Here is a 115343-nt window from a genome sequence, read left to right on the forward strand (position 1 = left end):
CTATAGGTAGAAATAAAAATAAGATTCCGGGCGAAGTACTCTCGGCAATTATTAATGGTACCGAAGAATTGATCAATGATTTAGGTGAATTTGGAATTACCATTCACTCTACTGGTGGTGAAACGGCAGATGTAGGTGATTTGGTGAGAACCATCATTGTAGATTCTACTGTTACTGCCAGATTAAAAAGAACTGACGTAATTGACAACGCCAATATAAAAGCCGGTGATGTTATTGTTGGTCTTGAATCATTTGGTCAAGCCAATTATGAGAAGGAGTATAATGGAGGAATGGGTAGTAACGGACTTACATCTGCTCGCCATGATGTTTTTTCAAATTATTTAGCGGAGAAATTTCCAGAAAGTTTTGATGCAGAAGTGCCTAAAGATCTTGTTTATTCCGGTACTATAAAGTTGACAGATGCTGTAGAGAATTCTCCTATCGATGCAGGTAAATTGGTGTTATCACCAACGAGAACTTATGCACCCATCGTCAAAAAAATACTTTCCAAATATAGTTCAGAAGAAATCCACGGAATGATTCATTGTAGTGGTGGGGCACAGACCAAAATTCTTCATTTTATAGATGAATTGCATGTGGTAAAAGATAATTTATTTGATGTGCCGCCACTTTTTCAATTGATTCAAGAACAGTCAGGTACAGATTGGAAAGAGATGTATAAAGTGTTTAATTGTGGTCATAGGTTAGAGTTTTATCTTCCTGAAAATGTGGCAAATGATATCATTGAAATTTCTAAAAGTTTTGGTGTAAATGCTCAGATTATCGGTAGAGTAGAGGCTTCTGATTCAAAAAAACTAACAATTTCAAGTAAGTATGGCACCTTTATGTATTAATACATACGATTAGGGTAAATAAATCGTTCTTTTTGTATAAACCTATCTTGCTATGGAAAGAAAAGAATTTTTACGAACGCTAGGTGCGGGTGCTGCCTTTGCAATTACTTTTCCCTGTCTAGGGAGCTGCTCAAAAGATAGTGCTGTGGAAGGAGATATTGTAACTCCGCCAACAGATGTGGATTTTACAATCGACTTAGAGTCTTCTGAAGCGGCAAAGCTGGCAAATAATGGAGGTTTCATTCTAAAAAACTTAGTTGTTGTCGTTAAGAACCTAGAAGGCGAATTTGTAGCTGCTACTCAAATTTGTAGTCACGAACAATATGATCAGGTACGATTTGTAAATCAAGACGGTGGTATTTTCTATTGCGATGTACACGGGTCTAAATTTTCACAAACAGGTACGCCTTTAAATGAAATTCCGAATAGCACTTCCAAGGCATTAAAAATATATAATACTAGCCTAGAGGGTTCTATATTGCGTGTTTTTGAATAATTATCACGCTACAAATCAATAAACCATAACTACACCAACCTAAACTTATTATTCTTTATGTTTATATGTATCCCCAATTAGAGAAGTAAGTGAAAAATATTTATGCCTTAATACTCTGTCTAATGACCTGCTTTGCGTACGGTCAAGAGAAAAAGTATGTTACGGTCAAGAAATCGTACGAGGTAATGGGCGGTGAATTTGATATTACCGTAATTTCTGAAGATGAAGAACTAGGGTATATTTATATACAAGAGGCATTGGCAGAGGTACAAAGAATAGAGAAGCTTATTTCTTCTTGGGATGAGGACTCTGAAACAAGTTTAGTGAATAAAAATGCAGGAATTAAACCTGTACCTGTCAGCTGGGAGCTGTATAAACTAATTGAACGATCCATTCTTTTATCTGAAATAACCAATGGTGCTTTTGATATTACGTTTACAGCATTAAATGATATTTGGAAACTCGATGGTACCATGGATGCCATGCCATCATCAAATGAGATGAAAGAGGTAAGCGGTAAAGTCGGTTATAAAAACATCGTACTTAATAGTAAAGAACAAACCGTCTATCTTAATAAAAAAGGAATGCGAATTTCCTTTGGTGGTATTGGTAAAGGTTTTGCGGCTGATAAGGCAAAGGCTTTGTTGGTCTCTAATGACGTTAAAGCTGGTATCATTAATATAGATGGCGATATTACAACTTGGGGTACAAAGGTGACAGGCGACAAGTGGCTTATAGGGGTAGTGAATCCTGATCAAAAGGGAGGTATATCTTCATGGATTCCTATTTTAGAGTCTTCTGTGGCAACCACTGGTGGCGATGGTAATTTTATAATGTCTGGCAATAAAAAATATACACATATTATAGATCCTAGAACGGGGTATCCTGCTACTGGTATTAATAGTGTGTCGGTTTTTGCCAAAAGTGCCGAAACATCAGATGCATTGGCTACTTCGATATTTGTAATGGGTATCGATGCAGGGCTTGCTCTTATTAATCAATTAGGCGATACAGAGGTGATTATAGTTGATAGCGCCAATAAAATGCATAAAAGCAATGGTATCTTACTTAATTAGATTTCATTTTTAAAAATTCACTTTATCTTTTTTTAATTCTTACCGTTATAATCCCTTTAGTGTGTCTGTAATTTTATTGTAAATTTGCCGTACAAGTGAAGTAAGCATATGATAGACAAGTTAAACATCGTAAAACAACGTTTTGATGAGGTTTCAGACCTTATAATTCAGCCAGATATTATTTCTGACCAAGAGAAATATGTAAAGCTCACAAAAGAATATAAAGATCTTAAAGATTTAATGGATAAGCGAGAAGAATATCTTGAGCTTACCAATAATATTGCCGAAGCTGAAGAAATCATTGCTGACGGAAGCGATGCAGAAATGCTTGAAATGGCAAAAATGCAAATGGAAGAGGCTAAAGGCGGATTGCCGAAGCTTGAAGAGGATATTAAGCTAATGTTGATTCCTAAAGATCCAGAAGATGCAAAAGATGTAGTAGTGGAAATCAGAGCTGGAACTGGTGGTGACGAAGCTAGTATTTTTGCAGGAGATCTTTTTAGAATGTATACTAAGTATTGTGAGTCTAAAGGATGGAAAACTAACGTAATCGACCTTAGCGAGGGTACTAGTGGAGGTTATAAAGAAATTCAGTTCGAAGTTTCTGGTGCAAACGTTTACGGTACTTTGAAATTTGAAGCTGGTGTGCACCGTGTACAACGTGTACCTCAGACAGAAACGCAAGGTAGGGTTCATACCAGTGCAGCTACCGTTATGGTTTTGCCAGAAGCTGAAGATTTTGATGTGCAGATAGACCCTAAAGATGTAAGAATAGATTTTTTCTGCTCTTCTGGTCCTGGTGGTCAATCGGTAAACACAACATATTCTGCTGTACGTTTAACGCACATACCAACCGGATTGATAGCACAATGTCAAGATCAAAAATCGCAACATAAAAATAAGGACAAGGCTTTTAGAGTACTTCGTTCAAGGTTATACGATTTAGAATTGGCAAAGAAGCAAGAAGAAGATGCTGCTAAGCGAAATTCTCAAGTAAGTAGCGGTGACCGTTCTGCAAAGATTAGAACCTACAACTACCCACAGGGTAGAGTTACCGACCACCGAATAGGTCTTACCTTATATGATTTGTCTAATATTATAGATGGTGACATTCAAAAGATAATAGACGAATTGAGTTTTGTAGAGAACACCGAGAAATTGAGGGAAGCCTCTGAGATATTTTAATTTATGACTACTCAAGAGTTAGTAGATCAAATACATAAAAAACAATCTTTTTTGTGTATAGGTTTAGATACGGATTTAGAAAAAATTCCGGCTTTTTTGTTGGAAGATGAAGACCCTATTTTTTCTTTCAATAAAGCTATTATTGATGCCACTCATGATTTGTGCGTAGCGTATAAGCCCAACATTGCTTTTTATGAAGCTTATGGAGTACAAGGCTGGTCGGCATTACGTAAAACGATTAAGTATTTAAATACTAATTACCCTGATATTTTTACTATTGCAGATGCAAAAAGGGGAGATATTGGTAATACTTCTACGAGATACGCCAAAGCGTTTTTTGAAGATTTAAATTTTGATTCGATTACTATAGCTCCTTATATGGGGCGCGATTCTGTTGAGCCATTTTTGGCGTTTAAGGATAAGCATACCATTTTACTTGCACTAACTTCAAATGAAGGTGCTTTTGATTTTCAAACAAAAAAGATAGATGGGGTTGAACTTTATAAAGAAGTTCTATCTGTTTCTACGACTTATAAGGGTGCTGAGAATTTAATGTATGTAGTAGGGGCAACCAAGGCAGAATATCTAAAAGAGATTCGTAAGATAGTGCCTAATAGCTTTTTATTGGTGCCAGGTGTTGGCGCGCAAGGTGGTAGCCTAAAAGATGTTTGTGAATATGGTATGACCAAAGATATTGGCCTGCTAATTAATTCTTCACGCGGAATAATATATGCATCTGATCAAGAAAATTTTGCAGATGCTGCCAAATCTAAGGCTAAAGAATTGCAAGAAGCTATGAAAATAGAGCTAGAAAGATTAAACTAAATCTTCTAAAGTTCTTTTTATTCTCTGTGCTTTTAACTCGAAAAATTCTCCTAATTGAGTGTTTGACTGAATGTGAGAAGCTTTTTCTAAAAAAGTCTGATATTGATACTCCAATAAGCTGATAATATCATTATTTGCTTCCATTGGGGTTACCGATCCTACCCTACAATACTGCTTGTTCATTATACTATATTTATGTTCTTACAAATATACGTTCAGAATTAGGTTTTGGACGTGGGTATGTTGAGCTATACGTCTAATTAATAGGTAATATGTCTTTTTTTTAACATAAACACCGATGAAAATTTAAAACAATCTACTTTTTAAGCGAATTTCAATTATCATAAACATTTTGTCAAAAAGAATTGATACATTGTAAATTAACCGAGTTTAAAAGAGGAATTTAATTTGCTTCATTATATCACCTATCATCATAAAATTTCTACAGAATGGGTCACTTTTGTGCATGGAGCAGGTGGTAGTTCTTCTATTTGGTATAAACAGATACGAGAATTTAAAAAGCACTTTAATGTATTGCTATTAGATTTGAGAGGTCATGGTAACTCTAAACCAAGCCTTAAAAATGTGTTTGATGAAAAATATACTTTTGACGTAATCACCAATGACATTGTTGAGGTCATTGATCATGAAAAGATTGAAAAATCGCACTTTGTTGGTATTTCGTTGGGCACTATACTTATTAGGAATTTGGCAGAAAATCACCCTGAGCGAGTGGAGAGTATGGTTATGGGCGGTGCTATCATGAAGCTCAACCTGCGTTCACAAATATTAATGAAGCTTGGTATTATATTTAAAACCGTAATTCCTTATTTATGGCTTTATAAATTCTTTGCAATTATTATAATGCCGAATAAAAACCATAGGGAGTCTAGATTGCTTTTTGTTCGTGAAGCAAAGAAATTGTATCAAAAAGAATTTATTCGTTGGTTTAAACTTACGTCAGAGATTAATCCGCTACTTCGTTTTTTTAGATCTGCAGACATCAAAATACCTACACTTTATGTAATGGGTGAAGAAGATTATTTGTTTCTGCCAAGCATTCGTAAAATTGTAAAATTGCATCAGAATTCTCAGCTGATAGTAGTAGAAGACTGTGGTCATGTGGTTAATGTAGAGCAACCTAATTTTTTTAACGAGAAGGTGGTAGCTTATTTAACGAAACAAAGCTGAATGACCGTGCATCTAATTTGAAATAGGTAAAAACTAATTCTTTTATAAAATTATTTTAGAATGAAAAAGGCCGATGCTTTACCATCGGCCTTTGACCATTAAACTAAACTATAACTCAATCTTTAATTTACATCCCAAAAAAGTGGTGTAGTTAAATTGTCTCCTCCAATAGCACTAGAAGCTGCGTCATAATTAGCCCCGTTTACTGCAGATTCTTTTACAGGATATATCATTCTTAAAGGAACTTCTTGCTGAGTTTGAGTTGATAGAGCCAATTCTGGCCAGTCTAATCTTCTGTACTCAGTCCAAGCTTCAAATCCTCTATTGAATAAAGAAATCCATTTTTGTGTACCTATTTTTTGTTTATAATCGCCAGTAGCCGTAGCATATGCAACAGATGGTTGTGCTAAATAAGCATCTACTTCATCTTGCGTTCCGCCATAGTAAAGAATAGATGCAGTGATTCCTGCATTGTAAAACTCTTCGGCATCGCCAGCAATAAAACCTCTTTCTACAGCTTCTGCTTGAAAGAATGCAACTTCAACATAGTCCATAATAGAACCTGGGTAGGTTGGGTCTCCAACAATATCAAAGTTAAGATGAGTAAAGTTTGCATAAGAATTGTTACCCCCAATCGGACCACCTATATATGGGTCTTTGTTATCTGCAAAATAGTTATCTAAACGTGGGTCGTTCAATTCTACCAACTTGTTTAAGGAAGTTTCTCCTGCAATATAATCTTCACTTCTGTTTTCAACTTCGAACAAGTTGTATATAGGATTTATGTTCGTTGTTGGTGAAGATTCATAATAGATAATGGTGTTGTCATCATTTGATGTAAAAACACCTGCATTTACAGCTTCAGAAACTGTAGTGCTCGCTAATGCAGAGTTAAAGTCTGCTAAACGCATACCCAATCTTAATTTTACCGAGTTTGCTAATTTTCTCCATTTAACAACATCGCCTCCGTAGAAAATATCATTTGTTCCAAACGATTCTCCTCCACCTGCAAGTGCTGCTTGTGCAGCAGAAATTCTACTGATTAAATCTAAGTAGATAGTTTCTGCATCGTCATATACCGGAAAAAGGTTATTGATATCTGCTGATTCGCTATATGGAATGTTACCATTTAAATCTACTAAATGTTGATACGTGTACACTTTAATAGTTTCAATTATTGCCAATTGATTTGACTTTTTAGTCGGCTCTAATATTTCATCGGCCTCAATTAATGCAACGGCTGAATTCAGATCATTTAATACGTTATTGTAATATGTGGTCCAATAAGTTTGTGATGGATCTCTACCAATAACTAAATAGTTAGATTCATCTACATAAGTGGCCTGTGACCAGTGTTGCGCCCATAATCGAAATACGTTAGTTCCACTTATGGTGGTAATTCTGTCCGCCAAGTTCTTTTCGGCGTTAGCCACTAGAGTCTCTGGTGGAACCGCGGTCGGTAATTTGGGGTCATTGTTGTAATCAGTAATATCTTCTGTGCAACTAGACAGTAGCATACCTGCCGATGCTAATACTATATATATATTCCTCATTGTTTTATTTTTAGAATTGTAATTTAATATTAAAGCCATACTCCTTAACTGAAGGATATGCACCAATCTGGAAGCCTTGTAAATTACCTGCTCCAAAACTTTGCTCTGGATCAGCGTAAGGAAGGTCTTTGCTTATTATCCATAAGTTTCTACCCACTGCGGTAAATGACACAGCGTTGAACGGTAGTTTATCTATGAATTTTTTAGGTAGAGAATAGCCTAATGTTACTTCTCTTAATTTTACATATGAAGCGTCATAAACAAACTGTGCATCTGGAGCGTTACCGTATCTTCCATAAGGATTTTCATACGTGGTAAAGTCTGCTCTAACTGTGTTTGTAGAACCGTCTGCCTGTACACCAGGTAGTATTACACCACCAGAGGTGTTGTCATTAGTTACAGGGTCTCTTAAAGGATTTCCTAAATCATTTACACCAGCTGTAACGTCGTAAATACCAGTAGCCATACCGAAGTATGTATCTCCACTAAATACGCTACCACCTTCTTGAATATCAATTAAAAAGCTAAGGCTGATATCTTTGTATTTGAAAGTGTTAGAAAGGCCCATTTTCCAATCAGGATTGATATCTCCAAGTACTTCTTGAGAAGATTCTGTTTTAAGATATAGCCCATCTTCACCAACAACTCTTTCACCATTTATATACTCGTAGTCAGTACCTTTTAAAGTACCATAAGCTTCGCCTTTTGCAGCATTTAAACTGACGCCAAAAAAGCTATTAACTAGAATGTTCTGTGAATCTTCAAAAAGATCTAACACTTCACTTTTATAAGCAGAAAAGTTAACGTCTGTTCTCCATGAAAAATCTGGTGTTTTAATCGAAGTAAAGTATAGTTGTGCTTCAACACCTTTGTTAGATACCTCCGCAGAGTTTACCACAGTGTTGGTAAAACCAGTTGAAGGAGTTATTTCTACAGGGATGATTGCATCACTAGTGATTTGCTCATAAAGAGAAACATCAAAACCAATACGTCTGTTCCAGAAATTCATCTCTAAACCTAATTCCTTACTTTCAGTTCTTTCTTCTTTAAGGTTAGGGTTGTTTGATGTTCCAGGGTTAGAGTAAAGCGTTGCTCCTCCAAATCCTGCAATAGGATTGAAAGTGTTCAATAATTGATATGAGGTAGCACCGTTACCAACTTGTGCGTAACCTGCTCTAAGTTTACCAAATGAAACGATATTGCTTTCAAATAAATTAGAAAAAACAAAACTTGCAGAAACAGCTGGATAGTAAAATGAGTTTTGACCATCAGGCAATGTAGAGAAAGTGTCATTTCTTATAGAACCTTCTAAAAACAACATGTTATCATAATCAATACTTGCATTTGCAAATGCACCAAATACACGTACATCTGCATCATATTCTGAACTTGCATCAAAAACAATTGGATTAACTGAATTAGAAAGTGCATAAATACCGGCTAGTTTTAGACCACCATCGGTTGTAGCAGTAACATAATTATTTTTCGTTTGTCTATAATTGGTACCTAAAACACCTGAAATTCCGAATTTTTCAGAAAGGTCACCGTTGAAGTTCAAGAAGAAATCATAATTGTATTCAGAGAAATTTATGTTTTTTCTAGAGTATTCTGGAGTGTCAATACTACCGATGTTATTTCTTTCTTCTCTTAGTTCAGCATACGTATCAACCGTTGCTCTACCAAAAATCTCTAACCAAGGTAAAACATCATATGATATACTACCGTAACCAAAAAGCCTATTTCTTTCGTCGGTATTATAGTTTTCATACCTTGTAAAATATGGGTTATCCCAATATTTAGGATCAAGACTTGTTGGACCAGATGGGTTCCAGGAAATATTCTGTCCTGTTGCAAAATACGCATCACGTTGATCTTTCAAATCTGTGCTAGTAGCCCACCACTGTCTAAAATTGGTCATGATGTTTTCTGCATCGTAACCAGTTCCATATCTACCTAAACCAGAGCTTTTGGTGTAAGTCGCCTTACCAGTTACGGAAATTTTATCATTTAAGTCCATAACCCCGACTAAATCAATGTTATGTCTTCCAATTTCACTGTTAGGTAGTATACCTGTTTGGTCTAATCTAGTATAACTCATTCTTAAGCTACCTGTTTCAAAACCTTGGCTAATTGCTATATTCTGAGAGCTGGTTACACTATTTTGAAAAATGTATTCAGGACCATTTTCCGGTGCTACCCACGGACTCTTTTGTAAGTAACTGTCCAGCTGTGGAAAATAAGAATCCCATTGGTAAAGCATTAAATTTGGGTCATATCTTAAACCGAAAGAGCCATCTTCACCAGTGGGTGGGGTAAGGTCTTCAATACCGTCACCATCGACATCGATGGAGTCAACATAGCCTGCGCCATAAAACGGACCGTATCCTTGACCATATTCTTGTTGAAAAATTGGAAAAGTATCTCTGTCATACTTACCAATATTTACAGAGCTCGTAATAGATATGCCTAAGCCTTCTCCTTTTTTACCTTTTTTAGTGTTGATGATTATAACACCATTTGCAGCTCTTGAACCATAAAGTGCTGTTGCTGCCGATCCTTTTAGAACGTTAATACTTTCAATATCATCTGGGTTAATATCACTAGCGGCATTACCATAGTCATATCCGTCACCACCTTCAGCCTGTGATGTCGAGTTGTTGGTGTCATTGTTTAATGGTACACCATCTACTACGAAAAGAGCTTGATTGTTACCTGTAATAGAAGAATACCCTCTTATTACAACGTTAGCAGAACCCCCTAAAGTAGAACTCTTTTTAATATCTAAACCGGCAACTTTACCAGATAAAGAATTAACGAAGTTTTGATCTTTGGCAGTATTTACCTGATCACCTTGAACTTCTTGTGTTGCGTAACCAAGAGATTTTTTCTCTCTAGAAATACCAAGAGCTGTTACCACAACTTCGTCCAATGCTTGAGCATCTTCCTCCATTTGAACATTAATTGTGTTTGCTCCTCCAACTGTTTTAGTTGTTTGTTTAAGCCCGATGTAAGTGAATGCTAATACATCTCCTGTGTTTGCGGCAATAGAATAATTTCCATCAAAATCTGTTTGAGTACCATTGGTGGTGCCTTTGATAAGAATGTTTACACCTGGCAGGGGTAAACCAGTTTGATCTGTGACTGTACCTGTTATACTCTTGTCTTGCGCAAAGCTAATGTACGCTACAAAAGAAAGTAACAGAGTAAGAAAATTTCTCGCGTTTGTTCTCATAAATTTAATTTGAGTGTTAGTTAGAAAATAGGTTAGTAGAATAGGTATAAAAGAGTCGGACGATTTTTTAGATAGCTAATTCTTAAAAATGAGACCAAAACTTATATTTTTTTGATGTGTACCGACCCTATATACCTTGCGCGAAAATAGAATGAGATGTATGTTGAAGGGGTAGTTTCCGACCTAAGTTAAAGGTGATCTGATGTAAATTTACCTTTACTAACTCTGTAGAATATTAGTAATTAGGTAATTGTAATAATGGAAGTGGAATTGTGAAAATATTAGTATAATTAAGTGATTATTACTGTTAAGGCTCAATAATATGTTTTTCTATATATTCTTTTGGAGTCATTTGCATTCTTTTTTTAAATGCTTTGTAGAAAGAAACCTTATTATTGAAGCCGCATTCGTAGATTAAATCTACTACCTGTTTTTTAGGTTTAGATGCTATAATTCTAACAGCTTCTGATATTCTATAATCATTGATTAGTTCATAGAAATTCTTATCTAATTCTTGATTAATTACTTGAGATAAGCTGTACCGGTCTACGTTAATTTTCTTGGCAAGTTTTATAAGCGTAAGGTTATTGTCCAAGTATATTTTGTCATTAATCAATGCATCTAGTAACTGATCTTTTACCCTTATACTCATGTTTTCAGTAAGGCTAGAGTTTTTGTATTTGTCTTTAGGTTTATTAGTCGGCTCTAAACCGATAGTGCCAAGTACGATATTGGGCTGAACAACTAATAGAATTTCTAATACGGTAATAAAAAGAATTAGGTATACTGCAATGAAGTATTTAGATATGTAATCAAAAACATAAATATGTTCAAACGCTGCTCTTGCAATGATGAATAAAATTAAAATAACTATAAAAACAATTAATGTAAGTATCCAATTTTTAAAACCATGATCCATTTGTTTGTTCTTGTTTTCAAAATCAGCTATTATAAGTACTAGATATGCAGATAAGTGTACAGCTTTTATCCAATTACTATTCATTATTATATCTAATCCGTTCAAGAAGATATTGTCTTGAACATTATAAGTGTCGTAATAATTACCGAATATTATTAGGGATGCCAGTACTAAAAAGAATGGGAGGTAGTGCAATATTATCTCTTTTCTTGATAGTAGCGTTTCTTTATATTTTGTTTTAAGGTATAAGTATAGCGAAGGTGCCCATAAAAAGAATAGTACTCTATAAATTGAGACGGAAGGTGCGTATAAAAAGAAATCTTGCCAATACAATACGAGTTCTATTAGTGCCAAAGAAATAGCAAATAAAAATACTCCTAAAAATATATTGCTTTTTACAGCACGGTACTTGTAGGCAAGAAAGAACGAAGTAATCAACCCTACACATGCTATTAAAATAAAAATAATATTTAACAGGTAAACCTGAACTTTATGTTTGTAGTTATTGGCTTCTAGCTGATTTCCTTCTTTTAAAATAGAACCCTCATTACCTGATGTATTAGTAATGTGTTTACGGCAATCATTAATATAAGTTTGAAGTGAATCTACATTCGCAAAGCCTAATGATTTTGCGGATATAAAATAATCATAAGCTTTTTCAAAATTGTTGTCTTTATATTCACATACACCTAAAATGTAGAAGTCTTCAGCAGTGTATTCATTAATCTGCTTAGTAGAAAGGGTAACCGAAGCTTGATTGCAAGCTATCAAATTACCTACAATTGGTAGAGGAGTTGCATAGAAAGGTAGTAATAAGAATAAAATGAATAATAATAAATAGTTTTTTGTAGACACCAACAGTATTTTAGAATATAAATAACTTAAATAGTATAGACAGTCTTTGATTAAAAAGGTTTAATCTTTGCCTTTAATGAAGTTAAATCAAATGCAAAACTATTGATTTTATATGAGAATTGGTCACAAAAAAACCGATGCTCCCATCGGTTTTTAACTAACTAACTAACTAACTAACTCAAAAAATAACTAACTCAAAAAATTGAAAATGAATGCTTTAATACTGTTCTTTAGTTTTTAACGCATAACTTTTTAAGTTATTGTAATAGTTCTTGAAAAACTACTTTTTATCTTGAAGCGCAAATACTTTTTTAAGCACATCTGTAGTTCTAGATGAGTACTTTGTTCTAATTTCTTCTTCTTCTATAGCTATCATTTTATAAACTCCAGATAAGGCTTCTTCGGTTACGTAATCCGTTAAATCAGGATTTACTTTATTCGTAAGTGGAATTGAGTTATATTTTGTTATGATTGAGCTCCAAATTTTATCGGCACCTACCTTTTTAAAAGATTCATTAATTACAGGGTTGAATTTTGCGTACAATTCAGTATTTGTTTTCGTTTCCAAATAAGTGGTCGCAGCATTATTGCTTCCTAAAAGTATATTCTTGGCATCTGCAAAAGTCATTTCCTTAACGGCATTCACGAAAATAGGTGTTGCTTCAGAAACAGCATCTTCTGCTGCACGATTTAAAACTTTTAAACCTTCATCTGCTAAGCTACCCAAGCCTATGTCACGTAAAGTTTTATCTACTTTTTGTAAATCTTCTGGTAAAAGGATTTTTACTAAATCATTCTTGTAGAAACCATCTGTTGCGGTTAATTTACTAACCTGTTTTTCAATACCAAGGTCAAGAGCTTCTTTTAATCCGTTTGCAATTGTTTCGTTACTTAAAACGCCTTCTGTTGAAGTTGGTAATTGATTTACCACTTGTTGTAGTTCTGCACAAGAAACTGCTAGTAACATGCATAAGGCTAAGCTTACTTTTTTTATCATCTTTATGAAATTTATTTAGGGTATACTGTACTTACGAGAATATTACAGTTTTATTGTTGTAGACCATTGTTTTACGAGCAATATGAAGTTTTACGCCCCTTGAAAGCACTATTTTTTCCAAGTCCCTACCTTTTGCAATGAAATCTTCAATAGAATGGGAGTGGGTTACAGTGGTTACATCTTGTTCAATAATTGGACCAGCGTCTAACTCTTCGGTAACATAATGACTTGTTGCGCCAATAATTTTCACGCCTCTTTTGAAAGCCGCATGATATGGTTTTGCTCCAGCAAACGCAGGTAAGAATGAATGATGAATATTTATAATCTTATTATGAAATTTGTTGATAAGTGTTCCGCTAACGATTTGCATATACCTAGCCAATACAATGAAATCAACATTATATTTTTCTAATAAAGCCAATTGTTCTTTTTCTGCTTCAATTCTATTTATTCTAGTAAAAGGAACATGATAGTAGGGAATATTAAATTGATCAGCGATATCTTTTAAATCCTTGTGGTTGCTTAATATAAAAGGTATTTCAACTGCTAGTTCACCAGAGCGGTACCTACTTAGTAAGTCATAAAGGCAATGTTTGTATTTAGAGACGAAAATGGCCATTTTGGGCAATTTGTCATCTGTATATAAACTCCACTGCATTTTATAAGAAGATGCTAATTCTTGTTGAAAAAGGGTTTTAAAATGCTCTAAGTCAGAGAAATCTTCTTCAAATTCTACTACTGTACGCATAAAAAATACGTTAGCAGGTTTATCTACATGCTGATCTAGGTAGACGATGTTACCTTTATTTTTGCTTATGAATCCGGTAACGGTACTAATAATACCTGCTTGATCGGGGCAATGGACTAAAATTGTTGTTTTCAATGTACATCTAATTATGGTACCAAAAATAGCCCATAATTCTTAAAATGTCTGCTATAACTTCTAATTAACGAAGAATTTAGAGTGATTAAGAATGTTGAGATTTCCAAACTTTATAAGATTTTCTAAAGCTTTTAATTTCTTTTCTTAGTAGATTAATATACTCTGTTTCTTTAACACCATGTTTCTCTAAACCCATACAATAAGAGTTGATATTTCTGATGATAATATTGATATAAGAAATTGTTTCTAACCGCTCATTACTACAATTAGAATATTCTACCTGTGCAATTTTTTGAGGTATAAGAATAGAATCTGTTAATATAGAATTCGCCATTATATCTCTAAGGCTCTTTGATTCGCAAAGGCGCATTAAATCTTTGTTGAAAGTTACATACGACGCAATCTCTCTGCTCATTGTGCAGAGTTCCAATGCTTTCCTATAAATAGGTAAATGTTTTAAACTTCGATATGCCATTATGTGGGGTGTAATTAGCGTCACATAAAATTACGTTAGTTATTTGTAAATTTTCTATCGAATATAAATGTAATTTGTATTTTTACCTTTGATAATAAAATATTAAACAGAAAAACTTTTGAATCCAAAGATAGATGAGCTTAACTGGAAAATACTGAAACAATTGCAAGATAATGCTAGAGAATCATTTGCGAATATTGGTCGAAACGTAGGGCTAACGGCACCTGCAGTTGCTGAGCGTGTTAAGAAAATGGAAGACCTTGGTATTATACAAGGTTATAAGGCTAAAGTGTCTCATGCACTGACAGGTCATCAGCTAAAAGCCATTATAACATTGCGGGCTTTTATGGGAAAATTAAAGCCATTTTTGGCTGTGGTTCTTAACTTAGAAGAGGTCATAAACTGTTATCGAATCACCGGAAATGAAAATATTGTTATGGAGGTTGTTTTAAAAGATCAGTTTCATCTAGAAAAGTTTATTGATCAATTAATTCAATATGGAGAAACTAGAACTCATATTGTTTTGTCGCAGGTTATTTCGAATGCGCCAATGCATAAGATAAAATAGATATTTTATTCAATTGTTTTAACTTGCTTTAAGTAATTTACAAATCAATTTTAAAAGACTATTTGTTGATATTTATTTTGGCTAGATTTTTGATGTGAAATAAATGATGAAAAAAATACTACTCCTTGCCTTCGTTTTAATTTCTTCGGTTGTGTATTCTCAAGAGCTTAGACTTTTAAGAGGTGCCATAACAGAGAATTTAGTTGTAAATGATTCAGTGAATGAAACGTACTCACTTTATTTACCTTCTAATTTTGAGGTGAATAGACCCTGGCCTGTTACTTTTGTGATGGATTTAGAGGGGAAGGGTAAGGCAGCGGTCTCTATGTTAATCAATGCCGCTGAGCAAGAAGGGTATGTTTTGGCTAGTTCTAATAATCTTAGTGATTCATTGGCTATTTCTGAAAATGTGCTTATCGCAAATAGAATGTTCAATGCTGTTTTTAATACCATACCTACGGCAAAAAATCGAACCTATACTGCAGGATTTGCGAGCGGTGCAATGTTTGCATCTATTTTGCCTACGTTTGTTCGGGAAATTAAAGGTGTTATTTCTATAGGAGCGGCTGTTGGTAATGTAGAAATTCTAAACACAAAATATCCTTTTCAGTTTATTGGCTTGGTAAATAGGTCAGATTATAATTTTACGGCTATGTATGATACAAAGCAGTTACTGAACAAACTGAAATTTCCAAATGAGTTATTGGTGTTTGATGGTGCTCGAAATCTACCAGAGATAGAAACAATTGCGAAGGCATTTAGAATGCTTACGTTGACTAGTATGGCGAAAGGTTATTTACAACGAAACGATAGTTTAATTAACATATCTTATAATCAGTTTTTGGTAGATGTAAATACTAATGTATCAAACCAAAAACCACTTTTGGCAACGTATCAAATGTCAGATATGGAGAAAATTTTCTATCCATTAATGAAATTAGATTCTTTGAAGGCTTCGCAAAAAATTTTAAGACGTAGTACTTCTTATAGACAAGCTAATAGAAGTCAGAATAGTTATTTTTTAAAGGAGTCGTTTACGAAAGAAGATTATAGCTATTATTTAGAAGAAGATATTATTACCTATAACTATGCTAATTTAGGATGGTGGAATTATCAGATGGAAGAACTGAATAAGTTGGATAAAAGTTCTAATCTGTTCGAACGCCAAATGTCAAGTCGATTACGAGGTTATATTAATGCATTGGTTTCTGATAATATAGATTTTGTATCTACAGATGAGCAAGTAGATTTTGAAGCTTTAAACTTATTGTACATGATAAAAACCATAACTGCTCCTACTGAATGTGATGGTTATTTAAAAGTAATTTCGATGAGTTCAAAAATGGAAGATTATGGTACTGCCTTATTTTACTTAGAAGAACTTTTAAAAACCGGGTATGCCAATAAGGAAGAGTTATATGCTATTGAGCACACATCATTGTTCAGAATAATGCCTGAGTTTAATGAGGTGGTAGAAAAGTACTTGAAAGGTGCTAGATATGATGTTATTGAACAGTGAGGTGTGGCACTTTTTCTATATCCCAATCAATAACTAGCCCTTTTGCGAGAGATTTGGTAATTTCTTTTCCGTATAAAACTTCACATAAATATAGTGCAGCTTCAAAGCTTTTAGCTCCGCCTGCAGAGGTGATGTATTTTCCGTCGTGTACAAATAGTACGTTATCTTTTATATTCAAATTTGGAAACATTTTTCTGTAATTTTCAACATCACTGGGGAAAGTAGTTGAAGCTACCGAATCTAAAATTCCCGCTTTTGCCAAAGGGAATGCGCCGTCACAATGGCTCGTCATATAAAGTGCATTCTTATCAACTTTTTTGATGAAATCTATCATTGTGCTGTCTTTTAGGTCACTACCCATAGAATGCTCTGCACTTGGTACTACCAATATATCTATTTTAGGTAAATCATCTTTCGTGTAATCATAATCTGGTAAAATGCGAACACCTTCAAAAGTGGTTATAGGATCTAAGGTATTTGCAACGACGAAAGTATTCATAGCCTTTATACCTTCTCTGAATTTAGTATGCTGAAAAATATCGAAGGGTGCGGTAAATTCAGTATTGAAAGTGCCGTCCATAATAAGGAAAGCAACATTGTAACTTTCTAGGTTTAACTCGGGCATTACTCTAATTTTCTTAGCAGTAATTTCTCTTGCTGATGTCGGTTTTTTTTCTTCGCAGCTAATTAGAATAAAAAGTAAGATGGGAAATATATATGTAAATTTCATATTCAAAAAGTATAAGGTTCTAATGTACGATTATATGTAAAAAAAGGTACAATGAATAAATTGTATTTTTGAAGTTCAAAGTAAGAGATATGAGATTATGTATTGCAGTTTTGATTTTGGGAATGTTTGTTTCATGCGGACAAGAAAAGAAATATCACGATGAAAAAAATGACGTAACAGCAGAGGTGACTTCAGATAAGTTAGCTGATATTTTATTGTTTCAAGAGGAGTTAAATGCTGAATTTAAGGATCCTGAAACCTCACCATTAGCAGATCGTTTTCGTATAAATTTTGAAACCTTAGATTTCTTTGAGCCAGATACCAGTTATGTAATCGAGGCAGAGTTTGTTAGAACTCCCGAAGCAATACCGTTTTCAATGCCGACTACGACGGACAGAGAGTCGACAGAAGTTGTTTTTGGTATTGCGAAGTTTACTATTAAGGGGGTAGCATACCAATTAGAGATTTACCAATCTCCAGATTTAATTACTCAAGAGAAATACGAAGACTATTTATTTTTGCCTTTTACAGATAGAACGAATGGAGAAGAAACTTATGGAGGTGGTAGATATTTGGATTTAAGAATTCCTGATGGGAATACAATTGTTCTAGATTTTAATAAGGCATATAATCCGTACTGCGCTTATAACAAGAAATTCAGTTGCCCCTTGGTGCCTGCTGTAAATAATTTAGATACCGAAATTAAAGTAGGGGTAAAGGCATTCGAGCATTAAGGTGTATAAAATGAAAAACCTCGGCTGGTATTGCCGAGGTTTTAAAACTTAAACTATAAAATCAACCATTAGTTTTATCAGCAACTTAGAAAGAGTAAACGGCTGCTACTAAAAAAGAAGATAAGCTTTTAGAAGTTGCACCATCTGCATCGAAGTAAGGCTCAACATCACTACCCCAAGAATCTAATCTGATTTCTGGCTTAATTGTTAAGTTATCTACTGAATAGCTACCTGTTAAAGTTAAGCCTAATACACTTGGGTTGTCTATTGCAGGGTCATCTAAATCAACTGCAAAGTATTCACCTCTTAAACCAATAGAGAAGTCATCAGAAGTAGCGTATTGTGGGTAAAGTGCTACACCTGAGAAACCTGCACCGTCATTATCAGCATAAGCTGCATTGATTCCTAAGAAGAAATCTTCAGAAAGATCAAAACCACCTGTATAATCAATTTCGAAGCCTAAAGCCTCACCACCATCGTAGTAGAAGTTAAGGTACTGACCTGAGTACCCTAATTGAGCACCTGCAGAGTAAGCACCAGTTAAGTTATTGTTCGTGTCAGTTACGTTCATAATTGCTAACATTAAACTGAAATCATCGGAAAGTGCAAAATCAGCTTTTAAACCAACGTGTGAGAAAGGTCCGTTAGAAAACAAATATGAGGTACTGTAGTTAAAATTACCTACAGGAGATATTACTTCGTACCCTAGGTAAGTATTAAATCTACCCATTGTTAAAGTAGTACCTTCAGATACATTCCAGTAAGCATAAAGTTGGTTTAGGTTATATCCGCCAACAGCTTCATCACCTCTTGGACCAAATACAACATCTGCAACTACACCAGTTTTCTCACCTTCATAAGTGGCAATTATATTTGCCATACCCAAAGCAAAACCAAGCTCATTTGCAAATGAACTGCCAAATGATTGTGCTTTGGCATCAGATGCACTTAAGTTAGTTTGGTAATATGCATCAACAGAACCACTAATGCTTATTTTTTTCTCTTCTTCCTCTTCTTGAGCTACTACACCAGTAACTGCAAAAAGCATAAGACCTGTTGCGAAAATATTTTTTACGTACTTTGTATTAATAATCGTTTTCATAAATTTTGATTTTTTCCCCGAAAGGGATGAATTAATTTGAGTGATTTATTGATAAGGTTATGTAACGGAGCGTTCTGCAAAACGCTCCGTATTTTTTTAGTGTTGATTCATTCTGAAATCAGCATAAGCATCCATACCGTGCTCATGAATATCTAAGCCTTCAACCTCTTCTTCTTTAGAAACTCTAAGACCGATAGTTGCTTTAAGAACACCTAAGATGATACCAGAGGTTACGATACAGAAGCCACCTACGATTAATACACCGTATAATTGAGTCATGAATTGAGCTCCACTAGCAAGGTTTCCAAAAATACCTACTGCCAATGTTCCCCAAATACCACAAATTAAGTGAACTGCTACTGCACCTACAGGATCATCTAATTTGATTTTGTCTACTAATGCGACACCACCAACGATGATGATACCAGCGATGAAACCTATAACAACGGCCTCATTGGGTGACATTAAATCTGCACCTGCCGTTATACCAACTAGTCCACCTAGTATACCGTTTAGAAACATGGTTAAATCTAGGTTTTTGTAAAGTATGGTAGAGGTTATCATTGCGCCGAAACCACCAGCTGCGGCCGCTAAACTTGTAGTAACCAACACTAGAGAAGTTAATTCTGGATCTGCCGATAAAACTGAACCACCGTTAAAACCGAACCAACCTAACCATAGTATTAATACCCCGGCAGTTGCCATTGGTATACTATGACCTGGTATAGCGTTTGGCTTACCATCTTTACCGAATTTTCCAATTCTAGAACCTAATAAGAAGATTGCTACCAAAGCAGCCCATCCACCTACTGAGTGCACTAATGTTGAACCTGCAAAATCGTAGAATCCCCATGAATCCAAGAATCCGCCACCCCATTTCCAAGCACCTATTATAGGGTATACTAAACCTACATAGATAACTGTAAATATCATGAAAGCACCAATTTTCATACGTTCTGCAACTGCACCTGATACAATTGTTGCCGCTGTAGCAGCAAACATTCCTTGAAAAAGGAAGTCTGTCCACCAAGTGTAACCGCCATCTGCATATTCAGGTGTCATTCCGCCTTCTGGGGCAGCAATGCCAAAGCTATCCATGCTGAATTTGATAATTCCCATGTCGCCTTCTTCGAAACCAGGGTACATTAAATTGAAACCCCATGCATAATAAAGTAATAGACCACCTGTAATAATAAAGATGTTCTTAAATAATATGTTTATTGTGTTCTTTTGTCTGGTTAAGCCTATTTCTAAAAAGGCAAACCCTGTATGCATGAAGAATACCAATGCGGTAGCCAACATCATCCATACGTTATTTGCTGTAAATAATCCTGCGTCCATTTCGTTTAGTTTTTTAGTTATTTAGTTATATGGTTTAGTTGATACCTGCTAATCCGTCTTCCTTGGTTCTTATTCTATACGCTTCAAGTACCTCTGAAACGAAAATTTTACCATCTCCTACATTACCTGAGTAAGCAGCTGTAAGAATTGCGTTTACTGTTTTTTCAAGAAAGTCATCTGATACTACAATAGTTAAGTACCTACGTTGTATATCTGTGGTGCTGTAAGAAATGCCACGGTATACATGTCCTTCTTTTTCATTTCCTACTCCTGTTACATCCCAGTAACTGAAGAAGTTGACTTCAATGTTATGCAACGCCTCTTTGACATCGTCAAACTTTGATTTTCTGATAATTGCCTCGATTTTTTTCATTTGAATAAGTTTTTGATACTGCCAAATATATGTTAAAAACTTTCGCACCCTAAAAATATTAGGGTGTCAATGAAGATTTTTATGAGTATGATAATATATACCCCTAAAATTTTAGGGTATTGATAATAATAGAAGATAAAATTGAAGATACTTAGAATTAGAAAAGTTGATTTACTTCTGTGTATAGAATAATTGTTAGAAAATTGAGTAATTATCTAACGATTGTGTAATAAAACGGCAAATACTTAAAAAAATGTATAAAAATAAAATAGTAGACGTTGAATGTTAGTTCTATAACATTTTGCAAATCCATAGTCCTAATGATATAGCTAGTATACCAATTGCGACGCTTAGACCCATGTAAAGAGATGTTTGCAGTAACGTAGATTCTTTAAATAGAATATTGCTTTCTAATGCGAATGTAGAGAATGTAGTAAAGCCGCCGCAAAAACCGGTGGCTAGTAATAAGGTTTGATTTTCTGAAATGTAATTGTTCTTGAGGGAAAGACCTATTAATATACCTATTAATAAGCAACCAATAATATTGACTAAAAATGTACCTAGATAGAAATTTGAATAGCAAGCGTTCAGGTTCTTTGATATATAGTATCTTAAAATACTACCGAAACCGCCGCCCAAAAAAACCAGTAAAAATTGTTTCATACCTTATAAAGGTAAAAAACTAAACTGCTTTCTTGTAGCTTGTAGTAAGTAAATCTAACGGATAGATTACAGATGTTGGTTGTTTAGCTGATTTTTGAGATGGTGTTTTCGCTTTTTGAGAAACACTTATCAAGCTAACCGCTACCAAGGCAATGTTAATACCTACTAATACTAAGAAAATTGTAAGAAATGTCATCATAATATATTGCACCTTATAGATGAATAACGCAAAATTACGGTATTTGGTATATTAAACGCAGATATTCAGCGTTTTGTTGTGAAAATGTTAATTTTTGTGGTGTAGGAAAAAAATTAACTATTCTTTTAGGAAAAATTTTATAAACAATAGTAGAATTACGAATAGCGTAAAGAAAATGCCGATCCATTTAACGCCTTTATAATTTTTTTGGTGCAATTTGAAGTCTTTTTTATAAGAAATGACAATAATAATGGCAAATACCACTGCAAAAGCGATTGCAAAAATCATTTGTCCGGTGCTAAACATATTTCATATTTTTACGCAAAGCTAACGGAAAACGGTATAATAAAGATGAAAAACAAAATCAAAGCAGTAGAAGAGTTTCATAATTCTTTTGGTCTCGGAGTTTCAGAAGATATGATTGCAGATTTAGGAGAAGCAAAGAATACTTTGCGTTTCAATTTAATGGATGAGGAAAATAAAGAGTATTTAGAAGCGGCTCAGAATAATGACTTAGTTGAAGTTGCCGATGCCTTAGGCGATATGTTATATATATTGTGTGGTACTATTTTAGAACATGGTATGCAATATAAAATTGAAGAAGTCTTCAACGAAATACAAAGAAGTAACATGAGTAAACTTGGTGAAAATGGTAAACCTATTTATCGTGAAGACGGTAAGGTTTTAAAAGGTCCTAATTATTCTAAGCCGAATATTGGAGTAATATTAGATAAATAAAAAAGGGGGCGATTCGCCCCCTTTTTTATTTATCTACTTTAAAACGCCATCCGAACTTATCTTCAGATTTATTATACTGTATATCTGTTATAATTTTCTTCAGTCGTAGTGCATAGCTATTTTCTAACTCTGGCAACTCATAATCTGTATCTCTAAATCCGAAACCAGCAATTGGCGAAATAACCGCTGCTGTACCCGCACCGAACATTTCTTTTAAAGAACCATCTTTAGCTGCTTCAACAACTTCTTTTACCGTAATCTTTCTAACCTCGGTTTTTATACCTTGATCTTTAGCAATATCTAAAATACTTTTTCTGGTGATACCATCAAGTATACGATCACTAGTTGGTCCTGTTAACAAAGTATCGTTAATTCTAATAAAGATGTTCATGGCACCCGCTTCTTCGATATACTCGTGGGTGGTATCATCTGTCCAGATTACTTGGTTGTACCCTTTTGCTACTGCTAATTGGGTAGGGTAGAATTGACCTGCATAATTACCACCAGCTTTTGCGAAACCAACACCACCGTTTGCAGATCTAGAGTATTTCTCTTCTATTAGTACTTTTACCTTGCCAGAAAAATATGCTCCAGATGGCGCACAGGCAATAATAAACTTATATTCATCTGCCGGTGATGCATGAAACCCATTACCAGAAGCGAACATAAAAGGTCTTATATATAATGAACTGCCTTCTTGGGTAGGTATAAAATCTTTATCTAATTTCAGTAATGTAGTTAGCCCTTCCATGAAATAATCTTCAGGAATTTGAGGTATACACATTCTCTCTGCAGATATATTAAATCGCTTGTGGTTTTCTAATGGTCTAAATAAATAGATATCATTATTTTTATCTTTGTAAGCTTTCATACCCTCAAAAATAGACTGTCCGTAATGAAAAATCTTCGAAGAGGGATCTAGTGTAATTGGTTGATATGGTATAATTTTCGGCATTTCCCACGCACCATTTTTATAGGTACAGACCATCATATGGTCTGAGAATACAGATCCAAAAGCAAGATTGTCAAAATCTACTTGGTCTATTTTAGAAGTTTTTACCTTTTCTATTGTGATATCTTTCGTTGCAATACTCATGAAATACGTAACTTTAGTTGATTAAAATTAAACAAATATCCCTACTAGCACTTCTTTTTTAGTTTTAAATTGATGAGTTTTGCAGGTATATCAACATTTTTAGGATTTATGAAAGGATTTAACATATTACTTGTGTTTTTATTTGGATTTTTCACTTGTCTTGCACAGCAAGATGTAGCTAATGGTTCATCAAAATTTTATGGTGATGAATTTAAAATAACCGAATTAAGTAGTAAAGAAGATGTCATGAAGCAATTTGCGTCTATGCCCGTAGCTGACTCTTTAAACCTTCAATTTAAAACCAAGGTAAAAGAGGTTTGTAAGGTAAAGGGATGTTGGATGATTGTTGAGCTGCCAGAAGGTGAACAAGCAATGGTACGTTTTAAAGATTACGGATTCTTTATGCCTGCAGATATTTTAGAGAAAGAAGTTGTTTTAAACGGATTTGCGTTTGTAGAAGAAATGAGTGTTGGTGATCAACAGCACTATGCAAAAGATGGCGGTAAAACAGAAGAAGAGATAGCAAAAATTACAACTCCGAAGAGAACATATAGTTTCGAAGCATCGGGAGTGTTAGTTCCAAATTAATTTGAAAAGAGAAATAATTACTACAGGCGATGGTTCTAAAACCATTCAGATTATGGACTGGCAAGAACAGTACCACTCAAAACATGGCGCTATTCAAGAAGCTTATCATGTATTTATTAAATCTGGTTTAGATTTATTCAAAGACCAAGAACTTCAAATTCTAGAAATAGGTTTTGGTACAGGGCTAAATGCTTTTATAACATTAATTGAATTTGAAAAGCGAGATTTACGAATAAGGTATACAGGTGTAGAGGCTTATCCTGTTTTAAATGAAGAGCTCGAGCAGTTGAATTATTTGGAAGAATTGAAATCTCTGTCTAGAAAAGATGATTTTCACTTAATGCATTCTTCACCTTGGGGGCAAGAAATAGAAATTACCAAAAATTTTAGTCTTAATAAGCAGCAGAAATTTTTTAAAGAGATTGATGCTTTCAATACTTACGATCTTATTTATTTTGATGCATTTGGTGCTCGCGTACAACCAGAATTATGGACGGTCGAAATTTTTCAAATCATGTTCAATGCAATGAAGAGTGGTGGGTGTTTGGTTACCTATGCGGCTAAAGGTAGCGTTAGGCGAGCTATGTTAGAAGTGGGGTTTCTTGTAGAACGACTTCCTGGACCTCCTGGTAAAAGAGAAATGCTGCGTGCAAAAAAACAATAATATTTTTCACGTTAATATAACTTTAACGCACTGCACATCAATAGGTTCGGCGACAATGTTAAATCGGAATTAAATAGTGTATCAACATACCACAAATATGATACCTTTATTCCATGAAAGTATTGATAACAGGTGCGACAGGTTTAGTGGGTAGCGAGTTAGTATCTCAATGCCATGAAAAAGGTTATGCAGTTAATTATCTCACCACACGTAAAAGCAAAATTGTTTCTGAACATAATTACCAAGGTTACTTTTGGGATCCTAAATCTGGTGAAATAGATACCGGGTGTTTAGATGGGGTTTCTGTAATAATTAATTTGGCAGGTTCAAGTATTTCTAAACGATGGACGAGTAGTTATAAGAAAGAAATTTCAAATAGTAGGGTTAATACCTTAGAGTTACTGAAGAAGACACTTTTAGGGAATGAAAATCATACTGTTAAATCATTAATTTCTGCCTCTGCAATTGGTATTTATCCCGATTCGGTAAGTAATTTTTATACTGAAGACGAAACTTCTGTTGATGATAGTTTTTTAGGAGAAGTAGTAGCTATCTGGGAGAAGAAAATTAATGAATTTAAATCATTGGGGCTTAGGGTGGCTAAAGTTCGTACCGGACTTGTGATGTCTAAAGATGGTGGTGCGTTACCAGAAATGGCAAAACCGGTCAAATATTATGTTGGTGCAGCTTTTGGTTCTGGTCAGCAATGGCAATCTTGGATTCATATTACAGATTTGGCAGCTATTTTTTTACATATAGCCAAGTACGAGTTAAAAGGAACGTTTAATGGTGTTGCGCCCAACCCTATAACAAATGCCAAGCTCATAAAAGAAATTGCCAAAGCATTAGATCGACCACTTATTTTACCAAATATTCCGAAGTTTGTTATGTATACCATACTTGGTAAAATGGCATATATTTTATTTGCAAGTCAACGTGTAAGTAGTAAAAAAATTGAAGAAGAAGGTTTTGTTTTTCAATATGCGAATATTTGTCAAGCACTTGGTGCTATTTATGATACTAATGCTGAATGTGTAGATTCTAAAAATAAAGTGACAAAACAATTTGTTTCTTAAAGGTCAAACTATTTGTCAGATATAATGAAATCCGCTTATGGCGGATTTTTTTTTAAACTTTTGTGACATTTTGACATTTTTAAAGAATTGGCAGTACTTTTGCCTGCTTTTAATCAGCGATTTAAATTACAATAAATTATGAGTGATAAAGAAAACACTTTGGATGATGAATTCTTGGAAGATGCGCTATTGGATGACCAAGAACAAGAACAAAAGCTAGAGAATGAAGAGGAAAAGGAAGAAAAGTCGGTAGAAGAAACGCTTAGCGATGAACTGGCGAAAGAGAAAGATAAGTTTTTAAGATTGTTTGCAGAATTTGAGAATTATAAAAGACGTACTTCTAAAGAGCGTATGGAGTTGTTTAAGACTGCAGGGCAAGAAGTAATTGTTTCGTTATTGCCAGTTTTAGATGATTTCGATAGAGCTATGAAAGAATTGGCAAAATCTGATGATAAAGATGCTTTTACCGGTATTGAGCTTATTAACGTAAAGCTTAGAGAGACACTCAAAAACAAAGGTTTAGAAATGGTCGAGGCTAAGGCAGGCGACGTTTTCGATGCAGAAATACATGAAGCAATAACTCAAATACCAGCACCTGATAAAAAGATGAAAGGTAAAATTATTGACGTTATCGAAAAAGGGTTTAAGTTGGGCGACCGTATCATTAGGCATCCAAAAGTAGTAGTAGGAAATTAAAAAATTGGAATGAAGGAAGATTATTATGAAGTATTGGGCATCAGTAAGAGTGCAACTGCTGCAGAAATAAAAAAGGCATACCGTAAAAAGGCATTGCAATATCACCCAGATAAAAATCCGGGAGATAGTTCTGCCGAAGAGAAATTCAAGAAATCTGCTGAAGCTTATGAAATATTAAGTGATGCCGACAAAAAAGCTCGTTACGATCAGTTTGGTCATTCTGCCTTTGAAGGCGGCGGTGGCGGCGGTTTTGGCGGTGGCGGTATGAATATGGATGATATCTTCAGCCAATTTGGTGATATTTTCGGTGGCGGCTTCGGCGGCGGAGGCTTTGGTGGCTTCGGCGGTGGCGGTGGTCAACGCAGAGTGAAAGGAAGTAATCTACGTATCAGAGTTTCATTGACTTTAGAAGAGATTGCAAACGGAGTTGAGAAAAAAGTTAAGGTAAAAAGAAAAGTTCAAGCCGAAGGGGTTACCTATAAAACATGTGCTACCTGTAATGGTAGAGGGCAGGTGACAAAAATTCAGAACACCATACTTGGTAGAATGCAAACAGCAGCTGTTTGTAGTACTTGTGGCGGTAGTGGTCAAATTTTAGACGGTAAACCTGGTGATGCAGATGCACAAGGACTAAAGGTTGTTGAAGAAACGGTATCTATTAATATACCTGCAGGTGTAGAAGAAGGTATGCAGTTAAAAGTACCTAATAAAGGTAATGACGCACCTGGAAACGGAGTGCCAGGAGATTTACTGGTAGCCATAGAAACCCAAGAGCATAGCACATTAAAAAGAGAAGGTGATAATTTACACTATGATCTTTATGTAAGTATTTCTGAAGCTGTTTTAGGAACATCAAAAGAAATCGATGCCGTTGGAGGTAAAGTTCGCATTAAGCTAGAAGCAGGAATACAATCTGGTAAAATACTTAGGCTTAGAGGTAAAGGTATTACAAGTTTAAATGGATATGGTGCTGGTGATATATTGGTTCATGTAAACGTTTGGACACCTAAAGAATTGAATAAAGAGCAGAGAGAGTTCTTTGAGAAAATGCAGGGCAACGATAATTTTGAGCCTAAACCAGAGAAATCTGATAAATCATTTTTCGAAAAAGTTAAAGATATGTTCTCGTAAGTTCTAAATATCTTGTTTTTAAATAAAAAACGTATATTTGAGATAATATTGGGCAACCAATATTAATTTTCTTTTTCATAGCAATTTTTTTCCCATCCTTGATTTATCAAGGGTGGGTTTTGCTTTTTAGGGCAAAATAGTTTTTGCTTTACAAGCTTTATAATTGGTATGCTATAAAGGAATCATAAAGAGTGTAGCTAGTCAAAACAATTCAATATCTTTGTAGAAATTGAGTACATGAGTCATATTTTGGTTGCTAATGAGGTCACCAAACAGTTTGGAAGCCATACGGCATTGAAGAACGTTTCCCTTGAAATTCCTAAGAATAGTATCTACGGTTTACTTGGACCGAACGGGGCGGGTAAGACTACGTTAATTCGTATCATAAATCAAATTACATATCCTGATCAAGGTTCGGTTTATTTTGATGGTGAGCTACTTAAACCAGAACATATTGCGCAAATAGGTTATCTGCCAGAAGAACGTGGTCTTTATAAAAGTATGAAGGTTGGCGAGCAAGCACTTTATCTAGCACAGTTAAAAGGTTTGTCTAAAGCTGAAGCTAAAAAGCGCCTAAAATATTGGTTCGAAAGATTGGAGATAGGTGATTGGTGGAACAAAAAAATACAGGAACTATCTAAAGGTATGGCGCAAAAAATACAGTTCGTAGTAACTGTACTTCATGAGCCCAAGTTGCTAATTTTTGATGAGCCTTTCAGTGGTTTTGATCCTATAAACGCCAATATTATTAAAGAACAGATTTTAAGTTTAAAAGAGAATGGTACTTCTATTATATTCTCAACACATAGAATGGAATCTGTAGAAGAATTGTGCGAATATATTGCTCTTATTCATAAATCAGAGAAAATATTGGACGGCAAATTATCTGATATTAAAAAAGCATACAAAAGCAACATCTTTGAAATAGGCTTAGAGACAGATAATGACCAGTTGCTGCTAAATGATATGCAAGATAAATTTCAAATACTATCTCAAGATTATGATAGTATTGAGAAACAGTTGAACCTTAGGGTGCAATTACCTTCAAATGAATCTAGAGATATTTTAGCCTTTTTAGGTTCGCGAGCAAACGTAAATGGTTTTAAAGAAACGATTCCATCTGCAAGTGATATTTTTATAAAGACTATTCAAAATAAAAATATCGACAATGAATAAATTACCACTTATAATTAAAAGGGAATACATCGCCAAGGTCCGTAATAAGTCATTTGTTGTTATGACTTTTCTTAGTCCTTTCTTAATGGTAGGTATGATATTATTGATAGCATACTTAACCCAGTTAAACGATACTGAAAAAAAAGTCATAGGGGTCTTGAACGAAAGCGGTTATTTTGCGAATGAGTTTGTAACCTCAGAAGCTACTTCTTATATCAATTTTAAAGATATTTCACTAGCAAAAGCAAAAGACTCAACCGTTAATTTAGGTTTTTATGGTCTAATATATCTGCCTAACGAATCTAATTTAGAGCAAGTTGCGCAAAGAGCTTTCTTTTATAGTAAAGATGCACCTAGTGCTAGCGTTTTAGATAAATTAGAAAGTTCGATTACCGGGCGATTACGGCAAGAAAGATTACGCGAACTGGGTATGTCACCAAAAGAATATGCAGAAATGGACCGTGGCTACAATATTAACATTGAAACTTTTGATGGTCTTCAGAATATAAAAGGCATTAATGAGATAAAAGCGATTATTGGTGGTGCATTTGGCTACCTGATTATGATGTTCATAATTATTTATGGTGGCTTTGTAATGCGTAGTGTAATTGAAGAGAAAACAAGCCGAATTATTGAAGTCATTATCTCATCTGTAAAACCTTTTCATTTGATGATGGGCAAGATCATTGGAACTTCGCTGGCTGGTATTACGCAGTTTGGAATTTGGATCGTATCGGGTGCCATCCTATTATTTATTGGTTTGGCTATTTTTGATATAGATCCAGCAAGTTTAACTAAAGGCAGTGGTGTTGCGCCAGGTATGGCTAATACTACTAATGTTGATGTAGATGCGCTTACTCAGAACATTCAATTATACGCTCAAGAGATATTTGAGATTCCCATTTTTGCAATGCTGTTTTTTTTCATTGTTTATTTCGTTTTAGGCTATTTGATTTATAGTTCTATTTACGCTGCTATTGGAGCAGCTGTAGATAATGAAACAGATACACAGCAGTTTATTTTTCCGGTAATTTTACCATTAATGTTAGCTATTTATGTGGGTTTCTTTTCTGTATTTAGTAATCCTAACGGACCTATTGCAGTTGCTTTTTCCCTATTTCCATTGACATCTCCTATTGTAATGTTAATGCGTTTGCCATGGGGTATTGGTGAAGGTGGTGTACCTGTTTGGCAATTGATTACGTCAATTGCGATATTAATAGCTACTTTTATTGGTATAGTATGGGTAGCTGCAAAAATATATCGTGTGGGTATACTTATGTATGGTAAAAAACCTAGCTATAAAGAATTATATAAGTGGCTTAAATATTCATGATGATCCAAGAAAGTACAGAAACGATTAAGGAAATAATTGAGGATGATATTTGGGGGACTATAAAGAAATTTTTAGACCTAGGCTATCATTTTGGCGAGGGCGATAAATCTATTCATATAACAATAGGTCTTTTATTATTACTTACTGTAGCATTTTTACTTACTAGTACTGTTCTACAAGCAATACGTAGATTTTTTACTAGGAAAATGGAGGCTGATGACAAACTGAAATTTATCAGCATATTTAAGTTCATCAAATATTTGGTATATGTAATAGTCATTCTTTTTACGATGAGTGCCGCAGGTATAAATATTACCATTTTAATTACGGCATCTGCAGCCTTGTTTGTCGGACTTGGATTAGCCTTACAAGAGATTTTTCAGGATATAATTGGAGGTATTTTTATTATTGTAGACAAATCGTTAAGAGTAGGCGATATTATTGAAATAGATAATAAGGTCGGTAAGGTCTTTGAAATTAAATTACGAACCACTAGAGCTATAACGAGAGATGATAAGGTAATAATTATACCAAATCATAAGTTTATAAGTGATATTGTATACAACTACACTCAAAATCATAAAACGACAAGAGAATTGGTGCGTATTGGTGTGGCTTATGGTAGTGATGTTGAATTGGTAACTAAAATACTTTTAGATATCGTTAAGACGCAAAGAACTATTTTAAAGAGCCCAAAACCATTTGTGATATTCGAAGATTTTGGTGATTCTGCGCTCATATTTACAATCAATTTTTATATTACCGATAGTTTTACCGATCCCCGTGTAAAAAGCGAAGTACGGTATAAGATTGATGCTGAATTTAGAAAGCATAAAATTTCCATTCCTTTCCCACAAAGAGATGTTCATTTGTTTCAACAAGGGCCATTTCAACATAGCAATGTTCCAAATTCAGAGAATAATGAGAAAACGTAGCTGTTTTTTTCTTTCCTTATTCTTGTTGCTTTTCGCTATTAATTCAATCATGGCGCAAACACCAGACGTTTTTAGATTGGAATACATGCTAATGCCAGAAAATAGTGGAGACGTTGAAACATCGCGTATTAAGTTGGTGTTGAACGTACCAATTGCAGTTCGTGACAAGAAAGATTTTTTGGTTCTTGGTGCGGAGTATAATAGATACAATTTTGAGGTTCCAGATGATTTATTTCCTAATTCTAATGACTTAAGCAAGTTTCATGTTTTAGATGTAAACTTGGCATATATGTATAAGTTATCTGAAACCTGGCGCTTAATAGGTGTAGTTACGCCAAGATGGTCTACGAATTTTGTTCAAGAATTGCAGAACGAAGATTTTAATATGAACTATACGCTAGGTGCATATAAAAATGTAAAGGATATTGATAAACCATATATGTTGGTTTTAGGTATTTCTTATAATGGTACATCACCAATAGACGTGCCGCTACCGTTTGTGTATTTTGAGAAACGATTTCATCCGAACTGGGCTTATACCTTGGGCGCACCAAAATCGGGGATGAAATACTTTACCAAAAAGGGACATTTCTTTCAGACTGAAATATTTTTAGATGGGTATTATGTAAATATTCAAAACGATATTTTGTTGCCTGGCAATAATTTATCTACAGATGTTTCTTCTACGGCATTGTTATTGACAATAGGTTACCAGTATAAGATAACTAAAGATATGTCCGTTTACTTTATAGGCGGTCGTTCTATTTATCAAAATAGTGCGTTACGAAACGAGGAAAGAGATGATATATTTACATTAAACGATGCCTCGGGTCTATATTTTAGAACAGGAATTAGAATAGGAATTTAAAAAGCAGTTATGCCAAAAATATTAGTAATAGAAGATGAAGCAGCAATTAGAAGGGTATTGGTTAAGATTTTATCCGAAGAAAATGATGCATATTCTGTAGAAGAAGCTGAAGATGGTTTAAAAGGTATTGAGACTATTAAGAACAATGACTATGACCTAGTGCTTTGCGATATAAAAATGCCTAAAATGGATGGTGTAGAGGTACTTGAGGCTGCTAGAAAAATAAAACCAGAAATTCCGTTTATAATGATATCTGGTCACGGAGACTTAGATACCGCCGTAAATACAATGAGACTGGGTGCTTTTGATTATATCTCCAAACCACCAGATTTAAATAGGTTACTTACTACCGTTAGAAATGCGTTGGACAGAAAAGTTTTGGTTGTCGAGAACAAAAACTTAAAGAAAAAGGTGAGTAAAAATTACGAAATGATCGGTGAAAGTAGTGAGATAGCTATTATCAAAGACATGATCGAAAAAGTTGCACCTACCGATGCTCGTGTTTTAATTACGGGGTCTAATGGTACAGGTAAAGAACTTGTTGCACATTGGTTACATGAAAAGAGTGCTAGAAGTTCAGCGCCCTTTATAGAAGTGAACTGTGCTGCTATACCATCAGAATTAATTGAAAGTGAATTATTCGGTCACGTCAAGGGAGCCTTTACTTCAGCAGTGAAAGATAGAGCTGGTAAATTTGAAGCAGCCAATAAAGGAACCATATTCTTAGATGAAATTGGTGATATGAGTCTTTCTGCACAGGCTAAAGTGTTAAGAGCGCTTCAAGAAAGTAAAATATCGCGTGTAGGAACAGATAAAGATATAAAGGTAGATGTGCGTGTAATTGCTGCTACGAACAAAGATTTAAAGAAAGAAATAGAAGCGGGTAACTTTAGGGAAGATTTGTACCATAGGTTGGCAGTTATTCTTATTCAAGTACCTAGCTTAAATGATCGACGTGATGATATACCGTTATTAATCGAACATTTTTCTAAAAAAATTGTCGCTGAGCAAGGTATGGCCGGAAAAACGTTTTCAGACATGGCAATTAAAATGTTGAAAGCGTATGATTGGACCGGAAATATTCGTGAACTGAGAAACGTTGTCGAGCGTTTAATAATACTAGGCGGTCAAGAGGTGTCAGCAGATGATGTAAAATTATTTGCCAGTAAGTAATCAATTGAACTTATTTTGCCGCAGAACAATCTCCAATCTTGGTTAGTGCTTCTGCGGTAATTTCTTTAGTACGTAAATTATAATACTTACTACCTTCAGAAATGTTCGACTTTAATAATTGGGCTTCGCATTCATCATAAATTCTACTAGCGAACGCAGTGGCGTCTTTGCAATTTACGCTTTGAACTACCTTATCTAGCGAAATACGATATTTTTCTAATGATGTATCTATGGTTTCAAATAGGTCTTTTTTATTACTATTTTTTGTTACTGGTGTTTTGTTTGCCGAAGAATTCGTGTTTATAGAAAGTTCATCGTTAGCATAAGCACTTTCATGAGTATCGTGAGATTCTAATATAAGAATAGTGTTATTAGTTAGTTCAATAGATGCATTCAAATGGCTAATTGTACCTTCTAAAGTAGTAGACTTTGTTGCAAGTGATAGCACCTCCATATTTTCTAACATACTTTCTTTTGCATATTTGCAACCACAAACGTTTAATTGTTTTTTAGATTTTTCTAAAGCACTTAAAGCTTTGTAGGCATAAAACCGTGCCTGATTAATATCTTGAGTAAGTAAAGCGGCGCTTATTTGAGATTTTGCATAACCCATGTTAGAATTAGCATATTCGCACTCTACATTCGTGCTGAATGATGATAACGATAGTAGTGCAATAGCACAGAAAAAAAAGATATTTTTCTTCATAAGTAGGTAATTAAGGTGTAAAATTTGGGATCTTACACTGATAAATTTAGATGCTTTACCTTGTTGAAAATATTATTTTCGATACAATACACTTCAATTACGATAAACGGAATTTGTGAGAATTATATTACTTAGGTTTTGTTAGAGAATTAGTATTCATTAATATTAAATTTTATATTTCAGAATGGATAAAATAAAAGTAGACAAATATAGAACCAATAATAATTTTAAAATCTCTGATTATGAGACTTTTGAAGATTTTGGTAAGTCAGACAAAGAGCTGAAAAAAGAATTATCAAAGATAAGAAGAGCGTTAGGGGAGTTTCAAGATACTATTTATGCCCATGGAAAATATAGTATTCTGGTATGTCTACAAGGTATGGATACCGCAGGTAAGGATAGTTTAATACGAGAGGTGTTTAAAGATTTCAATGTAAGCGGTGTTGAGGTGCATAGTTTTAAAGTGCCTACAGAATTAGAACTCAGCCATAATTACCTATGGCGTCATTATTTGGTATTACCTGCGAAAGGTAAATTCGGTGTTTTTAATAGAACACATTATGAAAACGTGTTGGTTACTAGAGTACACCCAGAATATATTTTGAACGAACATATACCTGGTATACATACGGTAGAAGATATTGGTCAAAAATTTTGGGATAAAAGATTTGAGCAGATTAATGACTTTGAGCGCCATCTTGCAGAAAATGGTACCTTAATTTTTAAGTTCTTTCTCAATCTTTCAAAAGAAGAGCAACGTCAACGTTTGCTAAGAAGACTTGCTTTAAAAGAGAAACATTGGAAATTTTCACCAGGTGATTTAAAGGAGCGCAAATTATGGGGCGATTACCAGCATTGCTACCAAGAAGCTATTTCTAAAACTACCCACGATCATGCGCCATGGTTTGCGGTACCTGCAGACAATAAAAAAGCAACGCGAATAATTGTGACATCTATATTATTAGAATCGTTAAAAAAATATAAAGATATCAAGGAGCCTATGTTGAGTGAAAAAATAATGGCTAATTTAGACAGCTATGAAAAACAACTACAAGGTGAATAGTAAACTTGCGTTATTTTTTGTCATTGCTTTCTCATATGTGGGACTTTCACAAAATTCAGACGAAGAACAAATAAAGAAACTTTATGATACTGCCCTTACAGAAGGTTCGGGTTATGATTGGTTGAACTATTTGTCCAATCAAATTGGGGGACGACTTTCTGGATCTATTCAGGCACAGCAAGCTGTAGATTATACAAAGGCCCAGCTAGATTCTTTAGGGGTAGACAAAGTTTGGTTGCAACCGGTAATGGTACCTAAATGGGTGAGAGGAACACCAGAATTTGCTTATTTTGAAACAAACCCTGGTGCAACGACCAATGTAGCTATTTGTGCAATAGGTGGTTCGGTACCGACTCCTCCTAGAGGTATTAAGGCTAATATCATAGAGGTTGAGGGTATTGAGCAGTTATCATCATTAGGTAAAGACAAAATTCAGGGAAAAATAGTATTCTTCAATAAACCGATGGATGCTACTCAGATAAATACCTTCACTGCCTATTCAAATTGTGTAGACCAACGTTATGCTGGTGCTTTAGAAGCTTCAGAGTATGGTGCTGTGGGTGTTATTGTGCGTTCAATGAACCTTCGTTTAGACGATTACCCACATACGGGTTCGATGAGTTATGGCGAACAAGCGGGATCTGAAAGAATTCCTGCTGCGGCAATTAGTACTAATGCTGCTGAATTATTGAGTACCTCGTTAAAACTAAATCCTGATATCAACTTTTATTTCAAACAAAACTGTAAACAGTTCGATGATGTAGAATCATATAATGTTATCGGGGAAATTAAAGGAACTACGAAACCTGAAGAGGTTATCGTTGTGGGCGGTCACTTAGATTCTTGGGATTTAGGAGATGGTTCTCATGATGACGGTGCTGGTTGTGTTCAAAGTATGGAGGTTTTAAACCTATTTAAAAAAATAGGTTATAAGCCAAAGCGCACAGTAAGAGTTGTTCTTTTTATGAACGAAGAGAATGGTCTAAGAGGTGGTAATAAATATGCCGAATTTGCGAATGCTAAAAATGAAAAGCACATATTCGCAATAGAAAGTGATTCTGGCGGATTTTCTCCTCGCGGATTTACTTTTGAAAGTTCTGATAAGGATTTTGAGAAAGTATTGGAATGGAAGAATCTTTTTAAACCATATTTGGTGCACTATTTTGAAAAAGGATTCAGTGGTGCCGACATTGGTCCGTTGAAAAAAGATGGATTGGTATTGGCAGGTTTAAGACCAGATTCTCAACGTTATTTTGATCATCACCATGCCGAAAACGATACTTTTGAACATGTTAATAAAAGAGAACTGCAATTAGGTGCTGCATCGATGGCAAGTTTAATATATTTGATAGATAAATACGGATTCTAAACTAAGTCACATCTTCAAAAATAGTAAAGCAATCAATTTATGGTTTTGAAGGTAACGAAATGTTCAAATCGTTAAATTTCTTTACCTTTGCCGGATACTAAAAAAATAAAAATGGAAGACGGAATTTACGCCAAGTTCAATACAAGTAAAGGCGAAATACTAGTAAAATTAACTCACGATAAAACTCCAGGTACAGTAGGTAACTTTGTAGCTCTAGCTGAGGGAGATAAAGAAAATAGTGCTAAAGGTAAAGGAGAGCCATATTATAATGGTTTAAAATTTCATAGGGTTATTCCAGATTTTATGATACAAGGTGGTTGCCCTCAAGGTAGAGGTACTGGTGACGCCGGTTATAAATTTGATGATGAATTTCACCCAGAATTAAAGCATGATTCACCTGGTGTACTTTCAATGGCCAATTCTGGTCCTGGTACCAATGGTAGTCAGTTTTTTATTACTCACGTACCAACACCTTGGTTAGATAACAAGCATACTATTTTTGGTCGTGTTGAATCTGGTCAAGATGTTGTAGATGCTATTGCTCAAGATGATGTTATTGAGTCTTTAGAAATTGTTAGAGTTGGTGATACTGCCGAGAAATGGAATGCATTAAAGGCTTTTGAAGATTTCAATGCTTCGGGTGAAGCAAGATTGGCAGAAGAAAAAGCTAAACAAGAAGCCGAACTTGATAAAGTAGCAGCAGGATTTGAATCTACCGCATCTGGACTTCGTTATAAAATGATTCAAAAAGGTGATGGGGCTAAAGCTGTAAAAGGTGAAAAAGTTTCTGTACACTATGAAGGTTCTCTTTTGAACGGACAAGTTTTTGACTCGTCTTACAAACGTAACTCTCCTATTGATTTTCAATTAGGTATCGGTCAGGTAATACCAGGGTGGGATGAAGGTATTTCATTACTACAAGTTGGTGATAAAGCACGTTTTGTAATCCCTTCTGATCTAGCGTATGGATCTGCAGGAGCTGGTGGCGTAATACCACCAAATGCTACACTTATCTTTGATGTAGAATTAATGAAGGTAGGTTAAGAAACCTATATACTATAAAATAATAATGAAACACCTATATCATTCGATATGGGTGTTTTTTTTTGATGATTACTTTTTACGAGTAACAAAACTGCCCAAAAGCAAAATTATGTTAACTGCCATCAAAACTAAAAATACGGTCAAAAATGTGGTCATAAATACATGGTATAAGGTTGGGGAACCGTTCTTGTTTAATCAATAGATATGTATTTATATAAAAGGTTGCGTTTAACTTGAACAATTCTTTTAAAAAAAATATAGGGCATAAAAAAACCCGAACCAATTGGTTCGGGCTTTATACTATAAAAAAGTTAAATCGTTACCTAGTCAATTACTTTCACATTAACGGCGTTTAATCCTTTTTTACCTTGTTGTAGCTCAAATTCTACAACATCACCTTCACGAACTTCATCGATTAAGCCAGAAATGTGTACAAAATGATCTTCGTTTGAACCATCTTCAGTGATAAATCCGTAACCTTTAGAATCATTGAAGAATTTTACTGTTCCTTTACTCATAATAGAAAAATTAAATATTAATTAAAGAGCGAAGATAGTTTTTTTTTGTTTAAAAACTTAAATTCTTGTACGTTATCTTAAGGTTAACAATTTTTATCTAATGCATTGAGAATGAACTTGTTTTTAGACCTATGCAGTAGGGTCTGGTGTCATTCTTAAATATGGTTTAACCTCTGTAACTCCCTTTGCAAAAATATCTTTTGCATCGGCGGTAGATATAGCCGGACTCACTACTACATCTTTACCATGTTCCCAATTTGCTGGTGTTGCAACCTTATGGTTTGCGGTAAGCTGTAAGGAATCTACTACTCTTAGTAGTTCGTAAAAGTTTCTTCCTGTAGATGCTGGGTAGGTCAATGTTAATTTTACAGATTTATCTGGTGCAATAATAAATACAGAACGTACCGTAAGGTTATTATCTGCATTTGGGTGAATCATATCGTATAAATCAGATACTTTCTTATCTTCATCTGCAATAATTGGAAAGTTTACCACTGTATTTTGAACTTCATTAATATCTTTTATCCATTCTGCATGTGATGCCGCACCGTCAACACTTAATGCTATCATCTTAACATTTCTCTTGTCGAATTCATCTTTGAATTTAGCGGCAGTACCTAATTCAGTAGTACAAACAGGAGTGAAATCTGCCGGGTGAGAAAATAATATTCCCCAACTATCACCTAGGTAATCGTACAAATTAATTGTGCCCATTGAGCTATCTGCTGTAAAATCCGGTGCTTTATCACCTAATCGTATTGTTGCCATAATTATATAAGTTTGTGTGTTTTATTTATTATCCTATAAAATTAGTAGATTATATAATCTTGACTAAAGGTTTTAGGTTAAAAGTCTATTAAATTTTTTACTTTTAACTATGGAAGACCTAGAAAAACTAAAATACCCAATAGGGCATTTTAATTGTCCCGAGATTATATCGAAAGAAGATATTGAAAAGTGGATTACAGTGCTGGATATGTTACCTGAACGTTTGTCAAATCTAGTCAATAGTTTTTCTGAAGAACAGTTAAATACCCCTTACCGAGAAGGTGGATGGACTGTTAGGCAAGTAATACACCACATGGCAGATAGTCATCACCATAGTTATACTAGGTTTAAATGGGCATTGACGGAGAATAGACCGCTCATTAAAGTTTATGAGGAGAAGTTATGGAGCGAACTTATAGATGCCAAAACAGCACCAATATCTTTATCACTTTCTTATTTAGCAGCACTTCATGCTAAGTTGGTCTATTTATTAAATCACCTCGAATCGGCAGATTTTGAAAAAAGCTATATTCACCCAGATGGCAATGTTAATGTTTCTGTGGCAGAAAATATTGGTAAATATGCTTGGCATAGCAATCACCATTTTGCACACATCGAAAATTTAGCATTAAGTAAAGGTTGGTAATACTCTTAGATATCTTTTCTTAGTAAATGCATTGGTTTTTCTTTTTCAATAACATTGCTGAACGGTACTTGAGTGTTTGCAACAATTGAGAAAGATTTTGATAGGTAAAAGGGTAGTGCCAAACCTTTTTGCATAGACTCCAGAAAAATTGCTCTTTTAGAAAGATCTACAGCAACTTGCTCAACAAATTTTAGACTTTTAGAGCCTATGCCTTTGCCTGAAAATTCGTTGAGAATATAAATTTTATCAAGATATAAAGCATCAGCTTTGCTATATTCTTGAACTTGTTTGTGTAGCGTAATTTTTAGTATACCTACGTATGCCGAATTTATTTTGATAAGATATAAAACGGTGTCTGTGTCATTCTCTTCATTTAAGAGTACTTCTTTGGTAAAACTGTTTTTAATATAGGTGGTTGTGTCACCATTGGGCCAAAGATGTTTGTAATGCTGGTCATAGGCTTTTGTGCCTATTTCAATATAAGTGTTGTATAGTTCTGGCTTCAGCTTTACGAACTGAATGTTAGTCTCCATAATTTAAAATAAAAAGCTAATATTATTAAGCGTTAGATTTCCATTTAATATTGCAGCCAATACTAGGTTTTTGAACAGGATTAATGTCTTCACCTTTTAAAAGGTTTTCAATAGCATCTCTAAGATCTTTACCAGTTAAGGATAATCCGTTTCCTGGTCTAGAATCGTCTAGCTGACCTCTGTATACTAATTTTAAGTCTTCGTCAAAAAGATAAAAATCAGGAGTGCAAGCGGCATCATATTTTTTGGCTACCGACTGGTCTTCATCATATAAATAGGGAAAAGTATAATTTTCGGCCTTTGCTTTTATTCTCATGAACTGAGGGGCATCTTCCGGGTACTTCTCCACATCGTTGCTAGATATGGCGATAAAATTAATACCCTGTTTCTGATATTCTAAAGCCATTATAGTTATTTCTGGATTCACATGAATTACAAACGGACAGTGGTTGCAGATAAACATAATCACCGTTCCTTTATCACCATTTAAAGAGTGTAGATTCATGGTTTTTTTGCTGACCGTATCTAACAGACTAAATTCTGGAGCAACCGTACCCAATGCTAACATTTTGCTTTCTGTTCTTGCCATATCAACTAATAATTTATGGTACTAAGTTAAGGATTATATTAAGCTTGCCTTTTCTTTATAGTATTCATAAACCTATAAAAAAATACTAATATGGAAAATTCATATATTTCTTTATCCATCGCAATAAAGGCATTACAAGAAGAAGGTTACATAGAAGATTTTAATTTGTGTGACGCTGGCGTAGAAAATAAAAGCAAGAAAAACATTCATAAAGCTACCGAATTAGAAGTGGTAAAATTTTATCGTTTTGAAGGTATGAGCAACCCCGATGATAACACTATTTTATATGTCATTGAAACTAGTACCGGTGAAAAAGGCTTGTTAGTTGATGCATACGGCATGTATGCTGGTAATGTACCTAAAGATTTGATAAAAAAGCTTAAATTGAGCTAATGGAAGAAACAATTACATGGCAAGATTTTAGTAAAATTGATATGAGAATAGGCACTATAATAGCCGCATTAGATTTTCCAGAGGCTCGAAACCCATCGTACAAGTTACATGTAGATTTTGGTGATAAAATTGGGGTTAGAAAAACATCTGCTCAGATAACAGAAAAGTATAAAAAAGAGGATCTTATTGGACTGCAAGTTACCGCCGTTGTTAATTTTCCTAAAAAACAAATTGCCGATTTTATGAGTGAATGTCTTATATTAGGTGCTGTAGACAATAGTTCAGTGGTGCTTCTTCAACCTCAAATGAAAGTGCCTAACGGATTAAAAATTTCCTAAATTTTTGACTGATAATATCTTAGATAACATTCATATTAATTTTGATTCAGGTTCATTATGGATAATGAACCTTGTGTTAAGTTTGGTAATGTTTGGCGTAGCCTTAGAAATATCAATATCAGATTTTAAGCCTTTATGGTCAAAACCGAAGGCATTGTTAGTAGGTTTATGTAGTCAGTTTATACTATTGCCGGCATTGACTTTTTTATTGGTATTTGTTATTGAACCGTTGCCAAGCATTGCTTTGGGTATGTTTATGGTCGCAGCATGCCCTGGTGGTAATATTTCAAATTTTATATCTTATTTATCTAAAGCGAATACGGCATTATCTGTTAGTCTTACCGCTATTGCTACTATGTTAGCGGTTATCATGACACCATTAAATTTTCATTTTTATGCAATGTTATATGAGCCTAGCTCTAATCTTATTCAAGATATTTCTATATCGCCGATTGAGATGATAAAATTGGTTTTTCTATTATTGGGTCTGCCTTTGATGTTGGGTATGTATGTCAATTATAGAAAACCAAAAATAGCTTTGAAAATAGCCAAGAAGCTTAAAGTAATATCCTTAGTTTTTTTTATATGCTTAGTTTTTATTGCGCTATACAATAACCACGTCATCTTTATGGATTATGTTTTTTATGTCTTTTGGATTGTTTTAATTCATAATCTAGTTGCATTTTCTACAGGATATAGCCTTGGACGAGTTTTTAAATTACCAGAGGATAATCTTCGATCGATAACCATAGAAACAGGAATACAGAACTCTGGATTAGGATTATTATTGATTTTCACTTTTTTCGATGGATTAGGGGGTATGGCACTTCTTGCTGCCTTTTGGGGTATATGGCATATTGTTTCAGGTTTAATTTTAGCTGCTTTTTGGAATAGAAAATCAGTTGCTAAAGAAACGATAGCGTGAGTACATTCATATATTCATTAGTAAAATCTGTTGTGAAAACCGGACTTTACGGCTACCATAAGAAAATTCATATATCGGGTTTAGAACATATACCGAAAGATAAACCGGTCATGTTTTTACCAAATCATCAAAGTGCCTTAATAGATGTATTATTGGTTGCTACAGATTGTAATAGAAAACCCTACTTTCTAACTCGATCAGATGTTTTTAAGGGGAATTTCTTGAAACGTATATTCTCTTACTTTCAAATGTTACCAATTTACCGAATGCGTGATGGTAGAGATACACTTTCTAATAACGATGCCATTTTTAATTCATGTGCAGAAATTTTAAATGGGGGAGAAGCCTTGCTTTTGTTTCCAGAGGCAAATCATAATCTTAAACGTAGTGTTAGACCATTGAGTAAAGGTTTTACAAGAATATTATTTAGAACTTTTGAAAAGTATCCAGAGTTAGATGTTCAGTTAATTCCTGTAGGGTTTAATTATAAGAATGCAGTTAAATTTCCAGATGAGGTGGCAATTTGCTATGGTAAGCCAATTTCGGCAAGAAGTTTATATGATGAGAATGATTTGAATAAATCTGTCAATACCATAAAAAATAAAATTTCTTCTAATTTAGAAAGCTTGACCACGCATATTCCAAATAATAAAGATTACAATGCTGTGTTGAATACGTTAATAGCAGCAAAGGTCGATTTTCTTAATCCCAACTCTGTCAACGAAAAGATAAAAATTTTCAACCAACATGGTGTAGATCGTTCAATTGAGGCTGTTTCAGAAAGACAGGGTTTCAATATGTTCAAATGGATATTTACATTGCTAAATTTCCCTGTAGTATTAATTTGGAAATTATGGTTGAAGCCAAAAACACCTGAAGATGAGTTTATGGGGACATTCAGATTCGCCATCGCGATAATTTTTTATCCTATTTATATGGTTTTATTGTTACTGGTATTATCAATAATCTTTACTCCGTATATAGCAATACTATGTGTATGCATTATGACTTTAGTAAATGTATTGTTGGTGAAATTTGGTTTGTGATAATAATCAAAAATCTACAAAATAAAAACGACCCTTTTCAAAGGGCCGTTAATTTGTAAAAGAAAGTTTAAAGATTAAATATCTTCAAAACTTACATCTGTAAAGCTAGACGTACTTGTAGTCGTATTTTCTACAGGTACTTCAGTATCAACTTGAGCTTCTTCTTTTTTGAAATCTTTTTGATGTCTTTCTGAAATTACTTCAGAACCTTTTTCGTTAATGATGAAATCCATCATTTCCTCTACATTCTCTTTAAAGGCATCGAAATCTTCTTTGTATAAATAAATTTTATGCTTCTTGTAATGGAAGGATCCATCGTCATGTGTAAATTTCTTACTTTCTGTAATCGTTAAATAATAGTCCCCGGCCTTAGTACTTCTTACATCGAAAAAGTACGTTCTTCTACCTGCGCGTAAAACTTTGGAGTGAATTTCTTCCTGATCTGATAAATCTCTTTCGCTCATTTCTAATGTTTAGTGTCGTTATGCTATCAAAAATGAAAAAAAAATCGTTATCCGACAACAATTTTCTAACTTTCTTTCTCAGAGAGCTGTTTGTGATAAAGGTCTTTATAATACCCTTCTCTAGTATTTAATTCGTCGTGCGTACCCTCTTGAATGAGTCTACCGTCATCTAAAACCAGTATTTTATCGGCATTTTTAGCTGAAGAAACTCTATGACTTACAATTAATGTAGTTCTATTCTTAGAAGCCTTTTTAAGGTTACTTAAAATTTCTTCTTCAGTTTCTGTATCAACTGCAGAAAGGCAATCATCGAATAAATAAATTTGTGGCTTCTTAATTAAGGCTCTTGCAATCGACACCCGTTGCTTCTGCCCGCCACTAAGCGTAATACCTCGTTCACCTAATACGGTGTCGTATTTTTTAGAGAAGCCCATTATGTTTTCGTGAACAACGGCATCTTTGGCAATGTCCATGATCTCTTGGTCTGTAGCGTCTTCTTTTCCGAATTTAATATTGTTCTTTATACTATCAGAAAACAGAAAAGCATCTTGTGGTACAGCACCAATAGATTCTCTTAAACAGGTAAGGTCAATATTTTTAATAGGCTCGTCATCTACTAGAATTTCACCCGATGTGGTATCGTATAATCTGGCAACTAAATCTAGAATAGTAGATTTACCGGATCCCGTTTTGCCAATAATAGCTGTGGTTTCTCCTTCGTTTATGGTAAACGATAAGTGTTTTAGGGCATTGATGTTCGTATCTTGATAAGAGAAATCAACATCTTTAAATTCAATTTTACCTTTTACCGTATGCTCGTGTGTGGGAGTGTTCTTTATTTCTGACTCCTGATTTAAAAATTCGTTGATGCGTTCTTGACTGGCAGCGGCTCTTTGAACTATAGATGTAAGCCATCCTACAATTGCAACGGGCCAGGTCAACATGTTTACATATAGTATGAACTCCGCAATCAGACCAACTTCAATTTCACCGGCAAGGTATTGTTTACCTCCTATATATATCACCAAAATATTACTGATACCTATTAAAAGAATCATTAAGGGGAAGAACCAGGCATTTACTTTCGCCAAACTAACACTCTTTTCTTTTCCTTCAATGGCAAGTTTTACCAAGTCATCATTGGTTTGTGGCTCCAAAGCATACGCTTTTATAACCGAAACGCCTGAAAATATCTCTTGTGTAAAAGTAGATAGTGAAGATAAATACTGCTGAACAATGGTACTTCTCTTATGTATTACCTTACTTATTTGATAAATCAAAACAGATAGAAAAGGTAATGGTAATAAGGTATACGCAGCTAACGTTGGCGCTTTTATAAACATTAGTGGTATTAGGCAGGCAAATAAGGTTAGTGTCTGTATGCCGTACATAATAGCAGGACCCGCATACATACGTACTTCATTTACATCTTCACTTATTCTGTTCATTAAATCTCCTGTTCTATTTTTCTTATAGAAGTTTAGACTTAGTTTTTGATAGTGATCGAATATTTCATTTTTAAGGTCGTATTCAATGTATCTAGAAATATTGATAATTAATTGACGCATTAAAAAAGTGAAGAATCCAGATAGCAGAGCGGCACCTATAATTATAAGAATGTATTCCGTCAACAATTCTTGGGCGGTCGATTTTTCTATTTCTGCTTTAATATATTGCTCAACTACAGTTATTGAATTATTAACGTAAGACGGCATGATCAACTGAAATAGCCTTGCGACTATGGTTATAATGATCCCGAAAAAAAGCTTAAGCCAGTATTTTTTAAAGTATTTATTTAGATGCTTAAGTTCTTTCATAAGTTGTAGAAAAAAATAATAGTGTAAAATTCTATGGGCAAAGATAGTTTTTTGACCTAAAACGATATGTTATAAATAAGCTAAGATAAATACGATTGCTATTGTGACCCTTTAAATAGATACTTACCTTTGCGGCTTTATTTACTAATTTATTAAATAAGTTCTTTCAAATGCTTACAAGAAGGCACATTAGGGTTAAGGTAATGCAGAGTATTTACGCTCTAATTCAGTCTAAGGACGATTCGTTACAGAAACAAGAGAAGTTTTTAAAGGTAAGCATAGAGAATACCTATACGCTATATTTATTGTGGCTTAGTCTTTTTGTAGAAATACAAAAAAGAGCAACAGATCAAATCTCTCTTTCTGCTAATAAATATATTAACGACAAAAAGAAAGAATTCCCTAATCCTAATAAGTTTATTCAAAACAGATTGTTATTGCAAATTGTGGAGAATAAAACCTTAACGGAAGAACTTAATCATAGAAAGTTAGATAACTGGTATTTAGAAGAGGAGTATGTAAAACTTATCTATAAAGAAATTTTAGAGAGCGATGCATACCAAGAATATATGTCTACATCAGAAAGCGATTATGCTGCTGATAAGGAGTTGGTGATAACTTTGTTCAAAAACATTATTGCACCTAACGAGAAAATTTACGATTACTTTGAAGATGATAAGCTAACTTGGGTAGATGATATACCTATTGTTAATACCTTTATTTTAAAGCATTTTAAAAAAGTTAAACAGGTACACCCAGAATCTTACTTTTTACCAAGTTTGTTGAAAGATGATGAGGATATGACATATGCCATGCAGTTGTTGACAAGAACCTTATTGAAGAACGATGCCTTAGAAAAAGAGATAGAAGGTAAAACACCAAATTGGGATAAAGATCGTATCGCTGGTATTGATAGTATCTTGTTAAAGATGGCTATTTGCGAGTTACTACATTTTCCTTCTATACCAGAAAGGGTTACAATAAATGAGTATTTAGAAATAGCCAAAGAATACTCTACACCAAAAAGTAGCATTTTTATAAACGGAATTCTCGATAAGCTTACTAAAGAATACAAGTCAGAAGGAAAGCTTAACAAAATGGGAAGAGGTCTATTATAAAAATATTTTATAATTTTACAATTAATTGATAAATCTAAATAGTATGAAAAAAATAGTTCTAATCGTTGGTCTTGTATCAATGGTAGCTTTTACTTCTTGTAAAGACAATGCATCAAGTAAAATTAAAACGGATAATGTAGCAGAAGCTGCGGTAAGAGATGAGGCTGCTAAAGCGGTACCTGTAATGTCTTTTGAAAAAGCAGAACATGATTTTGGTACAATTGAGCAAGGTACTCCACAAGAGACCGTATTTACATTTACCAATACAGGTAATGCTCCATTAATTATTACTGATGCTAAAAGTAGCTGTGGTTGTACAGTTCCTAATCCTCCAAAGGATCCAATTGCACCAGGTGAAACAGGTGAGTTGAAAGTTAACTTTAACGGTTCTGGTCAAAACCAGGTTACTAAAACTATTACAGTTACGGCAAACACAGAAAAAGGTTCAGAGCTTTTGAGAATTAAAGCTTTTGTTAACCCAAAAGGAGCAGCTCCATTAGGACCTGTTAAATAATTATAAATTACAGATATACCAAAAATGGGTGATATAGGGCAGTTTCTTCCGATGATTTTGATTTTTGTGGTCGCATATTTTTTTATGATCAGACCTCAAATGAAAAGACAAAAGGATGAAAAGAAATTTTCGGCAGAATTAAAACGTGGTGATCGTGTTATTACCAAAAGTGGTCTGCACGGAAAAGTAGTAGATTTGAATGATAAAGATTCTTCTTGTGTGTTGGAAACAATGGCAGGAAAATTAAAGTTTGATAGATCTGCCATATCCATGGAAATGAGCGCTAAATTAAACGCTCCAGAAAAGAAATAACTTTTTCTGAATTCATATAAAAAAACACCGATGGAAACGTCGGTGTTTTTTTTGCCCAATTGTGTTATATTTAAGTACACTTAAATCAACAACATGCAACACAACAGGAGAAGTTTTATTAAAAAGGGCACAGCAGGGCTCGTATTGACAGGAGCATCATTTATGTTTCCGATGGAATTACTATCAATGATACGAAAGAAAGTTGGCGCAAACGATACTATTAATGTTGGTTTGGTAGGTTGTAAGGGAATGGGTTTTTCAGATTTAAGCTCTTTCTTAAAAATGTCCGAAATCAACGTAATTGCTTTGTGCGATGTAGATGAGAATGTATTGAGAGAAAGAACAGCAGATCTTGAAAAAGCGGGAATTAAAAAGCCAAAGTGGTATGGCGATTATAGAAAATTATACGAGAATAAAGATATAGATGTTGTTATTATAGGTACACCAGATCATTGGCATTGCCTCCAATTAACAGATGCTTTGCAGGCAGGTAAAGATGTGTACTGTGAAAAACCTATTGCCAACTCTGTTCAAGAGGCGAACATTATGTTAGACTTTGTACAGTCTCGTGATAGAATGGTTCAGATTGGGCAATGGCAACGTAGCCAGCCACACTTTGTAGATGCTATTAAATACGTACATTCTGGTGCTCTAGGTGAAATACGTTTGGCAAAAGCATGGGCGTACCAAGGTTGGATGAAACCTGTGCCGGTGGTGGCAGATACTCCGGTTCCTAAAGGGGTTGATTATAAAATGTGGCTAGGTCCGGCTCCAGATAGGGCTTTCAATAAAAATAGATTTCATTTCGATTTTAGATGGTTTTGGGATTATGCAGGCGGATTAATGACGGATTGGGGAGTACATTTAATGGATTATGCTTTGTACGGTATGAAAGCTGGAACACCAAAATCTGTAATGGCGTTGGGAGGAAAATTTGCATACCCAAATGATGCATCAGAAACTCCGGATACATTACAGACCGTATACGAGTATGACGGATTCTCAATTCTTTGGGAACATGCAACGGGTATAGATGGTGGTAATTACGGTAGAAACCACGGTATTGCTTTTATTGGAAATAATGGAACCTTGGTAGTAGATAGAGGTGGCTGGGAAGTAATTCCTGAAAAAGAATTTCAAGGTTGGGGCAAAGACGGAATACCTAAGATTGAAGCGGTATCTCATGGCAAAGGTGATTTTAGCGGATTAGATTTGCACACCAAGAATTTCATAGAGGCGGTTAAAAGCAGGGATGGTACAAAGCTAAACGCGCCAATAAAAGTTGGTTATGATGCCGCTTTGGTTTCACATATGGGTAATGTTGCCTTTAAAACAGGAAATAGAATATATTGGGATGAAACCACAGGGCAATTTAAAAATGAAGAAGCCAATCAGTTTTTAAAAGCAAAGTATCATAACGGCTGGAAGTTGCCAACTTTGTAAATAGATTACTTACGGTAAATGTCATTTAGACCTTTACCTGCCAATATCAACGGAACTATCTTTTCTAATCTAGATAGTTTCGTTTTTTCTTGTTTGGCGGTAGTAATATACTCGGCGTAATCTTTTTGTTTGGAATAGGATAATTTGTTAAAAGCATCTTTTATGTCAACGTTGTTTTCTAATGCGATAGATAAGTGAGCGGGAATCTCAATTTTGGGTTTAGATTTTTTTATAACTTTCAATTGCAGTCCCTTTTTTTGATTTTCAATTGTTTCTTTTAAATACGCTGTAACCACTTTTTCGTCAATGTCCTCTGCTGAAGAAAATTTCCAGTGACGCATTGCCATTGTTTTTCCTTCTTGTGCATTTTCAAGTACTTTTTCTGGGTCGCTTAAAAACACACCATTAAAGAACCAAATTCCAAAATGGTTTTTAAACTTATTAATGGCTATAATATTTTTTCCATTGACTATATATGTAGGGAAATTCCATTTATAAGTTTCAGTCATGCCGCAGGCTAAAGCAAGTGTTCTTAGCTGTGCTACACCATTTTTAAATAGATGGGTCTCGCTAAAAAAAATATCTATTTTTTCTTGCTTTTCCATTGTATTATTGGTTTGCCGTCAACTCACAAATACGTACGATTACTTCTACTGCCTTCTGCATACTTTCAACAGGTACATATTCATATTTACCATGAAAATTATGACCGCCAGCAAATATATTAGGGCATGGTAAGCCCATGTAACTTAGCTGAGAACCATCTGTACCGCCACGAATAGGTTTAATAATCGGTTTTATACCAATATCTTCCATTGCTTTTTTTGCAGTCTCCACAATATGAAAAACAGGTGCTACCTTTTCTTTCATATTAAAGTATTGGTCTTTTAACTCTAGCTCAATACAATTGTTAAATTCGGTATTATATTTCTTGACGATATCTTGTGCCAATTCTTTTCGTTTGTTAAAATGCTTTAAATCGTGATCTCTAATAATAAGTTCTACCGTTGCATTTTCAATTTCTCCTTCAAAATGGTGTACATGAAAAAAGCCTTCTCTGCCAGATGTTTCCTCTGGTATTTCATGTTTAGGGAATTCACTTATAATCTTGTTTGCAATTAAAATTGCATTTACCATTTTACCCTTTGCATAGCCTGGGTGTACACTTTTACCTTTTACGGTAATTTTTGCTGATGCCGCATTGAAATTTTCATATTCTAGTTCTCCAATTTGGCTACCATCCATAGTATATGCCCATGCCGCACCAAATTTTTCAACATCGAATTTATGGGCGCCACGACCAATTTCTTCATCGGGTGTAAACCCAATTCTTATGGTGCCATGCTTTATTTCCGGATTGTTTTTTAAATACTCCATCGCAGTTACAATCTCTGTAATACCTGCTTTATCATCGGCACCTAATAGCGTAGTGCCATCTGTAGTTATAATTGTTTGCCCGATATATTGTAATAAATCATCAAAATACGATGATGATAGAATGATGTCTTTTTCCTTGTTAAGAACAATGTCTTTGCCATCGTAATTTCTTATAATTTGCGGATTTACATTGGTGCTCGAAAAATCAGGAGACGTATCAAAATGAGATATAAAACCAATAGTAGGTACGTCATGGTCAACATTTGAAGGTAAGGTGGCCATTATGTAAGCATTGTCGTCTATAGTAACGTCAGACAGACCTATAGCCTTTAATTCGTCCACTAATTTATTCGCTAAATTCCACTGTTTTTCCGTACTTGGTGTAGTGTCAGATGATGAATCGCTCTGCGTGTCAATAGTAATATAACTTATGAAACGATCAATGATATGCTGCATGTAAAATGAGTTTTATCAAAAATAAGGTTATAAATTGTAAATTAGTAAACGTAAGATTCGATAAATTAACTGAAGATGAGATTTAGATATGTAGTGGTGTTGGCTTTTCTTTTACTTTTCGCAAATTTAAATGCTCAGGCAGATTGTATCCTTGGCGTTGGCGTTACAAGCGATTCTATAATTTCTGATATTTTTCAATTGAACGAAATGCAACATGAGAAATTAGAAAGTTTTAGTGCAGAGATAAAATATCGTAACGATATTTTAAGTAATGAATTAGAAAACGTAAAGAGTAGACACCCTCAAAGTAGTGTTACCGAGCTACGTCAATTAGCAGATAAGTACAAAGTGGTAATGGACAGTATGGCGGCGGTTCAAGAAATGATAGACAAGAAAATGTTGGCATTGTTTAATTCGAATCAATATGAACTATACCTGTCTTTATGTAAAGATGCTTCTCGTTCAGCTTACATTGTAGTACCCGCGGTCTATACAGATAGTATATCTATTGAAAACAGATAAAATATTGCTTAACTTTCTCATTTACAGTTTGTATTTTTGCGGCTTCTAAAATATATACATGTATAGGCTTTTTATTAGACCTCTTTTATTTCTTTTTGATCCAGAGAAAGTTCACCATATTAGTTTTTCAAGCATTAAGTTTTTCTCTAAAATAGGACTATCTGGTCTTATTAAATCTATGTTCGTGGTAGAAGATAAACGTTTAGAGCGAGAGCTTTTTGGTCTTAAATTTAAGAATCCGGTTGGTCTAGCTGCTGGTTTCGACAAAAATGCAGTTCTATATAACGAATTATCAGATTTCGGATTCGGATTTGTTGAAATAGGTACTCTTACCCCTAAGCCCCAAGATGGCAATCCCAAGAAAAGATTATTTCGTTTAAAGGAAGATAAAGCTATCATAAACCGAATGGGTTTTAATAATCACGGAGTTTTCGAAGCCGTCGAGAATTTAAAGAAAGAACATAAGGTCTTAATTGGTGGTAATATTGGTAAGAACAAAGTAACACCGAATAATGAAGCAATTAAAGATTATTTGATCTGTTTTGATGCATTGTTCGATCACGTAGACTACTTTGTGGTGAATGTAAGTTCGCCAAACACCCCAGGGTTAAGAGAGTTACAAGATAAAGAGCCGTTAACGGCTTTGCTTAATGAGCTACAATTAGAAAACTCGAAACAAAGCGACCGTAAATCGACTGTGCGTAAGCCTATTTTATTGAAAATTGCGCCCGACCTTACCGATAGCCAATTGTTAGATATTATTGATATTGTTAAAACAACAACTATTGATGGTATTATAGCTACTAATACAACCATTTCTAGAGAGAATTTAAAATCTCATGCTTTGGTGACGGAAGAAGCTGGCGGACTAAGTGGAGCTCCTTTGAAAGATAGAAGTACTGAGGTCATTCGATTTTTAGCGGAGAAAAGTAATAAAGCATTTCCGATTATTGGTGTAGGCGGTATAAATTCTGCTGAAGATGCTATCGAGAAATTAGAAGCTGGTGCCGATTTAATTCAATTATGGACGGGCTTTGTATATGAAGGTCCGGCTTTGGTAAAAGAAATTAATAAAGCGCTTATCGAAAAAGCTGACGTTTAAGAATTCATATACTGCTATAAAATATAAAATGCCTTTATACAAACTGTATAAGGGCATTTTATATATGAAAGATTTAAATTTATGATTTTGTCCAGTAATCGACAACAAAGACATCATCTAAAAACGGAGTCAATACAGCACCAAACGCTTTATGGTCTGGGTGTGGTAAGTAAATAGCACGATCTTCTTCGCTTTCAAATGTTAGAAAAAAGGCATGTGTAAAGCCTTTATCCAAACCTTCAGGACTATTGTTCAATCCCCATTCATATGCTTTAATTTGTTCTATTTTAGAAGGTAATGCGCTAAAAGCATCTTCTACTTGTTTTATCTGTTCGGCAGTAGTGCCTTCTTTAAACTTAAAAAAGACAGTATGCCTTAAAAGGCTATCGCTTTGAATCATTATTGTTGTGGTCATGTTTTCATCTGTCTTCGCAAAAGCGTTTGACATGAATGAAATGCTAATTAGTAAAAGAAATAATTTAATTTTCATAGTCTGTGAATTTTATACAAGATATTAAAAATAGGTGTAATTCATTGTTATTCGTACTTTTCATGTCTAACTTATATTTTCTAGATTGAATTACGACATATTATTAGCTTTTTCGATGGCAACATTTGTGTTGGCTCTTTCACCAGGGCCTGACAATATATTTGTACTTATACAAAGTATTAGTAATGGTAAAAAATATGGATTAGCGGTTGTCGCAGGTCTAATGACCGGTTGTTTAGTGCATACTACCTTATTGGCATTTGGGGTTTCTGCAATTATAAAAAATACCCCTTTTATATTTAGCTTTATTAAAATGTTCGGGGCTGCCTATTTGTTATATTTAGCAGTAATGGTGTATAGAGGGGGAGATACTATCTCTATTAGCGCAGAAACAAAAAATAGAAAAAGTTTAGGTGCATTATATAAACAGGGTTTTATAATGAATGTTTTAAACCCAAAGGTGACGATATTTTTTCTAGCTTTTTTTCCAGGATTTCTATTTTCAGATTCTTTAAGCAACGTCATACAATTCTATGCCCTTGGTTTTTTATTTATAGCAATGTCTTCAATTGTTTTCGGTGCTATTGCAGTATTGTCTGGTCAAATCTCCAGTTTTTTGAGATCCAACAAAAGAACGGGGTTTGTTTTAAAATGGGTTCAGATTATTGTCTTCATCGGTATTGCTGTTTATTTATTTTTCGGGTAGTTTATTTGAATTATTAATATGAGATACTTATTTAGAGTTCGTATTTTTACGAAATGTCTAATTCAAAGATCAAATTAGTAGAATGCCCACGAGATGCCATGCAAGGCATTAAGCATTTTATACCTACTGGTGAAAAGGTAAGGTATATACAATCGTTGTTGGGCTGTGGTTTTGATACTATAGATTTCGGAAGCTTTGTTTCGCCAAAAGCAATACCGCAAATGGTAGATACTGCTGAGGTTTTGTCAAAATTAGACTTATCAAAAACAGACTCTAAATTACTATCAATAGTTGCGAATGTTCGTGGGGCAGAAGATGCTGTTTTACACCCTGAAATTGATTATTTAGGTTTCCCTTTTTCTATTTCAGAGAATTTTCAAATGCGAAATACGCATAAAACAATTGCACAATCGGTAGAGACTTTACAAGAAATATTCAATTTGGCAGATGCCGCCAATAAAGAAGTGGTTACCTATATTTCTATGGGATTTGGTAACCCTTATGGAGATCCTTGGGATGTTGATATTGTAGGGGAGTGGACAGAGAAACTCGCAAAAATGGGAGCTAAAATATTATCTCTTTCAGATACCGTTGGTTCTTCTGATCCCGAAACGATTTCATATTTGTTCTCAAATCTAATTCCTAAATATCCAACTATTGAATTCGGTGCGCACTTGCATACTACGCCTGCCAAATGGCACGAGAAAGTGGCTGCTGCATATGAATCTGGGTGTAGACGTTTTGATGGCGCCATAAAAGGTTTTGGTGGTTGCCCAATGGCCAAAGACGATTTAACCGGCAATATGCCTACAGAGAAAATGCTATCGTATTTTACTGCAGAGAAAATAGACTCAGGCGTAAATTGGATGGCGTTTGAAGCTTCTTACAATAAAGCTACTGAGTTGTTTACGGCGTATCATTAACTTAGGCTATCTTCTTCTTGGTGAATGATTAATTAACGTTAAGTTTATTTAGATTTATTACAAATAAACTTTGCTATTATCTTTATAGGTCATAAATTTGCACTCCGTTAATAAAATGTTAACGATTATTATAAGCAGATTTAAGAAGATGAAATACGTTTACCTATTAGTATTGCTATTTACTTTTACTTGTGTACAGGCACAAACTAAAACTGATTCCATTACATTAGTTCCTCAAACTCAAATTAATGCCGCGCAGCGATTACTTTCTGGTAACTACGCTTCTGCGGTTACAGTTGGTGCTTATGCCGAAATGTTATACAACCAACCTGAAGGTGATAATGGGGAGTTAGATGTGCAACGAATGGTGTTGCTTTTTGGATACCGTTTCAATGATAAAACACAATTTGTAACCGAAGTTGAACTTGAGCACGTAAACGAAGTTTTTGTTGAGCAGGCTTTTGTAAACTATTCCGTAGGTAATAATATCAGCTTACGTGGAGGTTTAATGTTGGTGCCAATGGGTATTATTAATGAGTTTCACGAACCTACTACTTTTAATGGAACAGAACGTCCAGGTATGGATAATGCCATTGTACCAACTACATGGAGAGAGATCGGTGTAGGGGTTGCAGGTAGATTCAATGATATTAATTTAGGATACCAAGCTTATGTTTTTAACGGATTCAAATCTACTGAAGCTGATGGTGAAGGAGGTCTATCAGGATTTTTAGGTGGTTCTAGTGGATTAAGAGGTGGTCGTCAAAAAGCAATTCAATCAACCATCGATAGTCCTACTTTATCTACCAAACTTGATTATTACGGTATTTCTGGTTTACGTTTGGGCATGTCGACTTATTTCGGAAAAACTCAAGCAGCAGATGATATAGAAACTATGGAAGGTGCAAATATTGGTATCGCAATGGTTGGCTTAGATGCTCGTTACGCTTATGATCGTTTTACGGCACGTGGTCAGTTTGTAAATGCATCTTTATCGGATACAGAAGAATATAATACGGCTACAGGAAGAGATTTAGGTAGTACACTTAGAGGCTTTTATGTAGAAGGGGCATACAATTTGCTACCGATGGATAAAGAGCAAAAGCTTTTTGTATTTACTCGTTACGAACAATATGATACGCATGTTGATACCGAAGGTAGTATAGTTCGCAATGATGCTTATAACAGAACAGATGTTACTACAGGTTTAACTTATCACCTTGCACCTGGTGTAGTTTTGAAAGGTGATTATCAATTTAGAAGCAATGCTTCAGACGTTGAAGATGTAAAAGACAGGCTTAATTTTGGTATAGGTGTTTGGTTTTAATCAGGTTATAATAATCAGTAGATATGAATAATAAGGTTCTAAGATTAATAGTTTGTATACTTGCTATAGGTATAGTAATGGGTTTTGGTCTGCCAAAAAATATTCAGAAAAAGGTGGAAAAAGAAATATCTGGTTATTTTGAGATTGATTCTTTTACTATGGAGGCTATTGCGGTTACAAAAAATGCCCAATTAGATTTACCTAGTAAAATTGATGCAGAAAACTTATTTCGTGTGCTTGACGGTCAAAGTCATATTGGTTATATATATGTAGAACAAGCCCCAAGTAAGACAGCAAACTTTGATTATATGGTTTTGCTTGATGCTAATTTTAAAATTCTACACACTAAGGTTTTAATTTATCGCGAAGAGTATGGTGGTGAAATAGGAAGCAAGCGCTGGTTAAAACAATTCATTGGTAAAAAACCAGGTGACCGCTTAAACCATGAAACTAATATTGATGGTATTGCAGGTGCAACAATATCTGTTCGCTCCATGACCAATGCAATTGATGACCTTTTGCAAACACTTACTATCTTGCAAGAAAATAAAATGCTATAATGAACTTTAATGGTCTTTTACCAGAGCTGCCAAAATCAATTCGCTTATTTATAGGGGCTTTTGTAATTGTTCTTTCCGTTGGGTATTTTACCGGATTACTCTTTGTTTCTGAAACCAGTACTGCTTCTGTAGATGGTATCGAAGAGAATTACTTGGGTAATGAATCAGATGAAAATGCTGATGTCATGAAGTTTAAAAAGAGCGAACGACAAATGCTAACTATTATACATACCCATATTCTATCAATGTCTTTTATCTTTTTTTTGTTAGGTATATTGGTGTGGCTAACTAAACTACCTACAAAACTCAAGGTAGTTTTAACCGTAGAGCCATTCTTATCAGTATTGCTCACCTTTGGTGGAATCTATTTTCTTTGGTCTGGTATTACTTGGTTTAAATATATAGTAATAGTATCGGGTATATTAATGACAACGACATACACGGTATCTGCTATGATTGTGTTGTATCAATTAACATTTTCCAAACAGTTCGCTAATACTTTTAACCAATAATATTCACTATATTTGCACGCAATTAAATCCTTAATTGCTATGCAAGCCCACCAAAATAAAATTCTAGGAGAAGGTCTAACATACGACGACGTATTATTAGTACCTGCGTATTCTGAAGTGCTTCCAAGAGAAGTTAGTATTCAGACAAAATTCACAAGAAATATTACAATCAATGTACCTATTATATCGGCAGCGATGGATACGGTAACGGAGTCTAGAATGGCAATTGCCATGGCTCAAGAAGGTGGTATTGGTGTGTTGCACAAGAATATGAGTATTGAGCAACAGGCAATGAAAGTAAGAAAGGTAAAAAGAGCTGAAAGCGGAATGATTTTGGATCCGGTTACACAACCACTAGATTCGAAAGTGAAAGATGCCAAAGCCAATATGAAAGAGTATAGTATTGGCGGTATTCCTATCGTTGATGCCGATGGTAAACTTTTAGGTATAGTAACCAATAGAGATTTACGTTTCGAGAAAAATAACGAAAGACCAATTTCTGAAGTAATGACTTCTGAAAATTTGGTAACAGCTGCTGAAGGTACTTCACTTTCAGAAGCAGAAGATATTTTACAACAACATAAAATTGAAAAGCTACCTGTTGTAGATAAAAATTATAAGTTGGTAGGTTTGATTACATTTCGTGATATTACAAAACTTACCCAAAAGCCAAGTGCAAATAAAGATCAGTTCGGTAGACTTCGTGTTGCAGCAGCTTTAGGTGTTACGGCCGATGCTGTAGAGAGAGCAGAGGCATTGGTTAATGCTGGTGTAGATGCAGTGGTAATTGATACTGCTCATGGTCATACAAAAGGTGTTGTTTCTGTATTACAGGCGGTAAAGAAAAAATTTCCTAACCTAGATGTTATCGTTGGTAACATTGCTACTGGCGAAGCAGCAAAATATTTGGTAGACGCTGGTGCAGACGCCGTTAAAGTTGGTATTGGTCCGGGTTCAATTTGTACAACCAGAGTTGTTGCAGGTGTTGGTTTTCCTCAGTTTTCTGCGGTATTAGAAGTAGCTGCGGCTATAAAAGGGTCAGGTGTTCCGGTCATTGCAGATGGTGGAATTCGTTATACGGGTGATATCCCTAAGGCGATTGCAGCAGGTGCCGATACGGTAATGTTAGGGTCACTTTTAGCAGGTACAAAAGAATCTCCCGGAGAAACGATTATCTATGAAGGTAGAAAATTCAAGTCTTACCGAGGTATGGGTTCTGTAGAGGCTATGAAACAAGGTAGTAAGGATCGTTATTTTCAAGATGTTGAAGATGATATTAAAAAATTAGTACCTGAGGGTATCGTTGGTCGTGTACCTTACAAAGGGGAATTATATGAAAGTATTCATCAATTTGTAGGCGGATTAAAAGCTGGTATGGGATACTGTGGGGCAAAGGATATTGCATCATTACAAGACAATGGTAGATTTGTTAAAATTACAGCTAGTGGTATTAACGAAAGTCATCCACATGATGTTACCATTACAAAAGAGAGCCCTAATTATAGTAGATAGAAAATTTAGTAGTGTATAAAAAAAGAGGTCTAAAGGACCTCTTTTTTATGTCTCAATATTAATCTAAAGAGGTGTCAATCTGTTTCTGCAGAAGCTGAACCCTTCTCAAATCATCTGAAGCTTGTAATACTTTTGATTTTAAGGATGAATTTAAATCCGGATTTTCTTTTAAGTAACTCTGTAAAATTTCAAAAGCTTCCGGTGAAGTATAATTACCTATGGTACTACTCAGCCATCTCTTCGGGAAAAAGATATCACCAGTTTTTTGTATTTCTTCAACTAAATCAAGGCTTGGTCGTAGATGCTGAATGGATTTCTCTTGATGTAAAGGGTGATTTAAGTTATTCATTGCATTAGCCACCCATGACTCTTTAGCTCGATTTTCTTCCAGTTGAAGTGATTCGAAAAAAGTATTTCTAGTCTGCTGGTCTTTTGACAAAGACGGTAGTAAAAATTTAAACCTGTTTAATTTATCATTATTACTTATAGCTTGTTCTGCCGTTTTTAGTATGCTTTCACTCTCTGGGTGTCCGTACAAAGCTAAATCCATAGCTAGCTCCGTATAATTGTCATCATTAAGCTTTAGATTGTTAATCACTAATTCTTTTTTCCAAATTTTATATAAATGGTTTAATGATAGATTGGTATAGCCAATAGATTTGTATGAGGAGTATAAGGTTTTTTTTATATTGGCAGGTAACTCTTCTTGTAATCTAGACCATACTTGCTCGCTAATTTCTTTCTGATAATAAAGACGTTGTTCTGCGGTAAGGTATTTCCAAAATACTGAAGTGGTGTATCTAGAGATGAGACTAATTAATAATTCATTCTTTTCATTAACTAGTCCTGTTGAGTATAGCTTTATGGCTTTAGCGGGAGTTATGCTTCCATTTAGCATATTCTCGTAGACATTTATGTAGGCGTAACCACGAGCCACTTGGTCATGTATAGTCGGTATGATTTCTAGATCTTTTTCCTGTATTGGAAATACTCCATATCCTTCAGCATTTGAATTATATAATATGGAAGTTGGTTTAGCCAAGCCTATAGCATCCTGTACGACCAATTCGTTATCAATCATATTTACGGTCAACGTTTTTGACTTATCAGGATAAAGAAACAGCACTTCAAATGTCTGTGGCCATGAATGATTAGTCTTATCTTCTGCATTTTGAAATAGTTTAAATGATGTTATGTAGTTGTCATCATCATATTCTATAACATGACTAAAGATGGGTCTACTAGAATTATTAACCCAAACATCGCTCCATGCAACCATATCTGTAGTAGATTTTTTGTCTAGAATGGCAATTAGTTCGCCCCAAACAGCATTTTTAAAAGCATATGTGTTTATGTATTCTTGAATACCTGTTTGAAATGCTTCTTTGCCTAAAACAGTCTCTAATTGGCGCATCATTATTGGTGCTTTATTATAGATGATGCTACCGTAAAGTGAACCTGCATTGTTTAGATTATCTAAATCTTGTCGAATAGGGTTTGTACCCAATGTTCTGTCTTCACTATAAGCATTTGGGTAGTGATTGATCATAAAAGCTAATTGATGGTCTATATCTGGGAAAGCAGGATTCATGATTTTATCTGCCATGAAGTTTGCAAATACCTCCTTCATCCAAACGTCATTAAACCAATTCATAGTTACTAAATCGCCAAACCACATATGCGATGTTTCGTGGGCAATTAGTTTTGCACGGCTTAATTTATTATTGGCCGTTGCGCTTTTATCTAAAAAGAGAGAACTTTCTCGGTACTGGATTGCTCCCACATGTTCCATACCTCCATATTGAAACCCGGGTATTGCAGCGAAATCCATTTTTTGAAAAGGAAAGGGGTATGCGGTATACTTCTCTAAAAATGATAAGGACTGCTGATGTAGATTGAAAATAGAGTCTAAGCTGTACTTAATTTTCGTAGTATCTGTTTCTCGGTATAATATAGTCATATCCATATTTGCCGGATTTTGAGTTACAGATTCAAACTTGCCTGCCACAAATGAAAATAGATAGGTACTCATTTGATCAGAAGCACCAAATTCATGTTGTGTGTATTCGCCTTTCTGAGTTTGCTTTATTTTTTTCGAACCGCTTAAAACTTTCCAGTCGCCAGGTGCGGTAATATTTAAAGTATAAACCCCCTTTATATTTGGTTGATCAAAACAGGGGAAAAGTGTTCTTGCTCTATCTGGCACTAATAGGGTATACAAGTAATCTTCATTTCTATTTAAAGAAAGTTCACCGGCATTGAACGCAATTGTAATAGTGTTATTACCTTTTATTAAATATTTCTTTGGCAAAATGATGTGTTCATTTTTATGAAGAATAGCGACATCTGTTTGATTGATAAATACCGATTTTATTTTTGAAGTTTCCTCATTAAAATCTAAGTAAACTGGCTTTTGAAGTTCCACTAAGTTGAAGTTTAGAACTAATTTTGATGATATAGGAGCATCTTGTTCTTTAGGGATATCAAAACTTAGGTTATAATGAACATTTGAGATTAGCGAAGCTCTTTGGGTTGCCATATCTTCTGATACTCCAGATTCAATGGACTTTGCAGTGTTATTTTCGTTAGAGCACGAAATTAAAAAGAGAACTAAAAAACTAGCGTAAAATAGGTTCTTCATAAGTTGGCATTATACATTGTTGTGAAAGTACTTTAATGGAAATTGCTTTCCAATTTTTCAACAACGTATAACTCTAAATGAAAATAAAATTATCGAGAAGTCATTACATATCTTTAATGACTATAGTAGACAGGTATATATTCTGAAAATTATTTACCAGCCTCGCCTGTGTATGCTTTCCAGTCTTTTTCTTTGTAAATATCACTACCAAAATAACGAGCTATTTCTAAGAATGGCTCTGGTTTCTGATAACCAGGTATTGGTGAAAGCATATTTAATTCTTCGTCTAAGAAAATGGTAGTTGGGTAACTTAAACGACCTTGCATTAAGGCTGCGGCAAATTCATGATACCCTTTTCTTCCTGATGGAACAAATTTATATGTCTTTCCTTTATATTCGATAGGGTCTTTACCTTCGCCATCAAATTTAACCATGTAGTAGTTCTCTGCCATATAAGCAGCTACTTCGGGGTTTTGAAAAGTGTCCTTATCCATTTTCTTGCACCATCCACACCAATCTGTATACACATCAATAAAGACTTTCTTTGGGTTTGTATCGGTTGCAGTTAATTCGGCAGCCTCATCCCAGGAAATCCAATTTACCTCTTGTGCATAACTAGCAGCCGAAACAAAGAGTACGGCTAAAAATAAAAATGGTTTAGAAAAAGATAAAGAATACGTTTTCATGAGTTTTATTTGAGTGTATATTCCAACTATTATACCAAAACTAACGTATTTTTAAATGCTTTATTTCACTTTTGCGGTTTCTTTAACAGCGAACAAATCTTTTACATCTACTTGGTTGCGAATTAAATCTTCAAAAATTTCTCTTTCGCGTATAAGAATTGCTTTTCCTTTATGCCAAAGAACCTCTGGTGGTCTAAATCTTGAGTTGTAGTTACTTGCCATGGTAAAGCAATACGCGCCTGCATTTTTAAAGCAAAGAATATCGCCCTCGGTAATTTCATTGATTCTTTTATTACTGGCAAAAGTATCGGTCTCACAGATATATCCTACTACAGAATAATAACGCTCTCTACCACTTGGATTAGAAATATTGTTTATGGTATGTGTAGCACCATAAAGCATTGGTCTAATTAAATGATTAAAACCAGAATCTACACTTGCAAATACGGTTGATGTTGTTTGTTTAACTACATTCACTTTTGCAAGAAAAACACCTGCTTCACTCACTAAAAATTTACCCGGCTCAAAAGCCAATGTCAAATCTTTACCATATTCTTTACAGAATTCATTAAATCGAGTACTAAGTTTTTTACCTAGTTCTTCAACATTGGTTTCAATATCTCCTTCTTTATAAGGTACTTTGAAGCCGCTACCGAAATCAATAAAATCAAGATTTTTGAAATTTCGAGCAGTATCAAAAAGAATTTCAGAAGCATATAAGAATACATCGATATCTAAAATATCACTACCTGTATGCATGTGAATACCGTTGATATTCATTTTAGTCAATTCTACAATACGAAGTAAATGCGGAATTTGATGAATACTGATTCCGAATTTAGAATCTATATGACCAACGGATATATTAGAATTTCCACCTGCCATTACATGCGGATTAATTCTTATACATACTGGGATATTTGGATGCTTACTACCAAACTGCTCTAATATAGAAAGGTTGTCTATGTTAATACGTACTCCCAATTTGGCAGCTTGCTCAATTTCTTCTAAAGAAACTCCGTTAGGGGTAAATATGATCGATTCTGGTTCAAAACCAGCTAACAAGCCTAATTGAACTTCTTGAATAGATACGGTATCAAGACCACTACCAAGACTATTCATTAATCTTAAAATAGTAATATTAGAAAGTGCCTTGGCTGCATAGTTAAGTTTCAATTTCTTAACAGAGCCAAAAGCTTTGGTCAATCTATTGAACTGTGAAACTATTTTTTCCGAGTCATAAACATACACCGGATCACCATAGGTTTTTGCGATTTGCAATAAATCCTCATTTCTCATACTATCTAATTTTAAGGCAAATTTACTTTTCTAATTTATTAAGAACAAAAATAATAACATAAAATCGCTAAAAATAACAAGTTGTGATATTTGTAACAGTTGAGAGTTCTATTTATTTTGGAGCTATATAAACTCCTTTGTACTTTTAGCATATGAAATTACCTTTATTTCCATTACAGTCCATATTCTTTCCAGGGGAGACAGTTCCCCTTCATGTTTTTGAAGATCGCTACAAGCAATTAATACAAGATTGTAGAGAAGAAGCCATCACTTTTGGTATTCCGGTATTTATAAACAATAAGATGGAATATGGTGTTGAGGTGCAGCTTGTAGAAGTAGTGACTACTTACGAAAGCGGAGAAATGGATGTGGTCTGCGTTGCAAGGCAAGTATTTAAATTGCTGGCTTTCGATAATATCATGGAGAATAAATTATATGCCGGTGGTATTGTAAAATTGTTGGAGTACGACTATGAAGCATCCGAAGAAAAAAAACAAACTATTATTAATGGTATAGAGCAATTGTATGCTATTATGGATGTGCCTTATACCCAACTCAACGCAAAAGAATTCAATAGTTTTACCCTTGCACACAAAATTGGATTGTCTTTCGAACAAGAGTACCAACTGTTACAAATACCGAAGGAAAATGATCGCCTTAATTTTATAGGCTTACACTTAACATCTACGATTACGGTATTGTCAGAAGTGAATAGAACCAAAAAGGCGATCGAACTTAATGGTCATTTTAAAAATTTTGATCCATTAGATTTTAAAGATTTAGAGATTTAAGTCTTTTTTAGCTGTAAAATGTAATAATATTTCAAGCGTTTTGTGTTTTTACCAGGTTAATTATAGTAGTTATTCTAATTAATCACCAGTATTTTTAGATTATTACTTCCTGTTTCCTATTTTTGCTTAACAATTAAATTCACCATATATATGAACCTTCACGAATATCAAGGAAAAGAGATATTAGCAAGTTTTGGGGTGCGCATCCAAAGAGGAATAGTTGCCCAAAATGCAAAAGAGGCTGTTGAGGCTGCAAAGCAATTAACTGCTGAAACCGGAACTGGATGGCATGTTATTAAAGCGCAAGTACACGCAGGTGGTCGTGGTAAAGGTGGTGGTGTAAAATTAGCCAAAAACCTTAAAGAAGTAGAAGAGATAGCAAACCAGATTATTGGTATGAACTTAATTACGCCGCAAACTTCTGCGGAAGGTAAAAAAGTACACCAAGTATTGGTTGCCGAAGATGTGTACTACCCTGGCGAAAGTGAAACTAGTGAATTCTATATGTCTGTTGTATTGAACAGAGCTACTGGTAAGAATATGATTATGTATTCTACAGAAGGTGGTATGGACATTGAAGAGGTAGCTGAAAGCACTCCGCACTTAATTTTTACAGAAGAAATTGATCCAGCTACAGGATTGTTAGGTTTTCAAGCAAGAAAAATTGCTTTTAACTTAGGTCTTTCAGGTACTGCGTTCAAAGAGATGACAAAATTCGTTGCATCATTATATAAAGCATATGTAGAAAGTGATTCTAATATGTTTGAAATTAACCCTGTATTAAAAACATCCGATGATTTAATCATGGCTGTTGATGCTAAGGTTTCTATAGATGATAATGCACTATACCGTAGAAAGCAATATGCTGAAATGCGTGATCTTAGAGAAGAGAACGCTATTGAAGTGGAAGCAAGAGAAGTTGGACTTAACTATGTAGATCTTGACGGTAACGTTGGGTGTATGGTTAACGGCGCAGGTCTTGCAATGGCAACGATGGATTTAATTAAAATGGCAGGTGGCGAGCCAGCTAACTTCTTAGATGTTGGTGGTACTGCAGATGCTAAAAGAGTTGAAGAGGCTTTTAGGATTATATTAAAAGATCCTAACGTCAAAGCAATTCTAATTAACATATTTGGTGGTATCGTTCGATGTGATCGTGTAGCACAAGGTGTTGTTGATGCTTACAAGAATATGGGCGATTCAATGAAAGTGCCGATTATTGTAAGATTACAAGGTACTAACGCTGAGTTAGCAAAAGAGATTATTGATAACTCTGGACTAGCAGTACAATCTGCCGTACAGTTTCAAGAGGCTGCAGATAAAGTAAAAGCTGTATTGGCTTAAACAAGTTTGCATATCTTAATTTATATAAAGACCATTCATTTTGAATGGTCTTTTTTTGTTTTAATTTTTAATGTAATTATTGAAAATGTAGTTAATAGGGGTAAAATCTATTTATATTATTAATTTAATATTAAATAGATGTTAAAATTATCATATTAACATTATTAATCCTTTATTTTGTGGTATGTGTAATTTATTGACGTGTTATGTCAAACCTTAAAATAGATATTATGAAAAAAATTAAAATTTTATTAATAGCTATGTTGGCAGTGGGTATCGGTACTGCTACAGCTAATGATATTGAGTATAAAGAGGACAAAGGAGCTAAATGGGTTACTACTCAAATTTATGAGATGTTGGCCGATGAGGATATACCTGATCAAATAAGAGGGGCTAAAGCTAAAATAAAAATTGCGGTTGCAGATGATGGTAAGTATAGATTATTATCTGTTGAATCAAATAATCATTTTTTGAAAGAATTTTTAAAAGAAGGAATTGATTTTGAAAGTCTTGAGCCAGGTAATAAAAACGTGGTTTATGTTATACCAATAGAAATAGCTCAATAATAATCTGAAATTTACAGTAAAAAAAGAACGCTATAAAAGCGTTCTTTTTTTTTGTTTAATAATTAAGGTGTGTATTGATTGCGTTTGTAGTTTTAATTTATTGTAATAATTAAGGATATGAATATATACTTAAGGTTACCAGATTGAAATAATGGTTAAGCCTTTAAAAATGTGTTTTTTCTATGAATTGTATTTTTAATTTTGACATGAATAATTAAGGAATTAATATTAAAGAGATGTTAAAATATGCTCAAATTGTAACATTGTTATTTTTCAGTCGTCTTTTTAATAATTCATCATCAATCAATTATTAATCACATTTCAGTATAAACTGGAGTGAAAAACAAAAAGTCATGAGAAAATTAAGTTTAGTAGTCGTAGCTGCAATGCTACTTGCAACAGGTAATGTATTAGCTAACGATGTAAAAGGTGAAAACCCTTCTAAAAATCTTTCAAAACAGATTTCAGAAATGTTAGCATTGAATAATTTTTCTGAAGAGCACAACGATTTAACTGCACAGGTGCGTTTTACCTTAAATGCAGATGGTGAAATTGTTGTATTATCTGTAAGTACAACATTCGATAAAATGGAAAGTTTTGTCAAAGCTAAATTAAACTATCAAAAAGTTAATTTGGCAGATGTAGAGGAAGGTAAAGTATATACCATTCCTGTACGAATCGAGGCATAACTCATTAGGTTATGCTTTAAAAAAATCTTAATACACAGAGGTGTATTAAGATTTTTTCTTGTTTTTATACTTTACAGAGCTAACGGCAGTATCTACCTTATTCATTTGTTTTGTTTTAAAGTCTCTTCTGTCAGTATTTCTTGGAGCAGTTTTTTGAGCCGGTTTTTTGGTGCTTGTTGACATGGCCAAAAGAACTTCGCCAGGTATTTTAGGGTCTTCTTTTGTTCCGCGTAGATGAAGAACTAATCCGTTTAAGAAATTACGTAGCACTTGATCGCCACATTCCATATAATTAGGGTGATCTTCATTTCTGAAAAAAGCACCTAATTCACTTTTAGAAATTTTAAAATCTACAAGTTGTAAAATTTCTACGATTTCATCATCTCTGAATTTTAAAGCTACTCTTAGTTTTTTAAATATATCATTATTAGTCATACCGCAATTTTAAGGACTGCAAGTTATTATAAAAATATGACCTGTTGGTTGATGTGCCTTGTTAATAGGTTGATTTATGTGAATCTAGGTTAGTAAATATCGTTTTATGTGTCAGAATATCTACATCGTATAATATAGTACGTCGTTCAGGTAGTTTAAAAATTTGAATAAAAATACAGTAAGCTTTTTTTGTGTGAATAATAAACTGAATATTAACGAATAACCTTTTAAATTAAATTCTTTTTCTTGGTGCATTTTTTAGGATGGTAAAATCGACCTATATGAAATAAAATAGCTGAATTATACGTTAAAAATATGTAGCATCTGAATATCAATTTGTTACACAAGAATATGCCTAGTAATAAAGAGAAGTTAAGTATTTTATCAGAAATGATTTCATTTGCCAAAGTTAATAACGAGGTGAAGGAGTCTGAATATGATTTTCTTTTTTCAGTTGCACAGCAATTAGAAGTGAGCAAGAAAACTTTTGATAGTCTATTTACAGCTAATGTCGAGCATGTAATCCCCAAATCTCAATCAGAACGTCTTTTACAATTTCATAGGTTGGTGTTGCTTATGAACGTTGATGACAAGCAAGATATAAATGAGGTTAAAAGAATTTACGATATTGGTTTAAAGATGGGTTTGCCACCTGGTGCAATTCAGCAAGTACTTGCTATAATGCATAAGTACCCTAATAAAATAGTGCCGCCAGAGGTGTTGATTACTATTTTTAAAGCACACTACAATTAAGACCAAGAAATAAAATCTGCATCTAATTTGCTAAGATCTCTTTTGTTTTCGATGTTGTTATTGGCATCTGCTTTTAATTCATGGATTTCCGCTTCTATAACTTCTAGCTGATTGGAATTTATCACATGATTTATAAGCGTCTTGAGCATATGCATCAATTTTCTCATTACTGTAATATCATGTTTACAGTAAAGTCTATAGGTCGCCATGACATTAAATAATATTTCTGAAAATTTTGAAGTTCTAATGAATGCCCAATTTTCACCTTCTTCGTCACTTAGGTATTCAAAATCTGCTTTACGCATTAAATCTAAAAAGAGCGAAGTTAGGTAGTCAATAGTGTTTAAAGCTGTTCCTGGGTCATTTATTCCTGGAGACATTGCCTTTACACCAATTTCTGAAATTTGTCTAAAGCCATAGATGTAGTTTTCACCAATGAGTTCCTCGTTACTAAAAAGTAATGTGCTTATTATCTTTTGCTTTAATTCGTTATCTAAAGGCTTTTCAGTTTTAAACCCTATAGTGTCATCTAAAATGAATTGTCCTTTATATAATTGTATGGTAATCTTTATAACATTCTCTTTACATAACTCAAGTAAGTCATCATCAAGTATTCCGTAGAAATATCCTGTTTCGGTAATTTCATATGTTTCCCAATACTCATGATTCGGAAACTCAAATGTATTCACCTCTTGTTTCTTTATAATCGATGCTATTTCAGATTTTGTTCTAGAATGAATAGCTGTTAGAATATTTCCTACCTGTATCGCTTGAGAGATATGATGAATAAAGTATATGAAAGCCGCCAAACATAATACTACGAGAATAATACCCAATAATACCGAAAAGCCGGGGGTTTGATAAGAGTTTTCAGTCGGTTCTATAGAAATCAGGATAAATATATTATAAAGTATCGTTGCAATATATAACCCTAAAACAATTTGATGCTTCTGGTCAGATATGATGCCTGGCAACACTCTTGGTGAGAAATTACTAGACGCTTGATTTAATAACACCATAACCATTGAGAAGCTAAATACAGTTAATGAAATTAAACCACCTATAAGGGTACTTAAAATGGTTTTAGCGGTGTCGGTGTCGTCGATTACCAATGCAGGAGTTACCTCGACGAGGTATGCAGATATATTCTTTTGTTCAAGGTATATCATTAAAAAAGCCAACAGTAATCCCGTTAAAGATATTATGGTGGGATAAAAGGCAATTCTGGTTCGTATTTGCTGAAAAATGTTAATTAGTCTATCCATTCTGAAAATTCTCTATATAAAGCTAATGAATGTGTCCACAGATAACTGTCTTATATGCTAAAATTACAACCTCGTATAATCTAATAATGACAAAATGACATTACTGTAAAGATTATAGGTGACAAAATGACGCATAATTTCGGTTGGTACATGATTTGTTCTATTCATTTCGACTATTAAATTAATTTATTTAAAAAATACGATTATGAGTTTAACAAAGAGAAATGATGTTTTGTTCCCGGCATTAATGAATGAGATTTTTAGACCAGATTGGTTTGGTGGAACTGAGAATTCACGTTCATCTGTACCAGCGGTGAACATAAAAGAAAATGAGAAAGATTTTGAATTAGAACTTTTTGTACCTGGTAGGGTAAAAGATGATTTTAAAATAGAAATCGATGATGCTGTTTTGACAATCTCAGCAGAAATTAAGGAAGAGAGTAATAAGGTGAAAGAAAATTTCACAAGAAAAGAATTTAGTATCTCATCTTTTAAAAGAGCATTTACTTTACCTGAAACAGTTGCAACAGATAAAATTGAGGCAACCTACGAAGATGGAATTTTAAAATTCAACCTTCCGAAAAAAGAAGAGGCTTTACCAAAGCCAAAAAGAATGATTGAGTTAAAGTAGGTTTTAGTTACTAAGTTTTATTAGGTTGGTTTGAGTTGTTTAGTTGAAGTGCTTTGAGAAATCAAAGCACTTTTTTTATGGTAATTTTTCAGTTAATACCGCAATACATGAAATTATACCCTCCTTATAATTTCCCATTCTTAGGTTTTCATTAGGGGCATGTATATTATTGTCTGGGTTAGGAATTCGAATAGACACCGCAGGTATATCTAATGCTTCAATGAAAGGTGCCATGGGTTGAGATCCGCCAGTGGTTCTCATATTTACTACAGTATTGCCGAACACTTTAGTTAAAGCTGAGTTTAAAAACTCACCGATAGAACTATCCATTTCTGTTCTAAACGGTTTTGAGCCAATTCTCCAATTTAGTGACACAAGTTTAGGATAAGTTGCTCTTTCTTCTTTCGTGGGTATGGAGTCGACCATATGAAAACCTTCTTCTTTAATATGCGTCCGTAGTAATTCTATTTGTCTTTCCCCGGGCGTTTCAGGTACTAATCGCATATCTATTTCAATGATTACTTCTTCAGGTATTAGGGTGCGGACTTCCTTGCCTGTCCATCCTGCTTTTAAGCCTCTAATGTTAAAAGATGGAAATTGTAATGCCTCTTGATAGTTTTCTGCAACCTTTTCTGATGTAGCTATGCCTAATCTCGAATTTAGACTGTCCATATTTTCTGGTATAGAACTAAGTAGTTCTTTGTCGCGTTCAGATAGATGAACACCATCATAAAATCCAGAAATCTGAACTATGCCTTTATCATTTTTGAAACTACTTATTAATTGTGCTGCTTTAAAAACTGGGTTTGGTGCGTAATTTCCATACTGGCCGCTATGCAATGCATCGGTCGAACCAAAAATGGTAATTGTGGCTGTGGTAATACCCCTGGCACCATATGTCAAAGTTGGTAAATTAGAAAGATGTCTTGTGCCGTCCATGATCAAAAGCATTTCTGATTGTAAGAGGTTTTTATTTTTAAGAACAGCTTTTGGTAAATCTGGTGAACCAAGTTCCTCTTGGAAATCCATGATAACTTTTATGTTGTATTCGGGAGTGATTTGTTGTTCTTCTAAAATTTTCAATGCTGAAATTAATGACATTGCCGGACCTTTAGAATCGGATGCAGACCTTGCAAAAATTCTCACATCATTGGGCATGTTTTTATGATAAAAATCAAATTCCTCCGTAGTCCATTCTCCATTTTTTAAGGTCTTAAATACGGGTTCAAAAGGATCGTTTTGAGACCACTCAGAACGGTCGACTGGTTGGCCGTCGATTTGTAAATAAAAAAGAATGCTCTTTCTATTTTTATGAAACGTTTTTTCTGCAAAGAGTAGGGGTGCGCCTTCGGTAATTAAGGTTTGTGTTTTGAATTTTAAACTCTTAAAAACACTATCACACCAAGCTTTATTATTTTCAATTTGTTCTGGAAAATTACCGTCATTTGGTAATCTTAAAAAATGATGTAAATTCGTAGTAGAGGTTATGAAATTTTCATCGACCATTAATCTAATGTCATCGCTTTTTAACTTCTGTGAAAAGCTATTTAAACTGCTGCTTATACATGCTGAAATAAGCAAAAAATTTATTAAATTTTTCATTTAATATAGTATTTTTTTAATTTAGTCTTGTCTAAAAATATTATTTAAATATTTATTTTCCAGTAGTTTAAGTTTTTTAAGGTGAAGCTTAAATGTAGATAATTTAAGTTACGGTCTAATTTGCTTAAAATGGTCTTATTCTTGCTCTTGCAATGACTTTATTTCATCTCTCAGCTTCGCAGCTTGCATAAAATCTAATTCTTTTGCAGCTTTTTCCATCGCCTTTCTTTTGTCTTTTATGAGCATTTCAATTTGCTCTTTTGTAAGATAATCCATGTCTGGTTCGGCAGCTCTCAACTCCTCTTTTATGAAGTGATATGTAGAGACTGAATTCTTGGAAAGTACACTGTCCAAACTCTTGTTTAAAGCTTTCGGCTTTATGTTATGATCCGTGTTATATTGTATCTGTTTCTGTCTTCGGTAATTGGTTTCGTCGATGGTTTTTTGCATGCTCGCCGTTATCTTGTCTGCGTACATAATTGCACGGCCATTTAGGTTTCTTGCAGCTCTACCAACGGTCTGTGTTAACGATCTATTACTACGTAAAAAGCCTTCTTTGTCCGCATCTAAAATAACCACTAAAGAAACCTCAGGTAAGTCTAATCCTTCACGTAATAAATTCACTCCAATAAGCACATCAAAAATTCCCTTTCGCAAATCTTGCATGATTTCTACGCGCTCTAAAGTGTCAACATCACTATGAATATATCTACAGCGAATATTAATTCTGTCCATATATTTGGCCAACTCTTCTGCCATTCTTTTGGTCAAGGTAGTGACTAATGTTCGTTCATCTTTTTCAACACGAATTTGTATTTCTTCTACCAAATCATCAATTTGGTTCAAGCTTGGTCTTACCTCAATTATTGGATCTAGAAGTCCGGTAGGTCTAATCACTTGTTCAACATATACACCTTGGCTTAATTGTAATTCGTAATCTGCCGGTGTTGCACTCACATATAAAACTTGATTTTGTAACGCTTCGAACTCTTCAAATTTTAATGGTCTATTATCCATCGCAGCTGGTAATCTAAAACCATAATCTACCAAATTTACTTTTCTTGAACGGTCACCACCATACATAGCATGTACCTGGGGTATGGTAACGTGACTTTCGTCTATCACCATTAAGTAGTCATCGGGAAAATAATCTAACAAGCAGAAAGGTCTTGTACCTGGCTCACGACCATCTAAATATCGAGAATAGTTTTCTATACCTGAGCAATACCCAAGTTCACGTATCATTTCTAAGTCAAAATTAGTACGCTCTTCTAGTCTTTTGGCTTCAAGTGGTTTCGCGATATCCTTGAAGTACTCTATCTGTTTAACCAGATCATCTTGAATGTTATGAATGGCATTCTGTAACACATCTTTAGATGTTACGAACATGTTAGCAGGGTATATATTTAGGTTCTCATATACTTCTATAATATTGTTGTTAAACGGGTCAAATGCCTCAATTTCCTCTATCTCATCACCGAAAAAGTGAATTCTATAGGCATGGTCTGCATAGCTAGGAAAAACATCTACAACATCTCCCTTGACTCGAAAGTTTCCATTTTTAAAATCTGCCATGGTTCTAGAATATAGCGATTGTACTAATTGTTGCATTAGCTTAGTTCTAGCAATAACCTGGTCTTTTTTTATGGAGATAACATTTTTCTGAAATTCGATCGGATTACCAATACCATATAGGCAGGAAACTGAGGCAATTACGATCACATCTCTTCTGCCTGAAAGTAACGACGAAGTAGTGCTTAGACGTAATTTCTCAATATCTTCATTAATAGAAAGATCTTTTTCAATGTAAACGCCACTTGTAGGTATAAAAGCCTCTGGTTGATAATAGTCGTAATACGACACAAAATACTCTACGGCATTATCAGGAAAAAACTGCTTGAACTCTGAATATAGCTGGGCCGCTAAGGTTTTATTATGTGCTAATATTAATGTTGGCTTTTGAACTTGTTCAATAACATTGGCTACAGTAAATGTTTTTCCTGAACCTGTAACACCTAACAATGTTTGGTATTTTTCATTTTCATTTAAACCTTTAACCAATTCCTTGATAGCATTTGGCTGATCTCCAGTGGGTTTGAACTCTGATACTACTTTGAATTTCATACTGTAAAATTACGAAAGAAGTGCGATTTAAAGGAGTGCAATACAAATATTCATTAAGTCTATCGAATCAGTGAAAAATGACCCATTATTGGTTTCTGATTAAGAAAACTTGCTTTATACCAATAGTCAGATTGTGGCATTTCTCTATTATTAAAATTGCCATCCCATCCAATACTGTTTGGGTTAATTTGCTGTATTAAACTTCCATATTGATTAAATATGTGTATCACTTCTATTACTGCCTCAAAATTTTCAATAGGTGGCGTATACTGCCAGTAATCATTTATACCATCACCATTAGGTGAGAAAAAGGAAGGAAAATCTTTTCTAGTAATATCTCTATCAACCGTTCTTTGAGTGATGCCACATCCATTTTTATCTCGAACAAAAGCAAAATGATTACCACCTAGTATTTCGGTAAATATGGGGGAGTCTTGGTATGGTCCATCACGGTTATCTAACGCGTATTCATATTGACCACCACCTGTAGCATTAATATTTATAGTTTTACCAAGTGCAGTATTTGTAATTTCTATTGCCGTAATAGTAGCTTCTTCCGATGCAACTACATCTATAAGTTTAGAACTAATACATTCAATATCGCCCGCGTCGGTAGCTATATTATTATACGCTTCAAATCTATATTTGCCAGGTGCAGAAATTGCAACACTTTGTGTTTCTGATAACAATGTTTCTTCGCTACCGATATTTGTTAAATACCATCTAAAACCATCGGCATTATCGTTTGATGATATGGTATAAGGTAGTTCGTCACTGCATATACCTACTGTATTGGGTAAATTAATAATTGGAGCCCTATATATTAACTCGCCGGTAGTTTCTGAAATGTAGGGGTCACAAACATATACTGCAAAACTAGTAGTGAATATCTCTTCAATACAAGATGTCGCTATTCCGATATCATTATAGGGTTCAATTTTTACATAAATATTTGAGTTTTGTGGTAAATCATCTGGCGGGTCATAACTCAAATCATTGTTAATATCAAGATTATTTACTATTTCATTACCATTCGGTGTGGTGCCAATTGATAAATAATAGCCCGTTGCTGTCGGTACGTATGCCCATTCAATATCTGTGATAATGGTTACACTACCTGCATTATTATCTGGCGTAATTAATACGGAGCAAGTTGGGGGTGTGGTAACTTCTACTGTTGTAAAAACAAGTTCGTCACAGCTGATTGGCGGACCGTCATACGGAACTAAACTTAATGTTGCGTAAATGGTCGTATTGTCTGGGAAACCAACTGGCGGAGTGTAAAAAGGGTTTGTTCCAATAGGTTTTCTATCTAAAATCTCAGTGCCTTGCGGAGTGGTACCAATTGAGAGAATATAGCCGTTGTAACCTAAAACTTCGGTCCAGGTTAGTGTAGTGTTTACTTCAACGTTATCTGAACCGTTGTTTGGAAATGAAAATTCTGTACAATCTTGTCCATAAAAAAATGAATTTGTCAAAAAGAGGCATATCAACCTTAGGAAGAAAGACATTTTTTTCATTTTTATATAAATTAATTCAGCTATCGTTTCAAGCTAAAATGACCTTTAATAATTTTATTATTGGTGGCTATTGCTTTGAACCAGTAATTGGATTCGGGAAGTGCTTTGCCATTTAAATTTCCGTTCCAGCCATTTGTATTTGGTGCTATTTGGGCTAGTAGTGTACCGAATTTATCAAATATATAAATTACTGAAACATTGTTTTCACCCGTTTCAACAGGCGGTATAAACTGCCAATAATCATTGATACCATCTCCATTAGGGGTAAAGAAATTTGGAAAACCGTTCACCGTCAAATCTTGCTCAACTAAACGTTCGGCAATTCCGCATCCAGCTTTATCGCGAACGTATACGGTATGGTTTTGTAGCGAAATGTTTGTAAAGCGATTAGAATTTTGATAAGGTCCGTCTATTGTATCTAGCGCATATTCATAATTGCCGTTTGTGGTAGTACTTATTTCATAGTTAAGAGAGTTCGCACTTATTTGTACCCTAACATTTTCTATTTCTGGGGTTTGAGATATTTCTGCTTTAAATGTTTTTGACGAAGCACATTCAAATGTTCTACCGGAGTCCTCAAAATTTACATAAGCTTCATAAATATATTCACCCTCTTCAGCTATTAAAACTTCTGCAGTACTTGAAAGTAATGTTTCATTTCCTCTATCATCTAATTTATACCACCGATAGCCGTCTGCTTCATCAGTTGCCATAATTACACCGAGGTCATTTTCTAAACATATTGTAATGGTATCAGGAAAAGTTAAATCGGGATTCAATACCAACAATTCGCCACTTAAAGGGTCAAAATATGGTCCGCAGCCGACCAGTGTAGAAAAGGTTTCTTGAGTACAACCAATTGCTTCACCTGCTTCGTTAAAAGGATAGATGGATATAAAGAATGTTCGGTTGGGTTCAAAATCAATAATGACCGTTGAGGTCCTATAAAATATGGCATCTTCTAAGATATTCGTTTCAAAAGGAGAGGTTCCAATAGATACTCTATAACCTACTGCATTCGGCACTGCGTTCCATTCCAAGGTCGGACTCAAAGGTACATTCGTTTCTCCATTTAAAGGAGAGGTCATACTTGTGCATAAAGGTAATATCGCTGCCGCAGCTGTTGTAAAGACTGATGGACTACAACTATTTGCTAAACCAATTCTGTTGTAGGGTATAATTGTTACGTAAATATCAGTTTCCGCGGGTAAATCTGTAGCTGGATTATAGCTTAATGTATTTGCCACGTCGGTACGGGCAAGAATTTCACCACCGTTAAAAGAAGTGCCAATTGTTAAAAAATAACCGCTTGCACCGGCTACTGCATTCCATGAAATATTAGTTGCCGTATTTACATCTATCTCATTATTTGTTGGGATAGTAGATGACACACATTGCGGAACTTCACTTAAGGCTGCCGTCGTAAAGCTTTGGCTATCGCAGGTTATATTTGGTTGATTGAAAAAAAAGAGTGTAACGGTAACGAATATTTCGGTATTCTCTGGTAAGCCCGTAGTTGGGGTGTAACTTGTTGCAGAACCAACATTTCTCTCATTTAAAATATCATTGCCGCCTTCTGTGGTACCTAGTGAAATAATATAACCAGGTACACCTGTAACAGCTTCCCAACTAATAGTAGCATCTACGGGAACCAAGGTAGAACTATTTACGGGATTTATAAGAGCGGGACATTCTTGTGCCGAAGATTTAAAAATAATGAATAGCAATGCTATGAAAAATATTGGCATAACCAATATTTTGGATATTCTCATGTCCCATTTTTTTTTCATAGCATTTTCGTAAACAATACAATATACTACAAAATGAAAATCTATTCTTTTAGTGTGCTGTTAATTAAGATTATTTACCCTTTACGGCAGATGAATTAAAGGTCTCGTTTTTTTAGAATAGCATAAGATCCGTAAATGAAAATAGCTATCCACGCCATAACAATTACAATTTCATACCAATGTATGTAATAATCTAATGCGAGTTTTTCACCCATTTGGTTTGCGACAGATTGTACTGCACCTAAACGTGAGAACGGTTCTTTGATAAGGTTGAACATTGCCTGTAATGGAAAAAAGCCCATGATGGTATCTGTAGTTTCTCCATCAAAAAACTTCCATCGAATAATACCTCTAAAAATACCTTCAAAAACTTGCCAAAGAATTAAAAAACCAAGAGCAAAGGCTGATCTTTTTACTAAAACGCCTAAGAATAGACAGAAAGAAAAGAAACCGGTTAGCTTAATGAAAAATGCCAAAATAAACTCTAAATCGCTTAGAATGATAGAAACTTCTGTAAAATCTGAGTAAAATAGGCCTAAAATTAGAGAAACAATAAATACGAATAAGGTAGAGACCAGTGAAAAAGTAATGACGGTCAAGAATTTAGAAAGTATAAATTCCTTTTTTGAGAGTCCGTCAATTAGATTCTGTTTTATCGTTTTATTGCTGTATTCGTTAGACATCATCGAAACAATAACAATGGCTAGAAATAACTTGAAGAACCCTGTAATAAATGTGTTGAAGTGCCAGATATAAGGAAAATTAAAAATACCCTGATCTGCTAAATGAAACTTTATAGGGCCGATGTCAAATTTTATAGCAGCTACCAAGGCGATAGAGGTTAAAAGTGCGAAGTATGAGATAATCAACACTTTGCTAGCCCTATTGTTCCAAAGTTTTATAAATTCTATTTGAAGTAATCGTATCATGAAGGTGGTGTTTTAGGCGTTAGCATTTTTAGTTAAGGCAAGAAATTGTTCTTCTAAACTTTCTTTTCGTTTTACTAAATGAGATACGATAATGCCTTTTTCAAAAAGTAATTTGTTCAATGATTGTGCATCTAATTCAGAAGTCAAGATTGCCGTGACCAAACCATTTTCTTGTTTTATACTACCAAAATTTTCATTAGTGCTCAAATATGATTTTAGTTTTTCTAAGTTGTCAGATTTTAATTCGAAAAAACCGAAACTCGCTTGTAAACTATCTACTCTGCCAGAATATAACTTTTCGCCTTTTCTCAAAATAACTACATGCGAGCATACTTTTTCGACCTCATCTAATAAGTGTGATGCCAAAAGAATAGTAGTACCTTTTGCTGCGATGGTCTTAATGATTTCCCTGATTTGATGAATACCTTGGGGATCTAGACCATTGGTAGGTTCATCTAAAATTAATATTTCTGGATCGTTCAATAGGGCAGAGGCAATAGCCAAACGCTGCTTCATACCAAGGGAGAAAGTCCTGAATTTGCTATTTTTTCTATCTAAGAGTCCAACTATATCTAGCTTTTCTTCAATTTTTTCTTCGGATACGTCTTTAATCTTGCAAACTAGTTTTAAGTTTTGCAAAGCGGTCATATAAGGGTAGAAGTTTGGGCGTTCGATGATGGCGCCTACTTTTTTTAAAGCTTCATGTGTTGAGGTATCGCCACCAAACCAAGCAAATTCTCCGCTGGTTTTATTGACTACGTTTAAAACGATGCCAAGGGTAGTTGATTTGCCGCTACCGTTCGGACCTAAAATTCCATAAACATTGCCTTTTTCTATAGTAAACGATAAATCTTTTACTGCAGTAAGGTACCCGAATTTTTTAGTAAGATTATTGACTGTTAAAATAGTACTCACGTCAAGTGTTTTTTGATTGGTTACGTATACTTGACGACAAACGTATAAGATTGTTACAATAAGAAGTTAAAATCTTGTTGCCCTGAAGGTAATTCTTCTATTAGTGATTACTCTTGTAGGTGTATTAAAAGTAACACTTACGGTTTCTGAAGGTTCATCTGTAGTTATATTACTATCAGTTTGACCTTGAGTATTACTAATATTATTTGTGTGGGTAGCAGTTGAAGTACTGAAATAGGGCAAAGTAACTAGAGTTACCAGTGTTAAAGTTTCTAAATCTCCATTGTTCATGCTTCCAATAGACCATTGAGGTTCTGTAAAACTACCTTTAGAAACAGATGATGAGAGCAAAGAAATACCATCAGGTAATATATCTTTAATCGCTAGGTTTGAAATCGGATTAATACCAAGACTTTCTACAGTAATGGTAAAAGTTACCGAATCTCCATCAGTAACGGTTTTTGTATCTGTAATATTTTTAATAATAATATCGGGTAAACAATAATAAGCTGCAATAGGTTGATAATCATAGGTACAACTACCTTTGGTAACCCTTACAAAATAATCGCCCGCCTCGCTAGGATTGTAACTTGAAAATATTGCCCTCAGTACAAAAGTTCCGTTTTCTTACCATTGCTACGCATCAAAATCGGCATCAATTTCGCTAATCCACGCATCAGTTAAGCATCCGCCTCCATTAACTTCTAGGTCAACTTCTGGAACATTGACTAATGTTGAGAAATAACCCGCAATTCCACGATAGGCATTTACACCGAAAAAACCTACGGCAATTGGTCCAGTAGATTGTAAACTTACATTTCCTTAAAGGTTAGAAATATAAAATGTCTTCCTATCTGTAGATCCTGCTACTGGTAAAGAAGCTGGCAGTGTTTTTAACAAAAATGTCCGTATTATTTTGAGTAGCGATAATAATTGGAAATTCTGTACTATTTTGACCATTTCCTCTGTTATACATACTCTTTACCAATTTTATTTATAGGTGCTGGTTGGTCTATACTTGCATCTCTGCTGCTTGATGAGCTGGATGCTACCCCGTAATTTAAACCACCATTACTAATGGCAATGTTTTTTGTTGCAGCGATTGATGCCCCTAGCCACCCGTCTATGTTTGCCGAAGTTTCATTAGTATAGGCTTATAGCACAAAACTTTAATTTTTGTTTAAAGTAATTTGAATATTATCACTTGTAGTTCCATCTCTATCGTTCTGCAAGCGAAATTCGCAACCAAAATCATAACCGGTAATATCTACTACCGTATTATCTTCTATTGCCTTAATAGCTAAAGATGTTGATATATCTGAAGTAGTTGCATAATTTGGCGCACCGCCGCATTTAAATTTTATACGTAAGGCTTGCCTTCCTTTAGAAGTTAAAGATGTTGCATGTGCTGAAGAAGTACCTCCTTAATTTACATAAAATTTTTGTCCGCCCGGAGATTCAAATCGGAGTTCGCTACTGTTAATAACAACCCCTTTATTGGCATTTTGTACCATAGTAATATTGTTGTCACCATTGGCCAATGTAAATTCCCTGTGAGCTATATTAGAAATAGAGAATGTTGCGTCTGGTGTTGTAGCTATTCGAATATAAGCGTTAATCGTAAATGAGGTTGTTTCTGGAGTTGAAAGATAAATGGCTTGTTCGTTAATTGATGAGTTATTACTACCCTTTTTTAACGGCGGTAAGTAATGAAGGTCACTTAGCTGGGAAAAGCCAGTTGCGGAAACCATCATCAATAAAATAAGTAAAAAAAACTTTTACTTCATTATAAGCTTGCCAGGAATAAGTATTGAAAATTAAAGAAACTTAAATCGTCATTATATCACAGTTAATAGTTGTAAAACGATTGTTTAAAGTGGTTATCGCCAGAAAAAACAAGAGGTAACGGAGTCAGCTACCTCTGTTAAGTTGTTTATCGATAAAGGGTAAAATTACCTACAAATTCTCTTGTGTCTGCTGCACCATTTAATTTTATGACATACCAGTAATCTCCTGTCGGTAATTCTGCATTTAGATAGAATCCGTCCCATCCATCTTCATTATCCTTAAAGGTGTAAACTGAACGACCATATCGATCATAGACGCTGATGAAAATCTCTGGATATATCTCAATATTTTCTGGGGTCCAAAAATCATTTTCCCCATCTCCGTTCGGTGTAAAGAAATTAGGAATTTCAATATCAATGAACTCAATGAATATACTGGCAGTAGACTCACATCCGTTTTCATCAACTACGGTAACATCATATGTATTTGTTTCGGTAATGTAAAATACGTTTTCAGACCCCATATCTATATCATCTAAATAATAGGTGTAGTTTTCTCTACCTCCGGTTACGGTAGCAGTGATCTGATTAATGTTACTTTCTTCTACGGTCATTTCAAGAGGATCGAATGCCAATATTTCAACATCATACGTGGTTAAACAACCATTTGCATGAGAAATACTGATATAATGAGTACCCGGAGTCAACTCTCTGAAGATAGGAGTCAATTGCATTTCTAATGGATCTATAGTATCTAAACCAAATAGTACATCATTTTCTATGCTTGGATCATTTAAAACAATATTTACATAGTTGCTAGGGAATGTGCCATTGCAGCCATAAACCGGATCAACTGTTGCTCCAAGATCAACACCTGGGTCAATAGTAACTATTATTGTTTCTTCACAACCTTGCGCATCTTCTATATAGATGATGTAATCACCAGCTGCTAAGTTGGTAAAGTTTAATCTGTCTTGAACAAAATCTGTTTCGTTTTCTAAACGAGTGCTATATGGGGCAGTACCACCAATTATAGTTAAATCAATTGTACCATCTTCTTCACCAACACAAATTTCAGGGGTGCTTTCTGTTGTTATTTCTAAAACATCTGGCTCTACAATGGTAGCTTCAATTAGCTCAAAACAACCATTAGAATCTTGTGCTATAATAATATAATCACCAGGTGTCAATTCATCGAAAGTGTTGTCATCACTAAAGCGATCTAGGTTAGGTGAAATTGCATATTGGTATGTACCTGATCCTCCAAGCATATTCACGGTAATGCTACCATCTTCCTGCCCATTACAGGTGACATCGTTAATAGTGGTATTTGCGGTGTCTATAAGAAGTTCTTCTGGTTCGGTAATCGAAATTAATTGAGATGTTACTTCACAATCATCACTTTGAACTCTTACATAATACGAACCAGCCAATAAATCTGTTAACAGACCTGTTGGTTGATTTGCACGAATTTCATTGGTTAAACCTGCATCAGAAAATAATGCATATTGATAATTACCCAATCCACCTTGTGCTTCTGCATTGATAACTCCGCTATCGTCACCGTTACAACTAATTGTTGGGTTGTCGTTATCTAAAGTAACAGTCAAAGGAATTATCGGATTTATAGTAACGCTATTACTTATAACCGATACACAACCAAAACTATCTTGAATATAGTACTGATATGTATTTGGTAGAACACCTGTAAATAAATGGGTGTTAGGTCCGTTGGTTTCATTCATAGCGTTGAATGCCGATGTACCATCTGTATTCCACATATATGGGCCCGTACCACCAGAAGCTGTTAATAAAAGTTGTGCATCATCTAAGCAAGTTGCTCTTTGCTCAGTTACAAGTTGACCTCTAACTTCTACTGGTTCGGCAATTTCAAAAATGTTCGTTTCATCAGAACAGTTTAGGTCATCTAGAATAGTAACACTGTAATATCCTGATCTTAAATTCGTGAATGTTGCTGTAGTCTGTGAGCTAGATGTTTGTAAAAGGTTAGCACCTGTACCATTGCCATCATATGTTTTAAGAATGTATCTGTAATTTGTTGATACGGATCTTGGCGTAAACGCTGCCGTAATTATTCCGTCCGTATCACCTTCACACTCTAGACCTATAACTGATTGAATATTTGCAACAATTGGTTCAGGCGGAGTCAACGTAAACGCATTGGTAAAGGTTTCTGTACAACCTAAACTATCGGTAATTTCTACTGTATATTGACCATCACTTAAACCTGTAAATAAATTTCTGTTAACTTGGTTTGCCGTGTAGGTAGTTGTTGAACTTACATGTGTCAATACAATATTGAAAGGTGCTTTACCTCCATTAGGAGTAATGTTTGCACTACCCATATCATTACTACAACCAACATCTTTTGTTTCTATTGTCGCTAAAGTAATTGCTGCACTAGGTGATGTAATCGTAAATGATCTTTCTTGAATACATTCAGGAGTTCCAACTTGTGAAGCTCTCAAGATATAGCTACCTGCTGCTACCGGAATAGAAGCTGTTGTTCCTGTTCCTGTAAAAGTATCTGCATCATCTGTGCGTGTTGTGGCTGTTCCGTCGGCATTTAAAACTTCCCAGTTGAAGTCGCCAATATAAGTAGCATCGGTAAACGTTACCTCAATAGCGCCATCTGTTCCAAAACATACTAAATCAGAAAGTTTATTGACTTCAATATTGAATGTATTAGGGTCTTCTACGATATGAGTTCGTGTTATTTCACAACCCGTAGTTACATTCTTAATACCAATTGTATAGCTTCCTATTGCCAAGTTCGTAAATACGTTATCACCTGTTTGGTATGTTGTAGATGGTAATATTCTAAACTCAAAATTAGCAAGATTGGCGGTGGTGTTCGTAACTGTACTAGTTACATTAACAGTAATGTTTTCACCACTGTTTACACAATCTAAATCTCTGTCTACGTTAATTGTTGCATCAACAAAAATATCATAAGGATTTATGGTAACTAAGTGCTCGGCCGAACAACCTTTGTTATCATATACACGAACAATAATATCTGCACCAGCGGCATCAGTATGAGTATACGTTAAACTACTGCTGTTTTGAAGGATATCTGAAGTTGCATCATTTATAAATTCAAAGCGATTGTAAGTTCCGCTTCCACCATTAATAGTGCCTGGGTTTATGGTAATTGTAGCATTGTTGGTGTCGTTTCCGTTTGTACATGCAAATTGAACTGGAACAGGGGCGGTAAATGTGATACCTATATTTTCATCAACAATTATAGTTTTTACTGTAGTACAGTTATTTGGACCTCTAGCGGTGACATCATATGAACCACCTGGTAGACCAATGTAAGATTGTGTACCCGCATTCCAAGATGCAGTTGCAGGCATTGGGCTTAAGTCATAAGTTAACGGATTGTTACCATTATTTACCTGAACCAATTCTATGCTGCCATCATTAGCACCGGAACAACTAACTTCAATAGGAGTAGCCGTAAAATCTGGACGTATGGCCGCAGGAATAGTTACTGCAAAAGTTCTACTACAATTTGGAGAAGCAGTGCCAATATCATAAACATTTACGGTGTAAATTGTATCTATTGTATTGTCTGGTACGCTAACAGGTACATTCATTGTACCACCTGTAAGAGTTTGTCGTGTTTCAACATCATTTGATGAGCTATCAAGAATCTCAAACTCATAATTTCCAGAACCTGAAATACCTTCAATAGCTATTTCTGCCTCAAAACCGGCACCACAACCTAACTGTTGATCTAAGCTTGCAGAAGCTTGTAGGGTAGGATGAACATCTATATTTATTGTATCTGTACAACCAGTTTCATCTTTAACATACACATCATAATTACCTGCAGGTACTGTGTTATAGGTCCCGTTGTTGTTTTGGTATGTACTACCACCATCAATAGAATAAAGAATAGTTCCTGTACCAGTGGCATTAATAGTAACTGACGCATTTGTATCACAATTAGCAATTACCACATCAACAATAATTGGCGCGGCCGTAAAAATCATATTAACATCATTAAGAGAATACGAACAACCGAATTGATCTTCTACATCAACCGTATAAGTTCCTGCGGGAGAACCTGCCGGTATCTCTATAGGGTTATCGCCTGTTGCTGTTATATTAGCAAAAGGAGCAGGACCTGTAATGGTATAGAAGTAATTACCACCACCACCTTGTAGGTTGTCAATTAAAATTAACCCAGGGCTTTCACAAGAAATATCTTGAATAGATTGGGTGTCTCCTGTAATTTCATCCAACATTTCTAGAATCTCATTTTCACTTGCACTGATACATTGTGGTGTTCCGCCATTATATTGTTGTACTTCAATGTAGTATTCATTTTCTGGTAAGCTTATGATGTCAATGGTACTTGAAAAACTAATAATACCTCCACTTGATCTAACAATGTTACCATCAATATCATATAGAAACCATTCCATGTCAGGTTCTATGCTACCATCGGTATCTACAATAGTATAACTTATCTCTCCGTTACTTGAGCCTTCACAAGCCGGCGTGATAACTGAAGTAATATCCATAGGGTTGGTAATGATATCATTTACGTTAACACTACTTTGTCTTACACAACCAACGGCATCCCTAACATAGAACGCATAGGTTCTACCTGGTACTAAATTATTAAATGTGTGTGTGGTACCTGCGGCATACGGTGTAGTCCATCCGTTAACAGGAGTAACTAAGTTAAAGTTAGCTGGATCCTCTGAATATGTATATTCATAAGGTGCAGTACCATTTTGACCACGAACACTTACTTGAAGCTCATTACAATTTACAATGATCGGCAGTATAGTTATGTCCAGATCATCTAATGGAAAAGGAATTATTATTCTTGGTAAATCTGTCTTGCAGATGGTGTTTCCACTTCCATCTACCGTTCTTATAGAGGGTTCAACTTCTTGACCAGAGGTATAGCCCCTAAACTGATCAGATGTTTGCCAAGTTGTACCACCATCATCACTAAATTCTAGCGTGCCAATTGTGGTTGGATAATTTAGAATATCAAATCCGAAATCATTTGGATCACCTGTACATGCTATCGGAGTTCTACCTTCTGCATCGGCAGTTAATTCAATTGGTGCAGTTATTGTCACAAATTCAGTTTCTGAGCATCCTGCTTCGTCGGTAATAACAACTTCATAATTACCTGAACCAAGATTGTAATATGTTTTAGTGGTTCCTATGACATCAGTTTGTACTTGATCTGGTGTACCGTTAGTAACATCTACCAATCGGTAATCGAAAGGAGAAAGACCGTCATTGATGGTTACTTCAATATTACCTGTGCCATCATGACAATCTGGGTCTGTTGCTACTGCTGATATGTCCAATACCGGGTTGGCAGCAATAGTTTCGGTTACCATTGTCTGGCAAGCATCGGTAGCATTTGCCTTATCTCTTACGTAAATGACATAATCCCCAATATTTGCTAGCGCAATTGCTGCCGAATTACTAGTAGAGAAATCAGCATCAGTAACTGTATTCCCTGAAGGAATAAATGCATACATGAAATTGTTGTCTCCGCCTGAAGCTGTTGCCGTCAAACTACCATCGGCACATAAACTTGCATTTACAGGAACTACACTAAGAGAAATTGTGGGAGCTATGGTTATTGATTGAATAGCTGAAGCACAACCATATTGGTCATTTACCTCAACATCATATGTACCTTCAGATAGGTTACTAAATGTATATGTTACTTCTGTAATAGGAGAAGGTGTTTGCCAAGCTCCGCCATTAATTCTAAATGAGTAATTACCATTACCATCAGTAACAGTAGCGGTTACCGTACCGTTGTTTTGACCGTCATAACACTGTGTGGCTGTTAAATCAAAAGCAATAGTTTCTGGTTGAATTACGGTCACAGTAGAAACGGACACTGCCTCACAATTATTCTGATCTCTAACCCTAACATGATACTCGCCAGCTGGTACATTCAAGAATTGTGCTGATGTACTAAAAGCCCTAACCATAGTGTTATCGGTTAATTCTAATTGATATTCATACCCTGGTGTACCTTCTGTAGCAGATGCTTGTAAAGTGGCACCAGTATTAAAACAGGTGAACTCTGCCATTTGTTGAATATCTGCCGTTAACGCATTTGGCGATATTAAGGTGACTGTCGTCGCTGAGATTGCCGTACATGTATTATCGTCTATTTTTTCGACCATAATAGAATACGTACCATCTGCAAGGGTAGAAGATGTTGTAATTGGAGATGTTGTTTCCGTCGTCCAAGTTGTACCACCGTCTATGGAATATTGATATCCGAAAGCAGGGTCAAAATTTAAAACCTCAAAACGAATACTACCATTATCGCTACCGTTACATTTAGGGTCGGTACTACCTAAAATTGCTACTTCAAAAGTTTTACCAGATTCTACAATAACTGTAATGTCTTCAGTTTTCTCACATAACTCTGGAGTCTGCGAAGCCTGAATATCATCTAGTACCAAGAAGTTACCATTATCACTATCAAGATTGGTACGTAATACAACACCAACTGCAGTATTTGCACCAGGATCAAATGTAACTGTTCTCAAATGCCAGTCATCTGCATCGTTGTTTTGTGGAATAGCTGCTGTTGCTTGACTACTGATTACATTACCAGAACCATCAACTAATTCTACCAATACTTCTGGGTCGTTGCCTGAAGCATTATCTATTAAAATATTATATGCGTAGAATGATATGGTGATATCTTGATTGGCAAGAGCTTCTAATCCCGTTCTTGACCATAAAATATTATTATTGCCTGCTGATGTACTTACCCCAATTGCCATAAACCTACCATCTGTTATACCTGAATGGTCATTAGGACTTCTCCAAGAAGCATTTGGGTTGGTTATTCTGTTCGTAACAGCATATTCAGCATTTACAAGAATTCCTGCAGGACCTAAATTACAATCCGTATCTGTTCCGTTTTGTGGTTCATAACAATATCCTGCTCCTATTTCTGCTATCTGTGTAGTAACACCAGCTCCAAAATTTTCAAGGAATAATGTACTTTGATCAGCAGCTATAGAACTCGTATAACCTACTGTTATGGTTTGTGTACCAGAAGCGACATTGTTGAAAATATTGCTATCTAATGGAGTGTTATCCGTACCGTTTAATTTGTAGGTATATGTAAAGTCTGTGGTGTTTGATGGGGTAATTGTAACTACGCCGACTCCATCACATTCATATGTAATATCATTAGTAAAAGTAGGATCAATAGCAGCGCTAGGTACCGTAATTTCTAAATCTGTGAAACAACCTAAAGCATCTTTTATAGCTAATTGATAGGAGCCTGGAGTTAAACGTTGCTGGTCAACTGAAGAGAAAGTACCACCACCGTCAAAACTATATTGGTAGGGAGCTTGACCGCCACTACCATTTAAAATCTTTACTAGAGCATTAGGTGTTGCAGCGCCAGAAGTATCGCAAGATGCATCTTCTATAATAGAAGGTGATGCTGTTAATGTAAATGGTTGGGTAACTTCATATTCATAAGTCTCTATACAACCATTACCAGTTGTACCACTAGAATCCATAACTGTAATAGTATAATTACCGGCTGAAATGTTGTTGAAAAAGTTCTCTGTTTGGTAAGTAGTACCACCATCAAGACTATATTTATAAGGGGCATTACCACCAGATGCATTAATCGTCAATACAGCTGTAGAAGAATCTGCACAGGTAATAGCTGAGTTTGATGCACCAATTGCGATTGTACCCAAATCTTCCATTGTTACTATATTAGAGAAGCCATAACACCCGTTAGCATCTCTGATTACAAATATATATTCTCCATCTTTATTAGGTATATATGTTGAAGGTGTTCCTTCATATCCGAATAAAAATGTTGAATTTGATGTAAAATCAGAATCTGGAATAGTAGTTTCATCAGCATATGGAGCTATACCATCTTTACTATAAATTGCAAATTCATAATCCGTAGTTCCACCTGACGGAGTTAAGTTGATAACACCGGCGGTACATGTAATATTTTCTTGGTTTGTAGCTGTTAATCGTAGTTCAGGAATTTCGTCTACGGTAATAGTTTGCTCATCTGTACAACCATCTATAGTAGAGGTTACAATAACATAGTCATCTGCTGCAAGACCTGTAAATGTATGCGTGTTATCAGACGAAACTAAGTTGTTGGCTACCAAAGCTCCTTTGCCACCACTACCATTGTCAAAGTAAAGCTCATAGCTATACTCTGGCGAAACGTTTAAGGCCTGTATAGAAATTGTTCCCGTATCGTTACAATCAAAAGGGGTAGTGCTAGGGGTTACTTCAAAAATTCTTTCGGCAATACCAATTTCTTCAGTTTCGAATACACAACTGTTCTCTATTGGAGCACCCGTTGATGGATTAAGTTGTGCAATCTGTACTATATAGGTACCGCTAGTTGCGATAGCAAAATTCGGACCTTGACCAGCACTAAAAGGCACTGCGATAGAATTGTTTTCAACATCATATAACTGATAACCGTAACCGCTACCTAAATTAATTACTCTAATAGAACCTTCGGTGTCACAAATGATATCAGATGAATCTGGCTCAGGAATGTCTAAAGTATTTTGATAAGCATTGAAATAGAATCTACTAAAACATCCGCCTTCATAACCGATAACCACTCTATATTTACCACTTTCTGTTACCGTAAAATTATCGGCATCTGTTTCTTCGTTCCATGTCCATCCACCATTAGAATTTGCACAGTTATCACTTACATCGCCACAAGTAGCAACATTACAACTGGTCTCATCAAGTTTTTCCCATTTAATGGATAAAGCATCGGTAATACCTAATTGAATAAATGCACTATCAGTATCACCACATAGAAATATATGGGGCATATCACTATTATCATTGGAACAAGAAACTGTTTCACCCTGAATATCATTATCAGGGTTACTATCACTATTTACTTGATTTAAGTAACTGATAATTGGGTTGGTCTGTGTTTCTCCATATCTTTCTACGGTGATTAATTCAGTATGACTGGCACACCCTGCCGTTGATGTTTTTTCAACAATATAATTACCTACAGTTGTTACGGTCAACGTGTTTGAAGTACCGTCATTTAAAATAGTATCTCCAGAATCTATGGCTCCATTATTATTCGTATCTATTGCCCAAGTGTAGGTGTCAAAACCTAAACCTGCAGAAAGTGTTCCACTAGCACCACAAAGTTCTACGGTACGTGCAACATTACAATTTGCCAATGCGTCAGAAACATTGTTAGCCGCTACTTCTAAAGTAGTGGTACAAGCACCTGCAGGGTTACTGCCATCTTCATCTGAAAATGTATTAGTGTTCAGCGTACCTTGATATTCTGCATAAGCGTGATTCTCTAATTGAGAAGCACAGGCAGCAACAAACTCAGAACAGTCACCTGCGACAGAAACAGTCATTTTAATTTTATATTCTGGATCACCTATTTGAACTAAATCATTTGGGATTGCGAACTCTATAGTTCGCGTACTTTCTATATAACTACTAGTAACACCAGGTGCATCATCAATATTAATATTGTCTAGATTTACATTATCTGGTAGTATATTTTTTATGGTGAAATCGGTTGCATCGTCATCACCTGTATTTTGAAATCTTAATACATAATTGTAAGTGTCTCCTAAATCAACATCTTGTCCATTGATATCGGTACCGCCCAATAATTCAGATGTATTGCCCAATACGATTACTGGTGCAAATACTTGGTTGTAAGATGCTGCATTTATGGTACCATCTGTTGGGTCAACTACAGGAACTCCTGTACCATATTCTCCGCCATCACCACCGTCAGTGGCATCGTTTTTATAGAACTCGTTGGCATCGCTACAACCATCATCGTCACTATCTAAATCTAACGAATCTGGGTAGCTATCACTATCGGAATCACAACCTGCGGTTAAAAGATTACCTCTCAATACTGTAGGTCCTTTTTGTTCTTGGCCTATGGTAACTGAATTGGCACCAGATGTATTCCAAGAAATTGTATTTGCAGGTGTATCCAATACCATTACTTCGAGAGGGCTGCTGGTGGTTCTTTTTGCGAAAAGTTCAAATTTTCCATTTTGATCAATGATAACTCGCAATACCGGATTACCAATAGATCCACTAATAGTCCAAATATTTGGATTGCCATTTTGCCCATACCTTGTGCCATCTAAGAATCTAACAGTATTGCCAGCGGTATTAATTTCAAACTGCACTTCTCCCGCAACATCATTACCGTTAATATTTAGGGTAAATGAATTGTCTAACTCATAAATATCAAGAATCAAGTAATTATTAACACTCAGTAATTCGCTGGTTACGGTGTTACCGTTGTTTATATTAACAGATAATGTTTCACACTCATCTTCATCATAAATACCGTCATTGTCGTCATCTAAATCGATTATGTCAATGATACCGTCTTTATCAAAATCGTTATGTACAAGAATATGTGCAGATGTATTATCTTCTGTAATGTTTGCGTCTATTTGGTCTTGTGTATTATATGCTGTGTTCGTTAAACTTACTAAAGGAAGCGTATCAATTTCGTTTCCTGTTACCTCTAGAGTTAAAAATGCAACTTCTCCTGGTTCCAATGTACCAATATTCCAAACACTTCCGTTGAAAGACCCGGTAATTGTTGATGCTTCCATTAAAGTTAAACCGTCAGGGATATTATCTGTTATTTGTAAATTGGTAATATCATTAAAGTATAAGTTTTCTGCCCTAATTGTAAAAGTGGCAGTTTCTCCTTCAATTATTTCAGGTTTGTCAACTGTTTTTTCAATTTGAACATCTGGTTCACAATAGAAAATTTTAATGGTTTGTGAATCGTAGGTACAAGGTCCTTTTGTTCCTCTTACATAGTAGTCACCTGCAACTGTTGCTGCATAATCGAAAGCATTAGCTCCGGGTATGGCTTCGCCATCAAAAAACCATTGGTAAGCATCAAAATTATCATCTGATGCTTCAAAAATGCTTGACCCAGCAAAACATTCTCCTAAGGTACCCCCATTAATCTGTAAAACTACTTCTGGTACGGTGTCAAAACCTGAGAAATAACCGGCAACACCTTGTGCACCATTATACCCAAAAAAACCAATGGCCATCGGTCCGGTTGATGTTACGCTGATATTTCCATCAAGATTAGGTATGTAGAACGTTTTCCAATCGTCTGATCCGGCTACAGGGTCAGAAGCTGGTTTTGAAATTTCAATTCCGTTTTCAAATACCTTAACATTGGCGTCTGTAGTGTTAACAGATGCAATAATCGTTAATCCACCGGTTACAGTTGTTCCTGCAATATTTCTAATATCAGGTATATTGTCCATTACATCTGGTAACAAACAGTTGACAGGGGCAACAAAGTTTAGACCTTGAGTATATAAATTGCTTGATCCTGCCATAGATTGATAAGCATATACATCTTTAGATGTTTGAACAAGTAAATTTGCACCAACAGAGTTTGATGAATAATGGTTACTCGGAATCTTATAATATTCGCCATTATTAATTGTGGCTATGGGAGTAGTGCTTCCGTTTACGAATATTTGTGTGTTATCTGCGGTTGCGATGATTAAAGGAAATTCAGTAAGACCGTTAGTGTTTCCGTTTCCTCTAATAAATACATATTCTTTCCCTAATTTATTAATAGGTACTGGTTGATCTATACCTGCATCTCTGTGACTTTGGTTATCTTGACTACCGAAATTTATAGAACCATTACTTATAACGATATCTTTTGTTGAAACTATGGATGCACCGATCCAACCATCTTCATGAGCTTTGGTGTAATTAGTTCCTATGTAGGTTTCATAGACAAAAGATTCGTTTGCATTTAAGGTTATGGTATGTGAATTGGCTGTAATACCTGCCCTATTGGTACCTACTCTAAATTCACAACCAGGGTCATAACCAGATAATACAACAGTAGTATTGTCTTCTGTTGCCATAATACCCAAGGTATTGGACTTGGAAGAATGCGTACCTTTGTTAGGCACACCGCCCCATTTGAAATTAGTACCCATTGCCTGCCTACCTTTGGCTGTTAACGATGCAGCTTGTGAACCAGATTTACCTCTGTAGTTTACATAGAATTTTTCTCCGCCAGCAGATATAAATCGCAAACCACTGTTGTTCAATACTACTCCGGTATTATTGTTGTCTACAAGGGTAATATTATTATCTCCATTGCCTAAAGTCCAAACACCTGGGTTAAGATTATCTATAGTTATAGTTCTTTCAACGGTGTTAGAAGTACCTCGATACACATAAACATTGAAAGGTGTGGTTTCTGGTGTAGATAAATATATTGCTTGGTTCTGTATACCTGCGTTGTTTTGACCCTGCTTCATTGGTGGTAAATAATGAAGATCACTTAATTGCGCAGTACCCAAAAATGAGCTGAAAGCAATTAGAAAAAATAAGAGAAATTTAATATTCGATTTTATCTGAGTAATCATTGGTATGGTTTCAAGTAGTACTATAAACAAATAAAGCCCGCTTTTTTCTCTTGGCTAAAAAAATGTTGTATACACGCGATATATGTTGCTGTAAGGGTAAATTCTATATACTTGATGAATTATATTGGGTTGAATTGTTTATTTTGGAAGTAAATTTGAAGCATGTCAGAAGAAAGATTGATGTCAAAGAAAAAACCTGCTTATCCTGTAAGTGAGGCTTTAGATGGCTATTTAGAACACTATAGCAGAAAGATTGAAATACCCATTTTCTACGACGATTTACTTCGTTTTTCTGGGTCAGTTGTAGTGTACGATAAAAATGATGAAGATACCCTTTGGGTACGTGCGTATTATTCAGAATTCGATAGGCAAGAAATAGATGATAGTTTAAAGAAAGTTTATTCTATTTTACATTCTGATGGAAGCGATAATATTCATCAATATTTGAATGTTGATGCTGTTGATTTCTGTACGTTCGGTAATTCTAAGCCTTTTAGAATTAAGATAAGAAATATTTTGAATGATAATTTTACCTATTTCTACATAAAAAAAACGGATGCATCTCGTATTTATGGCTTAGAATTGGAGCATATGCTTTCGCCATACAACCTAAACTTTTTGGTGTATAAAGACACCTTGATCGAAGAGCATATTGCAGGTATACCTGGTGATGAATTTATCAAGCATAATTTGCCGCAATGTACACCACGTGAAAAAGCACAATTGGCAAAAGAATTCGTAAAATTCAATGAACGTTGTATGATCCGCTTGTTGGGAGATATGCGCTCATATAATTATGTGATAGTACCTACACATGATTTTGACCACGTGGTGTATAAAATACGTGCCATCGATTTTGATCAGCAATGTTTTGAAGGGAAATTGAAAGTTTACAGACCTCAATTTTTTAAGGAAAATTACCAAATGGTAGAATTGGTTCGAAAAAAACTAACCCATGATTCTGTTGATCAATATAAATTAGAAGAACGTTCGATGGTCGCCAAGAGAATTCTAAGTTCTGGAAACAGAATTAAAAAATTACGAGCTATCTGTAAAACCGATGAAATTTCTACACCAGAAAATATTGCGATGCTAAGAGAACAGATTGAAGTTCTTACGATGGATATGGACTTTCAGACCTGTAAAACTATGGGCGAAGTACTAGATCTAGCGCTTAATTTTGTTCGTAGAAATTATGAAGATGTAAGTGTTAAACAAATCATAGAACACAATATTAAAATCAATAACTAAAAGATATTCGAGTAGTCAGGTATTTAAAAAGCCCTCTATTATCTTAAGAAAATAGAGGGCTTTTTGCTTGTTAAGAGCTTAGCAAATTTAAGAAATTCTAACTCTTTTGTTCTTTGTTAAAGTATACCAAGTAGTAATACATTTGTCTTTCTTCATCCCAGCCTTTTTCTACAAACTTCTCTGCAGACTCGGGGTTTATGAAGTCCATTTTAATCTGAATATTGGTATCTAAATTAATAACGTTCTTTATCTTTTTACGAGCATCTGAAACTGCCTTATTTGCAATATCAAATGTAGAAACATCTTCAATACTGAACTTCGGACCTTTTTCTGTCTTGTAGTGCTTAAACTCTGGTATCAACTCCGGATTTTCCATTACTTCGTTCAAAAAAGTAGATTCTTCAAAAGAATCATTTTTTGCAAAATGGTTTACCGCACGGTTCATGAACAATACCTCTTGTTGTTTATCTTCTGCTGGTAATACAACATCTTTTGCGAAATTCTGACAAAATTTCAGATAGTTTTTAGTTTTGAAGTTGTCATCTGAAAGTGGGTCTACACCCAAGAAGTTTTCAATCCAATATTTAGTATCGTACTTATTACTATCGACAGAAAGTACCTTATACCCTTCTTCTTTATCAACATTGAAGATCAAACAACCCTTATCTAATTTATTGATATTGATACCTTGTTGAATAACGATATCTAAATTGCTGTTTTTTTCTTCGAACTGAATAAAATCGTGTTTTAACTCACTCTTAAAAATACCAATCGCATCTACTTTTTTGTTATCTAAAAGTAATCCAGAAAGAAAAGTAACATATACTTCTCCACTTTTAATATGTGGGTGGTTAGATTGCTCAAATAATAAAGAGGCTACTTTTTTTGAATTTAAATGTGCTTTAGAAGGGTCTTCAAAAACTTCACTTACAATTTTATACAATTCGTTGAATTCAACATCAACTTCATTAGCTAATTTATAGTAGTTCTCTTCTTTTTCTCTAAAAGGTTTAAAAAAATATTCTTTTAGTAAACCAGTCGTTTCATCGTTAAGTCTAAAGGGCTCTTCTGATAGAAAAACACCTTCATTCTTATTCTTGTTACCAACTCTATGTATAGAAATACTTTCAATTTGGGTTGCATATAGGTTAATCATAAAATGTTCTAAATTAAATGGTTAGTAAGCTAAAATGTGTTTTTTACTCAAAATTTAGTTCCAATTTTCATCGAAATCTAAATCATCGTAATTATCAAAAGTATCATCAAAATCGAAGGCACTATTCTCCGCTTCAAAGTTTTTTTCAGGGGGAGTTTCTGGTAGCTCACCAAATGTAAAAAGTACGTTAGGGTAAGCACGACCATCTTCATTCTCTTGAATATCTGCAAGCTCAACGAAAAACGTCCACATGTTCATGAAGTCATAAACGTAGATTAGTTTAGGGTTGTTCTCGGTCATTATATCCTCTAAAAAGGTTTCGTTCATTAACCGTACATCAGAACCAGATTCGCTCATATCAAAAAGCGCAATCTCTTCGTCTTGTTTCCACTCTTCATCACATGTATAAAAAGAAGCCATTTCATTACCTAAAAAACCAAATGCCTGAGTAATTGCATTATGAAATTCTTCTAACGAATTATGGGACTCAATCTCTAAATCTCTGAAAATATCTTCTTCAGCATCTAGAATTACACGAATTTTATAAATCATACCTTAATTTTTGCGGGAGGGCAAAGTTACGAAGTTTTCGAGTCTTTTCTAGGCATTAATGCATCTAAAAGTATGTAGAATTGAACTCCGAATAGAATAGAGGCTATTACAAGATGTAACGGCTGACTAGCAAAAGGGAAATCTAAATAATTCATGGCAATACCCGTAAATACTTCAACTACTAGTAAAAACAAGACCCAGTAAATTTTAAAGTGCCCTAGATCTAACTTTGTAATTCTATATGCTAAGAAAACGTTTACTAAAATGACAATGATAGAAAATGAACGGTGTATATAAAATAGTACTTCTGGATTTCTCAACCAATTATCTCTTGCATCATAGCCAAAAATGTCTATTTGCTCATCGATAAATTGTCGTACTTGTGTACCCATAGCAATTTGAACAAGTGTCAATGCAATTGCTACAATGCTGATATTCAATACCAACTTATCGTATCTAATTCGTTTATTCTCTTCGTTTGCTAAATAGATAATATAAAGTAACATCGCTACAATTACCAATGCCATAAGCATATGAACGGTGATTTTAGCGGGTTCTAAAACGGAGTATACCACAGTTGCACCTAGCCAAGCTTGAAAGACCATGCCTACAACCACTAACCATGATATTATGGGTATCTGCTTTTTCCTCTTCCAAAATTTAATTGACATTATGGCCAAAAGTAAGGTGGCAAGACCTGCCAATGCTCCCAATAGCCTATTAATATATTCGATCCACGTGTGCCACGGATTAAATTCTGCATAGTCATGTTTGGTATACGCCTCCCAATTTCCTGAATTGAATGAATCTTTTGTAGTGAATGATTTTTTAGAAACCTGTAAAGTTTCGCCATAAATAATTACTTGACCTTTTTCAAATAATCGATCTGGTTGCCATTGTATTTCTGTTACCTCTGTTGGTGGTATATAGTAACCAAAACACTTGGGCCAATCTGGGCAGCCCATTCCGCTACCTGTCATTCTAACAACAGCACCTGCGACAATCACTAAATAAACTAATACCAAAGATATTTTGGCAATTTTTCTAAATGTAATATCCATAAATCATATCGATTCTATTTTGTACTCTGTAAACCTAATTCAGCACCTTTAAGATACATAAATTTCTGTGCCGCTTTATATTCATTTGGTATTTCTCCTTCTAAAATCGCTTCTTTAATTGCTTCTTTTATAATTCCAATTTCCTTCGACGGTTTTAATGAAAAAGTTTCCATTATTTCTTCTCCACTAATTGGTGGTTGAAAGTTTCTAATATGATCTCGAGCTTCTACTTCTTCAATCTTTTGACGAACAATTTTAAAATTTTGATGGTATTTACGTTGCTTCTTCGGATTTTTAGTAGTGATATCTGCCTCGCACAAAGTCATTAAATCTTCTACGTTGTCACCAGCGTCAAAAATCAATCTACGTACGGCAGAATCCGTCACATAATCTTCAGATAATATAATTGGTCTTGAACTCATTAATACCATCTTTTGAACAAATTTCATCTTCTCGTTCAATGGCATACGCAAGCGCTTGAATAATTTAAAGACCATTTTGGACCCTACGAATTCATGCCCGTGAAATGTCCAGCCAATTTTTTTATGGAACCTTTTAGTAGGTGCTTTACCTATATCATGTAATAGGGCTGCCCAACGTAACCATAAGTCATCCGTGGCTTCAGAAATATTGTCTACAACTTCTAGCGTATGCCAAAAATTGTCTTTATGTTTTTGCCCCTCTATTTCTTCAATACCTTGTAACGCGGTAAGTTCTGGTAGAATTAATTCTAACAATTCTGTTTTATGCAGTAAAGAAAATCCTAAAGAAGGCTTTTTACACAACATGATTTTATGAAGCTCGTCTAAAATCCGTTCATTAGAAACAATTTTTAGGCGGTCTTTATTTTCGGTAAGAGCCTGTAATGAGGGTAGTGCTATCTGAAAATCTAATTGGGTAGCAAAACGTATTGCCCGCATCATGCGCAAAGGGTCATCTGAATAGGTAATACCTGGCTCTAGGGGAGTTTTGATTATCTTATTCTCTAAGTCGGCAATACCGCCAAAAGGGTCAAGTAGCTCTCCGTAGTTCGATTTGTTCAATGAAAGAGCCAAAGCATTAATAGTGAAATCTCTTCTTTTCTGATCGTCCTCTAAAGTGCCATCTTCGACAATAGGTTTTCGACTATCGCGTTGATAACTTTCTTTACGTGCACCAACAAATTCAAGTTCAATACCATCACTTTTGATCATGGCGGTACCAAAATTCTTAAAGACCGATACCTGGGGTTTGCCTTCTAATTTAGAAGCAACTTTTTCGGCTAGCTTAATACCGCTGCCAATGGCAACAACATCTATATCTTTAGGTATGTTACGTTTTAAAAAATAGTCTCTTACAAAACCTCCAATAACATAACATTCTACAGAAAGTTCTTCTGCAGCTTCTGAAATAATCTTGAAAATTGGGTTGTTTAAAGCGTCTGTATAGCTCTCTTGCATGTTCTTAATCTCGAATAATCTTCACCGTACCATCATTAGCAAGTCTAATAATTGACGAGGCAGAGTTATTCTGTTTCTCACGATGCAAATTTACCACATAGTCTACACCTTTTAAAATGGCTGAATCTATATTTTGGAAAGATTTTGGAGTACTTTGTCCAGATACGTTGGCAGAAGTAGATACAATTGGCTTTTTGAATTTACCGATCAAGTATTTGCAAAACTTATCTGATGCTACTCTAATAGCTAAGGTATCGTCCTCTGCTATTAAGTTTTTTGCCACACCTCGGGGTTTGTCGAATATTATGGTCGTCGGCTTTGTAGAAAGGTCAATAATGTCATACGCGAGATCAGATACCTTTTCAACATGCTTTTCGAGCATGGCATCATTGGCAACTAAACATATCATTGCCTTACTATCATCGCGCTGTTTTAATTTATATACCTTTTCTACAGCTTTTTCATTTGTAGCATCACAACCAATGCCCCAAACTGTATCGGTAGGATAGAGTATGAGTCCGCCATTTTCTAAAACTTCTATGCATTTGTTGATTTCCTCTGTCATTTGTATTTTGCTTGTATTATAGAAAATTTTCTGGAGTAATGTTAAAGTAGTTAGTTATCGCCATCCATTGGGTCCTGTTCTTATCGTTTCCAATATTCGTCTTTTTGAGCGATTGTTTTTGTGATCCAATGATGGGTATAGGTGTTTTGGCCTTATTCTTGGCTTGAACAGATATTGTTCCTTCTAAAAAAGCCATTACTTTAAACCAAAGGTCATCTGCTTTTGGTGCCAATTCTAAAAACAAAGTTGAATCGGTTACCTTTTTAGAAAGGCTTTTGGGTGGATACAAAACCCCTTCAGCACCAATAGGTATCACAGCAGATGTATTTAACCTTAATCCTTTACTAAAAGTCCAACTTTTGTACGGTTGTAATTCTCCAACATTATTATAAGTTATATATCTAGTCTGATTAGCTATAATTTTATATGGATGTGATTGATGTTCTTCAAATAATAATTTAAGCCAATTAGTTCTATATATCATATCATCATCACAAGTGACGATAATATCATTTGGGAATAATTCTAGACTGTGAATAAGCTTTCTATGAGAACAAGTCAAATCTGAATACATGATTTCAAATAAACTACTTTCTAAAGTTGCCAGTTTTTTTGGTATTTCATTTTTCAAGGAATGATTTAACCATAAAATAATTTTTTTTGGTCTTACATCTTGATTTAAAAGACTTCGTATAGTTAAATGAAGTGTGCCTAACCTTGAGGGAATGGAGGTTAAAGAGACTATTACCGGTATTTCCTCCTTTGGTTCAGATACCATATTATTAGAAGAAAGAGCTAATAGTCTAGCTGAATTGTAAATTGATACAGGTATTTCTTTTAACTTCATTTTACAATGCTGTAATTTGCCACTTTATTAAGAGACAGTCTTTTCTAGCTCAAAGATAGATAAGAGTTTTATATTTTTGCAGTAATTTGAAACCTAGCATGGAGATTCCTAAAATAAGTATCATAGTAAGTACATATAATGCCGAAGAGTGGTTAAAGAAGGTACTTTGGGGCTTTGAGCAACAAATTTTCAAAGACTTTGAAGTTGTTATCGCCGATGACGGATCGAAGGCACCTACTAAAGAATTATTGGCTGAGATGGCCGAAAAGGTTCATTACCCAATAGTGCATGTTTGGCAAGAAGATGATGGATTTCAAAAATCTCGCATACTTAATAAAGCGGTTACCGCTTGTTCTGCAGATTATATTATCATGACCGATGGTGATTGTATACCTAGAGAAGATTTTGTTCAAGTACACTATATCAATAAACAACCAGGTTATTTTATATCTGGCGGTTATTATATGCTACCCATGAATATTTCTAAATTGATAACCCTAGATGATATTGAAAAACAACGTTGTTTCAATATTCAGTGGTTAAAGGAAAAGGGAATACCGCAAACCTTTAAGAACAATAAGTTAACTGCACGTGGTATTATTTCTAAAGTATTGAACTGGGTTACTCCAACAAATGCAAGTTGGAACGGACATAACTCTTCTGGGTGGAAAAAAGATATTGAAAATGTAAACGGATTTGATGAACGCATGCAATATGGCGGTCAAGATAGAGAGCTTGGGGAACGTTTGTTTAATTTTGGTTTGAAATCTAAACAGTTAAGGTATAGTGCAGTCTGTGTGCATTTAGACCATAAAAGAGGGTATAAAACACCTGAATCTATTGCAAAAAATGTAGGTATAAGAAATGCGACTAAAAAGGAAAAAAGCGTGTGGACGTTCTACGGCATTACTAAGTAATACGCTAACTCATTTTTTTGCTCCAATCTTTTTAGTTCATTATAACGTTCTAAAACGCCCAATGAATTTAAATAACAGATTGTGAAACCTTTTTTACCGTCAAGTATACCAAGACGTAAAATGTAGTGATTAAAAAATTTCCAGCTGGTTTTTAAAAGCATCATTGCATAGCTAAATTTCTTTTCTTTATAAAAAGATTCAATAGCCTTTAAACGACCATATTTTAGCATTTTACCTTTGTAATCTTCGTAATTCTTGTAACAGTAGTGGGTCAGTTTTTCATTTAAAATTCCAGAAGTACCATCAACGTCTAATGTTTCATGAACTATTTTACAATCGGAAAAAGCAGCTTTACTTTTTCTAAAAAGTCTGTAGTTTTTATCTGTTTGCCATCCGCTGAAATTCAATTTTTCATTTTTGAACATGAATTGTCTGTAAAACCAGAAAGCGGCAATTTCAGTGTCGCTTGAAATGGTTTCCGTAATTTCATTTTGTAAAGTATCAGAAACAATTTCGTCAGCATCTAAAAATAGAACCCAATCATTTTTAGCTTGTTTTAAGGCAAAAGATTTTTGAGCGGTAAAATTTTCGAACGGATTTTGAATGACTTTTACCTTAGGGTGGTCCTTTAAATATTCATAAGTTCCGTCAGTACTGAAAGAATCAACTACAATAATTTCATCGGCAAAAGAAACTGAATCAATACACTTTTCAATGTACCCAATTTCGTTATACGTAATTACTAATGCGGTAAGTTGTTCTTTTTTGGTAATCATACAATCCAATTTGATAGGTTTGCTCTAATCGGAGCGAACAAAGTTATAACAAAAAAAGGATTAAAAAATTGTGTTAAGAAGTAAATTCTTACATAACTGAAATCCAATTGTGTAGCTCTGTTGAATTTATAAGAGGGTGTATTTTGGAATGGTTGCGTTTAATTATCAAAAAGTTTTTTAGTATTTGCTAACTCATTATTTTAGATTTTGTGCAGATTATAATACAACTATCCTATAAGCATGTAGCTCAAAATAATTAAGTTCCTGAAATCCTTTTTGTTATATAAATAATCCGCACAAAATTTAAATCATTTTGTACGGATTAACTGTTGTTATCTAGAAAAGACTATTATTTGATGGTATTTTTTTAATAAAATGCGTTCAAAAATTAAACCGCTACATCATACTCTCTAAGTGCATCGTTCAATGATGTCTTTTTGTTCGTGCTTTCTTTTCTTTTTCCAATAATTAATGCACAAGGTACTTGAAATTCACCTGCAGGAAATTTTTTGGTATAGCTACCCGGTATCACTACTGAACGGGCAGGTACAACACCTTTGGTTTCTACGGGATTTTCACCTGTAACATCAATTATCTTCGTGCTCATTGTTAAAACAACATTTGCGCCTAATACAGCTTCTTTCTCAACTCTAACACCTTCAACAACAATACAACGAGAGCCAATAAATGCACCGTCTTCTATAATTACCGGTGAGGCTTGTAACGGCTCAAGAACACCACCGATACCGACACCACCACTTAAGTGTACATTTTTGCCAATTTGTGCACAACTACCAACTGTTGCCCAGGTATCTACCATAGTACCCTCGTCTACATAGGCACCGATATTTACATAACTAGGCATTAGAATAGTACCAGATGAAATGTATGCTCCATGTCTTGCAACGGCATTTGGTACCACACGAATTCCTTTTTCTTTATAACCTCTTTTTAAAGGCATTTTGTCGTGGTATTCAAAAATACCAGCTTCTAAGGTTTCCATTTTTTGAATAGGGAAATACATTACTACCGCTTTCTTTACCCATTCGTTAATCTGCCATCCGTCTTCTGTTGGCTCGGCGCATCTTAATTTTCCTATATCTAAAAGGTTAATTACCTCTCTTATGCTGTCTTGGGTTGCAGATTCCTTTAGAAGGTCTCTATTGTCCCATACTTTTTCTATTTGTGCTTGTAATTCTGTCATTTTCATAAAATTTTCTCAAATATAAGTTGAAGTACAGTAATTCCCCATGCGCAAGGACACATATAACAAATTATCCTTTATTTTTGCCAAAAATTAAGTTTGGGAAAGATTCTTGCAATTGATTACGGAGAAAAACGAATTGGCTTAGCGGTTACCGATGATATGAAAATGATAGCATTCGGATTAACGACTGTTGCCACTACCGAAATCTTCGAATATTTAACCGATTATATTTCCAAAGAAAAAGTGGAGACTATTGTTGTTGGCGAGCCTAAACAAATGGATAATACCGCTTCTGAATCTGAAGAGCATATTGCTCCGTTCTTGATAACTTTGGCAGAGAAATTTCCTGCTATTCCTATTAAAAGGCATGACGAGCGGTTTACATCTAAAATGGCTTTTCAGACCATGTTAGATAGCGGATTAAAGAAGAAACAAAGAAAGAACAAAGCATTAATCGATGAGATTAGTGCAACAATTATCTTACAATCATATTTAAGTATAGCTTGAATTTTATGTGGATAAGGGAGGAAATTTTTATAAAACGTAAACTAAGGCAAACTTTTAATTCTTATTACAGTAAAAGGGATATTACTAAATTAAAGAATAATAATTTTGTTTTAATTTCAAGAAACTGTTGGGGAGGTCAAGCATATCAATGGCTAGGGTTGCCTTATAATTCCCCCTTTATTGGGTTGTTTTTATATGGGCAATGTTATATGAAATTGCTACGTAATTTTGATTCTTATATGCAAAAGGAATTTATTGAAATTTCAAAATATGCAGATGCGTATAATAACCATCCAATTGCGCTTTTAGGAGATGTTGAAATACATTTTCAACATTATCAAAGTATTGATGAAGCCCAAGAAAAGTGGAACAGAAGAAAGCAAAGAATGTTAGAAATTTCTAAGGATAATTACTTTTTCACTATATGTGATCGAAGAGAAGTTTCTCCTTCAGATATCAAGGAGTTCCATGAAATGAGTTTCAAGAATAAACTTTCTTTTTCTTTTGATGAAATAGAGGGTTTAACTAACCACCAGCATATAAAGTTTAAAAGAGATCTAAGCAAGAATAACGGACGTCCGCCGAACGGAAAAAAAAGATTTAAGCTTAGCTTTTTGTATTTTGACCTTATTTATTGGTTAAATGAAGAAATTGTAATTAGAACTAGATTTAAAGATTAAAAATGATTTTACCTATAATTGCATACGGTGACCCCGTATTAAGAAAAGTTGCGGATGATATTGATAAAGACCATCCAAAACTGAATGATTTGCTGGCTAACATGTGGGAGACCATGTATAATGCTAGTGGTGTTGGGCTTGCGGCTCCACAAATAGGATTGCCAGTTCGTATATTTTTGGTAGATACTACCCCCTTTTCTGGTGATGAAGATTTGACTGAAGAAGAACAAAAACAGTTAGACGGCTTTAAACAAGTATTTATTAATGCTACTATAGAGGAAGAAACAGGTGAAGAATGGGCTTTTAACGAAGGTTGTTTAAGTATACCCGATGTTCGCGAAGATGTTAGCAGAAAAGGAACGATAAAAATCACCTATTTAGATGAGAATTTTAAAGAGCATGTAAAAACCTTTGATGGTTTATTGGCTCGTGTAATTCAACACGAATATGATCATATTGAAGGTGTCTTGTTTACAGATAAATTATCTGCACTAAAAAAGAGAATGTTGAAAGGAAGATTAACTAATATTTCTAAAGGAAAGATTAGTGTAGACTATCGCATGAAATTTCCTGCGATGAAAAAAGGACGTTAAAATGCCTTTATTATTAATAGAAAAGTGTAATATTTGTCCACTTAAAATTTTAAAATAGTTTATGAGGTTAGAGAAAATTTTATCAGTTGCAGGGAAACCAGGTTTATATAAATTGATTACGCAAACTAGAACAGGTTTTGTAGCTGAGTCTTTATTAGATGGAAAAAGAATAACAGTAAGCTTACGTAGTAGCGTTAGCGTATTGTCTGAAATAGCTATTTATACACTTGAGGAAGAAGTCCCTTTAAGAGATGTGTTCAAGAAAATACAAGAGAAGGAAAATGGTGGTAAAACATCAATCGGTCATAAAGAAGAGAAAATTAAATTAGAAGAATACTTTTTTGAAGTACTACCTGACTACGATGAAGATCGTGTTTATGTAAGTGATATTAAAAAGGTTATTCAATGGTATAATATTTTAACTGAAAATAAGATTACCGACTTTTCAAGTGAAGAAGTTGAAAATGAAGAAGCTACCAAAGAAGAATAGTCTAACTCTTATAATATAAATATAAAAAGCCCTTTTAGGGCTTTTTTTTTGTTCAAAAATCAATGGTAAAGCAATTTCAATTAATTACATAAGCTGCTCATCTACAGTTTTTTGTCATTCATCTATACCTTTCTCTTATACAACTAGTATCAATTGAATTAAGATATTAAATGCTGCAAATTTGTGGTATAGCTAAATAGTCTAAACAAAATTTGAGTGTTATGAATGTAAATCATTTTGAAATTGATTGTGAATTGAAAAGTGCTTTTTTCGAAAATGCATATTCGCCTTTCGTGATTTTAGACAGAGAAATGAATTTTGTTGATATAAACCAAGCTAGTGTAGATACGATTGGTATTGAAAAAGAAAATTTTATAGGAAAAAACATTCTTGACATATTCCCATATTTAGAGGGTACAAAGAGATATGATGATTATAAAAATGTAATAGAAACAGGTGTGCCAATTGGCTTTGACGAACTGTTCTTCAAAGGTGAATTTTCAGAATATACCTTTATGATTAGGGCTTTTAAAATTGGAGATCACCTTGGTATAACAACACTTGATGTAACCAATGTAATTGATACGGTTCAAAAATTAAAAACTACTAAGGCTTCATTAGTAGAAGTCAATGAAAATCTAAAAAAGAAAAATCAAGAGTTAGAAGATTTTTCATTTGTAGCAGCTCATGATCTAAGAGCCCCGCTAACCAATTTAAAGAGTCTATTGCGAATGGCTTTAGAATCTAATCTTCCCGCTAATGAAGTTATGCCTATCGTTGAAAAAATGAATGTGGTCACCAAAGTAATGTGTGATAAGATTACTGCTTTAAATATGGTGATTGCTACAAAAGCTAATTTTGGCGCACCTAAAACAACGTTAGAGTTTTCAGATGTTATCGGTAAATTAAAAACTAGTTATTCTAAGGAAATTATAGAATGTAGAACAATCATAAAAGAAGATTACTCAGCATGCCCTTCAATTAATTATAACAAGTTACAATTAGAGACGATTCTTCAAACCCTTATTTCAAACGCTCTTCAGTATAGGCATCCTAAAAGAAAACTGAACATAAAAATTGAAACAAAAGAAGTCAATGGCAAAGTTCAATTGTCGTTCAGAGATAACGGACTAGGTTTTGAACAGGAATTTTCTGATAAAATTTTCAGCTTATTTAAACGCTTACATACGCATGTAGATGGTTTAGGTGTCGCACTGTACATCATGAAAACTATCATCGGTGAAAACTGTGGCGAAATTGATGTAACAAGTCAAGTAAATAAAGGAACAGAGTTTATCATAATTTTTTAAATAAATAATCACAACCATAATAAAACTCCGCAAAATGATACGAATATTAATAATTGAAGACGACGAGGTAACGAACTTTATAGCTAAAACAAACCTAGAGAAATTTGGATATAAAAACATTACCATCGCCTTAAACGGTCAATTAGGACTTGATTATTTACAAACCAATACCTGTCCTGATATAATTCTTTTGGATATCAATATGCCTGTTTTAGACGGATGGGATTTTCTTGATAAGGTAAACGAATTGAATCTATGTTCAGATATACCTGTTGTTATAACTACATCTTCATTTAGGGATGATGATAAATTAAAGGCAGATGGTTATCATAATATTATAGAGTATTTAGAAAAACCTATAAACTTTCAGCATTTAAATACTGTTCTGGCTAAGTTAAAATCGAAAAAAATTGAGTTGTAATTAAAAATCCTTGATTTTATAAATCAAGGATTTTTGTTATGTAGTGTAATTACTTAGTCTTTTTTTATGATCTCATAAGTGTAATTGCTCTTTTTCCAATCTATCAGTTTAGAGGGGTAGTACTTGACATCCATTCTATCTAAAAATGGCGCTTGGTCTGCTAATCGTACTTTGTAATTTTCCCAATCTCTATTTTCTTTAATACTCCAGCTTAATTCAGAATAACCAATAATTCTTGGAAAAGCTAAATACTCAAGCTCGTCTATATTGCTAATGGTTTCAGACCAAAGTGGTGCTTCGACACCTAAAATGTTTTCCATTGGTATGCCATATTCTTCAGGTGTCCAGATGTATGCGGTATCTACAGGTATGTAAGCAGCCCAGTGAAGTCCAAACTTAGATAAGGTGTCATATTCCATATCTAAATATGCCTTCTTCGCCGGAGAAACGATAATTTGCATTCCCTTATCAACTGCTTTTTTAGCATTCTCTTCGCTTGCCCACCATTGAGAAATTGAGGTTGAATCTACGTCGGCAATAGCAACTTCGTCCCAACCGATCATACGCTTACCATGTTTCTGTACTATTTTCTCAACCTTATTAATGAAGTAGATGTAGTCTTTCTTTTTGGTAACGTGACTTTCATCTCCGCCTACATGAAAATATGGACCGGGAGTGATAGCAGAGATTTCTCTTACTACATCATCTATAAAAGCATAAACAGTATCTTTATGAGTATCAAAGGTGCTGAAACCAACGCGCATGCCTTCGTATAGTTTAGGCGTTTTGCCGTTACCATTCAAGAAGGGGTAAGATACAGATGCTGCATTGGTATGGCCGGGCATATCAATTTCAGGTATAATGGTCATATATCTTTCGGCTGCATATCGAACTATTTCTTTATAATCTTCTTGGGTGTAGAATCCGCCAGATTCGCCACCTACTTCGGTGCTACCGCCAACTTCGGTAAGTTTAGGCCACGATTTTATTTCAATTCTCCAGCCTTGATCGTCACTTAAATGTAGATGAAGCACATTTATTTTATAATAAGATAGCAGGTCAATATACTTTTTAACATCGTCAACACTAAAAAAGTGCCGTGCTACATCTAACATAGAACCTCTATATGCAAAATTAGGGTTGTCGGTAATTTTACCCGTAGGTACAGGCCATATTTTCTGCAATGCCAAAGTATCGTTGCTTTCTAAAGGTACTAATTGTCTTAAAGTTTGTATGCCCCTAAAAGCACCTTCTGCAGTGTTAGAGTTTATAATGATTGAATCTTGATTAATGTATAATTGATATGCCTCTGGTGAATCTAATGCTGTGCTATCACTTTGGTTAATGTATATTACCCGCTCTACTGTATTTGCACCTTCACTGTTTACCGGTATGCTCAGGTTAATTTTATCTTTTATTTTGTCTGCTAAAAAAGTACCTACTTCTTCAAAACCTGTAGCATCTTTAGAGGTGTAAATTGCCGTGAACTGGTCTAACGCAAAAGCAGAATTTGTCGGTATCGTTTTTAAAGGCTTAGGTATTAAGCTAGCTTTAGATAAATCGGTTGTTGGCATTTTAATGCGCTCTTTCTTCTCTTCGCCACAAGCAATTAATAGTAGGGTTATGCTTGCAAAAAATAGACTTCGAATACAAAAGGTCTTCATTATGTAGGGTAATTAAGGTTGGTTAACTAAATCTTTTATGGCTTCAAACCAAATATCGTAACCTTTTTGGTTCATATGAAGACCATCTTCAATAAAAATATCGGTTTTTAACTTTCGCTTGTTCAACATAGGTTTCCAAACGTCTACGTAGTACAACTGTGGGTCGTTTTTGGTAAAACGTTCCATTTTTCTATTCAACCGCTTATATTTTCCTCGAATCTTCCATCTGCTAATACTTGGTTTTGCCGCTATTAATATAACCTCAGTGGCAGGATTTTTAGATTTTATTCGACGGATGATCTCTGCCGTCGTATCAAGAACATCGGTAGGTCTTTTTTTAGCCCATAAATCATTATCACCTTCATAGATAAATACTTTTTTTGGGTTATAGGATAAAATCAATTCATCTGTAAATAACAATAAGTCTGAAGCTTGCGAGCCGCCAAAACCACTATTTACAATTTGATGATTAGGAAATTCTTGTTCTAACTTTTTCCATAATCGTACGCTAGAACTACCTGTAAAAACAATGGTCTCTTTATTTGAGTCCCAAATGCTGTCGTATTTAGTAGTAATATCTTTTACTTCATTCGTAAAAGCATTTTCTGCTTGTGCGAAACTTGCAGTTGATAGTAAAAAGGTACAAAATGTAATAGTTACAATTGAGTTCAAACTTTTCATTTGGTTAGTTGAAGATGTATTATTTATTCGCGGCTACTGTAAAACCTTCGGTTAATGCCCATTGGTAAAATTGGGATATCCAATCATCTGATGCTAGATTTTGAGTTTTCATGCCAAAACCGTGTCCTCCTTTAGAGTACATATGCATCCCGGTTATCTTTCCATTTGTCAACCATGTCGAATATAAATCTGTACTTGGCATTGCTAATCCTAATGGATCATCCGAAGCACATATAACCAACATTGGTGGCGCATCTTCTGGTACTGAATAATCACCTAAAACGGTCATCCAAGGGTAAACAGGTACTATAAAATTTGGTTTATTTGCTGCATTATAGTTGAATGTTACGCCCATGGTTACGGCACCGCCCGCAGAAAAGCCCATAAAACCAATTTTATTTGGGTCTAAATTCATTTCGGTTGCGTTGGTTCTTACGTATGTAATGGCTGAAAGGCCATCTGAAATGGACAGTGGTAAAACGGGAGTAACCCTTTCTCCGATCTTCGCTGGGTTATTGACGCTTTCATCAGATATTTCTTGTATGCCGTCAATGCCAGTGGGTACCAATCTATATTTTAAAACGAAAGCGGTAATTCCTTTTTTATTTAGCCATTTTGCAACATCTCGACCTTCACTTTCTATACTTAAACCATATAGTCCGCCGCCAGGGGCAACAATAACACTTGTGCCATTTGGCTGGTCTGCTTCAAAAACTTCTAATCTAGGTATAGCTACGTTGGTTACTACCTTTGTTTCCCAAATATCTGAGTAATATTCTTTCTCGGCTGTTGGCCAATTTACATTTGGTTCAGAATCAAATGGTAAGTCTACCATTTTTTGGGCAGGTACATTCATAGAGGTAAGAATACAGGTAAGTAGAATTAGACGTTTCATAATTAATAATTTTATTAAATGGTTTCAATGAGTATAAATACTAAGGCAGCTAAAACTCCGCCAATTATAGGTCCAACTATTGGAACCCATGCATAACCCCAATTACTATTTCCTTTGTTTTTTATTGGAAGAATAGCGTGTAATAAACGAGGGCCGAAATCACGAGCAGGATTTATTGCATAACCCGTTGGACCGCCCAACCCAAAACCAATACCCATTACCAATAATGCAACAGGTAGTGCATCTAAAGACCCTAGAGAAATCGCATTTTCGCCCATGGTGCCGCCAGCAATAAAAAATACGCCGAATACAAGAGCGAATGCTCCAATAATTTCAGTCATTAAGTTCCAAAATGGACTCTTAATAGCTGGTGAAGTGGAGAAGGTGGCTAAAATTGCATCGGTGTCTTCGGTAGCTTCGTATTGTTTTTTATAATTGAGCCATACTAAAAAGTTACCCATCATAGCACCTAAAATTTGTGCGACAACATAACCTGGTACTAGTGCCCAAGAAAATTTTCCGGCAACGGCAAGTGCAACGGTTACTGCTGGGTTTAGATGAGCTCCACTGGCATCGGCTGAAATAAATACCCCAATAAATACGGCAATACCCCATGCAATAGAAATTCCTGTCCAGCCGGCGTCACTACCTTTTGTGCCTTTTAAAACAAGGTTGGCAACAATGCCATTTCCTATTAAAATTAACATAGCAGTGCCAATAAATTCAAAAATATATGTAATCATAGTTTGGTTGGGTTTTAAGTGGTTTAAGATAAAGAAAATCGAGGAATTATGAAGAATTAAAACCCTTTGTTGAGTAGTTGATAATTATAAGTATGTAATTATATGAATTTCAATATAATGTCTATAAAAATTTATTCGTAAACTTTCAGAAGTATCGGTATTTAGATAAATATTTATAGAACCTAATGCGCGGTGCTAGCAACATATTATAAAATTGTTTTGCTTATCTTCAATGTAGGATTAACCGATTTTAATATTTTCATGAAAAAATATACCTATTATCTTTTTACTTGTCTAGTTCTAGTTTTTATAAGTTGCTCATCTGATGACAGCGAAACTGCAACTGACGATAGTGCCTTGGTCATAGGTACGTATAGCTTGAGCGAAATAAATGTGAATGTCGCCCAAGATGTTGATGAAGACGGTACTGCTTCGAATAATATGTTAGATGAGCTCGATTGTTTAAACGGTACGTTAACCATTAATGCAGACGGTACTTGGGATCTTGATTTAGTAGAACTAGATATTACTAGTGTAACCGGCGATTTTTATGCTATTCGTTGCGGTAGAACTAATAACTTCACCGGTAAGTGGACTTTTCAAAGTAGCGTACTTGACCTAAACGCATCTAATTTTAGTGCGATGGTTTTAAATTCATCTGTGTTGATCGAGGGCGTAAACGAAGACTTACCAGGTGTGTTAAACAGGAAATTTGTAAAACAATAATTCTAATATCTAACACCACGTACATTCATTTGCAAGGTGTACACCGAACCCATTGCAGTAATAAATAATACATCTTGCTTTTTGCCACCAAACGTAACGTTGGCTGTCCAGTCTTCATTAATCGGAATATTCTTTAATAGTTCGCCTTTTGAACTGAAGATGGTAACACCGTCACCGGTTAAGTAGATATTTCCTTTATTGTCAATTGTCATGCCGTCTGAACCCATGTCTGTAAAAAGTTTGCGGTCACTTAATGTGCCATCCTTTTGAATGGAGTAGGAGTATGTTTTTTTGTTACCTATATCTGCAACGTATAGTAATTTTCCGTCTGGTGTGCCAATAATTCCGTTAGGTTGGGTTAGCCCTTTTGCTACTATTGTAATGTTTTTTAAACCTGGTGAAATGTAGTAGACATTTTTTTCTTTGATGTCAGCTTCGGTCCTTGTCCAATATTCTCTTTGGTAGTAAGGATCTGTAAAATATATTCCACCTTTTGTATCAACCCAAATATCATTTGGTCCGTTTAATTTTTTACCTTCAAAATCTGTGATCAGGGTATCTATTTCACCCGTTTTATGAATTCTCCATAATTCATTTTTATCATCGGCTGCAGCCAGTAAATTTTCATTATTGTCGAAGTATAAACCATTCGCCCTACCTGATGATTCCATAAAAGTGCTTATAGAATTATCAGCGTGGTTCCATTTTAGAATCTTATTATTTGGCTGATCGGTGAAATATACATCACCATTTTTGTCTGAAGCAGGCCCTTCGGTAAAGCTGAAATTATTAGCAATCTGTACAAGTTCAGAGCCATCGGTAATCAATGCCTTTTGCTGAGTTTTACAAGAAACTATTGTTGACAATAGTAGGGATGTGAAAATTAATCGATTATAAAATTTCATATATGTGGCTATAAGTTCTTTAAATAGTTCATGTTATACAACATACTTTCAAAAGGTGTACTTGCGTATTCTTCTTGTTCTATATAAATATGTTGAACACCAGATAGTTCTTTCATTTCAAGCATTAATGGAACATCAAGAATACCCTTACCTAATTCTGTACTTACTTTTTTATGCACATCCATATCTTTCAAATGCCAAAGGGGAAATCTGCCTGGGTATTTCTTAAAGTAATACAAGGGGTCTTTACCGGCAACGACTACCCACCCCAAGTCCAGTTCCATATGTACTAATTCTTTTTGTGTATTATCCATAAGTACATCATAAAGCACTTCTCCGTTATCTGACTCAAATTCATATTCATGGTTATGGTAACCAAATTTTAATCCATGCTTTTTACAAGCTTCACCAGCTATATTGAACTGCTCTGCTACTCTTTTGTAATTATCTACCGTTTGCCCGTCGGATGGCATTGATGAACATATTAGATATTCTTGACCAGAAGCAACGGCATCTGCCATGGTTTGCTCAAATTTATCATCTAAATGTACATGACCACTGGTAAGAGACATTCCTAATGCTTTACAGGTTTTACCCATTTGAGCCGGCGTCAATCCGTAATAATATCCTTTAGATGAGCCCGCACTTTCGATTTCTTTAAAACCTAGGCTAGCAATTTTCTCTAACATTTTCATTGGGTTGGCAAGCATTTCATCTCTGAAGGAATATAACTGAACGCCATAGCTTGAGTTTCTAATACTTGCCATAGTTATTTGTGGCAGTAAAACTGTGTTAACACTTAATAGACCGGCATTTTTTATAAATTTTCGTCTTGTATTCATTGGTGTGGTGTATAGTGGTGTTGTTTGATTTTTTAAGTTATCAGAAATCCGCTTGCGTAATACTGAAATTCTTAAATAATATTACGATTTTAAATGTACGAAAACTAAACAGGATTTTTAGTGCGGCAATTTGTGGTTGCGTATTTTTGTAAAAATATTAGGCATGAATAGTAGGAAAGAACAATTGGCGGCATTAGATAGGCTATTGACCATTATGGACGAGTTGCGAGAGCAATGCCCTTGGGACAAAAAGCAGACGATGCAATCGTTAAGGCATCTTACCATTGAAGAAACGTACGAATTAGGCGATGCTATTTTAGATAATGACCTTAATGAAGTTAAGATGGAATTGGGCGATGTGCTTCTCCATATTATTTTCTATTCAAAAATAGGCTCAGAAACCAATGATTTTGATATAGCCGATGTGGCAAATGCTATTTGTGACAAATTGGTAAATAGGCACCCACATATTTATGGTGATGTAAAGGTTATTGATGCCGAAGATGTAAAGAGAAATTGGGAACAGATCAAATTAAAAGAAGGTAAAAAAAGTGTACTTGAAGGAGTGCCAAGAAGTTTACCTGCTTTGGTAAAAGCGAATCGAATTCAAGATAAGGTATCTGGTGTCGGATTTGATTGGGAAGAACCACAACAAGTTTTTATGAAAGTACAAGAAGAGCTCGGTGAACTTCAAGTAGAAGTAGAGGCTGGTGATATAGAGAAGATTGAAGCAGAATTTGGAGATGTACTTTTCTCTATGATTAATTATGCTAGATTTTTGGGTGTCAACCCAGAAAACGCATTAGAGCGAACCAATAAAAAATTTATAAAACGTTTTCAATACCTTGAATCTAAAGCAAAAGAAATTGGTAAGGAAATGAATGATATGTCTTTAGAAGAAATGGATGTCTATTGGAATGAGGCAAAAACTAAAGAATGAAAGTTATTGTTTTAGTTCTATATTCATAATTCTCGCCAAGTCTCTTGGTTTAATTGGTTTTATAAAATAATCTGTTATTTCGGGGAAGCTTTTGGCGTGGTCGACGTCTTCTGCATTTATAGACGACGTTAGCATGATAATTTTTATTTCCTTATCAATTTTTGTAGCTACCGTTTGAAAATCCTTAATAAAATCAAAGCCGTTTAAAACAGGCATATGTAAATCAAGGAAAATAATGTCTGGTAATTTGTCTAAAGAATTATACTTATCGTGAATCAGCTTTAATGGTTGCACTGAATCTGGAAAATCGATAATTTTAGTTACCGACAACTGATTTAGATATCGTTTCATTACATATTTGGATATATCGTCATCGTCGATTATCCAAACCAATGGATCTTGGTTCATACTTTTTGTAATTAATGGTACTTGGTGTGTTTGTAATAATAACGACCTGTTATAGTATAATAGTATCTGTAAAATCTGTAGATGAACCTTTTATGAGTATCAATAGATAGTATTTATGTGTTTATATACTGGTTTTTGTTTATTATTATATTGATTTTCAGTGATTTGTATTTTGTTTAGATTATAAATGTATGTAATGTGTGGTTCAATAATTTTAAAACAATCTTGTATTTAATTAACTAAATCTTCTAGAGATTGTTTAGTGATCTGCACCCCAATATAATAACCTTACCGATTATTTAACCTCGATATAGCGAATATTAATTGTTCAATTAACGGTACCTTTGCCAAAAATTTTAGTTTAGGTTTTGTTACAGAATTACACCAAAGAATTTCGTTATAATATTAAGCTTTCTGTTCCTGTTATTTTAGGAATGCTGGGTCACACCTTTGTTCAATTAGCCGATAATATTATGGTCGGTCAATTAGGTACGGCAGAATTGGCAGCGGTATCTTTAGGTAACAGTTTTGTATTCATTGCCATGTCTTTAGGTATTGGTTTTTCTACGGCAATTACACCTTTGGTTGCTGAAGCTGATGGCGCAGGACTCAAGGAAAATGCTAAAAGTGCCCTAAAACACGGGTTATTACTTTGTACCGTTTTAGGGTTGACATTATTCGGACTTATTTTATTGGCAAAACCTATCATGTATGCCATGAAACAACCTATTGAGGTGGTAGAGCTGGCATTGCCATATTTGGATTTGGTGGCTTTCTCATTAGTACCTTTGATAATATTTCAAGCATTTAAGCAGTTTTCTGAAGGCTTGTCTCAGACAAAATACCCCATGTATGCTACTATAGTTGCTAACGTGATTAATATTGTTTTAAACTACCTGTTGATTTTCGGTAATTTCGGATTTCCAGAATTAGGAATTGTAGGTGCCGCTATTGGTACGTTGGTTTCAAGATTCTTTATGGTATTATATCTTTGGTTCATCTTAAAAACCAAAGAGAAATTCAAGTACTACGTAACCGGATTCAATTTCGCGAAGATTGAAAAAACGGTAATGAAAAAGATTGTAGAATTAGGTTTCCCTTCTGCTTTACAGATGTTTTTTGAAGTTGGTATTTTTACATCGGCAGTATGGTTAAGTGGTGTTCTGGGT

111 protein-coding genes (2 of these 111 running past the window's edge) are annotated in these 115343 nt (G+C 34.7%); 57 read left to right on the forward strand and 54 right to left on the reverse strand.

Features of this window, described 5'->3' with window-relative positions; translation table 11 throughout:
• From DFQ03_RS06670 to pyrF, 5 genes are all read left to right on the forward strand, one after another.
• Positions 1–854 carry the 3' portion of an AIR synthase related protein gene (locus tag DFQ03_RS06670; RefSeq protein ID WP_133672390.1) on the forward strand. It extends 325 nt beyond the left edge of the window, so only the last 854 of its 1179 coding nucleotides appear in the window; its start codon lies off the left edge, out of view; the stop codon is at positions 852–854.
• Positions 855–906: 52 nt separating this feature from the next.
• The gene (locus tag DFQ03_RS06675) at positions 907–1350 is read left to right on the forward strand and encodes a QcrA and Rieske domain-containing protein (RefSeq protein ID WP_133672391.1); all 444 of its coding nucleotides are present in this window, start codon (positions 907–909) and stop codon (positions 1348–1350) included.
• 122 nt (positions 1351–1472) lie between these two features.
• Positions 1473–2426: an FAD:protein FMN transferase gene (locus DFQ03_RS06680; RefSeq protein ID WP_133672392.1), complete on the forward strand. Its 954-nt coding sequence runs from the start codon at positions 1473–1475 to the stop codon at positions 2424–2426.
• 108 nt (positions 2427–2534) lie between these two features.
• On the forward strand, positions 2535–3611 hold the full coding sequence (gene prfA / locus DFQ03_RS06685; RefSeq protein ID WP_133672393.1) for a peptide chain release factor 1: 1077 nt from the start codon (positions 2535–2537) through the stop codon (positions 3609–3611).
• A 3-nt stretch (positions 3612–3614) separates the two neighbouring features.
• Complete coding sequence (pyrF, locus tag DFQ03_RS06690; protein ID WP_133672394.1) at positions 3615–4436, forward strand: orotidine-5'-phosphate decarboxylase; 822 nt, start codon at positions 3615–3617, stop codon at positions 4434–4436.
• Here the strand turns inward: pyrF and DFQ03_RS06695 are convergent.
• Complete coding sequence (locus DFQ03_RS06695; RefSeq protein ID WP_133672395.1) at positions 4428–4619, reverse strand: hypothetical protein; 192 nt, start codon at positions 4617–4619, stop codon at positions 4428–4430. The genes pyrF and DFQ03_RS06695 overlap by 9 nt on opposite strands.
• Before the next feature lie 225 nt (positions 4620–4844).
• Between DFQ03_RS06695 and DFQ03_RS06700 the strand changes: the two genes are divergently transcribed.
• On the forward strand, positions 4845–5627 hold the full coding sequence (locus DFQ03_RS06700) for an alpha/beta fold hydrolase (protein WP_133672396.1): 783 nt from the start codon (positions 4845–4847) through the stop codon (positions 5625–5627).
• 122 nt (positions 5628–5749) lie between these two features.
• On the opposite strand, the gene DFQ03_RS06705 is transcribed toward DFQ03_RS06700, so the two are convergent.
• The 6 genes from DFQ03_RS06705 to DFQ03_RS06730 form a co-directional block, all read right to left on the reverse strand.
• Positions 5750–7180, reverse strand: a complete 1431-nt coding sequence (locus DFQ03_RS06705) for a SusD/RagB family nutrient-binding outer membrane lipoprotein (protein WP_166637443.1) — start codon at positions 7178–7180, stop codon at positions 5750–5752.
• A gap of 10 nt (positions 7181–7190) precedes the next feature.
• A complete protein-coding gene (locus tag DFQ03_RS06710) occupies positions 7191–10412 on the reverse strand; it encodes a SusC/RagA family TonB-linked outer membrane protein (RefSeq protein ID WP_133672398.1) in 3222 nt (1073 codons plus the stop codon).
• Between the two features lie 307 nt (positions 10413–10719).
• Positions 10720–12186, reverse strand: coding sequence for a helix-turn-helix domain-containing protein (locus DFQ03_RS06715; RefSeq protein ID WP_133672399.1), 1467 nt, complete (start codon positions 12184–12186; stop codon positions 10720–10722).
• A gap of 280 nt (positions 12187–12466) precedes the next feature.
• Positions 12467–13183 (reverse strand): DUF4197 domain-containing protein, encoded by a 717-nt coding sequence (locus DFQ03_RS06720; protein ID WP_133672400.1) that lies wholly within the window; start codon positions 13181–13183, stop codon positions 12467–12469.
• Positions 13184–13214: 31 nt separating this feature from the next.
• Positions 13215–14066 carry a formyltetrahydrofolate deformylase gene (purU, locus tag DFQ03_RS06725; RefSeq protein ID WP_133672401.1) on the reverse strand — a complete coding sequence of 284 codons (852 nt, stop codon included), beginning with the start codon at positions 14064–14066 and terminating at the stop codon, positions 13215–13217.
• Between the two features lie 85 nt (positions 14067–14151).
• Entirely contained in the window at positions 14152–14481 is a 330-nt protein-coding gene (locus DFQ03_RS06730; RefSeq protein ID WP_243834440.1) for a hypothetical protein, read from the reverse strand.
• 178 nt (positions 14482–14659) lie between these two features.
• On the opposite strand from DFQ03_RS06730, the gene DFQ03_RS06735 reads away from it, so the two are divergent.
• Both DFQ03_RS06735 and DFQ03_RS06740 read left to right on the forward strand, forming a co-directional pair.
• A complete protein-coding gene (locus tag DFQ03_RS06735; RefSeq protein ID WP_133672403.1) occupies positions 14660–15109 on the forward strand; it encodes an Lrp/AsnC family transcriptional regulator in 450 nt (149 codons plus the stop codon).
• A 103-nt stretch (positions 15110–15212) separates the two neighbouring features.
• A complete protein-coding gene (locus tag DFQ03_RS06740) occupies positions 15213–16628 on the forward strand; it encodes an alpha/beta hydrolase (protein ID WP_133672404.1) in 1416 nt (471 codons plus the stop codon).
• On the opposite strand, the gene DFQ03_RS06745 is transcribed toward DFQ03_RS06740, so the two are convergent.
• Positions 16615–17358, reverse strand: coding sequence for a DJ-1/PfpI family protein (locus DFQ03_RS06745; RefSeq protein WP_133672405.1), 744 nt, complete (start codon positions 17356–17358; stop codon positions 16615–16617). The genes DFQ03_RS06740 and DFQ03_RS06745 overlap by 14 nt on opposite strands.
• Positions 17359–17447: 89 nt before the next feature.
• Between DFQ03_RS06745 and DFQ03_RS06750 the strand changes: the two genes are divergently transcribed.
• Positions 17448–18092 (forward strand): DUF1684 domain-containing protein, encoded by a 645-nt coding sequence (locus tag DFQ03_RS06750; protein ID WP_133672406.1) that lies wholly within the window; start codon positions 17448–17450, stop codon positions 18090–18092.
• An 85-nt stretch (positions 18093–18177) separates the two neighbouring features.
• On the opposite strand, the gene DFQ03_RS06755 is transcribed toward DFQ03_RS06750, so the two are convergent.
• From DFQ03_RS06755 to DFQ03_RS06775, 5 genes are all read right to left on the reverse strand, one after another.
• Complete coding sequence (locus DFQ03_RS06755; RefSeq protein ID WP_133672407.1) at positions 18178–19194, reverse strand: outer membrane beta-barrel protein; 1017 nt, start codon at positions 19192–19194, stop codon at positions 18178–18180.
• 96 nt (positions 19195–19290) lie between these two features.
• Positions 19291–20535, reverse strand: coding sequence for an ammonium transporter (locus DFQ03_RS06760; RefSeq protein WP_133672408.1), 1245 nt, complete (start codon positions 20533–20535; stop codon positions 19291–19293).
• A gap of 34 nt (positions 20536–20569) precedes the next feature.
• Entirely contained in the window at positions 20570–20908 is a 339-nt protein-coding gene (locus tag DFQ03_RS06765; RefSeq protein WP_133672409.1) for a P-II family nitrogen regulator, read from the reverse strand.
• A 291-nt stretch (positions 20909–21199) separates the two neighbouring features.
• Positions 21200–21571, reverse strand: coding sequence for a fluoride efflux transporter CrcB (gene crcB / locus DFQ03_RS06770; RefSeq protein ID WP_133672410.1), 372 nt, complete (start codon positions 21569–21571; stop codon positions 21200–21202).
• Between the two features lie 19 nt (positions 21572–21590).
• Positions 21591–21770 carry a hypothetical protein gene (locus tag DFQ03_RS06775; RefSeq protein ID WP_133672411.1) on the reverse strand — a complete coding sequence of 60 codons (180 nt, stop codon included), beginning with the start codon at positions 21768–21770 and terminating at the stop codon, positions 21591–21593.
• Between the two features lie 351 nt (positions 21771–22121).
• Between DFQ03_RS06775 and DFQ03_RS06785 the strand changes: the two genes are divergently transcribed.
• Positions 22122–22508, forward strand: coding sequence for a pyrophosphohydrolase domain-containing protein (locus tag DFQ03_RS06785; RefSeq protein WP_133672413.1), 387 nt, complete (start codon positions 22122–22124; stop codon positions 22506–22508).
• Between the two features lie 25 nt (positions 22509–22533).
• Here the strand turns inward: DFQ03_RS06785 and DFQ03_RS06790 are convergent, their stop codons facing one another.
• Positions 22534–23604: a branched-chain amino acid aminotransferase gene (locus DFQ03_RS06790; RefSeq protein WP_133672414.1), complete on the reverse strand. Its 1071-nt coding sequence runs from the start codon at positions 23602–23604 to the stop codon at positions 22534–22536.
• Between the two features lie 108 nt (positions 23605–23712).
• Between DFQ03_RS06790 and DFQ03_RS06795 the strand changes: the two genes are divergently transcribed.
• The 10 genes from DFQ03_RS06795 (at position 23713) to DFQ03_RS06840 (ending at position 33247) form a co-directional block, all read left to right on the forward strand.
• On the forward strand, positions 23713–24192 hold the full coding sequence (locus tag DFQ03_RS06795) for a DUF4920 domain-containing protein (RefSeq protein WP_133672415.1): 480 nt from the start codon (positions 23713–23715) through the stop codon (positions 24190–24192).
• 1 nt (position 24193) lies between these two features.
• Positions 24194–24856 carry a tRNA (5-methylaminomethyl-2-thiouridine)(34)-methyltransferase MnmD gene (mnmD, locus tag DFQ03_RS06800; RefSeq protein ID WP_133672416.1) on the forward strand — a complete coding sequence of 221 codons (663 nt, stop codon included), beginning with the start codon at positions 24194–24196 and terminating at the stop codon, positions 24854–24856.
• Positions 24857–24969: 113 nt separating this feature from the next.
• Complete coding sequence (locus DFQ03_RS06805) at positions 24970–25932, forward strand: TIGR01777 family oxidoreductase (RefSeq protein ID WP_133672417.1); 963 nt, start codon at positions 24970–24972, stop codon at positions 25930–25932.
• 138 nt (positions 25933–26070) lie between these two features.
• Positions 26071–26628 carry a nucleotide exchange factor GrpE gene (locus DFQ03_RS06810; protein WP_133672418.1) on the forward strand — a complete coding sequence of 186 codons (558 nt, stop codon included), beginning with the start codon at positions 26071–26073 and terminating at the stop codon, positions 26626–26628.
• Positions 26629–26637: 9 nt separating this feature from the next.
• Positions 26638–27759, forward strand: a complete 1122-nt coding sequence (gene dnaJ, locus DFQ03_RS06815) for a molecular chaperone DnaJ (protein WP_133672419.1) — start codon at positions 26638–26640, stop codon at positions 27757–27759.
• Between the two features lie 237 nt (positions 27760–27996).
• The gene (locus DFQ03_RS06820) at positions 27997–28935 is read left to right on the forward strand and encodes an ABC transporter ATP-binding protein (RefSeq protein WP_133672420.1); all 939 of its coding nucleotides are present in this window, start codon (positions 27997–27999) and stop codon (positions 28933–28935) included.
• Positions 28928–30271 carry an ABC transporter permease gene (locus DFQ03_RS06825; protein WP_133672421.1) on the forward strand — a complete coding sequence of 448 codons (1344 nt, stop codon included), beginning with the start codon at positions 28928–28930 and terminating at the stop codon, positions 30269–30271. The genes DFQ03_RS06820 and DFQ03_RS06825 overlap by 8 nt, the downstream gene beginning before the upstream one ends.
• The gene (locus DFQ03_RS06830; protein WP_133672638.1) at positions 30271–31206 is read left to right on the forward strand and encodes a mechanosensitive ion channel family protein; all 936 of its coding nucleotides are present in this window, start codon (positions 30271–30273) and stop codon (positions 31204–31206) included. The genes DFQ03_RS06825 and DFQ03_RS06830 overlap by 1 nt, the downstream gene beginning before the upstream one ends.
• 49 nt (positions 31207–31255) lie before the next feature.
• The gene (locus tag DFQ03_RS06835; RefSeq protein WP_133672422.1) at positions 31256–32074 is read left to right on the forward strand and encodes a DUF6268 family outer membrane beta-barrel protein; all 819 of its coding nucleotides are present in this window, start codon (positions 31256–31258) and stop codon (positions 32072–32074) included.
• Positions 32075–32083: 9 nt separating this feature from the next.
• Positions 32084–33247, forward strand: a complete 1164-nt coding sequence (locus DFQ03_RS06840; RefSeq protein ID WP_133672423.1) for a sigma-54-dependent transcriptional regulator — start codon at positions 32084–32086, stop codon at positions 33245–33247.
• A 10-nt stretch (positions 33248–33257) separates the two neighbouring features.
• Here DFQ03_RS06840 and DFQ03_RS06845 read toward each other — a convergent pair whose 3' ends face one another.
• On the reverse strand, positions 33258–33953 hold the full coding sequence (locus tag DFQ03_RS06845; RefSeq protein ID WP_133672424.1) for a hypothetical protein: 696 nt from the start codon (positions 33951–33953) through the stop codon (positions 33258–33260).
• 184 nt (positions 33954–34137) lie between these two features.
• Between DFQ03_RS06845 and DFQ03_RS06850 the strand changes: the two genes are divergently transcribed.
• From DFQ03_RS06850 to DFQ03_RS06860, 3 genes are all read left to right on the forward strand, one after another.
• The gene (locus DFQ03_RS06850; protein ID WP_133672425.1) at positions 34138–35016 is read left to right on the forward strand and encodes a PPK2 family polyphosphate kinase; all 879 of its coding nucleotides are present in this window, start codon (positions 34138–34140) and stop codon (positions 35014–35016) included.
• A complete protein-coding gene (locus DFQ03_RS06855) occupies positions 34991–36385 on the forward strand; it encodes a M28 family peptidase (protein WP_133672426.1) in 1395 nt (464 codons plus the stop codon). Before DFQ03_RS06850 ends, DFQ03_RS06855 begins: the two co-directional genes overlap by 26 nt.
• 111 nt (positions 36386–36496) lie before the next feature.
• Positions 36497–37429: a peptidylprolyl isomerase gene (locus tag DFQ03_RS06860; protein ID WP_133672427.1), complete on the forward strand. Its 933-nt coding sequence runs from the start codon at positions 36497–36499 to the stop codon at positions 37427–37429.
• A gap of 323 nt (positions 37430–37752) precedes the next feature.
• On the opposite strand, the gene DFQ03_RS06865 is transcribed toward DFQ03_RS06860, so the two are convergent.
• Both DFQ03_RS06865 and DFQ03_RS06870 read right to left on the reverse strand, forming a co-directional pair.
• On the reverse strand, positions 37753–37947 hold the full coding sequence (locus tag DFQ03_RS06865; RefSeq protein ID WP_027064347.1) for a cold-shock protein: 195 nt from the start codon (positions 37945–37947) through the stop codon (positions 37753–37755).
• A gap of 129 nt (positions 37948–38076) precedes the next feature.
• Positions 38077–38715 carry a peroxiredoxin gene (locus tag DFQ03_RS06870; protein WP_133672428.1) on the reverse strand — a complete coding sequence of 213 codons (639 nt, stop codon included), beginning with the start codon at positions 38713–38715 and terminating at the stop codon, positions 38077–38079.
• Between the two features lie 109 nt (positions 38716–38824).
• Between DFQ03_RS06870 and DFQ03_RS06875 the strand changes: the two genes are divergently transcribed.
• Positions 38825–39361 (forward strand): YfiT family bacillithiol transferase, encoded by a 537-nt coding sequence (locus DFQ03_RS06875; RefSeq protein WP_133672429.1) that lies wholly within the window; start codon positions 38825–38827, stop codon positions 39359–39361.
• Positions 39362–39366: 5 nt separating this feature from the next.
• Here DFQ03_RS06875 and DFQ03_RS06880 read toward each other — a convergent pair whose 3' ends face one another.
• Positions 39367–39894: a GNAT family N-acetyltransferase gene (locus tag DFQ03_RS06880; RefSeq protein ID WP_133672430.1), complete on the reverse strand. Its 528-nt coding sequence runs from the start codon at positions 39892–39894 to the stop codon at positions 39367–39369.
• Positions 39895–39919: 25 nt separating this feature from the next.
• On the reverse strand, positions 39920–40483 hold the full coding sequence (locus DFQ03_RS06885; protein WP_133672431.1) for a thioredoxin family protein: 564 nt from the start codon (positions 40481–40483) through the stop codon (positions 39920–39922).
• Positions 40484–40573: 90 nt separating this feature from the next.
• On the opposite strand from DFQ03_RS06885, the gene DFQ03_RS06890 reads away from it, so the two are divergent.
• The 4 genes from DFQ03_RS06890 to DFQ03_RS06905 are packed head-to-tail and all read left to right on the forward strand — an operon-like array spanning position 40574 to position 43185.
• Entirely contained in the window at positions 40574–40876 is a 303-nt protein-coding gene (locus DFQ03_RS06890) for a phosphoribosylpyrophosphate synthetase (protein ID WP_133672432.1), read from the forward strand.
• Positions 40876–41214 (forward strand): tRNA-binding protein, encoded by a 339-nt coding sequence (locus DFQ03_RS06895; RefSeq protein ID WP_133672433.1) that lies wholly within the window; start codon positions 40876–40878, stop codon positions 41212–41214. Before DFQ03_RS06890 ends, DFQ03_RS06895 begins: the two co-directional genes overlap by 1 nt.
• Before the next feature lie 4 nt (positions 41215–41218).
• Entirely contained in the window at positions 41219–42139 is a 921-nt protein-coding gene (locus tag DFQ03_RS06900) for a bile acid:sodium symporter family protein (RefSeq protein ID WP_133672434.1), read from the forward strand.
• Entirely contained in the window at positions 42136–43185 is a 1050-nt protein-coding gene (locus DFQ03_RS06905; RefSeq protein ID WP_133672435.1) for a lysophospholipid acyltransferase family protein, read from the forward strand. Before DFQ03_RS06900 ends, DFQ03_RS06905 begins: the two co-directional genes overlap by 4 nt.
• Positions 43186–43259: 74 nt before the next feature.
• Here the strand turns inward: DFQ03_RS06905 and DFQ03_RS06910 are convergent, their stop codons facing one another.
• Together DFQ03_RS06910 and DFQ03_RS06915 are read right to left on the reverse strand one after the other, a co-directional pair.
• Positions 43260–43649, reverse strand: coding sequence for a PUR family DNA/RNA-binding protein (locus tag DFQ03_RS06910; RefSeq protein WP_133672436.1), 390 nt, complete (start codon positions 43647–43649; stop codon positions 43260–43262).
• Between the two features lie 65 nt (positions 43650–43714).
• Positions 43715–45466: an ABC transporter ATP-binding protein gene (locus DFQ03_RS06915; RefSeq protein ID WP_133672437.1), complete on the reverse strand. Its 1752-nt coding sequence runs from the start codon at positions 45464–45466 to the stop codon at positions 43715–43717.
• A gap of 170 nt (positions 45467–45636) precedes the next feature.
• Between DFQ03_RS06915 and nusB the strand changes: the two genes are divergently transcribed.
• The 4 genes from nusB (at position 45637) to DFQ03_RS06935 (ending at position 48853) form a co-directional block, all read left to right on the forward strand.
• Positions 45637–46584 (forward strand): transcription antitermination factor NusB, encoded by a 948-nt coding sequence (gene nusB / locus DFQ03_RS06920; RefSeq protein WP_133672438.1) that lies wholly within the window; start codon positions 45637–45639, stop codon positions 46582–46584.
• Positions 46585–46627: 43 nt separating this feature from the next.
• Positions 46628–47098, forward strand: a complete 471-nt coding sequence (locus DFQ03_RS06925; protein WP_036152838.1) for a DUF1573 domain-containing protein — start codon at positions 46628–46630, stop codon at positions 47096–47098.
• Positions 47099–47122: 24 nt separating this feature from the next.
• Positions 47123–47410: a preprotein translocase subunit YajC gene (yajC, locus tag DFQ03_RS06930; protein ID WP_073243291.1), complete on the forward strand. Its 288-nt coding sequence runs from the start codon at positions 47123–47125 to the stop codon at positions 47408–47410.
• A 93-nt stretch (positions 47411–47503) separates the two neighbouring features.
• Positions 47504–48853 carry a Gfo/Idh/MocA family protein gene (locus DFQ03_RS06935; RefSeq protein ID WP_133672439.1) on the forward strand — a complete coding sequence of 450 codons (1350 nt, stop codon included), beginning with the start codon at positions 47504–47506 and terminating at the stop codon, positions 48851–48853.
• Positions 48854–48858: 5 nt separating this feature from the next.
• Here the strand turns inward: DFQ03_RS06935 and DFQ03_RS06940 are convergent, their stop codons facing one another.
• Together DFQ03_RS06940 and pepT are read right to left on the reverse strand one after the other, a co-directional pair.
• Positions 48859–49458: a YdeI/OmpD-associated family protein gene (locus DFQ03_RS06940; protein ID WP_133672440.1), complete on the reverse strand. Its 600-nt coding sequence runs from the start codon at positions 49456–49458 to the stop codon at positions 48859–48861.
• 4 nt (positions 49459–49462) lie between these two features.
• Positions 49463–50686 (reverse strand): peptidase T, encoded by a 1224-nt coding sequence (gene pepT / locus DFQ03_RS06945; protein ID WP_133672441.1) that lies wholly within the window; start codon positions 50684–50686, stop codon positions 49463–49465.
• 75 nt (positions 50687–50761) lie between these two features.
• Between pepT and DFQ03_RS06950 the strand changes: the two genes are divergently transcribed.
• Together DFQ03_RS06950 and DFQ03_RS06955 are read left to right on the forward strand one after the other, a co-directional pair.
• Positions 50762–51208: a hypothetical protein gene (locus tag DFQ03_RS06950; protein ID WP_133672442.1), complete on the forward strand. Its 447-nt coding sequence runs from the start codon at positions 50762–50764 to the stop codon at positions 51206–51208.
• Between the two features lie 58 nt (positions 51209–51266).
• Positions 51267–52310 (forward strand): quinone-dependent dihydroorotate dehydrogenase, encoded by a 1044-nt coding sequence (locus tag DFQ03_RS06955; RefSeq protein WP_133672443.1) that lies wholly within the window; start codon positions 51267–51269, stop codon positions 52308–52310.
• A 79-nt stretch (positions 52311–52389) separates the two neighbouring features.
• On the opposite strand, the gene DFQ03_RS06960 is transcribed toward DFQ03_RS06955, so the two are convergent.
• On the reverse strand, positions 52390–52800 hold the full coding sequence (locus tag DFQ03_RS06960) for a Dabb family protein (RefSeq protein WP_133672444.1): 411 nt from the start codon (positions 52798–52800) through the stop codon (positions 52390–52392).
• Positions 52801–52915: 115 nt separating this feature from the next.
• Between DFQ03_RS06960 and DFQ03_RS06965 the strand changes: the two genes are divergently transcribed.
• From DFQ03_RS06965 to guaB, 6 genes are all read left to right on the forward strand, one after another.
• Positions 52916–53506: a LysE family translocator gene (locus DFQ03_RS06965; RefSeq protein ID WP_243834441.1), complete on the forward strand. Its 591-nt coding sequence runs from the start codon at positions 52916–52918 to the stop codon at positions 53504–53506.
• A gap of 53 nt (positions 53507–53559) precedes the next feature.
• Entirely contained in the window at positions 53560–54429 is an 870-nt protein-coding gene (locus DFQ03_RS06970; protein WP_133672446.1) for a hydroxymethylglutaryl-CoA lyase, read from the forward strand.
• 148 nt (positions 54430–54577) lie between these two features.
• The gene (locus DFQ03_RS06975) at positions 54578–55756 is read left to right on the forward strand and encodes a hypothetical protein (RefSeq protein ID WP_133672447.1); all 1179 of its coding nucleotides are present in this window, start codon (positions 54578–54580) and stop codon (positions 55754–55756) included.
• Positions 55757–55779: 23 nt separating this feature from the next.
• Entirely contained in the window at positions 55780–56316 is a 537-nt protein-coding gene (locus DFQ03_RS06980; RefSeq protein WP_133672448.1) for an FMN-binding protein, read from the forward strand.
• A complete protein-coding gene (locus DFQ03_RS06985) occupies positions 56316–56828 on the forward strand; it encodes a hypothetical protein (protein WP_133672449.1) in 513 nt (170 codons plus the stop codon). The genes DFQ03_RS06980 and DFQ03_RS06985 overlap by 1 nt, the downstream gene beginning before the upstream one ends.
• Positions 56829–56867: 39 nt before the next feature.
• On the forward strand, positions 56868–58340 hold the full coding sequence (gene guaB / locus DFQ03_RS06990) for an IMP dehydrogenase (protein WP_133672450.1): 1473 nt from the start codon (positions 56868–56870) through the stop codon (positions 58338–58340).
• Positions 58341–58398: 58 nt separating this feature from the next.
• Here the strand turns inward: guaB and DFQ03_RS06995 are convergent, their stop codons facing one another.
• The 3 genes from DFQ03_RS06995 to lysA all read right to left on the reverse strand — a co-directional run bounded on the left by DFQ03_RS06995 (position 58399) and on the right by lysA (position 62966).
• Positions 58399–60981 carry a M1 family metallopeptidase gene (locus DFQ03_RS06995; protein ID WP_133672451.1) on the reverse strand — a complete coding sequence of 861 codons (2583 nt, stop codon included), beginning with the start codon at positions 60979–60981 and terminating at the stop codon, positions 58399–58401.
• A gap of 149 nt (positions 60982–61130) precedes the next feature.
• The gene (locus DFQ03_RS07000; RefSeq protein ID WP_133672452.1) at positions 61131–61667 is read right to left on the reverse strand and encodes a thioredoxin family protein; all 537 of its coding nucleotides are present in this window, start codon (positions 61665–61667) and stop codon (positions 61131–61133) included.
• 60 nt (positions 61668–61727) lie between these two features.
• A complete protein-coding gene (gene lysA, locus DFQ03_RS07005) occupies positions 61728–62966 on the reverse strand; it encodes a diaminopimelate decarboxylase (RefSeq protein ID WP_133672453.1) in 1239 nt (412 codons plus the stop codon).
• A gap of 152 nt (positions 62967–63118) precedes the next feature.
• Here lysA and DFQ03_RS07010 point away from each other — a divergent pair, with 152 nt between their 5' ends.
• The 4 genes from DFQ03_RS07010 (at position 63119) to DFQ03_RS07025 (ending at position 66356) form a co-directional block, all read left to right on the forward strand.
• Positions 63119–63757 (forward strand): LON peptidase substrate-binding domain-containing protein, encoded by a 639-nt coding sequence (locus DFQ03_RS07010; RefSeq protein WP_133672454.1) that lies wholly within the window; start codon positions 63119–63121, stop codon positions 63755–63757.
• A 150-nt stretch (positions 63758–63907) separates the two neighbouring features.
• Positions 63908–65101: an ADP-forming succinate--CoA ligase subunit beta gene (sucC, locus tag DFQ03_RS07015; RefSeq protein ID WP_133672455.1), complete on the forward strand. Its 1194-nt coding sequence runs from the start codon at positions 63908–63910 to the stop codon at positions 65099–65101.
• Positions 65102–65331: 230 nt separating this feature from the next.
• Positions 65332–65667: a hypothetical protein gene (locus DFQ03_RS07020; protein WP_133672456.1), complete on the forward strand. Its 336-nt coding sequence runs from the start codon at positions 65332–65334 to the stop codon at positions 65665–65667.
• Between the two features lie 353 nt (positions 65668–66020).
• A complete protein-coding gene (locus tag DFQ03_RS07025; protein WP_133672457.1) occupies positions 66021–66356 on the forward strand; it encodes a hypothetical protein in 336 nt (111 codons plus the stop codon).
• A 45-nt stretch (positions 66357–66401) separates the two neighbouring features.
• Here DFQ03_RS07025 and DFQ03_RS07030 read toward each other — a convergent pair whose 3' ends face one another.
• Entirely contained in the window at positions 66402–66791 is a 390-nt protein-coding gene (locus DFQ03_RS07030) for a DUF1456 family protein (RefSeq protein WP_133672458.1), read from the reverse strand.
• 351 nt (positions 66792–67142) lie between these two features.
• Here DFQ03_RS07030 and DFQ03_RS07035 point away from each other — a divergent pair, with 351 nt between their 5' ends.
• Complete coding sequence (locus tag DFQ03_RS07035; RefSeq protein WP_133672459.1) at positions 67143–67544, forward strand: TerB family tellurite resistance protein; 402 nt, start codon at positions 67143–67145, stop codon at positions 67542–67544.
• Here DFQ03_RS07035 and DFQ03_RS07040 read toward each other — a convergent pair.
• Positions 67541–68809, reverse strand: a complete 1269-nt coding sequence (locus tag DFQ03_RS07040) for a DUF2254 domain-containing protein (RefSeq protein ID WP_133672460.1) — start codon at positions 68807–68809, stop codon at positions 67541–67543. The two genes, DFQ03_RS07035 and DFQ03_RS07040, sit on opposite strands and share 4 nt — an antisense overlap.
• A 205-nt stretch (positions 68810–69014) precedes the next feature.
• On the opposite strand from DFQ03_RS07040, the gene DFQ03_RS07045 reads away from it, so the two are divergent.
• The gene (locus DFQ03_RS07045) at positions 69015–69440 is read left to right on the forward strand and encodes an Hsp20/alpha crystallin family protein (protein WP_133672461.1); all 426 of its coding nucleotides are present in this window, start codon (positions 69015–69017) and stop codon (positions 69438–69440) included.
• Between the two features lie 75 nt (positions 69441–69515).
• Here DFQ03_RS07045 and DFQ03_RS07050 read toward each other — a convergent pair whose 3' ends face one another.
• From DFQ03_RS07050 to DFQ03_RS07090, 10 genes are all read right to left on the reverse strand, one after another.
• Positions 69516–71042: a M20/M25/M40 family metallo-hydrolase gene (locus tag DFQ03_RS07050; protein WP_133672462.1), complete on the reverse strand. Its 1527-nt coding sequence runs from the start codon at positions 71040–71042 to the stop codon at positions 69516–69518.
• A 135-nt stretch (positions 71043–71177) separates the two neighbouring features.
• On the reverse strand, positions 71178–73166 hold the full coding sequence (gene uvrB / locus DFQ03_RS07055; RefSeq protein WP_133672463.1) for an excinuclease ABC subunit UvrB: 1989 nt from the start codon (positions 73164–73166) through the stop codon (positions 71178–71180).
• Positions 73167–73225: 59 nt separating this feature from the next.
• The gene (locus DFQ03_RS07060) at positions 73226–74644 is read right to left on the reverse strand and encodes a T9SS type B sorting domain-containing protein (RefSeq protein ID WP_166637444.1); all 1419 of its coding nucleotides are present in this window, start codon (positions 74642–74644) and stop codon (positions 73226–73228) included.
• Positions 74645–74706: 62 nt separating this feature from the next.
• Entirely contained in the window at positions 74707–76434 is a 1728-nt protein-coding gene (locus DFQ03_RS07065; RefSeq protein WP_166637445.1) for a T9SS type B sorting domain-containing protein, read from the reverse strand.
• Positions 76435–76571: 137 nt separating this feature from the next.
• Entirely contained in the window at positions 76572–77405 is an 834-nt protein-coding gene (locus tag DFQ03_RS07070) for an ABC transporter permease (RefSeq protein WP_133672466.1), read from the reverse strand.
• Between the two features lie 12 nt (positions 77406–77417).
• Positions 77418–78320 (reverse strand): ABC transporter ATP-binding protein, encoded by a 903-nt coding sequence (locus DFQ03_RS07075; RefSeq protein ID WP_133672467.1) that lies wholly within the window; start codon positions 78318–78320, stop codon positions 77418–77420.
• A gap of 66 nt (positions 78321–78386) precedes the next feature.
• Positions 78387–78929: a DUF11 domain-containing protein gene (locus DFQ03_RS07080; protein WP_133672468.1), complete on the reverse strand. Its 543-nt coding sequence runs from the start codon at positions 78927–78929 to the stop codon at positions 78387–78389.
• Positions 78930–79288: 359 nt separating this feature from the next.
• On the reverse strand, positions 79289–79447 hold the full coding sequence (locus DFQ03_RS18780) for a hypothetical protein (RefSeq protein WP_166637450.1): 159 nt from the start codon (positions 79445–79447) through the stop codon (positions 79289–79291).
• Positions 79448–79744: 297 nt separating this feature from the next.
• Positions 79745–80074, reverse strand: a complete 330-nt coding sequence (locus DFQ03_RS07085; RefSeq protein WP_133672469.1) for a hypothetical protein — start codon at positions 80072–80074, stop codon at positions 79745–79747.
• 179 nt (positions 80075–80253) lie between these two features.
• Complete coding sequence (locus DFQ03_RS07090) at positions 80254–92598, reverse strand: T9SS type B sorting domain-containing protein (RefSeq protein WP_243834442.1); 12345 nt, start codon at positions 92596–92598, stop codon at positions 80254–80256.
• Between the two features lie 162 nt (positions 92599–92760).
• On the opposite strand from DFQ03_RS07090, the gene DFQ03_RS07100 reads away from it, so the two are divergent.
• Complete coding sequence (locus DFQ03_RS07100) at positions 92761–93849, forward strand: hypothetical protein (RefSeq protein WP_133672470.1); 1089 nt, start codon at positions 92761–92763, stop codon at positions 93847–93849.
• A gap of 97 nt (positions 93850–93946) precedes the next feature.
• Here the strand turns inward: DFQ03_RS07100 and DFQ03_RS07105 are convergent, their stop codons facing one another.
• From DFQ03_RS07105 to DFQ03_RS07130, 6 genes are read right to left on the reverse strand one after another with little or no spacing between them, the layout of a single operon-like run.
• Entirely contained in the window at positions 93947–95005 is a 1059-nt protein-coding gene (locus DFQ03_RS07105; protein ID WP_133672471.1) for a nucleoid-associated protein, read from the reverse strand.
• Between the two features lie 54 nt (positions 95006–95059).
• The gene (locus DFQ03_RS07110; protein ID WP_133672472.1) at positions 95060–95557 is read right to left on the reverse strand and encodes an IS1096 element passenger TnpR family protein; all 498 of its coding nucleotides are present in this window, start codon (positions 95555–95557) and stop codon (positions 95060–95062) included.
• Between the two features lie 26 nt (positions 95558–95583).
• Positions 95584–96618 carry a COX15/CtaA family protein gene (locus DFQ03_RS07115; RefSeq protein WP_133672473.1) on the reverse strand — a complete coding sequence of 345 codons (1035 nt, stop codon included), beginning with the start codon at positions 96616–96618 and terminating at the stop codon, positions 95584–95586.
• Between the two features lie 14 nt (positions 96619–96632).
• Positions 96633–98057 (reverse strand): CCA tRNA nucleotidyltransferase, encoded by a 1425-nt coding sequence (locus DFQ03_RS07120; RefSeq protein ID WP_133672474.1) that lies wholly within the window; start codon positions 98055–98057, stop codon positions 96633–96635.
• A 4-nt stretch (positions 98058–98061) separates the two neighbouring features.
• Positions 98062–98622, reverse strand: a complete 561-nt coding sequence (locus DFQ03_RS07125) for an L-threonylcarbamoyladenylate synthase (RefSeq protein WP_133672475.1) — start codon at positions 98620–98622, stop codon at positions 98062–98064.
• Positions 98623–98638: 16 nt separating this feature from the next.
• Positions 98639–99469: a glycosyltransferase gene (locus DFQ03_RS07130; protein ID WP_133672476.1), complete on the reverse strand. Its 831-nt coding sequence runs from the start codon at positions 99467–99469 to the stop codon at positions 98639–98641.
• Positions 99470–99567: 98 nt separating this feature from the next.
• On the opposite strand from DFQ03_RS07130, the gene DFQ03_RS07135 reads away from it, so the two are divergent.
• Positions 99568–100386: a glycosyltransferase family 2 protein gene (locus tag DFQ03_RS07135; RefSeq protein WP_133672477.1), complete on the forward strand. Its 819-nt coding sequence runs from the start codon at positions 99568–99570 to the stop codon at positions 100384–100386.
• On the opposite strand, the gene DFQ03_RS07140 is transcribed toward DFQ03_RS07135, so the two are convergent.
• Positions 100368–101162, reverse strand: a complete 795-nt coding sequence (locus tag DFQ03_RS07140) for a glycosyltransferase family 2 protein (protein WP_133672478.1) — start codon at positions 101160–101162, stop codon at positions 100368–100370. The genes DFQ03_RS07135 and DFQ03_RS07140 overlap by 19 nt on opposite strands.
• 388 nt (positions 101163–101550) lie before the next feature.
• Positions 101551–102366, reverse strand: a complete 816-nt coding sequence (locus DFQ03_RS07145; RefSeq protein WP_133672479.1) for a 2,3,4,5-tetrahydropyridine-2,6-dicarboxylate N-succinyltransferase — start codon at positions 102364–102366, stop codon at positions 101551–101553.
• Between the two features lie 99 nt (positions 102367–102465).
• Here DFQ03_RS07145 and ruvX point away from each other — a divergent pair, with 99 nt between their 5' ends.
• The 6 genes from ruvX (at position 102466) to DFQ03_RS07175 (ending at position 106370) form a co-directional block, all read left to right on the forward strand.
• The gene (ruvX, locus tag DFQ03_RS07150; protein WP_133672480.1) at positions 102466–102876 is read left to right on the forward strand and encodes a Holliday junction resolvase RuvX; all 411 of its coding nucleotides are present in this window, start codon (positions 102466–102468) and stop codon (positions 102874–102876) included.
• A gap of 5 nt (positions 102877–102881) precedes the next feature.
• Positions 102882–103556, forward strand: coding sequence for a DUF1919 domain-containing protein (locus DFQ03_RS07155; RefSeq protein ID WP_133672481.1), 675 nt, complete (start codon positions 102882–102884; stop codon positions 103554–103556).
• 2 nt (positions 103557–103558) lie between these two features.
• Positions 103559–104149 (forward strand): peptide deformylase, encoded by a 591-nt coding sequence (def, locus tag DFQ03_RS07160; protein ID WP_133672482.1) that lies wholly within the window; start codon positions 103559–103561, stop codon positions 104147–104149.
• A gap of 61 nt (positions 104150–104210) precedes the next feature.
• Positions 104211–104639 carry a DUF5606 family protein gene (locus tag DFQ03_RS07165; protein WP_133672483.1) on the forward strand — a complete coding sequence of 143 codons (429 nt, stop codon included), beginning with the start codon at positions 104211–104213 and terminating at the stop codon, positions 104637–104639.
• Positions 104640–104860: 221 nt separating this feature from the next.
• Entirely contained in the window at positions 104861–105949 is a 1089-nt protein-coding gene (locus DFQ03_RS07170) for a sensor histidine kinase (RefSeq protein WP_133672484.1), read from the forward strand.
• A gap of 34 nt (positions 105950–105983) precedes the next feature.
• Positions 105984–106370: a response regulator gene (locus DFQ03_RS07175; protein ID WP_133672485.1), complete on the forward strand. Its 387-nt coding sequence runs from the start codon at positions 105984–105986 to the stop codon at positions 106368–106370.
• A 53-nt stretch (positions 106371–106423) separates the two neighbouring features.
• Here DFQ03_RS07175 and DFQ03_RS07180 read toward each other — a convergent pair whose 3' ends face one another.
• The 4 genes from DFQ03_RS07180 to DFQ03_RS07195 are packed head-to-tail and all read right to left on the reverse strand — an operon-like array spanning position 106424 to position 110353.
• On the reverse strand, positions 106424–108034 hold the full coding sequence (locus DFQ03_RS07180; RefSeq protein ID WP_133672486.1) for a family 20 glycosylhydrolase: 1611 nt from the start codon (positions 108032–108034) through the stop codon (positions 106424–106426).
• A gap of 12 nt (positions 108035–108046) precedes the next feature.
• Positions 108047–108706 carry an SGNH/GDSL hydrolase family protein gene (locus DFQ03_RS07185; RefSeq protein ID WP_243834443.1) on the reverse strand — a complete coding sequence of 220 codons (660 nt, stop codon included), beginning with the start codon at positions 108704–108706 and terminating at the stop codon, positions 108047–108049.
• Between the two features lie 28 nt (positions 108707–108734).
• Positions 108735–109610, reverse strand: coding sequence for an alpha/beta hydrolase (locus DFQ03_RS07190; RefSeq protein WP_243834444.1), 876 nt, complete (start codon positions 109608–109610; stop codon positions 108735–108737).
• Positions 109611–109624: 14 nt separating this feature from the next.
• Positions 109625–110353 (reverse strand): MIP/aquaporin family protein, encoded by a 729-nt coding sequence (locus DFQ03_RS07195; protein WP_133672488.1) that lies wholly within the window; start codon positions 110351–110353, stop codon positions 109625–109627.
• 261 nt (positions 110354–110614) lie between these two features.
• On the opposite strand from DFQ03_RS07195, the gene DFQ03_RS07200 reads away from it, so the two are divergent.
• Positions 110615–111079, forward strand: coding sequence for an Ig-like domain-containing protein (locus DFQ03_RS07200; protein WP_133672489.1), 465 nt, complete (start codon positions 110615–110617; stop codon positions 111077–111079).
• Between the two features lie 2 nt (positions 111080–111081).
• Here DFQ03_RS07200 and DFQ03_RS07205 read toward each other — a convergent pair whose 3' ends face one another.
• Positions 111082–111945 (reverse strand): SMP-30/gluconolactonase/LRE family protein, encoded by an 864-nt coding sequence (locus DFQ03_RS07205; protein WP_243834445.1) that lies wholly within the window; start codon positions 111943–111945, stop codon positions 111082–111084.
• 47 nt (positions 111946–111992) lie between these two features.
• A complete protein-coding gene (locus DFQ03_RS07210) occupies positions 111993–112826 on the reverse strand; it encodes a sugar phosphate isomerase/epimerase family protein (RefSeq protein WP_133672491.1) in 834 nt (277 codons plus the stop codon).
• A gap of 163 nt (positions 112827–112989) precedes the next feature.
• Between DFQ03_RS07210 and mazG the strand changes: the two genes are divergently transcribed.
• Positions 112990–113766 carry a nucleoside triphosphate pyrophosphohydrolase gene (mazG, locus tag DFQ03_RS07215; protein ID WP_133672492.1) on the forward strand — a complete coding sequence of 259 codons (777 nt, stop codon included), beginning with the start codon at positions 112990–112992 and terminating at the stop codon, positions 113764–113766.
• 3 nt (positions 113767–113769) lie between these two features.
• Here mazG and DFQ03_RS07220 read toward each other — a convergent pair whose 3' ends face one another.
• Positions 113770–114174, reverse strand: a complete 405-nt coding sequence (locus DFQ03_RS07220) for a response regulator (RefSeq protein ID WP_133672493.1) — start codon at positions 114172–114174, stop codon at positions 113770–113772.
• 368 nt (positions 114175–114542) lie between these two features.
• Between DFQ03_RS07220 and DFQ03_RS07225 the strand changes: the two genes are divergently transcribed.
• Positions 114543–115343: the 5' portion of an MATE family efflux transporter gene (locus DFQ03_RS07225; RefSeq protein ID WP_133672494.1), read on the forward strand. It continues 567 nt past the right edge of the window; the window shows 801 of its 1368 coding nt (coding positions 1–801); its start codon is at positions 114543–114545; the stop codon falls past the right edge of the window.

Source organism: Maribacter caenipelagi, assembly GCF_004364175.1.
Classification (GTDB): domain Bacteria; phylum Bacteroidota; class Bacteroidia; order Flavobacteriales; family Flavobacteriaceae; genus Maribacter; species Maribacter caenipelagi.

Excerpts from the sequence above, each read along its gene's own strand:
- DFQ03_RS07100 (WP_133672470.1), top strand. The coding sequence starts at position 92,761 with ATGTCAGAAGAAAGATTGATGTCAAAGAAAAAACCTGCTTATCCTGTA.
- DFQ03_RS07125 (WP_133672475.1), bottom strand. The coding sequence starts at position 98,622 with ATGACAGAGGAAATCAACAAATGCATAGAAGTTTTAGAAAATGGCGGA.
- DFQ03_RS07120 (WP_133672474.1), bottom strand. The coding sequence starts at position 98,057 with ATGCAAGAGAGCTATACAGACGCTTTAAACAACCCAATTTTCAAGATT.
- DFQ03_RS06955 (WP_133672443.1), top strand. The coding sequence starts at position 51,267 with ATGTATAGGCTTTTTATTAGACCTCTTTTATTTCTTTTTGATCCAGAG.
- DFQ03_RS06710 (WP_133672398.1), bottom strand. The coding sequence starts at position 10,412 with ATGAGAACAAACGCGAGAAATTTTCTTACTCTGTTACTTTCTTTTGTA.
- DFQ03_RS06830 (WP_133672638.1), top strand. The coding sequence starts at position 30,271 with ATGATCCAAGAAAGTACAGAAACGATTAAGGAAATAATTGAGGATGAT.
- DFQ03_RS07030 (WP_133672458.1), bottom strand. The coding sequence starts at position 66,791 with ATGACTAATAATGATATATTTAAAAAACTAAGAGTAGCTTTAAAATTC.
- DFQ03_RS06970 (WP_133672446.1), top strand. The coding sequence starts at position 53,560 with ATGTCTAATTCAAAGATCAAATTAGTAGAATGCCCACGAGATGCCATG.
- DFQ03_RS07145 (WP_133672479.1), bottom strand. The coding sequence starts at position 102,366 with ATGACAGAATTACAAGCACAAATAGAAAAAGTATGGGACAATAGAGAC.
- mazG (WP_133672492.1), top strand. The coding sequence starts at position 112,990 with ATGAATAGTAGGAAAGAACAATTGGCGGCATTAGATAGGCTATTGACC.
- DFQ03_RS07210 (WP_133672491.1), bottom strand. The coding sequence starts at position 112,826 with ATGAATACAAGACGAAAATTTATAAAAAATGCCGGTCTATTAAGTGTT.
- DFQ03_RS07135 (WP_133672477.1), top strand. The coding sequence starts at position 99,568 with ATGGAGATTCCTAAAATAAGTATCATAGTAAGTACATATAATGCCGAA.
- pyrF (WP_133672394.1), top strand. The coding sequence starts at position 3,615 with ATGACTACTCAAGAGTTAGTAGATCAAATACATAAAAAACAATCTTTT.
- pepT (WP_133672441.1), bottom strand. The coding sequence starts at position 50,686 with ATGCAGCATATCATTGATCGTTTCATAAGTTATATTACTATTGACACG.
- guaB (WP_133672450.1), top strand. The coding sequence starts at position 56,868 with ATGCAAGCCCACCAAAATAAAATTCTAGGAGAAGGTCTAACATACGAC.
- DFQ03_RS06925 (WP_036152838.1), top strand. The coding sequence starts at position 46,628 with ATGAAAAAAATAGTTCTAATCGTTGGTCTTGTATCAATGGTAGCTTTT.
- DFQ03_RS06730 (WP_243834440.1), bottom strand. The coding sequence starts at position 14,481 with ATGAGCAGAGAGATTGCGTCGTATGTAACTTTCAACAAAGATTTAATG.
- DFQ03_RS06805 (WP_133672417.1), top strand. The coding sequence starts at position 24,970 with ATGAAAGTATTGATAACAGGTGCGACAGGTTTAGTGGGTAGCGAGTTA.
- DFQ03_RS06745 (WP_133672405.1), bottom strand. The coding sequence starts at position 17,358 with ATGAAATTTACATATATATTTCCCATCTTACTTTTTATTCTAATTAGC.
- DFQ03_RS06825 (WP_133672421.1), top strand. The coding sequence starts at position 28,928 with ATGAATAAATTACCACTTATAATTAAAAGGGAATACATCGCCAAGGTC.
- DFQ03_RS06885 (WP_133672431.1), bottom strand. The coding sequence starts at position 40,483 with ATGGCAAGAACAGAAAGCAAAATGTTAGCATTGGGTACGGTTGCTCCA.
- lysA (WP_133672453.1), bottom strand. The coding sequence starts at position 62,966 with ATGAGAAATGAGGATTTATTGCAAATCGCAAAAACCTATGGTGATCCG.
- DFQ03_RS06760 (WP_133672408.1), bottom strand. The coding sequence starts at position 20,535 with ATGGACGCAGGATTATTTACAGCAAATAACGTATGGATGATGTTGGCT.
- DFQ03_RS07165 (WP_133672483.1), top strand. The coding sequence starts at position 104,211 with ATGAGGTTAGAGAAAATTTTATCAGTTGCAGGGAAACCAGGTTTATAT.
- DFQ03_RS06750 (WP_133672406.1), top strand. The coding sequence starts at position 17,448 with ATGAGATTATGTATTGCAGTTTTGATTTTGGGAATGTTTGTTTCATGC.
- DFQ03_RS07110 (WP_133672472.1), bottom strand. The coding sequence starts at position 95,557 with ATGATTTATAAAATTCGTGTAATTCTAGATGCTGAAGAAGATATTTTC.
- DFQ03_RS06870 (WP_133672428.1), bottom strand. The coding sequence starts at position 38,715 with ATGGCAACAATACGATTAGGTGATAAAGCACCGGATTTTACAGCAGAT.
- DFQ03_RS06845 (WP_133672424.1), bottom strand. The coding sequence starts at position 33,953 with ATGAAGAAAAATATCTTTTTTTTCTGTGCTATTGCACTACTATCGTTA.
- DFQ03_RS06785 (WP_133672413.1), top strand. The coding sequence starts at position 22,122 with ATGAAAAACAAAATCAAAGCAGTAGAAGAGTTTCATAATTCTTTTGGT.
- DFQ03_RS07085 (WP_133672469.1), bottom strand. The coding sequence starts at position 80,074 with ATGATGGTTTCCGCAACTGGCTTTTCCCAGCTAAGTGACCTTCATTAC.
- DFQ03_RS06980 (WP_133672448.1), top strand. The coding sequence starts at position 55,780 with ATGAATAATAAGGTTCTAAGATTAATAGTTTGTATACTTGCTATAGGT.
- DFQ03_RS06675 (WP_133672391.1), top strand. The coding sequence starts at position 907 with ATGGAAAGAAAAGAATTTTTACGAACGCTAGGTGCGGGTGCTGCCTTT.
- DFQ03_RS06910 (WP_133672436.1), bottom strand. The coding sequence starts at position 43,649 with ATGAGCGAAAGAGATTTATCAGATCAGGAAGAAATTCACTCCAAAGTT.
- DFQ03_RS07105 (WP_133672471.1), bottom strand. The coding sequence starts at position 95,005 with ATGATTAACCTATATGCAACCCAAATTGAAAGTATTTCTATACATAGA.
- def (WP_133672482.1), top strand. The coding sequence starts at position 103,559 with ATGATTTTACCTATAATTGCATACGGTGACCCCGTATTAAGAAAAGTT.
- DFQ03_RS07020 (WP_133672456.1), top strand. The coding sequence starts at position 65,332 with ATGAAAAAAATTAAAATTTTATTAATAGCTATGTTGGCAGTGGGTATC.
- DFQ03_RS06895 (WP_133672433.1), top strand. The coding sequence starts at position 40,876 with ATGGAAGAAACAATTACATGGCAAGATTTTAGTAAAATTGATATGAGA.
- DFQ03_RS06680 (WP_133672392.1), top strand. The coding sequence starts at position 1,473 with ATGACCTGCTTTGCGTACGGTCAAGAGAAAAAGTATGTTACGGTCAAG.
- DFQ03_RS07045 (WP_133672461.1), top strand. The coding sequence starts at position 69,015 with ATGAGTTTAACAAAGAGAAATGATGTTTTGTTCCCGGCATTAATGAAT.
- DFQ03_RS06875 (WP_133672429.1), top strand. The coding sequence starts at position 38,825 with ATGGAAGACCTAGAAAAACTAAAATACCCAATAGGGCATTTTAATTGT.
- DFQ03_RS06935 (WP_133672439.1), top strand. The coding sequence starts at position 47,504 with ATGCAACACAACAGGAGAAGTTTTATTAAAAAGGGCACAGCAGGGCTC.
- DFQ03_RS06790 (WP_133672414.1), bottom strand. The coding sequence starts at position 23,604 with ATGAGTATTGCAACGAAAGATATCACAATAGAAAAGGTAAAAACTTCT.
- DFQ03_RS06720 (WP_133672400.1), bottom strand. The coding sequence starts at position 13,183 with ATGATAAAAAAAGTAAGCTTAGCCTTATGCATGTTACTAGCAGTTTCT.
- DFQ03_RS07155 (WP_133672481.1), top strand. The coding sequence starts at position 102,882 with ATGTGGATAAGGGAGGAAATTTTTATAAAACGTAAACTAAGGCAAACT.
- DFQ03_RS07065 (WP_166637445.1), bottom strand. The coding sequence starts at position 76,434 with ATGCCAATATTTTTCATAGCATTGCTATTCATTATTTTTAAATCTTCG.
- DFQ03_RS06850 (WP_133672425.1), top strand. The coding sequence starts at position 34,138 with ATGGATAAAATAAAAGTAGACAAATATAGAACCAATAATAATTTTAAA.
- DFQ03_RS06840 (WP_133672423.1), top strand. The coding sequence starts at position 32,084 with ATGCCAAAAATATTAGTAATAGAAGATGAAGCAGCAATTAGAAGGGTA.
- DFQ03_RS07025 (WP_133672457.1), top strand. The coding sequence starts at position 66,021 with ATGAGAAAATTAAGTTTAGTAGTCGTAGCTGCAATGCTACTTGCAACA.
- crcB (WP_133672410.1), bottom strand. The coding sequence starts at position 21,571 with ATGAAACAATTTTTACTGGTTTTTTTGGGCGGCGGTTTCGGTAGTATT.
- DFQ03_RS06775 (WP_133672411.1), bottom strand. The coding sequence starts at position 21,770 with ATGATGACATTTCTTACAATTTTCTTAGTATTAGTAGGTATTAACATT.
- sucC (WP_133672455.1), top strand. The coding sequence starts at position 63,908 with ATGAACCTTCACGAATATCAAGGAAAAGAGATATTAGCAAGTTTTGGG.
- yajC (WP_073243291.1), top strand. The coding sequence starts at position 47,123 with ATGGGTGATATAGGGCAGTTTCTTCCGATGATTTTGATTTTTGTGGTC.
- DFQ03_RS07000 (WP_133672452.1), bottom strand. The coding sequence starts at position 61,667 with ATGAAAACGTATTCTTTATCTTTTTCTAAACCATTTTTATTTTTAGCC.
- DFQ03_RS06765 (WP_133672409.1), bottom strand. The coding sequence starts at position 20,908 with ATGAAAAAAATCGAGGCAATTATCAGAAAATCAAAGTTTGACGATGTC.
- DFQ03_RS06915 (WP_133672437.1), bottom strand. The coding sequence starts at position 45,466 with ATGAAAGAACTTAAGCATCTAAATAAATACTTTAAAAAATACTGGCTT.
- DFQ03_RS07130 (WP_133672476.1), bottom strand. The coding sequence starts at position 99,469 with ATGAAGTTAAAAGAAATACCTGTATCAATTTACAATTCAGCTAGACTA.
- DFQ03_RS07180 (WP_133672486.1), bottom strand. The coding sequence starts at position 108,034 with ATGAAGACCTTTTGTATTCGAAGTCTATTTTTTGCAAGCATAACCCTA.
- DFQ03_RS07200 (WP_133672489.1), top strand. The coding sequence starts at position 110,615 with ATGAAAAAATATACCTATTATCTTTTTACTTGTCTAGTTCTAGTTTTT.
- DFQ03_RS07115 (WP_133672473.1), bottom strand. The coding sequence starts at position 96,618 with ATGGATATTACATTTAGAAAAATTGCCAAAATATCTTTGGTATTAGTT.
- DFQ03_RS06880 (WP_133672430.1), bottom strand. The coding sequence starts at position 39,894 with ATGGAGACTAACATTCAGTTCGTAAAGCTGAAGCCAGAACTATACAAC.
- DFQ03_RS07010 (WP_133672454.1), top strand. The coding sequence starts at position 63,119 with ATGAAATTACCTTTATTTCCATTACAGTCCATATTCTTTCCAGGGGAG.
- DFQ03_RS06865 (WP_027064347.1), bottom strand. The coding sequence starts at position 37,947 with ATGAGTAAAGGAACAGTAAAATTCTTCAATGATTCTAAAGGTTACGGA.
- DFQ03_RS06755 (WP_133672407.1), bottom strand. The coding sequence starts at position 19,194 with ATGAAAACGATTATTAATACAAAGTACGTAAAAAATATTTTCGCAACA.
- DFQ03_RS06965 (WP_243834441.1), top strand. The coding sequence starts at position 52,916 with ATGGCAACATTTGTGTTGGCTCTTTCACCAGGGCCTGACAATATATTT.
- DFQ03_RS07220 (WP_133672493.1), bottom strand. The coding sequence starts at position 114,174 with ATGAACCAAGATCCATTGGTTTGGATAATCGACGATGACGATATATCC.
- DFQ03_RS06855 (WP_133672426.1), top strand. The coding sequence starts at position 34,991 with ATGAAAAACAACTACAAGGTGAATAGTAAACTTGCGTTATTTTTTGTC.
- DFQ03_RS06795 (WP_133672415.1), top strand. The coding sequence starts at position 23,713 with ATGAAAGGATTTAACATATTACTTGTGTTTTTATTTGGATTTTTCACT.
- DFQ03_RS07190 (WP_243834444.1), bottom strand. The coding sequence starts at position 109,610 with ATGAAACGTCTAATTCTACTTACCTGTATTCTTACCTCTATGAATGTA.
- uvrB (WP_133672463.1), bottom strand. The coding sequence starts at position 73,166 with ATGAAATTCAAAGTAGTATCAGAGTTCAAACCCACTGGAGATCAGCCA.
- DFQ03_RS06890 (WP_133672432.1), top strand. The coding sequence starts at position 40,574 with ATGGAAAATTCATATATTTCTTTATCCATCGCAATAAAGGCATTACAA.
- DFQ03_RS06995 (WP_133672451.1), bottom strand. The coding sequence starts at position 60,981 with ATGAAGAACCTATTTTACGCTAGTTTTTTAGTTCTCTTTTTAATTTCG.
- DFQ03_RS07040 (WP_133672460.1), bottom strand. The coding sequence starts at position 68,809 with ATGGATAGACTAATTAACATTTTTCAGCAAATACGAACCAGAATTGCC.
- DFQ03_RS06740 (WP_133672404.1), top strand. The coding sequence starts at position 15,213 with ATGATGAAAAAAATACTACTCCTTGCCTTCGTTTTAATTTCTTCGGTT.
- prfA (WP_133672393.1), top strand. The coding sequence starts at position 2,535 with ATGATAGACAAGTTAAACATCGTAAAACAACGTTTTGATGAGGTTTCA.
- DFQ03_RS06705 (WP_166637443.1), bottom strand. The coding sequence starts at position 7,180 with ATGAGGAATATATATATAGTATTAGCATCGGCAGGTATGCTACTGTCT.
- DFQ03_RS07175 (WP_133672485.1), top strand. The coding sequence starts at position 105,984 with ATGATACGAATATTAATAATTGAAGACGACGAGGTAACGAACTTTATA.
- DFQ03_RS07050 (WP_133672462.1), bottom strand. The coding sequence starts at position 71,042 with ATGAAAAATTTAATAAATTTTTTGCTTATTTCAGCATGTATAAGCAGC.
- DFQ03_RS06695 (WP_133672395.1), bottom strand. The coding sequence starts at position 4,619 with ATGAACAAGCAGTATTGTAGGGTAGGATCGGTAACCCCAATGGAAGCA.
- DFQ03_RS07090 (WP_243834442.1), bottom strand. The coding sequence starts at position 92,598 with ATGATTACTCAGATAAAATCGAATATTAAATTTCTCTTATTTTTTCTA.
- DFQ03_RS07170 (WP_133672484.1), top strand. The coding sequence starts at position 104,861 with ATGAATGTAAATCATTTTGAAATTGATTGTGAATTGAAAAGTGCTTTT.
- DFQ03_RS06820 (WP_133672420.1), top strand. The coding sequence starts at position 27,997 with ATGAGTCATATTTTGGTTGCTAATGAGGTCACCAAACAGTTTGGAAGC.
- DFQ03_RS07140 (WP_133672478.1), bottom strand. The coding sequence starts at position 101,162 with ATGATTACCAAAAAAGAACAACTTACCGCATTAGTAATTACGTATAAC.
- DFQ03_RS06810 (WP_133672418.1), top strand. The coding sequence starts at position 26,071 with ATGAGTGATAAAGAAAACACTTTGGATGATGAATTCTTGGAAGATGCG.
- nusB (WP_133672438.1), top strand. The coding sequence starts at position 45,637 with ATGCTTACAAGAAGGCACATTAGGGTTAAGGTAATGCAGAGTATTTAC.
- dnaJ (WP_133672419.1), top strand. The coding sequence starts at position 26,638 with ATGAAGGAAGATTATTATGAAGTATTGGGCATCAGTAAGAGTGCAACT.
- DFQ03_RS06985 (WP_133672449.1), top strand. The coding sequence starts at position 56,316 with ATGAACTTTAATGGTCTTTTACCAGAGCTGCCAAAATCAATTCGCTTA.
- DFQ03_RS07070 (WP_133672466.1), bottom strand. The coding sequence starts at position 77,405 with ATGATACGATTACTTCAAATAGAATTTATAAAACTTTGGAACAATAGG.
- DFQ03_RS06835 (WP_133672422.1), top strand. The coding sequence starts at position 31,256 with ATGGCGCAAACACCAGACGTTTTTAGATTGGAATACATGCTAATGCCA.
- DFQ03_RS06860 (WP_133672427.1), top strand. The coding sequence starts at position 36,497 with ATGGAAGACGGAATTTACGCCAAGTTCAATACAAGTAAAGGCGAAATA.
- DFQ03_RS06950 (WP_133672442.1), top strand. The coding sequence starts at position 50,762 with ATGAGATTTAGATATGTAGTGGTGTTGGCTTTTCTTTTACTTTTCGCA.
- DFQ03_RS07195 (WP_133672488.1), bottom strand. The coding sequence starts at position 110,353 with ATGATTACATATATTTTTGAATTTATTGGCACTGCTATGTTAATTTTA.
- DFQ03_RS06940 (WP_133672440.1), bottom strand. The coding sequence starts at position 49,458 with ATGGAAAAGCAAGAAAAAATAGATATTTTTTTTAGCGAGACCCATCTA.
- DFQ03_RS06960 (WP_133672444.1), bottom strand. The coding sequence starts at position 52,800 with ATGAAAATTAAATTATTTCTTTTACTAATTAGCATTTCATTCATGTCA.
- DFQ03_RS06975 (WP_133672447.1), top strand. The coding sequence starts at position 54,578 with ATGAAATACGTTTACCTATTAGTATTGCTATTTACTTTTACTTGTGTA.
- DFQ03_RS07035 (WP_133672459.1), top strand. The coding sequence starts at position 67,143 with ATGCCTAGTAATAAAGAGAAGTTAAGTATTTTATCAGAAATGATTTCA.